The following is a 115,343-nucleotide window of genomic DNA, read 5'->3' as shown; positions in this document are numbered from 1 at the left end:
CGGCCTGGAGGCCCCGAGGTTCGAAGAGTTCTGGCGGCGCGGCAGCCTGGTGGTGCCGCAACAGCCCGACGACGGCGGCCGGCTGCGCCGCTTCCGCGACGATCCCGTCAATCACGCTTTGCCGACGCCGAGCGGCCGCATCGAAATATTCTCCGCCAAGATCGCGGGTCATGGCGATGCGGATTGTGCGGGCCATCCGGTCTGGCTGGAGAAGTCCGACATGCCTAAGCCGGGGGCGCCGTGCTTCCTGGTCGCGAACCAGCCGGTGACGCGTCTGCATAGCCAGCTCGATTTCGGTGGACATTCGCTTCAAAGCAAACATCGCGGGCGCGAGGTCGCGCGCATGAACCCGCAGGACATTGACGCGCGCGGGATCAGGGACGGCGACATCATCCGGCTGTTCAACGAGCGCGGCGCCTGTCTCGCCGCGGTCCACGTCACCGACGGTATCGCGCCGGGCGTGGTCCAGCTCCCGACCGGCGCCTGGTACGACCCGATGGACCCCGAAGACGACGCGCCGCTCTGCGTGCACGGCAATCCGAACGTGCTCACCCGCGACGTCGGTACCTCGTCCTTTGCGCAAGGCTGCACCGGCCAGCTCACGACGGTCGAGGTCGAGAAGTTCACCGGCAATCTGCCGCCGATCCGGGCTTTCGATCCGGTGTAGAAAAAAAAGGGGCCGCCCTGTGGGTGCAGGGACGGCCCGAGTGGCTCGCAGGCCCGGGAGGATGAGGGCGCGAGCGGATGCTTACGCGGCTGCGCTGATCCAGTCCCTCTCCGTCGAAGGACGACGCGGAGGGAGTGCTTGCACCTCTTGCCGTTCGCCCTTGTTGGCGAGGCGCCAGCGTGCCGGAGATTGATCGCTGATGCGCTTGAAGACGGTCGAAAAATGCGCCTGCGTGCTGAAGCCGACCGCAAGCGCAATCTCCGCCAGCGGCCGCTCGGTGGTCGCCAGCAACGTCTTGGCCTGCTCGATCCGGTGATTGAGCAGATATTCGCGGGGCCGGAAACCGGTCGCGACGCGGAACTGCGCCGCAAAGTGCATTCTGGACAGGCCGGCGACGTTGGCGAGTTCGGACAGGCTGATGCCGCGGTGGAAATGATCGGCGACATATTGCTCAACCCGCCGCAGCCGCCATTTCGGCAAGGCATTGACCTTGACGCGTGGCAATTCCAGGCGCGCGAGATGCATCGCGAGGGTTTGGCCAATGCAGCGCGTAAACTCGTGGTCCGCGGCGTCGCCAAGTTCGATCAGCGCCTTGGCAAGCTCGGCTGCGAGCGGGTCGCGCAACAGGACGAGATCATTCAATCCTTCGGTCGCCGAAGATTGCTCCGGAAAGTGATCCGCGGAGATGTGAAAGTGCAGGAAGGCGCATGGCGACTGGAATTGCACCGCGAGGGGCTTCGACGGCGCGGTGAGATACAGTGTGCCTGCGGGCATGGTGCCGTCGAAAATGACCTGACGATCCCGGGTGAGTTTCGCGCGCGTGGCCTTCAGTGCGATGCCGACGAAATAGCGATCGTCAGGCGTCGTCGCCTGGTGCAACGAGGTGCTCCGCGGGTCCTCCCATCGCGAGATCGCGATGTCATCGGCGGCCGCCCCGGTGCGCGGATCGACCTGACGCCATTGACGCTCCCGAATGATCGCTTGTGTTGCCTGGGGGATCTCGCAATCCCCCGAGCCGCCCGGAAATTCAATCCAGGCTTCAGCCGCCTGCAAATTGGTCAACATCGTTCGTCCTCTCCGGGCTTCCTCCGCTGTTTGCGACCAGCAAACGCGCAAAGCCCCACGTTTTCCATGGTGAGAGGATAGGGGTGAGCTGCGCTGCAAGCTCGTTAGTGGTGATTAGGATGTGTTAGTTTTTGTGGGAGCGCATCAGGTGCGACATCCCGTCTCAGGAAACGCCTTTTTTGCAAATTTTATCAGATATTTGCGCCTCCCTGATCCGACTCGGGAGAGCGCAGAACATCCCGTGGAGATCGATGCGGCGGTGTGAGTTCTGTGCAGTGCCCTCGCTGGACCTCGCACGAGTGCCGGGTATAGTCGCGCCGCATTTCCATGGATCAGCTGTCAGGATGAGTCAGAAGTGACCGAGCTCTCGACCGGACACGGCCCCCGCGGCAGCAACGCCGCGACGATCCCAGCTTTCGATGCCGTCGCGTTCGGGCCCTTTTCGCTTCGGTCGCGGCTGCTGGAGAAGGATGGCTTGCCGGTCAGGCTCGGCAGCCGCGCGACGGATATCTTGCGCCTGCTGGTCAGTCGCGCCGGCGAAGTGGTCCCGAAGGACGAAATTCTCGGCTATGCGTGGTCCGGACTTTCCGTCGAGGAGGTCAGCCTGCGCGTCCATGTCGCGGAGCTGCGCAAGGTGCTCGGCGACGGAAAGGATGGGGCACGTTACATCACCACCATTCCGGGGCGGGGCTATTGCTTCGTCGCGCCCGTGCGGCGTGGCGAGCGCGCGGAGTTGCCTGCGCCGGCGTCGCGTGCGCCTGGAAGCGCCGCCCCGCCACCGTCGCTGCCGCGCCGATTGGACCGGATGGTCGGGCGGGATGACGCCGTGGCCGAGTTGGCGGCCCGCTTGCTCCGCGATCGCTTCGTCACGCTGCGAGGGCCGGGCGGCATCGGCAAGACCACCGTTGCGACCGCGCTCGCGCACGAGATGTGCGATAGCTTCGACGGCAACGTCCATTTCCTCGAATTCGGTCCGCTCAAGGACGCGGCCCTGGTCGCGAGCACGGTCGCCGCCGCGTTGGGCCTCGTCGTGCACCACGATGACCCCTCGGCCAGCATCGTCAATTTCCTGCGTGGCCGCCGGCTGCTTCTCGTGCTCGACAGCTGCGAGCACGTCGTCGAGGAGGTCGCGCGCCTTGCAGAAAACATCTACCGGGAGGCGCCCGGCATCGTCATCCTCGCAACCAGCCGCGAGTCGCTGCTGGTGGAAGGCGAGCAGATTTTCGAGCTCGTTTCGCTCCCTGGGCCACCGCAGGACACCCGCCTCAGTGCCGGCGAGGTGCTGGCTTATCCCGCTGTGCGCTTGTTCGTCGATCGCGCCGTCGCGGCCGGGCATCGCGACGGCATCACCGACGACGATGCCGAGGTCCTAGCCCGGATTTGCGGCAAGCTCGATGGCATCGCGCTGGCGATCGAGCTGGCTGCCGCACGTGTCGGTCTCTATGGACTGCGCGAGATGGCTGCGCTGCTCGACAATCGGCTGCAGCTCGAATGGCGCGGGCGGCGAACGGCGCCGCCGCGGCAGCAGACGCTCGGCGCTACGCTCGACTGGAGTTTCGGTCTGATCGGCGAGAACGAGCGGATCGTATTTCAGCGCCTCGCCGTCTTCGCAGGTCACTTCACGTTGAAGGGCGCGATAGCGGTCGCGGCCGGCGCGGAGATGCCGGAGGATCGCGTCGTCGAGGCGCTGGAGCAACTCGTGGTGAAGTCGCTGGTTTCCGTTCAGCCGGACGGCGCATCGCGGCGCTATCGCCTGCTCGACGCAACGCGCGCCTATGCCCTGCAGAAGCTGGCCGACGGCGGACAGCTGGCCCAGGTCGCGCACCGTCACGCTCTCTATGTTCAATGCACGCTCGAAGCGGGCATGAAGGATAAGGAGGGCAGCGATCATGCGTTACGTTTGCAGGAACGCGCGAGCCTGCTCGCCGATGCCCGCGCTGCGCTGCAATGGGTTTATGCCAACGACGAAGGCGCCGGCTTGCGCGTGCCGCTCGCCGGCAGCTGTACAAGGCTGTTCGTCGAACTCAATTTGCTGAACGAGGCGCGCATCTGGTCCGATCGCGCACTCGCAATGCTCGACGAGGCCGACCGGGGTGGCGCATGGGAGCTCGAACTTCGGTCGACGCTCGGTCACGCCTTCATGTTCACCGAGCGCAACAGCGAGCAGGCGGAAGCGGCGCTCAAGCGCGGGCTGGAAATAGCGGAAGCGCTTTCCGATCACGCCAACACATTCAGGCTGTTGTCCCGGCTCAACATGTTCTATCGCCGAACCGGTCGCTATCGGCATCTGGTGCCGACTGCGCTTTACGCCGAGCGGATTGCCCGCGTCATCGGCGATACCGCGGGCATCGCCGGGAGCAAAGCGCTTCTCGGCGTGTCATATCACCTCGCGGGAGACCAGGCCGAGGCGCAAGCCCATCTCGACCAGGGCCTGCGCGACGATGCTGCGCTCCGCGGGACCCAACCCGGGCATTTCGCCTATTCACGCACGCCGCAGATTCCGCTCGCACGCGTGCTGTGGCTGCGCGGTTTTCCCGATCGTGCGCTTGAATGCGTCCGGCCGCTTGTCGGCGCTTCAGCGCCGCATGACGTGGTCATGCATTGTATCGCATTATGCTGGTCCGCTTCGGTGTTCGGCTGGCTCGGCGACTGGTCGTCAGTCGAGGCCATGACCGATCGCCTGGCCGCGCATGCGAGCATGCACGGACTCGTGCCCTACGAAGCCGTCGCGACGGGTTTTCGGGCGCAGAGCATGATCGCTCGAGGCGAGGTCGCCGGCGGCGTCGAGCTGATGCGGAGCGCGCTTCCACGCCTGCACGCCGATCGCTACGAACTCTACGCCTCGGCGTTCGCCGCGGATCTGTCTCGGGGCCTGGTCAGCTTGGGACAATTGACGGAGGGCATTCAGGTTCTTCACGAAACCATTCTGCGGGTCGAGCAGGAAGGCGGCGCCTTCGACATGCCCGAGCTGCTCCGTCTGCGCGGAGAGCTGGAGGCCCATGGCGGCAATCCCGACGCGGCCGAGGCAGATCTTGTCGCCTCGATCTCGCTCGCCGAACAGCAGGGCGCGTTATCCTGGCGGCTGCGGGCCGAGATGTCGCTGGCGCGCCTTCGAATCCGGCAGCGTGTGCAAGATCCGCTCGAACAGCTCGCCCAAACCTATGCCCGGTTCTCGGAAGGATTCGAGACCGCCGACCTCATTGCAGCACGGCGCATGCTGAACGAGCCGGCGGCCTGAACAGTCGAAGCGACCGTGCCCTTCTCGCTGCTGAGCGCGTCCATCAGCGCTCAACCCTTGTGTCCACCCAGCCGCCCCAGGAAGTCGCGGACAAGCGAAGCGATTTCGTCGGTGGCTTCATCCAGCGCGAAGTGGCCGGCCTCGAGGATGTGAACCTCGGCATCCGGCACATCGTCGCGATAGGCCGTGGCGCCTGCGACGGTGAAGGACGGATCGTATTTGCCCCAGACCACAAGGGTCGGTGGCCGCGTCTGGCGCAACCAAGCCTGCCAGTTTGGATAGGAAGCGACGTTGGTGCGGTAATCCAGGAACAGCGTGGTCTGAATCTCGGCCTGGCCGGGACGCGTCAGGAACGCGTATTCGTCGATCCAGGTGTGGGGATCGTAGCGCTCGGGACGCGGGCTCGAGCCGAGATGCCGCTGACGCGTCGCCTCCAGGGACGTGAAATTGGCCTTGAGCGCCTCGATCTCATGTGCCGGATCGGCCCAGTATTTCCTGCGCGCATTCCAGAGAGGGCTCAGCCCCTGCTCGTGCGAAACCGCGTTCTGGATGATGATGGCGCGCACGCGTTCGGGATGCGCCAGCGCCATGCGGAAGCCGACAGGACCTCCATAGTCCTGCATGAACAAGACGTAGTCGGTAAGGCCGAGCTTCGTTGTGAGCTCGCCGATTACGGCGGCGAGGTTGTCGAATGTATAGGTGAAATCGGACGGCGGCGGCGCGCTGCTGCTGCCGAAGCCGGGATAGTCCGGCGCGATCAGATGATATTTGTCGGCGAGCAGCGGCATCAGCGGCTCCCACATCCGCGACGACGATGGAAACCCGTGGAGCAGCAGCACCGTTGGAGCGTCGGTGGGTCCAGCCTCGCGGTAGAAGATCTCGAGGCCGCGGATGTCGACCTTGTGATAGCTGATCGAGCGCCGGCTCGATCGCAGGTCCTGCGCCGAGGCCTGCACGGCCGCGCAGGCCAAAGCGGCCGAGAGGGCAAGTGCGGCTGGAATGTTCATGTCATCGCTCCGATCCGGCATGTGGGGTGAAGATCTACGCCGAGAGGCACCATCGCGGGCGCCTCTCGCACTGTGCGCATCCGAGCTTTACGAAGCGCGTGCCAGCGGCTTGCCCTTTAGGGCGGCCAGCAGGGCCTGCGCGGCCGGACCCGAGGAGTGCGGGTTCTGGCCCGTGAGCAAGAGGCCGTCGGTGACGACGTGAACGCCCCAGTTTGCCGTTTTCGAGAAGACGGCGCCGAGCTTCAGCATTTCGTCTTCGACCAGGAAAGGCACCACTTTGGTGAGGCCGACGTCCTCCTCTTCTCCGTTGGTGAAACCGGTCACCTCCTTGCCCTGGACCAGTGGCTTGCCGTCGGGCGTCTTGACGTGGCGCAGCGCACCAGTCGAGTGGCAGACGACGGCGACTGTCTTGCCGGCGGCAAGGAAGGATTCGATGAGCTTGATCGAGTCCTTGTCCTCGGCGAGGTCCCACATCGGGCCGTGACCGCCTGGATAGAAGACGGTGTCGAAGTCTTTCTGGTTGACGCTGTCGAGGCGAACCGTCTTGTCGAGCTGAGCTTCCGCGGCTGCGTCGGCCTCGAAGCGCAGCGTTAGGTCGGTGCGGAATTCGAGCTCGTTGCTCTTGGGGTCGAGCGGGGGACGGCCGCCCTTTGGCGAGGCGAGGGTGATCTCGGCCCCGGAATCCCTAAAGACAAAATAGGGGGCGGCGAGCTCCTCGAGCCAGAAGCCCGTCTTGCGCCCGGTGTTGCCGAGCTGGTCGTGCGAGGTGATGACCATCAATATTTTCATGACCGTTCTCCTTGAGTGCGTTTCCTGCGATGACGCACTCCATTGCGGTGGAGATGCGCCGATCTCGTCCGAGCACGTCACGTCGTTCGTTGCTCGCGATCCCAATCTGCACTGAAGGCCGGCTGTTGGCTCGTTATGTATTGTTAGGCGTTGAGAGCACGGAGATGTCGCGCGTGCCGCTACTCGAAGACGGCGTCAAAGATCTCGACGTCCATCAGCACGGGCTTGGTGACCACGGTTCCATCGGGCCGCAGCGTCTGCGCGCGTCGGAGCGTCGGTACCACGATCCCGCCGAAGCTGTCATGGGCCCAGGAGTAATGCGCGACCTTCATCCCGAACAGATCGTGATCGGTCCGCCGTTGCAACGCGTTGTCGTCGAAATAGAAGATCTGCTCGGGCGCGAGCGTTATCAGGCCCGGCGGGAACTGCGCCCGCAACCGCCGCCATGACTCGTTGTTCTCCTGCCACGGTGGCAGTTCCTCCACCACGACATCTGGATGAGCGAGCAGGAATGGATTGGTCAGATAATTCCAGATCGCGACGCCGCAGAAGAAGACGAGATGCAGTTCGTCCACCAGCGTGGGCGAACCGGCCTCGGTGAACGCGAGGCTTGGATTGCGCCAGGTCCGCAGGATCTCACCCTCGAGGCTTTCGATCGTGATCGCGTCCGGCTGAAAAGAGCCGGAGTGTTCGCCTCCGGTGATGCCGGTGAAGCGGACCGACTGGGTGCGGGTCGAACCCTCCGCCGTCACGTCCTTGAATTCGCTGGCATGTCCGGTGCTGGAGAACAGCGTTCCGGCGACGGAGAGGTGAAGCGTGAACCGGCTCAAGCTATTCCAGCGGGCCATTCCGCCGCTGGCATCAATTACATCGTCAAGAAGCGCCATGTCCCGCCATATCCACCATGAAGTGCCACCACCATGGCGGGGCGGATGCGGCTTGGCGTGTTAGAATTTGTTAGGAGTTGCGAGCGGATATCCTCGCAGTATCCCATTGAAGATACTCTCAATTCAGCGCCGTAAGGAGCTCCCTGGCGGCGACGAGATCACGAGTCTGGAGGCCCTCCTGGTACCGCGAGACGAGGGGGGCGAGCAGGGCGCGTGCATCTCCGGCCTTTCCGGCCTGGCGCCAGACCCGGCCGAGACTGATTGCCCCCCGCAGCTCCCAGCCGAGCGCGCATTGGCGGCGTGACAGATCGAGCGAGTCCCGGAAACAGCTTTCGGCCTCCGCGGCATTGCCCGACCGGGCGAGGATGTCGCCCTTGACCCTGAGCATCTCGGGCATGTCGAAGGATTCGCCATGAGCGGGGATCTCCGCGATGGCACCATTGATGGTCTGCAAGGCTTCGTCGGCCAGGTTCTGCGCCACGAGTCCCTCCGCGAGCGCGGTCGCAAACACCGTCGTCATGATCCGGTGTCGCGTCGCGTACAGCGTGGCCTGGCTGCGGCGGAGGTGCTCGATGCCGGCGGCGACGTCGCCGCGGCGAAGCAGCAGCTCACCCTTCTGGCCGATGCCGACCGCGTGATAGGGCCCGAGGAAGTGCCGCGCGGAATGATCGATCAGCCGCTCGATCAGGATTTCCGCATTGGCCAAGTCGCCGACCCAGAGGAACACGTAGATGGTCCAGATCAAGGAAATACCGAGAGTGAGCGGTTGCTCGAGCAGCTCGGCTTCGCGAACGGTGTATCTGGACGCCTCGATCGCACGATCGGGCCGGCCGGTGAGCCAAAGACCGCGTGCCAGCGCCACCAGTGCGACGATGCGGTCGTCATAGCCGAGATGCCCGATATTCAGCCACTGCGAGCCGGGATTATGCAACATCGCGCTCTCGCAGAGCTGCACCGCCTTCTCCTGGTTGCTGGTCAAATGATGAGCGACGCCCAGCATCCACTCGACGTTCAACGTGCTGGCGGGATCGTTCAGCTTCCGCGCGACGCTCTCGCCCTGTTCGCCGGTTCCGAGTGCTCCGTGAAAATCTCCGACCCTGGTGAGGTAGATGTGCAATCCGCGCAGCAGCCAGAGCTGCCAGTGCAGATCCTGGAGCTCCTGGGCAAGCTGGAGACTGCGCGTGAATGCCGAGCGGACCGCTTCGGTATTGCCCTGCGTGAACATCGCGGAGACGCCGAGTGCGGCCTGCAAGATCATTTCATTGCGGCCATCCACCGCGCTCGCATCGAGGGACGCCAGCGCCTGCTGGGTCCAGCGGTAGCATTCCGTCAGCAATGTCAGCTCGAGAAAGAATTGCGCCGCTGACGCCGCCAGATCCACGCCGATCGTTCGGTCCCCGCCGTCTGAAAAGCTCCAGGTCAGCGCGGCCCGAACATTGGGCAGGTGGTCGGCATAGGGAAGGAAGCCGCCGGCGCTCTGCATACCCGTGGATTGGAGCGCGATGTCGCGCAGGAAATCGCGAAAATATTCGGCGTGGGCGCGTGCGACGCGGTCAGCTTCGCCGTTCTCGACGAGCTTCTCCGCGACGAAGGCACGCGTCGTATCCAGCAGGCGATAGCGCAGCCGCCGCTCCGCAGGCGAGGTCGCGATCAGCGATTTGGAAAGCAGATTGGAGATCGCCTCGGCGGCTTCTGCCTCGCCGATGCCCTGACAGGACGAGACCGCAAGCGCGGCTTCCAGCGTGAACGGCCCGACGAACGCCGACAATCCGCGCAGCGTTGCGCTTTCGGTCGCCGGCAGCAAATCATAGCTCCAGGCGAGCGCCGCACTCAGGGTGTGGTGCCGCGGGACAGCGGTGCGCCGCCCGCGCCAGAGCAGTGAGAAACGGCTGTCGAGCAGCGAGGCGGTCCCGGCAATGCCGTAGGCGTTCACACGCCCGGCCGCGAGCTCGATCGCGAGCGCGATGCCGTCCAGCCGACGGCAGATATCGGCCACGAGCGGCGCATCCTCTTCGCTGAGCTCGAATTCGCTCAGGCTCTCTGCAATGCGTTCCACGAAGAGCTGAGTTGCGGGATAGGCAAGGATGTCGGCGATGCCGAGTCCGTCGCGCTGCGGCGGGCAATCCAGTGGAAACAGCCGATGGACACGCTCACCCTCGGCGCGGAAGGATTCGCGGCTGGTGGCGAGAATATGCAGCCCGCCTGCTTCCCGGACGATACGCTCCGCCAGAGGGGCGAGATCGTCGAGGATGTGCTCGCAATTGTCGAAGACCAGCAGGATCCGCCGGTTGCGCAGGAACGTCAGCAACCCCGGCATCGGGTCGTCGGAATTGACTGTCAGGCCCAGCGCGGCCGCAATCGTTCCCGCAACGAGCCGGGTCTCCCTGAGTGCGCCGAAATCGACAAAACACACCTGGCCGTCGAAAGCCTGGAGCTCGCCATGGGCCACCGCCAGTGCGACCGACGTCTTGCCGATCCCGCCGGGGCCGACGATCGAGACGAAGCGATGCAGGGCAAGCTCGGCGGAGATTCTCTCGACCGCATCGTCCCGCCCGATCATCTTAGAAAGCGGCGGGGGCAGCGAGCGCGGCGAAGCAACGGGCTGGCTGGTCCGGTTCTCCGAAGGGGCAGCCCGGAGCAGCGCGGCGGTGAAGCAATAACCCCGCCCGGGGACGTTGACGACGTAGCGGGAGCCTTCGCCCGGATCGCCCAAGGCCTTGCGCAGTGTCGTGATGTGAAAGCGCAGGCTGCCTTCGTCCACATTCACGTCGGCCCAGACCCGCCGGATCAACTCACGCTTGTCCACGACCTCGCCGGCGCGCTCGGCGAGAAAAACGAGAATGTCGAGCGCACGGCCGCCGAGGTGAACCGGGGCGCCGTCCTTCTCGAGCAGCCGCGCCTTTGCGAACAGCCGGAATGGCCCGAAAGCAATGGCCGAATCCTGGTCGTTAGTGTCCGGCACGGGCCAATCATTCCAGTGAAAGAGCTGAACTCTGCACTTTGATCTACCAGAAGGGAACCCTGAGTAAACTGGTCGAAAGTGGCGAAATCGCGTGGAGGGTGCCGGCAACTGGCCGCTCGCGCGCGACGATCCGTCGCAAATTGTACTCAAACGCGAGCATCTTGCGAAGCGATCGGGACAACCCCGGCAGCGTGGCTGACCGCCCGCTCACACTTCGGAGTCCGGTCGTCGTACCCTCATCATAACAGAATCTTGCAACGTCTAACGAGCAATGCGCGCGAACTGCATCCAGTATCCGTTCCGAGTTTGACGCTAATTTCAACGGGGAGGCTACGATGTCCGGTATCAATGCTCGGCCGAATGACGACGTCATTCGATCTCAATTTGTGGCCAGTCTTGACGATCAGTCGCGTGACTGGGAGCTGGTGCTGCGGGAATCCCACCATCGGATGAAGAACACGCTGACGATACTGGGTGCGTCAGTCCGCCGCGATTTCACCAGGACAGGCACCAGAGACGTGTCTCTTGCCGCGGACCGGCTCGAGCGGCGCATCGTCGCCTTCGGCAGGCTCTATCAACTGTTATCCGACAATGACGACCATACGGCGATCCCGGTGGCGGCCTTCTTCGAAAACCTGTGTGGAGCGATTTCCGAGGCGGTGCTGGAGCCGGCGGGCATCCGCTGCGAGGCTGCGATCGAAAGCGGCACGCTGCCGGCGTCGCAATGCCACCGGCTTGCGCTGATGCTGACGGAGCTGGTGACGAATGCGGCCAAGCACGCCTTCCCGAACAGGAATGATGCAATGATCCGCATCGAGATGGCCAACCGCGACGGCGCCTGGTTCTGCACGGTAACAGACAACGGGATCGGCGCGACCGGCCCGCTTCAGGGCACCGGCAGCCGGATTCTCGAAGGACTCGCACGCAGCATTCACGCCCGGCTGCAGGGCGAGGCGGGAGAAGACGGCACACGTGTAACGATCGTGATGCCGATCGCAGCTGTTTGAAGCTCGTCTTGAATCCAACCCAGGGAGTTCGACATGGCCACTACAGAAATCGACCGCGACGCCTCGGCCAAGCTTTCCAACAAGTCTACCGATAAATTTGCGAACAAGCCTTCGACATCGCGTGGCGTTGATCAGAGGCTCGAGGTGATCGTGATCCCCGTGTCCGACGTCGATCGCGCCAAGGCCTTCTACGCGCGTCTCGGTTGGCGACTGGACGCCGATTTTGCCTCTGGCGATGACTGGCGCGTAATCCAGTTCACGCCGCCGGGCTCGGCCTGCTCGGTGATCTTCGGCAGGAACGTGACCGCGGCAGCGCCGGGCTCGGCGCGAGGCTTGTACCTGATCGTCTCCGATCTGGAGGCGGCGCGAACGGATCTGATCGACCGCGGCATCGAGGTCAGCGCTCCATTCCACGGTGCCGGCGATGTTCACGCCGGGACCGACGAGCCTTATCTCTCCGGCAGCGTTCGGGTGAGCGGTGCTGACCCGAAGCGCGGCAGCTACGGCTCATATGCCTCGTTCAGCGATCCTGACGGCAATGGCTGGCTGTTCCAGGAGGTCACGTCGCGATTGCCGGGACGGATCGCGGGCGACGATACGACATTCGCTTCGCAGGCTGCGCTGGCCGCAGCACTGCGCCGCGCGGCGGTGGCACATGGCGAGCACGAGAAGCGGACCGGCGGGCACGATGAGAACTGGGCCGATTGGTACGCCGATTACATTGTCCGCGAGCAGGCGGGCCAGCCGCTGCCATCCTGAGCTGGACAGCACGGATTCTTCGACTGATGCAAGCCGACACGGCGCGCGATGACTGAGCTCATCGCGCGCCGTGTTGTTTTGGCGGCGCGCATCGCGGCTCGCAACGGCTAACGCGGTCTAACAACCCATAACGAGCAAATTGCCAGGGCCTGCGCCAATCTCTCTGCATGACGAACCGAGGCGTTGATGTCGAATTCGGTCAGCGTCACCGACCAAAGCCAGGGAGATCGAACATGACCACGCAAGCACGTACCGACATTCTCAATCCAGACCGCCGTCAACTGTTGACCCAGGCCGCGATGACCGCGGTCGCCGCAAGCGTATCGAGCCTGCTGCCGCTGCATTCCGCGAAGGCGGGCGTGAGCGGGGCGGTTCGCCCGTTCCACGTCAGCGTGCCCGAGCAGGATCTGCTCGATCTTCGCCGCCGTCTCGCGGCGACGCGCTGGCCGGATCGTGAGATCGTTGCCGATCAATCGCAAGGCGTGCAGCTGACGACAGTGCAGCAGCTCGTGCGTTACTGGCAGAACGACTACGACTGGCGCAAGATGGAGGCGCGGCTGAATGCCTTGCCGCAATTTGTCACCGAGATCGACGGCGTCGACATCCATTTCATTCACGTTCGCTCGCGTCACGAAAACGCACTGCCGATGATCGTCACGCATGGCTGGCCCGGTTCGATCATCGAACAGATGAAGATCATCGGCCCGCTCACCGACCCCACCGCACACGGCGCGACGGCGACGGACGCCTTCGATCTCGTGATCCCCTCGTTGCCCGGTCACGGTTTTTCGGGCAAGCCGACGGAATTGGGTTGGGATCCCCAGCGCGTCGCGCGCGCCTGGATCGTGCTGATGAAGCGGCTCGGCTATAGCCGCTATGTCGCGCAAGGCGGCGATTGGGGCAATGCCGTGACGGAGCAGATGGCGGTGATCGCGCCGCCGGAGCTGCTCGGCATCCACACCAACATGCCCGCGACCGTTCCTGACGACATCGCCAAGGCGCTTCAGCCCGGCGGATCGCGGCCGTCGAACCTCTCGGCCGACGAGCGCCATGCTTACGATCAGCTCGATGACTTCTACAAGCACGGTCTCGGCTACGCGATCGAGATGTCCAACCGGCCGCAGACGCTCTATGGCCTGGTGGATTCGCCGGCGGGCCTCGCGTCTTGGATGCTCGACCATGATGCGCGCAGCACCGCGATGATCGCTCGGGTGTTCGACGGCAAGACGGAAGGGCTGTCGCGGGACGACGTGATCGACAACATCACCCTCTATTGGCTCACCAACACCGCGGTGTCGTCGGCGCGACTGTACTGGGAGAACAAGCTGGTGTTCTTCGAGCCCAAGCACATCAAGATCCCGGTCGCCGTCAGCGTCTTCCCGGACGAGATCTACGCCGCGCCGCGCAGCTGGACCGAGAAGGCCTATCCGAAGCTGATGCACTACAACCGTCTGGACAAGGGCGGCCATTTCGCAGCCTGGGAGCAGCCTGCGTTGTTCTGTGCGGAAATGCGCACCGCTTTTCGACCGCTGCGTCAGTCGATCTGAGACCTGCGAGGACGCGCATTTCCGCGCGTTCCCTTCTTCCCCCACCAAATAGGAATGCAATCATGAACCGCCCCGAACGCACATTCACGATCGACCAAATCCGCGTGGAACGTCGGCTGCCGTCGTATTGGCGTGTCACCTTCGACATGCCTCCCGTCAATATCTTCGGCCCCAAGCAGCTTCCGCTTCTCGATGACGTCGTCACGGCGATCGAGACCGATCCCGAGGTGAAGGTCGTGGTGTTCGACAGTGCCGTCGAAGGCTTCTTCATCACGCACTACGACTTCCTCGCGCCGCTGGAGGATTCGCTTCGGATCCCGCCCGGGCCGACCGGCCTGCAGGCGCTGCCCGACATGCTGGTGCGTCTCAGCCGCGCGCCGGTCGTCTCGATTGCCTCGATCAGGGGCCGCGCGACCGGCGTCGGCAGCGAACTGGCGCTCGCGAGCGATATGCGCTTTGCCAGCCGCGAAAAGGCGATTCTGTCGCAATGGGAGGTCGGTGCGGGCCTGGTGCCCGGCGGCGGGCCGATGGCGCGGTTGCCGCGCCTGATGGGCCGCGGCCGCGCGCTCGAAGTTCTGCTCGGCGCCGATGACATCCACGGCGATCTCGCCGAGCGTTACGGCTATGTGAACCGGTCGTTGCCGGATGCCGAACTCGACAGCTTCGTCGAGGCGCTGGCCATGCGCATCGCGTCCTTCGACAAGGAGGCGATTGCCGAGACCAAGCGCCTCGTCGACGTCGCAAGCCTGCCGCCGGATATCGAGATCAAGCCGGAATGGGACGCGTTCCTGGCCTCGCTCGGCCGCCCCGCGAGTCAGACCCGCATCAAGGCGCTGATGTCGCGCGGCTTCCACCGCGCTGGTGACGTCGAGAACCGGCTCGGGTTCCACGTCGGACAGATCGGTAGCTAGCTGAACCGCTGCGGCGCTCGGCCGTTTGGGATTGGGGACAGGCGGTCGTGCCAATGTCGCTTTCGTCCGGTACCGAGCGCCGGTGCTGAAAAAATCAACCAGGAGAATTGAGATGATCCGCAAGGCAACAGCAGTCTGGAAGGGCACCGGTCGCGATGGCACCGGTCAACTGTCGAGCGAATCCGGCGTGCTCGCCGCGACGCCTTATTCCTTCAAGACCCGCTTCGAGAACGAGAAGGGGACCAATCCCGAGGAGTTGATCGCGGCGGCCCATGCCGGCTGCTTCACCATGGCGCTGGCCTTCGGCCTGCAGCTCGCCGGCTTCACGCCGGACGAGCTGTCGACGGAAGCCGCGGTCAGCCTCGAGCCCGAAGGCAAAGGCTTCAAGATCAGCAAATCGGCGCTGACCTTGCGTGCCAAGGTGCCGAACCTCGACGACGCCGGTTTCGCCAGGATCGCCGGCGAAGCCGAGAAGAACTGCCCGGTGTCGAAAGTGCTCAACGCCGAGATCACGCTTGACGCCAAGCTGATCTAGGGCGGGCTTAATTTATGTCCATCTGGTTCTGGTTGGGAAAGCTGAGGTCGTCGAAGCTTTGGCCTCCACGAGAGGAACCGGATGGACAAATGCCCGGCTTTCGGCTGGGCCGCCATAAGCATAGGATGCGACGGATGCGGAACGGACAGCCGCATCAATTGGGAGTGGAGATATGACAACGGAACGCGCAATTCTGGCCGGAGGCTGCTTCTGGGGCATGCAGGATCTGATCCGCAAGCAGCCGGGCGTGGTTTCCACCCGCGTCGGCTACACCGGCGGCGCGGTGAAGAATGCCACCTACCGCAATCATGAAGGTCATGCCGAAGCGATCGAGATCACCTTCGATCCCGCCAAGACCAGCTTTCGGACCATGCTGGAGTTCTTCTTCCAGATCCACGATCCGACCACGCTCAACCGCCAGGGCAATGATTTGGGTACGAGCTATCGCTCGGCGATCTTCTATACGAGCGATGAACAGAAGCGGGTCGCAAAGGATACGATTGCAGACGTCGAGGCCTCCGGTCTTTGGCCTGGCAAGGTCGTGACCGAGGTCGCGCCCGCGGGCGAGTTCTGGGAAGCCGAGCCGGAGCATCAGGATTATCTCGAACGTTATCCGGACGGGTACACCTGCCACTTCATCCGCCCCGACTGGAAACTGCCGCGGCGCGGGGCTGCAGCGGCAGGCTAGGCTACTTAGCGCGCGTTCAGGTTCGCAATTGCGCGATCAGGTCGCGTGCGATGCGCATATCGGCGAAGTCTGAGCCCTCGGCAAACGCCCCGGAGACATGATCGAGAACCGCCAGAGCCTCCGCGCTCTGGCCAGCCGCGATCATCAACCGTGCCAGGCTGACCGCGCTTCGCAGCTCCCAGAAACGCGCGCCTTGCTGGCCGGCAATGGCCATGGCCTCGCGAAAACGCGCCTCGGCATCCTCTGAATGCCTGGCGCTCCTGAGCATCAACTCTCCCTTGATGCGGATCAGCTCCGGCAGATACCAGAGCTCCTGCCGGTCGTTGCAGCGGGTCAGGACATCCTCGATCACGTCGAGGCCGCGATCGACCTGGTCGGCCTCTCCGGAACACGCGGCGAGCTCGCCGAGCAGGGGCAGGAAACGCGGCAGGAAGCGCGCATCGCCGGCGCGATTGAGCTCCTCGCGCAGCAGCGGCAGGCCGGTCGTGACGTCCCCGCGCTTGACCATGACTGCGGCGTTGAAGGCGCGTGCCCACAGGCCCCACAGCCGGATCGCGTGGCGTTCGGTGTGTTCGAGCAGCTCGGCGCCGTGACGCTCCGCGGCGTCGAAATCGCCGGACCAGAAGGCGATCGGACAGGCGGCTTGTCCGAGCACGCTGCAGAAGGTCAGCGCGTGGCCATTGGCCCGGCCTTCCTCGATGTTCCTGGCCGTGAGGGCCTGAGCCTGATCGGCCAGGCCCTGAAGCCACAGGATGCGAGCCCGAAAATATTGGGTCGAGATTCTCAGATCGAGCGGGAAGATCTTCGGCTTCTCCGCCAGCACATGCAGCGATGCATTGACCCGGTCGATGCGCAGCCGCGCCTCGTTCTGGTCCCCGAGATAGTGCAGCGCGACGGCCATCAGCCGGTCGCCCAGCATGACATCGGTCTTGTCGGGCGAATTCGCGGCTGCGTTCGCAAAGCGATCGGCGAGGGCACGGGCTTTGCCGAACTGTCCGTTGTTGAACTGGTCGATGCACAAGCCCCAGAGCGCCCGCAGCCTAAAATCCTTGTCCTCGAGCCTGTCAGCAAGCTCCAGGGTGGTCTCGAGGATCGGTCGCGCCTCGCGCGCGCGGCCCTCGCCATACATCAGCGACCATCCGAGCGCCGACAGAAGCTGCATCCGGATGCGGTCGTCGTCGGCGGTATCCCCGAGCGCCGCGAGCGCCGTTCTGCTGCGCTCACGGCATTCCGCGAACAGCGAAAGACGCACCCATAGCGTGACCGCGGCCGCCGTCAGCGCGATACCGAGTGTCGCCTCGCCGTCGGGCCCAAACGCCCAGTCCAACGCCGCACGCACATTGTCCAGCTCCGCGCCATAGATGCTCAGCCATTCCGGCAGCGGCGTCGAAATATCCGCCTCCGCGCGCTCGAACAAATCGCGAAAATGCGCGGCATGACGCCGCGCGAACTGCCTGGCTTCGCCGAGCTCGTTGAGTTTTCCGTATGCATAGGTCCGCGTGGTGTCGAGCAGCCGATAGCGCAGCGTCCGCGAGCCGGACGGCGAAATCAGCGATTTGGTCACCAGGCTGTCGATCGCTTCGAGAGTCTCGGACGCATTGAGGCCGTCACCGGACGCGATCGCCGCAGCCGCCTCCGGCGCGAAAGGCCCGGCAAAGACCGACAGGCGTCGCAGCGTGGCGCTCTCTGCGGCAGGCAGAAGGTCGTAGCTCCAGTCGAGAGCCGCGGCGAGCGTCTGGTGCCGTGGCACGGCGGTGCGCCGGCCGCGCCATTGCAGCGAAAAGCGGCTGTCGAGCAGAGATGCCGTCCCGGCGATGCCGTAAGCATTGACGCGGCCCGCCGCAAGCTCGATCGCCAGCGCGATGCCGTCGAGACGTCGGCAGATGCTCGCGACGAGCGGCGCCTCTTCCGCGCTGAGCTGGAACGGGCCCGAGCTCTGCGCAATGCGCTCCACAAAGAGTTGAGCTGCGGGGTAGGCAAGGACCTCATCGACAGCAAGCCCTTCGCGCTCGGGCGGACAATCCAGCGGGAACAGCCGAAAAATCCGCTCGCCTTCGCTGCGAAACGACTCGCGGCTGGTTGCGAGAACACGAAGCTGCGGCGCCTCGCGAACGATGCGCTCGACGAGCGGCGCCAAATGATCCAGCACATGTTCGCAACTATCGAAGACCAGCAGGGCCGGGCCGGTCTTCAGAAGCGTCAGCAGAGCCGGCGTCGGATCCTCTGCGCTGATGGTCAGTCCGAGCGCCGAAGCAATCGTGGTCGCGATGTGACTGGCATCCCTCAGCGGACCGAAATCGACGAAGAAGACTCGCCCGCCGAAATCCTGGGACCGGCGATGCCCGACGGTGACGGCGACCGAGGTCTTGCCGATGCCGCCCGGGCCGACGACGGTCATGAAGCGATAGAGCGAAAGTCCGTTCGAAATCTTCTCGATGACATCTTCCCGGCCGACCATCCTGGTGAGTTGAGCGGGCAGGGAGCGGGGAGGGGCGGCTTCAGCCGGGAGCGGGGCGGCCGGCGGAGCTGCTTGAGCGAACGAGGCGACAAAACAATAGCCGCGGCCGGGCACGTTGACGACGTAGCGGGCCGACTTGCCGGTGTCGCCGAGCGCCTTGCGCAGCGCCGCGACATGGAAGCGCAGGCTGCCCTCGTCGACATTGACGCCAGCCCAGATGCGCTTGACCAGCTCTCTCTTGTCGACGACTTCTCCGGGGCGTCCGGCAAGGAAGATTAGAATGTCGAGAGCGCGGCCGCCGACGTGAAGCGGCGAGCCCTCCTTCTCCAAGAGTCGGGACTTCGGAAAAAGTCGAAATGGCCCAAAGGAAATGGCCGAGTCTTCGCTACGATCTGGCACGCGCCATCGCCCCCTCGAAGGGAGTCAAAAGGTATTACTTTTTGGTCTACCAGAACGAGGCGTACAGTAAACTGGCCGAAAGCAGTGGGCAGGGTTGGCAGCCCTGCGTGGACGGATGGCTCGCCGAAATAATGCTTGAAAAATAACGTGTTAGGCCGACGTGACGATGCGATGACGCCGGGGTTCATCCGGATGGAGCATTGACTGTGATGCCGGATTGCTGCGATGGCATGGTCCGGGAGCCGGTCCCGCCACCACATTGACTGCCGACTTCCGGAATTTCCAGCATGGCCTCTTTCACGCGGCGACAATTCGTGCACGCGTTGACAAGCGCAGCGGCGCTCGCCGCGCTTCCCCGCAACGGACAAGCCGCCGACTATCCGTCCCGTCCCATTCGCCTGGTGATTCCCTACGGAGCCGGCGGATCGGGTGACCAGATCGCGCGCCCTTGGGTGGACGGGATGCCATCGCTGCTCGGGCCGACCTTCGTCGAATATATCGGCGGCGCGGGCGGCGCCATCGGGACTGCGGCGATCGCGCGCGAAGAGCCCGACGGCTATTCGCTGCTGCTCGGCAACGGCAGCACGCAGGTCATCATTCCCATGACGTCGGCGAATCCCGGATATTCCGTTGGCGATTTCCGCGCCATCTACCGCCTGATCAACAGCGCACTGGTTTTCGCCATCAATCCTTCGGTGCCGGCCGCAAACCTGCGCGAGTTGATCACCTATGCGAAAGCCAATCCGGGAAAGCTGTCCTATGGCACGCCGGGGATCGCCACCGGAAACCATCTGGTCGGCGAAGCCTTCAAGCAGCAGGCCGGGGCGCTGGACATCGTCCACGTGCCCTATCGAGGCATCGCGCAGGCGACCAACGACCTCGTCAGCGGCCAGATATCGCTCGTCATTGCCGTCATGTCCGTTCAATTGCAGCAGCTGGCTCAAGCCGGGAAAGTCAGGCTGCTTGCGGTCACCACCGAAACGCGGCTGAGCGGCGCGCCGGAGATCCCGACCGCCGTCGAATCCGGCATGCCCGGCATCCGATATGAGGGATGGTTCGGTCTGTTCGCACCCAAGGACACCGACGATGCGATCATCGATCGGGTCGCGCAGGCGACGCGGCTCGCCATGGCCGATACGGCGCTTCTGGCGAGCTATCGCGCCCAGGGCATGGAGCCGGACAACGATTCAGGCCCGGACAAATTCCAGCGCATCGTCGAGGCCACATCCGCAAGCCTCGCGCCCCTGATCAAATCGATCGGACTGAGCAATTTGTGAGGCCGCTCAGCCGTCGGCGCGCGTAACGATGCGCGCCGACAGCGTGACGAGGCCCATCAGCACAGCCAGGAGCCAGAACGCCATCGGCAATCCACCAAGACGTGCGACGAAGCCGACACCGGCGGGGCCGACGAGAACGCCGGCGTAGCCGGCGGTCGTGATCGCCGCGACGGCGAGCCCCATGGGCATCACCGTCTGCCTCGCCGCCCGCCGGAACAGCACCGGCACGAGGTTCGATGCACCGAGGCCGATCAGCAAAAAGCCGGCCACGGCGACCGCCACGACGGGAGCGGTGAGCAGAACCACGAAACCTGCGATCGCAATCAGGCTGCCCCAGAACAATGTCGTGCGGTCTCCGATGCGTGCGACGACGGCGTCGCCGCCGAGCCGCCCGATCGTCATCGCGACCGAGAACACGATGTAGCCGATCCCGCCTTGCGCTTCGGAAACGAGACCCGCGCCGATGACGAGCAACGCGCCCCAATCGAGCATCGCGCCTTCGACGAGGAAGGTGATGGCGCAAAGCAGCGCGAGCAGGAGCACGGCGCCATGCGGCAACACGAACAACGGCCCCTCCTGCACCTGCACGGAGCGAAGCAGCCGCGGCCAGGCCGCCAGCGTCGCGATCAGCATCAGGACGGAGCAGATCAGTGTGCAGGCGAGCGCACCGAGTTGCAGCGAGAGCAGTGCGGTCATGAGCGCGGCCCCGGCGAAGCCGCCGATGCTGAACAGCGCGTGGAAGCCGGACATCAGCGGACGTCCCGCGGCGCGCTCCACCTCAACCGCGTGGATGTTCATGGCGACGTCGATGGAGCCAAGCGCGGCGCCAAATGCGAGCAGTGCCAGCGCCAGCGTCATGGGCGAGCTCGCGATTGTCAGCAGAGGCAGGACCAGGGCAAGACCGAGCCCGCCCGCAATGATGATCGGCTTGCTGCCATAGCGCGCGCTCAGCACGCCGGTCAGAACCATCGCGACGACCGAGCCGATGCCGAGGCTGAGCAGGAGCAGTCCGAGGATGCCGTCGTCGACGGCGAGCCGCGCCTTCGCGAACGGCACCAGCGGTGCCCAGCACGCGATGCCGAAGCCCGCGACGAGGAAGGCAAGCCTGGTCGCAAGGCGTGTCGCCGGCTTGTCGGCAGAAGACATGGGAACTCCGGGAGGGGGAATCAGGGGCAGGGGCAATCGACAAGCCGCGCAATTGTCGCGTCTTTATGTCCGCGGCAGACTCGGATTGTCGCAGGCGGCCCGTGGGTGGCCGCAAGCGGACACACAGGCCTTTTGGCTCGTCACCGGCATCTCGGCGGCGCCGGTGGGCTGCGCCGTCAGACGAAACACCCTGACAGCCCGACCTGCGCCGGTGTCAAGCCGTGCGCGCAAAAATATTCCACTTTACCGAAATTCGGAAATGGCGTATGTGTCGCCTATCCCGGCTCATCCTTGAGGGGCGATCTCGTTGTCGTCTTGATTGCGAGCCGGGCTTGCGGTGGACGCGGCAGCGTCGGCATGAGAGGTGCGGGCAGGGCGGGTAGTCCCTGTGAGCCCGTGGCCACGTGCGGACGAGCGGCGCTGTGAAGTTCGTCTCGTCGGTATTTCGATGGCTACGTGCACGATGCCGTCGAACCCTGCGGCGAAATGGCGAATGCGCGTACGGCAAAACCGTGTGGTCCTGTCGTCCAGCGGTTTCTTCAGGCTGTTGAGGACGTCGTAAACACCTGAAACAAAGGCATTATCCGGGTTCTTCCCAAAGAACGGAAGGCGCGGCCGAAACTGCTAGGCCCTATTAGGCCCTAGTCTCACACCCTGCCGTTTGGGCGGGAATTCGACTGCGGACGGCGAGGTTTGCGCTGGCCCGGACCGCGTCCGATAGATCGCCTGTTCGCGGCGCGGGCCTGCTGGATGCGGTGGCCGGGCTTGCTTGTGTCCTGTGGCCCTGCGCTGGCGGGCTTCTGTACGGGCCCCCGGGCCTCCGGTGAGGCGGCCAGGCTCCTGTGCTGGCCGAATGAACGGAGTATTTTTTCTGCTCTGTGGTGCGCTGGCGCGGGGTGGCCCGTGTCGGGGAACCGGGGACTGGTCCCAAAGCGCTGGAGGACCATCGTAGATCGCGGTGGCCCCTTGCGCCAAAAACCCCTATGCGAAACACTGTTCCGCGCAAGCGCCCATGAGAAAATTTTGCGATCCATTGGGGAGTGTTCAACGTGAACCGATCAACCGGACTATGCGCTCTTTTGTTTTGCAGCGGCCTCCTAACTTCGCAGGCAGAAGCTTTCGATTTGAACGGAGCTTGGGCGACGGGCACCGACCAGTGCAAACAAGTCTTTGTCAAGAAGGGCGATAAAATCAGCTTTGCTCAATTTTCCGAAGAGTTCGGCGGCGGCTTTATCGCAGATGGAAATGACGTCAGAAGCAAAACCGTCCGATGCACCATCATGTCGAGGAAAGAGACAGGCAACACTATCGATTTTCGCGCCGCGTGTGCCTCGGAAATCATGGCGACAAGCGTTAATCTGCGGCTGACAATCCTCGATCCCGACAGCGTATCCCGCATTTTCCCGGATCCGGCTTTTGCAGGAATGGAGCTTACCTTTAACCGTTGCTCGATGTAATTGCTCTCTCAACTGGGGATCGGTCCCCATCGCTTACGAGCCTTGGCGCAGTCGCTGTCGTAGGTCGAGGTCAAGTTGATGTAGTGCGATAGCACCGCCTATGCGCTCGCGCGGCTTACCCGGTGTCCTGTGGCCCTGCGCTAGCGGCGCGCTGTTGGGCCTCCGCTGCGGCCTCGACGCTGGCGCGATGGGTGGCGCGCTCGACGCTGGCGTGGCAGCTTCTCATCTTCGCGGACGGCAGGGAGATAATCATGCCTGATAGCTATCGCGCCACCGAACATCTCCGCGATGGGCGTCCGATTGAAATCCGGGCGCTTCGGCCAGATGACGAGGACGACCTACTCGCGGCAATCGGGCGCACGAGCACGGAGGCGCTACGGCGGCGTTTCTTCGTGGCGAAGCGCGGCTTCTCGCAGACGGAAATCGATTTCTTTATGAGGATCGACTTCCGCAATCACGTCGCCCTGATTGCGCTGGCTGACGAGGATGGCCGTCCCACCATCGTCGGCGGTGGGCGCTACATCGTTGTTGAACCCGGCAGTGCCGAGGTGGCTTTCATGGTCATGGACGGCTATCAGGGGCAAGGCATCGGGTCGCATCTGATGCGGCATCTGGCGGGCATTGCGCGCGACGCGGGGTTGACGGAATTGATCGCGGAAGTGCTGCCGGAGAACACCGCCATGCGGAGGGTGTTTAGCAAGTTCGGTTTCCAGCCTGCGCCCAGCCGGGAGCCGCAGGTCATTCACCTTGTGATGCAGCTCATTTGACAACGGCCCGTGGTACGGGCTGACGCCTGCCCGTCGCTCCCGGTCGCCTGTCCGTGGTCGTGATGGTGGCGCGCTCGTCGTGGTGATGCCGCGATGACCTGATGCCGTCCGCTGTCGGTGCTGGTGCCTGCCGTCCGGTCGCCTGTCGTGGTGACGATGGCGCGGTGATGGTGCGAGCTGGTGGCCGATGCGGCCTGTCTGCCGCCGTGCTGCTAAACCTGCCGGATTTGAATTGCCGTCAGGTTTAGCTGCCGCTGCCGGTCGCGAGCGCTGGCGATGGTGACGCGGTGGCGCGATGCCTTCCCCGTCCTGTCGGAGGCGCGATCTTCTCAGAACGGGACTTGCGCAGTATCATTTGGAGTGAAATTATTAACGTTCATCCAGTGCGGGCAGAGGGCGAAGGAGAGCCAATGCGCTATTACCCCGGCAAGGCCCTCGAAGAGAGCCACCGCAGCACACTCGACGAGCATCCGTACGCAAAACGAGCCGTGCAGGAGCAGATAAAACGTTCACGCGCTCAGATCGCCGCATCTGAAGAACTTCTGCGCCGCGCAGCGGTCGGTACCTCCGGACCTGCTGCGATACCTACGGCGGCAGATTGCCAAGAATTCGCTGCTGCGTTCAGAGGGAGGGCCGCTGAACCCGGCACATCCGAGCGGACAGTGAGCGTCTTGAGGAATATATCTCGCACTTTCAGCGGTCTCGCGAGCCAGCTTGCAATACTGGAGGCTGCGGATAAGGCAGACCGCAGCGCCTCAATTTAAAGCACGCTATTGCATGTTTTGATCAAACCGTTTCCCGTCGCCTCCTACTAAGGGGAATGGACGATCCTGACGACCGCCCTCCGGGCAAAGACGCGCCGGAGCGGAAACAATCACGGATACAGCAGGCGCGACAGCTAGTCGCCGAACACATTGACGACCTGCGCGCCCTCCTCGAAAAGCTCCGGCGCAAGATGAACTAACGTCGTTTTTGACGCTGGATACGATAGGAGCTTGGCCGCTGTCTGCTGGCCCGGCTCTGGCGGCGCGCCGTACGGCCTTCCTTGCGGCCCGCCCTGAGGCGGACCGTTGTCGTGTAGAGCCGGGCGACCGACTACTTCGCGGTGCTGGTAGTGGTGGTGCCATCGCGCGCGTCCCGTCGTTCGTTTCGCCCCGTGCGCCGCTCCTGACGCCGCTCTGTGCGTCCCGTGCGTCGTTCCTGACGGCGTTCCGCTCGGCCACTTCGTCTATCCTGTCGCCGCTCGGTGCCGGATTTCGGCGTATCTGCTGGTGGCGTCGTTGGTGTGGTGGGCGTTTCGGTGGCTTGGGCTTCCGCCTCCGACGCGGTCAGAACCGCCGACGAGGCGACCACTCCAAATGCAGCCGCGCATCCAAGGAAAGCGAGTGCACTGCGACGACAGACTTGCTTGTCTTCCGAACCTTCATCCATTTTCGTGTCCCGGCTTCGCGCCCCGAGAGCATCTCACCCAACGCAGGTAGACAGGCTGTTGATGTAAATCAACCGGGCCACGGGCTTGGCAAACACCTCATGAGCCAGCCGGTGAGAGACGACATCATCATGCACAGCGATCTGAAGACACCAAAGTCGGCTGCCGTAGCAGGGATTATGTTCTCCCTGCTCATGTTCACGATCTTTGGGCTGCTTCGACGTTCCATTCCGACTGACCCTTTGGAGCCCGGTGCATGGTTAGCCGCCGATACGAACTCAATTGAACTTGCGTTGAACTTAGTTCCTTTCGCCGGGATCGCCTTCTTGTGGTTCGTTGGGGTGCTGCGTGATCGTCTTGGTCATCAGGAGGATCGATTCTTTGCCACGGTGTTTATCGGAAGCGCCATGCTGTTTCTGGTTATGCTGTTTACCGCAGCTGCTGTGATAGGCGCAGTCATGCTTTTGGCTTCCAAGACCGAACCGAATGAATTGATAAGTTCCGGCATATTTCGATATGCCCGCTCAGCCGCATTCATCGTCAACAATGTGTATGCTACCAAGATGGCTGCGGTCTTCATGGTCTCAACGTCAACTATTGTAATCTATACAAGCATCGCCCCGCGTTGGATTGCTTATATCGGCTACCTGTTTGCGTTATTGCTACTTATCGGGAGTTACTACATTGCGTGGAGCTTCGTGATATTGCCCGCATGGGTCTTTCTGATCAGTGCGCATATCTTGGTCGACAATTTACGGAAGCATGGAGATGACATCGGCGCGCGATGACGAGATGCCGTCCGCTGTCGATGATCGTGCTGCCGTCCCTTCGCCTGCCGGGGTGACGATGAGGCGGTGATGGTACTAGCCGTTGCCCCGTCCCGCGGCTGGCCGCTGCTGCCGGGCGCGAGCGCTGACGAGGTGACGCGCTGGCGGTGCGCGCCCGTGCCCCCCTAACCGCGCGTCGCAGTGCGCGGGTTCGATTGATCCACGTCAAGCTCACGCGTGGAGTGAGCCGCAATCTCGCGGGCAGGGCTCAATGAATTCATGGAAGGGTTCCATCATGCTCCGCTATATTCTCGCTCCTCTTGCCGCTTTCGTTTTGCTCATCGTCTGCTTGATCCCCGATGATGCCGAGGCTCGGCGCGGCGGAGGTGCCTATCGGGGTGGCGGCGGTTATCGCGGCGGTGCGGTCGCAGTTCGAGGACCGCGGGGCGGCGGCGCTGTCGCAGTGCGCGGCGCAGGCTACCGTGGCTACGGCTATCGTGGCGGCTATCGCGGCTACGGCTATCGGGGCTACGGTGTGGGAGCGGCAGCGGTCGGCGCGGCTGCCATTGGCACTGCTGCGTACCGCCGCAGTTGCTACGATGCTTACGGAAACTATATTTGCGCCTATTAATCCGTGGCGACGCGGATAGCGCGGCTTGGCCCTGTGTGCGCGCAAGCGCTGGCGGTGACTGTCCCCCGATGGCGACCCTGCGCCATCGGACTGCAGGTACTGTGGGGAGCACGGCAACTTGCGGGGACCGCGCGACCCCGACCCTTCAGGAAATCTGCTGCGAGAACATCAGTGGTTGCAGTTACAGGGAAGGCGACGCGCGTGCTTTACCGCTGCGGCCCGATGCCGAGCGAGTACCGGAGGGCAACGAGATCCCCAAAAACACACGCCTGGTGTCGTCAAGCCGTTAAGGTGACTTCCGTCTACCTTTTGCGATGAAGGCGGAACGTATGATCTTCAAAAACTTGCGGTTCAGGGCACGTGCCCGCGTCAACATAGCCATAATGACCTTTGCAATGGTCGTTGCTGCGGTATGGGCTGTCGCATACTTCCTGCAAACTGCCCCGCGACGTCACATCGTTCTGGCTTCGGGATTGGAAGATGGCCTGCTCCACCGGTACGCGAAGCGATATGTCGAAATCCTCGCTCGATCCGGGGTCACGGTAGAGGAACGAATTACCAACGGTCCCGGGGACAATCTACGGCTACTGCAAGATCCACAGTCGGGTGTTGACATCGGCTTCACGCAGGGCGGTATCGCAACTCTTCCGGAAGCCAAAAACGTAATCATGCTCGCGAGCCTCTACTACGTACCAATGTGGATTTTCCACCGCAGTACGGACGTGCTTACCCATGTTAACGAGCTGCGCAACCACCGGGTTGCCGTTGGTGTGAGCGGTAGCGGCGCTCGTTCATTGGGGGAACACGTATTCGCGCTTAACGGTCTCACGATCAACAATATGTCGATGCAGCCGCTGAGCAACAATGCCGCACTGCTCGCACTGCAGTCGGGCGAGGTCGACGCCGCTATCTTTGTCGATGGAGCGGAAAACCACGCCGTCTGGACAGCGCTTCACGATCCAACTCTGAAGCTGCTAAGCTACAGCAAGGCTGAAGCCTACCATCGACGGCTCAGTTTCATCAGCAAACTGACATTGCCACCCGGCGTGGTCGACTTGGCGAACAACATTCCGGAGCGAGAGGTCGATCTTATTGGCACCAAAGCGATGCTTGCAGCCCGTGACGGTCTCCACCCCGCGCTGATCCACCTGCTGGTAGACGCCGCAGGTGAAATTCACGGCAAACAAGGGCTTTTCGAGCAGGCCGGAGAGTTTCCGGGAACGACCCAGGTCGATCTGCGCGTCTCGACCGATGCCGACCAGCACAAGCGCTTCGGGCGGAGCTTCCTCTATCAATATCTTCCTTTCTGGGTCGCGACATTGGCCGAGCGCGCGATCATTATACTGCTCCCTCTGGCTGCCGTTCTGCTTCCGCTCTTCCATTATTTTCCACAGTTGCGCCGTTGGCATGTTCGGTCACGGGTCTATCGATGGTATGGCGAGCTAGCTCTGCTTGAGCAAGATGTTGCCGCGCGAACGGGCACTTTGCCGACGGAGAAGTGGCTGGCTGACTTAGAACGCATTGAGCGAGCGGTGGCCCGAATACACACACCGGCTGGGTTCGCGAGTGAGGCTTATACGTTACGCGAGCACATTGGCCTAGTGCGTCGCGCCATCATCGCCCGGAACCATTTGCCACCGATCATGTCTGGTTAGGAAATGGGAACAAAGAAAAAGAAGATGGCTGAGAACGCCAGTATCCGATTCGTCACCAAGTCTTCTCGACTACGATCCGCTAAGACCGTCAGCGCGTCGGCACTGGCGCTACACCATGAATTGCAGCCGGACCTACACCGGCAAGCGCGAAGCCGAAGGCGTGATCCAGCAGCAAGCTGGCCGCTTGCAGCTCGATCTGAGCCGCGTGGCATACCTGCGTCACCTTCGTCGCGAGCGACGGCAGTCGCGGCGCACTGAGGCTGACGCGGATCACGTCAAGGTCAAGACCGAGGTGCTTCAGTTGCGCCTCATGCAGGGCCGGCGTGAACTGGTGAGCCGTGAAGCGCCCGAAACCATGATCGACGACATGGCTGGCCTTGTGTTGACGAAGCTCAGCGGTTGGCCTGCGCGTATTGCGGGTTCAGACCTTAGCCTGCGACGGAGAGCCGAAAGCCATACTGCGCGAGTTGCGCACCGACATTGCCGAGCCCTGTACCAAACTGGCAGACGAACAGGATGAGCCGCCGCTCGACTAACGAACGGGGAGCCCGTGCCCCCTGTTGCAAATTTAGCACGAATGCCTGGAAATCAGCGATGCCGTACCATTTTGCAGTTGCGTGAGATGGACCCGAATTCATCCCGGTAATAGCCTCAGCGACATAGGTGGTTGCGTTCCTGTTGCGGCAGCGGGGTTCGCGTGAGTATTCAGATCACAGTTTTGAAAGTGTTGGCGGGCCACCCTCAGGGCCATGCATCGCTTGCAGACCTGAAGCAGTATCTCGCGGTCCTGACTTGTAGCGGGCCCGACTGGTCTCAAAGAATGAAGCGGCTCGCTGCGCGTGCGCCGGAATTGGACATTTTTACCAGCGGCTACGTGCTACGAGAGCCCAGCGGATGGCAGATCACGGCGGAAGGCCGTGAATTTCTCATCTCGATTGAAGCGCCATTGGCCGAACCGGCGCTCACGCCAGTCGCGCTGCCGGAGCCGGTTGTTTGCGAAACGACCGAGCTTCCGACCAATGTCGTTCGACTGGTAGATCACAAAGCTCAACGACGGAGGCCCGCTGCGGCCTGAAGCTTAGCGCAAGCAAGTCGCCGCGCTCGGCACCCTCCCAGTCAAGTGCGGCGACCGACAAGGCCGGTCCACGAATTCGAACGCTACAATCGGCTGCCGCAAATGCTCCGAACTTCGCGGCTATCCCTCCAATTGCAGCCATCTGGTCGCACGGCGACCTAACAAGATTTCAATCGACGATCCACCATCAACGTGGTGGCCGGGTGAGCCACCCCGCACCCCTTGGACGACGAAAGGCCGTTCTGGGTTTAGTTCATGTGCCATGTTTGGCGGCAGTCGTATAACGAGCTTGATCTGCGTCAAGCGACCGTACGGCGAAGCGGCTGTCCTATCCGCCGAATGGACAAGCGGCTCGCCCCCTCCCTTGTGCGGGCACCCCGTCCAGCGCAATCTCAGCTAGGGTCTGCGTCATTATGTCATTCTTCACGGACCGTGACCTCGAATGCCTCGCCAGGTTGAAAGCAAACTGGCGTCAGTTCTATTGTAGTGAACTCAAGCGCCTGCAGAACGAAGACGCTGACAAACGTTGGAGCGACAAGACGCAAGGGCCCCATCACGTCTCTGGTGTGCTCGCGGTGACTCCGTGGTCGAGCCGATCCATCCCAAGGCGACCCCGGTTCTCTTGCTGATGGAGCAGGAAAAGGAGCGTGTGGATGCGGGCACCTCGCAGACCATGCTGCGGAAAGCCAAGGCGCATCGTATAGGTCAACGGACAAATTTCACCGCGTCGTCGGGGGCTACCGAACAGCGTCGGCGCGCCGGCCCTTGCCCCGTGCCCGACGCGGATCGAATTCATCGACCGAGTTCTGCCAAGCAGCGATCTCGTCTTCGAACCAGACGCGCCTGTTCGGGCTGATATAGGTGCAGGTCGGGAACCGAGCTGCCTTGATCATGCGATAGAGCGTGGTGCGGCTCACCGGGATGATGTCCAACACCTGCGGCTCGGTGAGCATGCGGCGAGTATTTGACTTGGGCGTGACATCAGCGCTCGTCTCATTGGCCGTTTTCTTCGCCCTGATCATTGCTGCCTCATGTATGAAACCGTGAGTGCCATCAAGCTCGAAAGAACTACTCAGACTGAGGCTCGAGCCCCTCGTTGAACTTGCCAAGCTCCTTCAAGGCCAGTTCCGCACCAAGCTTCGCAGCTTTGACGAGCAGGGCCTCCAAGGACAGAGGCTCCCTGTCTCCAGTGGTGAGCTGAGCAGACGTGACGTAGATCTTGTTGGTTTTCTTGTCCAAGGTGAGAAACAACTCCAGGCTTTCCGGGCCCTGCAGCGGTTGCGTCAAGCGCCAGTGCTGAAGGCGGAGAGCAGCCTCTTCCGAAATCGTCCTTTGATGCTTCGCCGCAACTTTGGCGAGCTCCTGATACTCGCTTTCAGCAATTCGGAATTGCAGTACCGGCCTCCGCCGTGTTTTGCGGGCGGTTCGGGTTGCCTGGGGCTTCTTTTTTGCGGTCATGAGCCTGCTCCTGTCCGGTGTATGGATATCAATACAAGTTCGTCTTGACAAGTTATGCGTGGTAGTGAAAACAAATCCAGCGCTATGTACGCTTCTGAGCTTCGTTTTGCGTTCTGGCTCGGCCGGTATGAGAGTACGCCATGAACCCGCTTCTCCGGCATATTGCCGAGGCTTGCGGCGGCGCGATGCGGAGCTCCACTGGAGTTCTCTGTCGTTGTCCCGCGCATTCGGATGAAAATCCGAGCTTGTCGCTTGGGTACAGCGCTGACGGTGTGCTGCTTGTGCATTGCTTCGCCGGTTGCGATCAGTTGGCAGTCATCGACGCACTGAAGCGCCTCGGTCTCTGGCCGGGGATGCAGGCTAAAGCGGCGAAGCCTGCAGTGGCCATCGCTAAGGTCGCTGTGGGTACCGGCACCTCCCGGTCTGCAGAATGGGCAGCGACGATCTGGAAGAATTCGTTCGCTGCAAAGGGCTCGTTGGTTGAGACCTACCTGCGGCGGCGGGGGGTCACGGTCACGATACCGCCCGCCATCCGCTTTCACCTTGGGCTGCAACACCCCGAGGGGGCCCGCTGGCCCACCATGGTTGCGTTGGTGACCGGCGCGCGCGGGAACACGCCGATGGCAATCCATCGCACGTTCCTTTCGCGCGACGGCACCTCGAAGGCAGCCGTTGCCACTGCCAAAATGATGTTAGGCCCCTGCAAGGGCGGGATTGTTCGCCTGGGTGGGCAGGGCGGCGTTCTCCTCATCGGCGAGGGAATCGAAACGTGTCTCTCGGCGATGCAGGCGACCGGACACCGGACTTGGGCGGCGCTCTCGACCTCGGGTCTGCTCAATCTCGATCTGCCGGATAATGAGCTGGACATCGTCGTCCTCGCCGACGCCGATCAGGCGGGTGAGGCGGCGGCGGGGCATGCCGGGCGCCGCTGGGCGCGAGAGGGACGCCGGGTCAAGATCGCGCGTCCACCGCAAGGAGTGGATTTCAACGACGTGCTGAATGCTGCCGCCGGTTGGACCCAAGCCCAGAATTTGCCGCGCGTGCAGGAAGCCACCCCTCGCAGATCGAGCTACGAGAGTGCGTTGTCATGGCGGTGAGTACTGAAGAATGCGAGCACGCCTTTCCGCGGTTTCTCTGTCTGCTTTGCAAGGAAATTGATCCCGGCGTGGGCGGCGCTGTGGCGACCGTGCCAACCATCGGCGAGCAAAATATCCTGATGGCGATTGCGGCCGCAGAGGAGGTGCGCGGGCCCCCGGATGAATTGGTCGCTGCCCACACGGGTTTCACGCCGCACGCCGTCATGGCGGCCGAAGCGGAAAACCGGGCGGAGCTCGAGGCGGAGCCTGGGGCCCGCAAGGGCGCGCTTCGCAAAGGGACGATGATGGACCAGAGCAGTGCTATTGTTGCTGCAAAGCGTACGCAGGCCAATGTTCTGGTCGAACTGGCGCAAGCCGCCCGACTGTTCCACGCTCCAGACGGAACAGGTTTTGTCGATCTGACCATCAACGATCACCGGGAGACGTGGCCGATCCGCTCAAAGGGTTTCCGCCACTGGCTCACGCGCCTCTACTATGAAGAGGAGGCGGGCGCCCCGAGCTCGGAGGCGTTGCAGTCCGCATTGAATTTGCTCGAAGCAAAGGCGCGCTATGATGCGCCGGAGAGGCGGGTCCATACCCGCGTTGGCGCTTTTGGCAACAAGCTCTATCTCGATCTCGGCGACGAAGCATGGCGTGCCGTGGAAATCGACTCGACCGGCTGGCGCGTTATCGACAATCCGCCCGCGAGGTTTCGTCGTCCGGCCGGCATGCTGCCGTTGCCGGTACCGGTGGCCGGCGGATCGATTGAAGCTTTGCGACCCTTTCTCAATGTGAGATCGGAGACCGACTTCGTCCTTGTGGTCGCCTGGGCGCTGGCCTGCTTGCGCAATAACGGTCCTTACCCGGTGCTTGCGTTGGCGGGCGAGCAGGGCTCGGCCAAGTCCACCTTCACGGCGATCCTGCGATCCCTCCTTGACCCCAACACTGCGCCATTGCGCGCACTGCCGCGTGAGGATCGCGACCTCTTTATCGCCGCCAGCAACAGCCACGTGCTCGCCTTTGATAACGTCTCGGGCTTGCCCGCCTGGATTTCCGATACCCTCTGTCGCCTGGCCAGTGGCGGCGGCTTTGCCGTCCGCCAACTCTACACCGACAATGACGAAGTCCTGTTTGATGCCAGCCGCCCGGTCATCCTCAACGGCATCGAGGAGATCATTGATCGCCCCGACTTGGCGGACCGCGCCGTCTTGTTGACGCTGCAGCCGATCCCGGAAGAGCGCCGCCGCCCGGAACAGGAACTGCGTGCTGCATTCGAAGCTGAGCGCCCCAGGATCCTCGGGTCGCTGCTCGATGCTGTGGTGATGGGCCTCCGGCGTTTGCCCGAAACCCATCTGCAGAAGCTGCCCCGTATGGCTGACTTTGCACTGTGGGCAACGGCATGTGAGGTCGCGTTTTGGGCTCGCGGCACCTTTCTGTCCGCCTATAGCGGCAACCTCGACGAGGTTGTGGAAGGCGTGCTTGAGAAGAACCCCGCTGCCGTGGCGCTCCGGGCCATGATGGAAACACAGACGGTATGGGCGGGGACCGCCACGGAACTGCTGGACGCGCTCACAAGTCTGGTGGGGGAGCGCGCGGCCAAGACGAAAGACTGGCCCAAGGTCCCCAATACGCTCTCGGGTAAGCTCCGCCGGGCCGCGACTTTCCTGCGCAAGGTCGGCATCGATATCGACTTCGGCAGGGACACGAAGCGCCTCCGGACCCGTACCATCACGGTCACGAGGATGCAGGCTGCTGGGGCAGAGAAGCAGGGGCCCGGAGCGTCCGCTGCGTCCGCACCGTCCGACAGCACGGCAATCACCGGCACGGACAACGCTTTTTCTGCCGCGTCAGCATGGACGCAGGACGCCCACGCGGACGATGTCACCAGCCGCGACGATCAGATCGTCCGCAAGATCAGCTTGGATAACAATGCTGCGGACGGTGCGGACGGTGCGGACGCTGTGCACCCCCTTGAATCTGAGTCCAAGGAAGTTCCGGTCGATCACTGGACTGGACGGATATGAGCGCCGTCGAAGCCCTGAATGCGGCCCGCGCCGCAGGCATCGAGCTCTCCCTCGATGGCGAGGATCTTGTGCTGAGCGCAGCCGCAGCGCCGTCAGAAGTAGTGATCGAGGCCCTTTCCCGGCACAAGGCCGAAATTGTGTCGCTGCTCCGGCAAGACCAGTGGTCGCCGGACGACTGGCTGGCATTTTTCGACGAGCGGGCAGGCATCGCGGAGTTTGACGGCGGGCTGCAACGAGCAGCTGCCGAGGCGCGCGCCTCTGAGTGCTGCGTCGCCGAATGGCTGGATCGCAACCCGGTTAGTTCACCGCCTGGACGCTGTCTCCACTGCGGTGCCAGTGAAGGCCCCCTCGACGAGCTGGTGCCGTTCGGAATCGAGCCGCTTGGCCATGCCTGGCTGCATTCGCGGTGCTGGGCGGCATGGCATGAGAGCCGCAGGGCTACGGCCATCGCCGCCCTATCGTTCCTCCTGGAGGAGTAAATGGACGATCCGCTTAGCTCGGGGTTGGCGCGACCCTGAAACAGAGTTGGCACCGTTTAAGCGGAGAGGCGCTGATGAGGAGACGATGACGGCGGAGGAGTTCTGGCGTACCCCAAAACGGCCGGACAGAAGATCGAGGTCGAGACCTGCGAAGTCATGTGGGAATCTAAAGGCGAGAAACTAATTCGATGAGATGACGGACGCACACGGAGAAAGTCATGCGCGCGAAAGCGAAACGTGATCCGGCAGTTAAGAGCGCCGAAGATTCTGGTGCTAGTGTCCCGCACTGGCATTTCGTGCTCGCTTGCTGTGCGGAGGCGGTTCCGGCCCTGTCTGCCGAGCCTCCCTCCACCTTCGAGGGTAACCTCTTCAACTTTCCTCCCGCCCAAATGATTGTATTGGCGGAAGCCTTGGAGGCCATTATTCGGTCCGGCAGATGCGCGACGATCTTTTGGGAAGAGGGCAACCCGTCCGAGGATGCTGACGAGGCGGTGCAGATGATCGGAAAGTTTGCCAGCTTCCTTCGGCAACACGCGCGCATTTCACTCTGCTGAGGCCACGCCGGAGGAGATCGCCAATGTACGCAAGCATCACGAAAGATCATATCCTGAATTTGTTGGAAGTGTTCGTCGCGGCGATCGAACTGGATCAGATCCGGGTCGACGCCTTGCCGGAGGGGGCCTTTCACTACGACTACTCGGACAACATGTGGCGGCTCTGGCGCCGCTGCCATCTTGAGTACCTCCGCTTGCTGCTTTCGACCGTGGATACGGTCCAGCCGGCCGTCTTGGAAAAGCTGGGGTGGATTGCCACTCACTACGAGCCCAAGATCGTCCGCGAAAGGTTGCGCGACTTACTTGGATCTGCAGCGTCAGGGGATGCTCCTCGCGAGGATGTCGCCACTGCTGCTCTCTTTTTCGAGCGGTTGATCCAGGATATTTCGGGCCATCCCGAAGGAAAATCGGTTGGGCAGGAGGGCAGGACTTCAATGATGCAGTGGCTGCCGATCACCGATCCGCTGCAAATCGCTGACGATCCCGAATGCGACTATCGGTTGGGAGTGCACGCTTTTTCTTAGTGCATTGCCATCAGTCTAACTCCAGTCGCGTGCGTAACCACCCGTAACCAGGCTTTCGGTTCTCCTCCCCGGTGGTGTTCGCCGAATCCATTGGTAATCGGCGGATTGCCCCCTGTGCCGGCTATAGAAAGCCAGGCAGCAGAGTCTTGAGCCAGTGCGTAACCAGCGTAACCAGGCTTGGACCGGGATGATTTGCAGGCGAGGAGAGAGGCTGCAGCAACAATCTATAGTTCTGGAGTCAATTGCGGAATAAAGTCAGATTTCTATGTCCTGCAATAATGCGAGGCAATGATGGGACGACCGCTCGGAAGCTTGAACCGCGAAAAGCCCTTCAACGACGCACTTCGGATCGCGCTGCGCAACCGGCCGCTGGCACTGCGCAGGGTTGCAGATCAGCTGCTCGACAAGGCGGAAGAGGGTAATCTCGCCTATATCCGTGAACTCGTCGACCGCCTGGATGGCAAGGCCGTGCAGGTCGTTGATCGGCAGGACGTTCCGATCCACGAGCTCACCGATGCCGAACTCTATCGCATCGCTGCGGGCGGGGGAGTGGGTCCGGACACGATGCTGCTGATCCCGCCCGCAAAGGTCAGGTCAGACGATCCGGGTTGAGAGACACCTTATCTGTAAACCGCAGGCGGCTGAGCATTCTGATGACTTGGGTTGCCTGCCATTTGCCGCCTCGCGCCGTCGTCAAGCCTCGCTCATTCAGGATCACCGAAATGCGCTTGGCAGGAATATTGCGCAGTGGCTCGAATACGGGCCGAAAATGCTCCGCACGCACGTCCGCTTCAGCCTTGCGGGCTTCTCCGATTGCAGCATTACCGAGCACCTGTCCACGAGCCTTGGCGGCTGCAAGTGCTTCCCTGGTGCGCTGTGCGATGCGCTCGCGCTCCTTCTCAGCCACCGCCGCATGAACATGCAACATGAACGAGTCCACGTCGGGCCCGAGCTCAGTGACGATGAAGGGGATTCGCTGCACCATAAGGCCGCTGATGAAGTGAACGTCACGGCTCAATCGATCCAGCTTGGCAATGATGATCGGAGCCGCGCCAGACTTGCCGCCTCGACCGAGCTTACGGGCGAGCTTCATGGCGGCTGCGAGCTCAGGCCTGCGCTCCAGCGCATCGGCACCTTTACCGGTCTCGACCTCGCGGTACTCAGCCTCGATGCTGTAGCCGTGCTGTGCGCAGAACAACCTGATTGCAGCGTGCTGCGCCTCCAGGCCGAGACCGCTGCGGCCCTGCTTAGGTTTGGACACGCGAATGTAGGAAACTGCCGGTCGCATAGAAGATTTATCCTCCAAAGAATTACGCGTGATCGCACGTTCATCTGTAAACGTCATGGAATCTATCTGATCGATGCGCAATTCGGAATCCACTTTCTTCGGAAAATATCGTCGTGCGCTGACTCGCGGTCTTACGGCTGTCGCCGAGCGCGATGACGCGTTTGCAAGCGCATGAGGCTGCAAGATCAGACCAGCCCGAGATTTCTGACCGAAGGGGTGGGGGAGGGAAAAAATTCGCGGAAAGCATGCTTGTGTGAATAGAGCCTCCGCCGAAATCGAGGCTCGAATTTGAACAAATCGTGCGGCGCAGGGGCCATCCGTTGATCGTCGTCTCGGGCTCTTCTCTCCGAGCCGCTGGTCCGCCTCGCAAACCATTTTGCCCCATTTCCGGCACCTTTGCCGATCAACAAGTTAGAAGCTGCCTATGGGCTTGGTCTTTGACCTCCTGCTCCGTAGGACCTCCGATTGGACTTAGCGGTGAGGCGACGCTGTCGCAGCGCCTCTTTCATACCCGAGGGATCCAGCATGAAACGCATGGTAGTGACCGGCATCGTCCTTCTCTCGCTCTCTTCCGTGGCTGAGGCGCATCGTCTCTCCGGGAGCGCGACTTACTATGGCGGCAGTGACCGCCTGTGCGGCCGCCGAACAGCCTCCGGGGGCGTACTCAACTGCGCTGCAATGACAGCCGCTCACAGGACGCTGCCTTTCGGCACCGTCCTGATGGTTCAGAGCGGTGGTCGGTCGGTCCAAGTCACGGTGACCGACCGCGGTCCATTCACCGGCGCGTTCCTTGATCTATCGCCTGCGGCCGCGAGTGCGCTCGGCTGCCGCTGCACCCATCGCAGCGTGACCGCGACCATTGTGCAAATGGGATCCGGTGGGACTTTGGTCGCGAGTCGTGGTCGCCAACGTCCCGTCGCTGCGGTGGCCATACCGGGGTTCTTCCAACCGATGCAGGACGGCATGGGTCCGATGGGAACGTTCGGATCGTCGATGGCGATGGCTCCTGCGCCCCGGCATCACCGTCGCCACTAATACCGGAGCGCCGTTGGCATCCGGAGAGTTGCTGATCGATTACTCGACGAGCAGGCGGGGCAGAGCCATAGTCAACAATCGCATATCGAGGAGTCCCGTGATGCGGTTGTCAAGTTTGGCTATTGTCGCGCTGACGATGACCCCGCTGGCGCATGGACCGGCCAGAGGGACAATGCCTGTTTGTCAGCGAGGAGCGGACGACCGCACATGATCGCCAAACCGACGCGATTGGACCCGAAGCGGACTTGAAGCCCTCCCTGTCCTTGGCGAAACCGTTGGACGTCATCGGTCCGGCTTGCAGATCACTTTGAATGATTCCGGTTTGCTTCCTGACCATCAGAGGCAGAGCGGAGTGTCGCTGATGGCACGGACGTAATACGTCGCAGTTTGCACAGCTCCAGCTCGAGGCGCGAAAGAGTGCTTACGAAGGTCATGAAAGCGAGGAGGACAGCGGTAGCAACCCACGAACAAAAAAACCCGCCGAAGCGGGGTTGTTGATGCAATGTAGCTGGTGAATGCTAGCCTTTAGACATGCACTCTTTGACATACGCGCGCTTCTTCGACATATGAAGCCCCTGCGCAGAAGCCTCCTTCTTGCAAGCCTTCTGCCTCGTAAGCCACTCGGGGTTCTGTGTCGCACTCCCCGCAAGTGCAGGCGTAGCGAGGGCTGCTGCCAGGACGGCGGCTGTGATAACGCCAATGTATTTCATAAAATCTCCAGAAGTGTGATGCATCAAGGACATGTTAGGTTCGCTGGTCACGAAGGCAATGTAGAGGGCGCTCAAAATACGATCAAAGCGGTTCGCTTTTTGAGTAAGGAGGAGGCACTGTGACGAAAAACCATGCAACGGCTCGCTGCCTTCCGTCTTGATTGCGGCAAACCGCGCTCGCCCCGATCCAATCATCCTTTTGAACACTACTTTTTAAAGTAGGCGATCATCTCTTCGACCATCACGTAGCCGGTCACGTAAATGCCTACGCCAAGTCCGATCAGGACGAATGCAACCCACACCCATAAGGGTGTTGCCTCCCGCTGCTGTTTCATGCTCCCCCCAAACCCGGCTTGCCATTCAATGCAGCTGCGCGGTCGAAACAAGGGACACCCCGCCGGCCTCAACCCATCGTCTGCCCATTGCGGCGCGGAGTCGAGTGCGATCAACAGTGAAGGGACGTGCGGCGGGGCTCCAGAACTGTGACAAGCGTGAGCCTCCATCGCCGCTTTGAGCCTAACCGGGCTCGCATTCGCGCTGCTCTCAACTGAAGCGGGACTGGGAGAGGATAGCTCGCAGCACCGCATCGGGATTTGGCCCCTAGCTGACCTGCCGCGCGCGGCCGATGGAGGACCGCTTTGGCCCTAAGCCGTCATCGTGGCCGTGTTTCAGGTATGGCCCGGTCCGCTAACGCTCGCGCGCCAGCAAAGTCCAAACAGGCGACGCACCGTCCCAGCCGCGAAGGCGCCCCGACAGCCGCACCTTCAGCCCGGCTTCCGTGATCCGCTCGACAACAAGATGCAGCGCGATCACGTCGCCCTCTGACAGTTCCACACAGCCACGCTTCCGCGACCACACCGCGCCCGGGAAGCGAAACAAGTTCGCCTTCAGCCATCGGCCGCCGCGCTCCGACAGGGGTTGTAAGTCGACCTGAGCACCGGCCCTAGGCCGCAGCATGACATCTACCCGTCGCAGCCAATTCGGAATCCACCCCATGCGAATGACTAGCCGTTTACTTTCCACGTTTGTCCAGGCTTCGTCCGTCTGAATTAATGTGCGCCCGCAGGCGAGGGCATCGCTCTTTCAACTAGACTGGAAGTTTACAGCGCCGCGCCAAACCAGCGCCTAGCCCTCAGCTGAAGGTAGCTGAAAGACGTATCTCGTCGGCTGACAGGGCTAAACCGGACGTCGATTAGGTTGGCGCCAACTGCCGCTGTGACCCGTAGCGGACGTTCGCGACTGGCGATGAGCGCGGCTGCTTCGGCCGATGTCAGCTGCAATGTCGCTGAATGACGCTGAATGACGCTGAATGACGCTGAATGACGCTACCGCTCGCCCCCATATGCTTTTTTATTCGTCCTGAAGGCCAAAATGGCGAACTTTAGTGGCTTTCCAAAGGTCGACCGCAATCACGCAATGTGTGGCAGCTATTATCCCAAACGATGCGTTACAGGTCGGCCATTCGTCCACGCGCAGGCCGCAGCGTCAGATAGCAGGTACTTTAGTACGCTGCGGAGCTCCGTTCAGATGAATAAGAACAGCCTCTCGTATGTCACGGTTGGCATATAAAGAAATCTTAACAACTTAAGCGCGTAATACGTTGGATTTGGCGTGACGATATTAGAATAAATTTGGGCCAGCCAATGAGGGCAAATTCTGCGGCCGATCTCATTACTGAGTTGGATGCCGCCATCGCGAAGAGCTCATCCGAACGTTGTGCGCGCATGCTCTGGCGCACCACTGAGCTGCTCGCTGACGGTAATCACCAATTACAAGAACCGCAGGTCGGCTTGCTTGACGACGTTCTAGTTCGCTTGGCCCGGCGGATCGCGCCCGGGACGCTCGCCGAGCTCAGCACGACGCTCGCCGAGCTGGGTACCGTTCCGATGAAGACCCTGCGATGTCTCGCCTCAAGCGGCGATCCGGCGATCGCAGTCCCAATCCTTATGAAATCTCCCGCCCTATCGCCGGCTGATCTCGTGGCGATCGCGACGTCCGGCAGCGAGGATCACCTTCTCGCCATTGCTGGCCGGCGCAGGATCGAAAGCCCAGTGACTGAGGCAATATTGCAGCGCGGCAGCAGCAAGACTTGTCTGGCCCTCATCGGCAATTCGGGCGCTGAATTCTCAGGCGCGGCCTATGCCCACTTGATCGGTCGAGCTGTGGAGGACGACGAGATCACGAAGGCGCTGACACTGAGGCCGGACACCCCGGACATGGTGGTTCGCGAGCTGCTGTCGGCATCGCCGAGGCCGGCAATTAAGGCTTCCAGCGCAAGCGCGCCTTCGCAAGTATTAGCGACGGCAAAGCAACCTTGCGACGCTGAGTACGCCGCCGCGAGGCCGGAGATCATATCGCTTAACCGGAGCGGAAAGCTGAGCGATTCGACTGTCAATCGGTTCGCGATTCGGCGTGAGACAGCCAACCTGTTCACGGCGTTGTCGGTGCTGTCGGGAGCACCGATTGAGGCCATCGAGCAGGTGATGGGAGAGTCCGGTTACGAAGGCGCGGTTATGGCGTGCCGGGCATCGCGCTTGAATTGGCAGACCACGCTGGCGGTCCTCAACATTCGCGGCGCGGGGCTTTCACCAGGCGAACGCGTGCGAGCGCAGGAGCTGTTTGAAACGCTTCATCTCTCGACTAGCCAATGGTCCGTTCGTTGGGGAGAAATCTCCGCGCGCGCCCACCGCCGCACTGCAAGATCGGCAGGAAAATAATGAAATTCGACGGTCGCAAGGCGTCTCGGGTGCGCATGGACAACAGACAGCCCGTGAACCTGATGGGCTCCGACGGCACATGGCGGCGAAGCTGCGTCTTGCTAGATATCTCGAACACCGGCGCCAAGATCGAAGTCGAAGGGTCGCTCGATGTTCTCTCGGCCAAGGAGTTCTTCATGCTGCTGTCGTCGACGGGACTGGCCTATCGACGCTGCGAGCTGGTCTGGATCGACGGAACCACGGCTGGCGTCCACTTTATCCAGGCAAATGGCAAGAAGGCCCAAACGACGGTGAGCGACAGAGGCGCGCACAAACCAGCTTGAGCCGAGCAGTCTCATCCAAGTGAGCCAATGACCTTGTACCACCGACGAGGCATTCACACCGGCACCCGACGAACGAAGGCACCAGTCATGCTCGTGCACGTATTGGCCGACACTTCCGAGAAGCTCTTCGGGCTCTGCTCGCTTTTTGGAGAACAGTTTACCGTTGCCGGCGAGCGGCTCGATGTAGAAGCAAAGCTTCCGCACGATGCTGCTGCGGTCGTCGTCCGTGCCGACCTGCGAGCGCTCGAAAACATTGCCGCGCTGAAAAAGAGAGCTGCGCGGTTGGCCAAAGCAAAGAAGCGGATCTTCCTCGTCGAGCAAATCTCCCACGTTTGCATCTCGCAAGCTTATGCGCTCGGCGCAACAGCGGTGTTGCGTGGCAAGATCGATGCGGCCAAGCTCCTGGCCGCCTTGGCCGATCCCGTCGGCCACGGAACTGGGTCGAGGAGCGGCATCTCACAGCCTGACAATGCGGTTGACGCCGCAGCAACCGCCATTGCATCGATGTTCACCTCGATCACCCTCGGGGAGCGGGTCGACATCGCCGGTCCCCAAGAGGCGGGCCGCAAGATCACCAACCGGATTTCCGAGCATGGGTTAGCCGAATGGCTGGCCACGGTGCGGCGCCATCACGAGGGAACGTTCCAGCACTGCCTGCTCGTCACCGGCGTCGCCGTCGATTTCGGCCTGAGTCTGGGGTTCCGCAAAAGTGACCTTGAACGACTCTCCACTGCTGCCATGTTCCACGACATAGGAAAGGCGAGGGTGCCCTTGGCTATTTTGGATAAGCCAGGGCGCCTCGACGAGGACGAGCGAGCGTTGGTCGCAACCCACCCGGCGGCGGGTTACGATGTGCTGAAAGGGCACTTGGACATCTCACCCGAAGTCCTCGATGCGGTCCGGCACCATCACGAATATCTCGATGGCAGCGGCTATCCTGACGGCCTCTGCGCCGAGAACATCACCGACATTGTGCGCGTTCTAACAATTTCGGATATCTTTGCGGCGTTGATCGAGCACCGGCCGTACAAGCCGACAATGCCGCGCGCGGCAGCATACGAGGTTCTCTGCGGCATGAAGGGAAAGCTGGACAGGGCGCTAGTCGCCTCCTTTACGAATGTCGCGCTTACCAGATGAATTCTGGCGGACCCTATGAAGGCGGTACAACTTTTCACCGACGGTGTGATTGGAGGCGGTCTCCTTCCATGCGCTTCCGCTTCTGGTCCTAAGCCGAAGATCGGTTCAGCCGCCGTGATGTCCGCTGTCGCTGGTTACCCGGACGCCGAGCTGTACTTGGCTCGCCAGTCGCTTGTGACCCACCTCGGACATCAACAGATCCGCGCGAATTCTTTCGCCGGACCGCCGTTTCTGCATAGTCGATAGTTTCAACTGCACTTAAAGTCGCGGCGGATGCGGCGCGCCGTTCCCTATGCACGCCTCGTTCATGGCCGGTCGCCTCTTCCACAACATGCCCAGTATGATCTGAATACATTTGTATCGCTTTCCCAAGGGAAGGACATCCCATGCACCCAGCAATCATGGCAATTGCGGTGAGTACTCAGATGTTGACACCCATTTCCGATGCTATCCCCAAACTCAACGTCGAAGCTACCTGCAAAGCGGCCGTAGAAACCGATAAGGAAATGGGTTTGGCGTTACCTCAAAGTTTTGACAAGTGTATGAGCGATGAGGATTCAGCGCGACAACAATTGGGCCCCATTTGGTCGTCGTATACGCCGGCTGTCAGAAGCGAGTGTGAGGGAGAGGCGACGATCGGAGACGCGAGTTATGTCGATCTCTTGACCTGTCTTCAAATGACTGATGGATCAGGGACGACCTCGGCAAGTGCTTTGACGGGTGCGAGCCGAAAGAAAAAGACACCAAAATAACCCGTCCGGACTGGAAGCCATTTTTTACAGAGGTCACCACGCGTCCGAGTGTCGGCGCCGCAGTTTAGGAGAGAGCTGCGCGAACCGCCGCACGCGTTTCCAGTGGGTTGGCGGAGCCATCGCACATGTCGCTTGGCACTTCTCGGAATTTCAAGGTGGTCGCAGTATTTCCGTTTTTGGGGAGGGCTGACATTCGGCCGCTAAACTCCCTAAGTCCGACTGTGGCCAATTCGGACGTCGAACTTGTCTCCGATTTAACTGCGCGGTTAGGAAATACCGCACCGATGCGTTTGCGCCGGCGCGGTATAAGTTTAGCTCGTTTTTTGCACCGCCGGCGGCTTCCACGAGCCGTTCAGGATCGAAGGCGACTCATCCTTCGGCCAGTACATCTGCAGCATCGGAATGAACTCGCCCTTCGGAGCCGGAAGCCAGTTCGCCTCCTTGTCCTTACCCGGCGATTCATTCTGGAAGTAAAGCGTCAGCGAACCATCGGCATTGAACTTTGGATTGTCGCGCAGGCTGGCGGTGAATTTGTTCAGCGGGTTGGGAACGAACCACCAGCCCTGGTCGATCATGTACATGGTGATCGACCAGAAGCCGTTGACCGGCGGCCTCGCATCCTTGGCCGGGCGTGGATCCATTCTTTGCTTATGATGCGAACTATCTGATCGACAACAAGGCCGGGATCATCCTCGATGCGGTAGGCACGCGCGCGAACCGTGCGGTTGAGATTGCTGTCACCCAGATCATGGTGGACCGTGTTGAGCGTCGCTTCGATCTGCGCCCCAAGAGATTGGCAGGCGACACGGCTTACGGCGCGGTCAGATTGCTCAAATGGCTAGTGGATCGCAAGATCACGCCGCACGTTTCGGTGTGGGACAAGTCGGCACGCCCCGATGGCACCTTTAGCCGAGCGGACTTCGTCTTCGACAAAAAGCGCAATGTCTATGTTTGCCCGGGTGGCGCGGAACTGACCAGCACCGGCAATATCGATCAAGGTCACATCGTTTACTACAGGGCCAGCAAGAGCGATTGCTCTGGCTGAGCCTTGAAGCCCAAATGCACGACGGCGGTCGTGCGCAAAATTACGCGTGACGTCAACGAAGATGTGCGCGATCATGTCCGTGCGCTGGCCAATACGGAAGCCTTCGAGCAATCGCACCGCGAGCGCAAAAAGGTCGAGATGCGGTTTGCTCATATGAAACGCATTCTCAGGCTCGACCGGCTTCGGCTGCGGGGCCTGAATGGCGTCAGGGACGAAGTGCTGCTCACAGCCACCGCGCAGAACCTGAGGCGGCTGGCCAAGCTAATCTGCCGTCCCCCGCCACAACTGGCAGTCGCGTGCTGAAATCCACCAGCAAAACGGAAACCGCCGACACCCCGTACCAAAAAAACCGCCGAAACTCCAAAGCCAAGCTCGCCCCCAAGTCAGAAACGAGTTTTGCAACACAATCAGAGGCAAACCGGACGCCGCCCCTAAGTTCACCGCCGCCGCTGGGCCAGTGCAGACGTTTTCGGACCGATCCGGTGATGACATACGTAGTGCGCGATGCGCTTCGCTCAACGGGCAGCGCAAAGGCCCGGTTTGATGGGGTTCTCTCCGAGCCTCTGGCTCCGCTTCGTCGCGCGCCGGTTCGGGATCGAAAACCGTCACAGACGAGACGCCGGCAACGAATACAACCAAAGCCTGAGTCGGATGGTGAAATTGAGGCGCAGGCAGCCCCGCGTATGCACGGCGATCCGCGTTGGTCTGCGGATCACCTCAGAACGCCAAGATAAGCAGTGCCACCAGCACGAGGTTGAATGTGCCTAACGCTAGCACGGCGACGTCAAAAACGCGGGTCAGGCCGATCATAGTGTCCCCCGGATACACGCCAACCGGGTGCAATAGTAGAATTGCCACGAGAGGAAGTCTATGCGGCTTGTGCCTCAGCACCCGATAATGGAAGGTTCCCCACGCACACTGCAACTAATCGATAGGGAAGGTCACCTCAGGAGCCGAGACCACTTATCCCAACACCGCTGAAGAAGCCAGGTCAGTTAAGAACTCTTGATCCATCTCAAGTCTTGGAAGCAAGTGCGACGTCAGCTTGGTCCGTTCATCGCTCTTCGAGGAGGTGAGAATGATCAGGTTGATTGCAATTGGCGCGTTCGCTCTGTCTCTCGCGGTGTCGGCGCAAGCCACGCCCGTTGCTCCCGTGCTCGCGCACCCGGACAGCATGATCACGGAAATCGCTGCTGCCTGCGGAGCGGGCAGAACTCGGGTGAACGGCGTTTGCGTGGCACGAACAACCGTCCGGCAAACCCGTCGAGCCGTCCGAAGGTGTGCGACCGGAATGACGTGCTAGCGTTTTGGTCGATGAGCCAGCAGTGTGGCTCGCCCCTAGGATGGCGAAGAGGCGAAAAATCTTGCCTTGATTGGTTGCCCCGTGAGCCATGATCAAAGCCCAGCCGCGGTCGAAAAGATCCGTTTAGGCGGTGCCCTCGACGACGTGATCATCGTTCCACTTGCTTTGATAGCGATCGCCGCGAACAAGATCCTGCGTTTCACTATCGCGGTTTTAATGCGATTGCTCGACTATACTTTTCCTCTGGTCATGGAGATTGTCTGGCTTCCGCTTTTCGCGGCCAAGGTTCTGGGCAACCTAATCGTCGGTGTCACCACCGGTGCGCTGTGCATCCTTCCTCTATCCGAGACGAGGCGTCGAAAGTGGATCGTGTCAATGCGCCGTCGCTGGTCGTGGCTACGGCGCAGAATTAGCTATCGGGCGTTCGAGCGAACCCTGCAAGTTGCCTTTGCAAAAGGTATGGCGTGGGTGTTTCGAAAATGTCGTCATCTCACCCCGAACTCTGCATTGCTTGTAATCGTGGCTGCGGTAGTGTGGCTTCCGATCTCTTTCGGGGTCGCGACAGTGATGCATGCGGTATTGTTTGCCAAATTAGCGTCTTGGCCAGCCTGGATGCAGCTTTTGCATCCGTTGGCTACGGTGATCGCTAAGAGCAAGCTTCTGGTATTGCCGGTTTATCCGGCAGCGTGGCCGCAGGCGAAGAAAAGTTCGTTCGCTCGGCTCATGGGCAGGGCCTACGAAAACATCCAGCGTCAGTACGTCATTAAAAAGCTAGGCTACCGTTATAGACAGGCTGATACGGTCGGCCTCGCAGTGCTTCACGCGTTGATGCGCTCAGCCTGTTTTGCGTCGCTCGCTGGATGGCTTCGCAATGCGCACGTCGCTGAACATCTTGGCGTGGAAAGACCCACGCAGAAATTGCGTTCGTTCTTCTCCCGGTGGTCGATCAAGTTTTCAGCCGAATATTACGAAGCACAGGAGCGGCAAGCTTCGAATGTTCCGCGATAGATCGCTGCGAAGACACTGCCGGGCTGGCTACGGAGATAAACCTGTTGCAAGATGCACATAGCCGCCCCGTTCAGTTCCCTGCCACTCCTCCATTTGTCCTTTTCTCACGCAGTTCCAACCCGATGGCGAACGCGCGATGTTCCGTCTTCATCTGATCATCGCGTGCGAGAGTTTGCGCATCAGACGGGGATACGGAGGCCGCCCTCTGGAGACGTTTTCTGACAGCAGCGCTACAAAACCGAGTGGCGGCCACCGCAACATTCTGCAGGCTGATGGGTGAACTGCCCTTTGGCTCCAATAGTCGGGCGACTTCTTGGTAGAGGCATTCTTCTCTATCGGTGACTTCGGCCGCATCTACAATCGCGGTGGCCTGGATCGGGTCAAGCTGCGCGTCGGTTCTGCATGATGCGCAAAGGATTGCCACCACAATGAAGAGCAATGCTCGCGTCATTTTCATCTCAGAAACCGGAAAGCTCGATAATTACCAGCCTGTCCCGATTCAAAAAAGGGCGATCGCCGAGCGGAAGGTTGATCTAAGTCAACTCCGATGTGTGCCTGGAGAAGAGTCGGCACGTTTCAAGGTGCTCGGGGGTCAAGGGCGGCGGTGGTGGCACCAGCAATATTACCACTATCAAGTGGCTTGTAACCGCTTTCTGAACGCGTTGCTGGTCCGTTATCCAGTGCGAATTGCTCAGCCCGAAGATGCGGCTTGATCTGAATCAATTCTGCCGACGGCAGAGAGCAGCATTCCTGTTGGCCCAAGGCATCTAGGGAACGCTTTTCGCCGCGGCTGCGACTGACCACAAGAGACATGGGCCGGGACAGGCGTAGGAGGAATGCCAGTCGAACTCGGTTTGCTGCAGGGGGACGTGATGCTCGAAACAGTGCTGGGCAGTGCAAGGTTCTTCCGGCGAACTGGTCCGCATCCACTCGCGCTCGTCGCTAGCACGGCGCGGGGTGTGGCAGACGAACGTGAACTATTGCTGGAAGGTTTGGCCCCTTTGCAAGCGGCCGGACCGACTCAAGTGAGCTTTCTAGACAATCGCCGTTACGCTTCCGCCCTGGATCAAACCTCCGCCGGCGCGGTGCTCGTTCACCCTGATATGGTTTCACGAGTACCAGCGGCAACTGTGGCGATCCAAACGAGCGAACCGTATGCGGCTTGGGCCCGCGTTGCTGCGCTGTTCTACCCTGTACCACCGCCACGTCCTGGTGTTCACCCTTCGGCAATAATAGCGGATGGTGCTCAAATTGATCCTTCAACTGAAGTTGGACCGCTGTGTGTGATCGAAAGCGGAGCGGAGATAGGGCCGGGCTGTCGGATCGGTCCTTGCGCGGTGATCGGAAGCGGCGTCACCATCGGTAGAGACTGCCGGATTGGCGAACATGTGAGCCTGAGTTACGCGGTGTTGGGAGCGCGCGTTTACGTATATCCTGGCGCGCGGATTGGGCAGGAAGGGTTCGGATTTGCCTCCACCAGCGACGGGTTTCTCTCGATCCCCCAGCTTGGGCGAGTTATTCTTGAAGATGACGTTGAAGTTGGTGCCAATTCGACGATTGATCGCGGATCATCGCGAGACACCGTAATTGGAGCTGGCTCCCGCCTCGATAACCTCGTGCAAATCGGTCACAATGTTAGTCTCGGCCGCTGTTGCGTCGTAGTTGCGCAGGTGGGGATCTCGGGTTCAACTGTACTTGAAGATTTCGTCCGCGTTGGGGGGCAGGCTGCTATGGCAGGGCATCTTCGAATAGGCCGAGGTTCGGAAATCGGAGCGCAGGCGGGCGTCATTTCGGATCTAGCACCCGGTGCTAGGGTTCTCGGAAGCCCTGCCCAGTCGATAAAAACCTTCTTTCGACAGATTGCCACGCTTAAGAAGATCGCCGCCCAGAGGAACTGAAAAGGCGGCCACACTGCCTTGATCTACCTCAAGGTGGTGAGCGGCGATGCGCGTTGTGGACGAGTCGCAGGAGGAGCCTAGGCTTACGGGGCTTTGGTAATTCCTTAGGGTAAAACGCGACCCGTCACTGCCGGATGAACACCGTTGCAAAGGGTGGTCGCGGCGCGACGTAGAAACGCGCTGCGCATCTCACACAGGACAAGTGCTCGGCGATATCAACGCGCAGTCCGGATCGCAATTGGTCCGATCCGCAATCCGGACACTTCCCGACGTTTAGAGATCTAAGAATGTCTGTCTCGCTCATGGCCCACGACGGTCAGACGCCGAACGAACGCTTGATGTGCTTCGCCATAACCATAGCCGCCTCAGTATACTTTCCATTTGATACTTGCTGATCACACAGCAACAAAAAAAGCAGCGCGACAACGGCGATCATAAAGCCTTTGAGCATAACGAGTCTCTCCATGAAGAGACTGCCAACCGAGCAGATCTTGATAATGGTAAGTTCAAACGAGTGTCGCCGCCGCGACGATCGCAATGGTCTCAACGTTGGCAAGGACCTATTAAAGTTCCGTAAAACAGAACCAAAGGGGCGAGCGCCCTCGATCTTCGGACAATCAGTAACCTCGAAGAGCATACCTTAGCGAAGCATGTCAGCCTCTAGGTTGGCAGCGTGCGCCCGCCAAGCTCATGAAAGCTCAGTAGTCCATCGGCCAAAAAAGAGGGCTGGGATTGAGGTTAGGCGATGGGTCGTGCGCTTGTCGGCTCAATGATGAATCGGCGGTTAACGGGCCGTTCTAAGGGGAGCAGCAGCGGGGAAGCGGTGCACTCCAGCCAGCGCCCATCAATTGGGAGCATGCCTTTGACAGGTCGGTCAATACAGTTGACGTAATCGGCGACACCTGTGAACGCGCGTCGGCCTCAGTTGTAACAAGAGGTTCGGCTATTGATTCGCTAGGTATTCCAGCGTTCCTCGGCTCGCCCAACGATCCTTAGAACTCACAACTTGGATCAGCCGATGATGGGGGTGCAAGGGCGCTTGGTCTCATCCGGGCGCCCTTGTGCTGAGGTCTTAAGCCCCGCGCCGGACGTACAACACACCTGCCCGAAAGCGGCGGACGAACTGATCAGATACATCCGGTGGCAGATTTGGCTGAGATCATCAAACGATCCGTTCACCATGGTCCCGAGCTCGTGTGCCGACGCATGCTCTGCCCAGCGGCGACCCAACTCCAAACCTCGTTGCCGATCTGCGGTTGCCTCCATCGTTCCGGGCTATTTCCGCGTCTGTGGCCCCGGCGAAGCGGATGCTGCGCCGGGGCCTGTACGTTCTCGCCAATCCTGGAAGCTTGGGGGCTGAAAGAATCGGCAAGGCGCACGCCAGACAAGCAGATCCGCCGTCTTTGGCTACTGCACTTTGTGCCAATGGGCGAATGCTGCGGCCGGAGTCGCTGTCCGGCTGCCGCCATAACGGCTGACAGGCCCGTGCTGCGATCCATCATTCCATGATCAGCCGAACGTCGTGCATCGGACAGCCCCGCGCAATGCTAGTAACATCGGCATGCTGAGTTGTTTCTCATTGGTTCTGAGGATACGGAGCTTGCCCGCTTACGTTGCCTCTCACGGACCGGCCTCTGATCAGTTACAGCCTTTGAAAAATTGCAGCATCCAGATAGCACCGTGCGAACATGTCCTCCAACTTCGGGCCCCGAAGGAAGATCATGCGAGGTGACAACCCCCCCTGCGTTGATATCCAATTCCGAACTGGAGCTGGGTACATCAAATACATCGTCCGTGTGGCTTCTGGATTTGTAATATGGCGTCCACCAGGCCCGAGGTCCCAAGCCGCGTGGAAAGCAAGGTTTGCCTTTTCGGTAACGCAGATCCTGTTTGATGGGACCTTCGAAAGCACGATCGTGCAGGCGGAGGCGCAGAGCCCATCAATGACCACCGTTTGGCCCGTGTCCTTCAACTGATCATATCGATCAACGTAACGTCCGATCAAGCCACCGCGATCATTGGCGATTCTCACCACGGCGTGGCTCTCGCCTGCGCATACGAGCAAAATTGCCGAAGCGAGCAACAGCGCAAGTATTTTCATTTTGTAACTCTCCGTAGATATGGCAGCGGCTTTGGAGCTGGCGGTGAGACCCATGGCTCCGCGTCCGTGAGGTGAGCGAGATGCAACGCGTTGCCGGGCAATTGCTGTGTGCGGCCTTTCCGCTTCAGCTATCAGGAGCAATCAGAACGAGATTGCCGACTGGTAGGAACAGAAGTTGATCTAAGTCAACAAATGGCGAACCGGGAAGTCATTGCAGGTTCGTCCGGACCTTCCTTAAATCTCCGGATACACACGCGTGCGCAAGAAAGTGGTTGAACGTTTCGATGCGCAGTTGGGGCCCCGCGCGCATACTGCATGTCCTTCTGACGGTCTAGAGCGCGACGGTGAGTGTCCCTGCAAAGAAGATCATATGGTAACCAGCTTCGGGCGCGGCTCGCCAACATGTTCAAGCCGGCCAGGAAAGAACATCTAAGGTTAAGACGAACAGCATTGGGCGGCTCTTCAGCTGCAGCATCCGTTTCCGCGCGACCGCGCTCTTGGAGCAAGCGGCCAATGCTACATTCCAAAGACGGCCCTGTAGCTCGTGAGTTGGTGTTGACCGCTCGCGGGAAATTGTCCCTCACTGAACGCCAGATTTGTTCGCGAAGAATGAAGCGATACCATCAGCGCAGCTTTGGGGGCTGCTTGCGCAGCGTTTCCAGATAATCCGGTAAAGCGTTCATAGCGGCTCGCCAACGGGCTCATCGGGGAAGCGCCTGCGCGACGAAGCTCTCAAATACTGGTGCGGCGTCCTCAATCCTGTGGCAGCAGCAGCTATCGAGTGAAAGGTTTGCACTGAGGTCGAATAGCTCCAGCCAAAACAGTGGTACGCCACCAAGATCGACCTTGGGACCGCGCATCATGCGGATTTCGCAGCTTGCGACCATCGTCACTGAAACGGATGCTGCTGGATCATCGTCGGGAATGGACGAGAGCCGGACGTAGGCCTGCGCGATCTTCAGTTGCGTAAGCGCAGTTCCGGACGTGCTGCCATCGATCAAAATTGGTGTCCTATGATACTTTTTGGACGTGTTGACCAAACGCGCGGGTGGCCTGCATGGACGAGGTGGGGGCCGGACATAGCAGCTATCAGGAGGAACGCGTTTGCTAGAAGCCGCCAACTTTTTGGTCTTTGCTGCCAAAAACTGGTGTGGCGCAAAGCCTCAGCAACGATCCCGCCCGTCACACGCAAAGCGCGCCATCAAGGGGGAGAGGTAATCCGGTGGCCGTTGGGGAGCAGTCAGCAGGTGTGGATTTTACTGAACCCTCTCGCGGCTGCAGACCCGACGGCGGCAGCTCCTACGGCAGGCCGCCACACCCGATGAGCCTCAGCCATGGCAGTAGCCCGCGAGCAAGTGCATCGTGCCGGATTAGGCTCAACGCTGTCCGACCCCACACCGGGTAGCCCGTTTGATTTAAATCAAGATCGGCAGAGAGTCATTCAGTTCCATGGGCGCAGCCGACGCGTCTTCGTATGGAAATGTGGTGGTCGTCTCGTGATTGCTCGCTACAACTGTGATCTTCGACCGACGGACAGGAATGAGCATGCGGTCGGCGGAATGCCTAAGTGCGATACCTAGCGCGACCGGCGGGATTGCTCGGCTGGCCTGCGCGCGCGTCGCTGAGTCTGGCAAAGACCCAGCTGCGCTGCTCTCCGAGGCAGGACTGACGCTGAACGACTTCCGCGACCCCGCAGTCCGGCTCGAGGTAGCGACTCAGATCAAGTTTCTGGAATTAGCTGCCCAAGAATTGCAGGACGACATCCTAGGCTTCCGGCTCGCCCGGAGCTTTGATCTGCGTGAGATCGGCCTTGTCTACTACGTTATGGCTTCCGCGGAGAATGTCGCCGGCGCGTTTCGTGCCGCGGAACGGTACAGCCGGATCATGAATGATGGAGTCCGACTGCGTTTCGACAGGGAGGGGCATACTGCGACCCTTGCCCTCGAATATGTCGGTGTCGATCGAAGGGGCGAGCGGCAACAGATCGAATTCTGGATCGTGACGCTGGTACGGATCTGCAGGCAGGTGACCGCCGGTCGTCTGGTGCCGTCGCGGGTGCAGGTGAGGCATCTGCGAGCCGGGGTGCCCCCCGAATTTAGAACGTTCTTTGGCAGGGACGTCGAGTTCGGCGCCGACGGCGATGTGATCTCTTTTCCGGTGCCGGTGGTACTGCTTCCGCTGGTCGGCTCCGACGGCTATCTGCACGATTTGTTGCGACGCTATGCGGATGAAGCGCTGATACGCAAAGCGCCGCACGGCGCGACCGTCCGTTCCAGAGTCGAGAAGACGCTTACCACACTGCTGCCTCACGGTAGAGGCGTCGCGAAGGAAGTCGCGCGGCAGATGGGACTGAGTACCCGCACCTTGTCGCGCAAGCTTGGCGAAGAGAAGACGTCCTTCGCTGAAATCCTTGACCAGTTGCGGGCGGCGCTCGCCAAGCGCTATCTCGATGAGGAGCAGCTACCCGTGTCTGAAGTTGCCTGGCTGCTTGGTTATCGCGAACTGAGTTCCCTAACACACGCGTTCAAGCGATGGACCGGAATGACACCACGACAGTTCCGGTCAAGCTCTCATCGCGAGCTGAGTGGCAGCGAAAAGCCCTAATTGCCTCGATTAGTTCGACGAGCGGAGTACTTGCCCGGGTGCGGAGCGGAGAAAGTGTGACGTCATGGCGCTCGGGTTTGCAGGCCGCCTCAAGGGCTATTCATAGTTTATTCAAGGACGATGCCCTTTGGTGCAATTGCGAGTCCCTCTACCCTGCTGCAGCTTGCTCCGAAGTAGTTCACTTCCAAGAGGGGGAGATCATGTCTTGTCATGCCTCGATCCGACGGCACTTCACGGATCCGTCAATCACGACCGAAGATAACCGCGAGACGTCGCTGGCGCAAGAATCGCGGCGAGGTTCTATTTTGATGCTCGCAGGATTCCGAACCGAAGTTGAGACCCAATTGGTGATCGATCGACTCTTGAGTGAGTACTTTACGCCCGAATCGCGGCAGGCGTAATCGCCACTTCGCGGTGTCTTGCGCCAGTGCACGCCATCCTTCCTTCGCGAGGACATATCTTTGCTTGAGCCGGGATGGTTGGCAGGGACATTGCTTCGCCGGCGTTGATCTAGATCAACTAGGCAGTCGCCACGACGCCCGAATACAGTTGTGGTCACGGGATGTGTGATCACGCTGTTGCTTGGTCTGGTACCCAATCGTTGCTCAGGAGGTCATCACAATGAGGTGCAGATTGCTTCTGCTTGCGCTGGTCTTAGTCTCCTCAGCTTTTGCCAGTGAGGCGCGCGCCACGACGGCCGATATTCGCAGCATCACGTGTGGCGAATATCTTGCCATGTCGGCTGCACCGTCGAGCAAGTTTTCGGCTTGGATGACCGGCTGGTTTAGTTATGAAAGTCGGAGGACGTTTGTAGATTTTGACCTGCATCGGGCAAATGTCACAAGCGTAAGAGCGTGGTGCCAATCCAACCCAACTGCCAGTGTGATGGTAGGGCTGGAAAAATCGATAGGCGTAAATGCGGTGCCTACTGCTACGCTGGATTTTAACAAGATCACTTGCGGAACTTGGTTGGCATACGGTTCAGCGGACCAAGATTTTGTAAGATACTTCATGAGTGGCTATTACAACGCAGCGGCAAGCAACAGTGTATTGGATTACGACCGCCTGCAGCGGAATTCCAGTGCGGTCGTCGCGTATTGTAAGAAAAACAAATCCCGCACTCTACCGACGGCCATTCAGAACAGAGCCACCTAGGTCGAACCAGTTTGCAACCGCTTGCGAGCAACGGATCGCGCCCTGCATTAGCGTAGCTCCTGCGTAACAGCGCAATTCATTTGAGTTTCGCTCACTGTGGCATGTTGGACTGGACTCGGTTCACCGTCATTTGGGTTTTTGGCAGTTCGTTCTGCTCTGATGAGCACGCATGTGCGTTAGGCTTACCGATAAACGTTTTTAGCAGGAAGCCAACCGCCCACGTCCCGTTCTGATCATTGCACATGTCGCAGTACTGATTTTTTGAGGTCTGCCAAAAGGCGGTAGTCATTCGCCATCTGCAACAGTTTCTCCTTCATCGGCGATCCCGGCGGCAGCGCGGCCGCGTCCTCACGCATCGCGTTCTCAACTTCATCGCACTGAGCCGCGGTCAGCGGTTTTTCACACATCGGTCCCCTCTGCGCCAATCTCTCTGATTTGAACCAATTCAGGACGGGGCGCTCCGAATGCTTCTTTTGTGCGCGCGCTGAGAAGCTGTCACAGGCTTGTCACACGGCCTATGCGACTTCGGCGCATCTCACAGAAATTTATTTGCCGTTTTCGCATAGCGTAGCCGCTATCGCTCGGTTAGGATTATTGTCATTGCACCCGGAGCGTGTACGCATTGATTTAGCGGGCCCAAAGTGTCGCGGAGCAAAGTACTCGGTTTCGTCGATCCCTTTCCGTACGCGGCAAACGTCCGCTCGGCTGACATTGAGATATTTCCCACGGTTAAAGGCAAATTCAGTGCTCAGCTGACGCAAGTAACGTTCGCCCAACTGTGGATGCAGCGCTTCGAGGAAACTCTCCCGCGCATTCACAGAGGAACGATTAAGCCTGATCGCAAGGTATTCACCTTCCTCACCGAAGATCAACCAGAGGTCTACAACCGCGGCAGGCTGTTTTCGTTCGGTGAAGTGTGCGCCAATGACAGCGACATGCAGCATGTCGTGACGACTGGAAATTATCGTCTTGGTGGCATTTCGCTCAAGGTTGAGGAGCTTGCCGCGGCGTGTGAATCGGTCATGGGCGTCGAGTTCCGCCCAGAGCAATGCAATGGCTTCCTTCGGCCTGATCCAGAGCTGCTGAAGCGCTTTTTGGAATTGCATGCATTGGTGGGAGCCTTCGCCGCGACCACCCCTGAGCTTCTAGAAATTCCTGAACTCGTCCGTTCGGTTGAGCATACAGTGACGCACGCCTTCCTTGCGTGTATCGTTGATTGCAGCTCGTCGAAGATAAAGGAGAGCGGGCTGCGTCAGAAGGTTGTCATGGACCGGTTCGAAGCCTTCATCGAGGCACACCCAAACAGCCCATTGTATCTCGATCAAGTTTGCATGGCCGTCGGGGTCGCCGAGCGAACGTTAAGGAGCGCCTGCGAGGACCATCTAGGGATGGGACCGATCCGTTACCTGACCCTGCGGAGAATGCATCTCACTCACCGTGCATTGCTGGCGGCGCTACCAGGTTCCGCGACTGTTACGCAGATCGCGACCGCGTACGGTTTTTTCGAGCTGGGTCGCTTCGCAGTTGCGTATCGCGAACTATTTGGTGAGCCTCCGCTCGCCACCCTGCGTCGCCCGATGCACGAGCGAAGTGCGAACGCAAATCGTCGCTCAGCGATCTTATCGTCTCGCAATGAAAGCCGAGGGCTGATTTGGACGCACTGAATGGGTGCCCTTGCATCATCGGGTTAGGGTCATTCGCGCGAAAGTTTGGGGCATCCTGGGCGGCATAGCGGATGAAACATACTTGGTACGTCACCTATGAAGTGCCCGCTGATGGCACACTGCTAACACGCCGGCATCCGCGCCTGACAAAGATGTTTGTAACCGAAGCAGAAGCGCGAGATTTTGCGCGGGCCAAATACAATGCCGGACTGATCGTCACCGCCGGGACCATACTCCCGCATCTCCCGAGAGCATTGATTCCTTCCGAGGAAATTCCATGCTGGCTTACGCCGACCAGATGTTGACCTAGCGATTCGATCCGATCTGCTAGCATGGTTCATCTCGCCGAGGACCTTCGCCAGTTCGTCAGGTGAACATCGGTCCTTGAACTCAGCCCACGCCGCCGCGAGCCGCTCCTTCGCTTTCGAGCGTGTCAGCATCGCCGAACGGCGGATGAGGCTTTGATGTTCCACAAAGATACGCCGCCGGGCTTGAAATGCAGCATCCCGGCGGCGCCCTGTATCAAACTGGGGGACCAGCAATCCCAGTCACCAATGAATCTGCAATGCTTGTGCCACATAGACATGACATAACCGCAAATACGAAACGACCTCAGCTCCGGGGGCTAGGGAGAAGCTGAGGCCGTTTGTACTTGCTTTGAGGTTGGAGGAAATCCGCACGCGAAGAGCCCCTAACTGGGGCTTATATGCGCTCATTCCACCGCTCGCAGACCTTGCGCCGTCGGCTCATAGCGCTGGCCGTGCTGTTCCAGCCAGCCGCCTTCGACCATTTTTTTCGCGCTACAGGCATCGAACATACCGGCTGAGTGCCGCCTGGGTGTAGAGACTGTCTCTCCTACCGCCCGGCGTTGTTGAGCCGACTTGCGTTCAACCGGGCGCGATAATCTAAGTTAACGACCGCTCTCGACGTTGATCGCATGATGCGACGTCAATTGATTCGGGGCTCAAAAATGACACAGCCAAAAACAGAAGACGCTGACGCTGATCATCGTCGGCTTATCGATGAGGCCCGTGCCGCGCGAGAGCAGGCGCGCGCGCTTTCAGAGGAAGCCGCAAACGCCGTATACGAGCTACGACGATCCATACTGGAAAGCGCCGGAACGCGAGTTGAGACAAGCGCCCAGCGCGAGGACGGGCCCGTGGAAATGGCGGAGGTTCGGCAGGTAGTGCGGGAATATATCGACCATCAACGTTCGCTTATGCGCGGCTCTCCACGGCTTCGCCCACTGAACGATCCACGCGGGCGGTGAACTTAGGATGGCCTACTTTGATCTTGCCGCGGTTTGTGTAAGCTGGAGCGCACTTAACATAGACTAAGGCCTTCCATGTCCGCGCTCGCCAGGATTGTAATCCGGCTTAGGTCGATCCTTAGGGTCCGCGGGTGGGCGTCATGGACGGCGATAGGGCCAAGTTCCGTCGCGAATATGAAGAGTGCCGCAAGGAGGCACGCGCAACCAAAGAACCGATCGCCAAGGCGCAGTGGCTCTTGTTTGCAGGCGAGTGGCTGAAGCAGGCGCATGCACGACTTATGATCCATGCTCGACCGACGTGAAAGAAACAAGCTCTTAGCTCCGAGCTACCTCAGGTTCGCGGTTAACTCGAAGCGATTGGTTTTCGACGACTTGCCGGGCCGAACCTGCTGGCCATGATCCTGTTCGAGAAGTTCGGCCAGCATCAGCCCTAGACTTCGCGGAGCTGGCGAAGCCGAGAGGGTCGTCTATCGAGACGCCGCACTCAAAGCTCAGACGGAAGACTTGGTCGTAGCGTATCTTGTCGATCTAGATCAAGCGTACTGCGCAATGCGTCACGACCCGCCGATCACGCTCAGCGTCAGAGGTCCCGCTTGCCTTGTTAGGCCGACCTCTGTGTCCTGGCGACGATTCGTTAATCGTTCTGTTGTCGAGCCTCCGGATCACGCCACGCGGGCTGTCGATATATTCCTGGACGACTTGGCGGGCCTCGATCATTCGCGGCGAGAGATCGTCGGGCTGGATATCAGCTTCCTAACATCGATTGAGGTGCCGGCCTAAAGGGATCGAAGTGGTTTATGCGGCTCGCTGTTATAATCATTCTCACCATGTGCTTGCTGTTCGCGCTAAGACGACTTAACCGGTTCGACAAATGCTTGCCGCAGCAAAGTTATACTCCGTGTTTGACTCGAAGAATTTGGATCGTGCCCGCGCCGGCAGTCACGCGTGTGTCGCCGAATGGACAGGCGGAGAAGCAAGCTCGCGGAGTATGGTGACTAGCTCCGCGTGAACGGGCGATGTTCGATCACTGAACGCCTCGATTGGATTGGTTTCAGTGAGCCGGTTGATGCGCGTCAACAGGCGAATGCGCTGACGGCGGGTAAGTTTGACCTCGGACGAGCGCCAGCGGAAGAACAGACGAAACAGTTCGCCGTCGCCGAAGAGCTGGTTAAGCTCGTGTGTCGTGACGTAAGCAAGGAATAGGACCATCAGCCATAACTGTATTGATAGGAAACGGGCCAACGGGAACTGATCCGCGAAATGGTCACCGAAGTCGGCGACCGCGCCTCCTGCAGCGACGAAGTAGACGAGTTCCTCGGCCAGCCGCACGATCAGCACGCAAAACCAATAGATCGCGCTCTTGAATAAGATGGGCTGGATCAATGGAGCACCGTCGAATCGGCGCATAAAGGGCAGATTGTCAGTTACCAAGACGGCCTTTCCGATTAGCAGCGCTGCTACTAACGCTATGAAGAAGCCGCTGAACTCGATGCCGTGCTCCTGCAGTATCAGGTGTTTGGTCCATAGGATTAGGTTGAAGCCGACGAGGAAAAAAATCGTCGGAGGAAGTGCATGCCTAACCTGTGCAAGCCACCAATTGATGGCCCGCCGTACAAGCTTAGTCAGCGAGGAGGCCGTAATGGCAGGCTGGCTCATGCGTAGCTCTCCAAGGTTGCGCCGAACTGGCCGTGGCGATCACCAAGGTGTTGACAGGCTAACGGCAACTCCTCCGAGCAGTCTTTTGGCTCGGGCGCAGGTCATTGACCTAAATCAAAGATAGAAGATCGCGAATGGGTGCGACGGAAGTCAATGCGGCGATCCGAGCAACGTGGAAAACCGTCTTCCCGCGAATCTCCAATTTCGTCAGGTGCTTTGAGTTTGGCTGGACAGCAACGGCGGCGCCTTCCGCTCGTACGCAACGCCGGCATAACACGGTCCAAATCAGTAATGGCTGGCAATCGGCTGGCCGGCGCGTAGACCCTCCGCAGCATTCTTGGGACGCTGCTGCGCGTTGGGGATCTTGGGTAGGGCGACATCGACCTTCCTATAAGGAATGCTGTCGAGCAGATGCCGGATCAAGTTTAGACGTGCGCGCCGCTTGTCGTCGGCGGGGACGATGTGCCAAGGCGCCCATGGTGTGTGGGTGGACTCGATCATGCGCTGGTAGGCCGCCGTGTAGTCCCACCAGCGCCGCACCGATTCAGTGTCCATCGGGCTCAGCTTCCAGTGCTTCATCGGGTCGTTGATCCTGGCCTCGAACCGCCGCCGCTGCTCCTCCTGGCTGACATCGAGGAAATACTTGAGCAGGGTGATTCCGTTGTTGACGACCATCTCCTGCTCGACCATGGGCACCATCTTCATGAAGCGCTCGTACTGCTCGTCAGTGCAAAAACCCATTACTCGCTCGACCCCGGCCCGATTGTACCACGAGCGGTCGAAGAGGATGATCTCGCCCGCCGCTGGAAATTGCGCAATGTAGCGTTGGATGTAGACTTGGGTCTTCTCGCGGTCGGAGGGGGCGGGCAGGGCTACATGGCGGAAAACCCGCGGACTTGTACGAGCGGTGATCCGGCTGATCACGCCGCCTTTACCCGCCGTGTCCCGGCCCTCGAAAACAACAATGACACGAGCCCCCTGGTCTTTGACCCAGGTCTGGAGCTGGGTTAGCTCGACTTGAAGCTTCGCCAGCTCCTCCTCAAAATGCTTGCGGGGGATCTTGCCGTTCTTGCCGAGTAACGCGTCTGGCGCCTGGACTACCGCGCGATTCTTCTGCTTGCTTTTCGACGCCATCGCCAATCCTCCCTGCCAAAAGGTATTCATCCCTTACTCAAGTCGATCTGCCGTGATGCCATTGATCTATCTCAACGCTTCTCACAGCAATTGGCCTCCATCCCGGAGGAGGTGACCGCCTGCAAGGCGAGTAGCCTTGGACGGTAAGGGCAGCGACCGGTGATATGGACACCCCAATAGTCGCAAGGTCGCCAGCTTGCACTTGACGGATTGCTATTATGTCGTCTTGCATTATTGACCGTGGAGGTTGGAGAGCGCCATGTGCCGCGAAACTGCCTACCACGACGCAGGCGTCCGCCGGACGGACGCCGACACACAGCGAGCCGGCAGTGCTGTGGAGTCTGTCGAGCCTCGGGCACTCGCTCGTCACGGACTCCCACGCACACTTATAATTTGGCTTGCTGAAGTTCTCACCCCCGGTAGCACCGATCGGACAGGCTTTCCCCGAAAGCCATCGAAAGCATTCAGCGACCCTGCGTCGACGAGGCTGGGCCAATTCTTCGGGTCGGCGGCCGATCAGCATCCTGGCCTTTCCGGCTTCAGCCTCTTGAGCGGCGGGCGCGAGGCTTTCATCGTTCGTCTGGCGTTGGCCGACTTGGCCGAGCGTAGCCTCGACATGCAGTACTACATGTGGGATGGCGATACGACCGGTCGGATCGTCGTCGACCACGTGATGAAGGCTGCCGATCGCGGCGTCAGGGTGCGCCTCCTCGTCGACGATCCCTTCTACAAGGACAGCGATTCCGTCAAAGCGTGCCTCGACGCTCACCCCAATGTTGAGATCCGTCTGTTCAACCCGCTCACTAACCGGCGCTGGTCAATTCTCGATTTCATTTTTGATTTCGGCCGGGTCAATCGACGCATGCATAACAAGTTGATGGTTGCTGACAACGCGGCCGCAATTGTCGGTGGCCGCAACATCGGTGACATCTATTATGGGGTGAACACCATTGCTAATTATCGCGATCTGGACGTGTTGGCAGTTGGGCCTGTCGTCCCAGATCTCTCGAGGGTTTTCGACCAGTACTGGAACAGCTGCTCAACCGTGCCGATCTCAGCCATCGTCGATAGCGAGCATGGCGCAGACGATCTCGATGTCGTCATGTTTCGATTGCGTGAGGCGATTGCGGCGGCCGACTATCCTTATCCAATCGACCATGACCTCGACCAGTTGGCGACCCAGAGCGGCGAGCTTCGCGACAATCTCGTATGGGCTAACGGCTATATTGTCGCCGACGATCCGGAAAGCATCGCCCCCGGCAGGGAGAGTGATAATGTCATTGCTTTCATCCGGGAACGGATCGCACATCTGAAAAAGGAACTTTTGGTCGAATCGCCGTACTTCGTCCTGCCGGCCGGAGCGCAGGCGACCGTTAAGGGGCTGCAGCAGCGGAATGTTCGTGTGCGCGTACTGACGAACTCGCTCGCTTCGAACGACATGCTTCCGGCCCACTCAGGCTATGCCAAGACCCGACGGCGGCTGCTCGGGCATGGTATGGAGCTATACGAACTGCGCCCGGACACTGACGCTTTTCGGTCTGGTTGGTCGCTCGTTTCCGGGCGGTCACGAGCGGCATTGCATGCCAAGGCCATGGCCTTCGACGGTGAAGCCGTGTTCATCGGTAGCTTCAATCTCGATCCGCGCTCTGCCGTGATCAACACCGAAGCGGGCCTCTACATCGAGAGTGCAGAGCTGACTAAAAGGCTGACTGACTACATGGGGACCGGTGTGGCTCCCGAAAATTGCTACCGCGTCCTCCTCGATCCGAAAGGGGAATTGGTGTGGGAGACGGAGAGGGACGGTCAAAAGGTGAGCTATCGGGACGAGCCCGACGCTGGCTTTCGAAGACGTTTGGCTGCCAACCTATGTAAGCTCCTACCTATCGACTCGCAACTTTGACGCTGGTTCGTTCGCGACCGACGGCGAGCAACAGCCATGACTTCCGAACGAGGCGCAGAGGCCGCTTGCAATTGTGGCCAGCACACTATCCGCGGCAACCCTAGCGGGTTGGCATTCCACGCCCCCCGTCGAATCGCAGTCCCCGGGCTGGAAGTCTGCGAAATGACTGCCGTTCTGCCGCCTGTGATGCGTCGCCGCGCGTTCAAACAGGCCCATAGCTTGCATTCGCTCGCATGCGAACTGGGCGGGCACGCTGAACCGTTGCAGCGCTGTTGCCCGGCCCCATCACGCTATGCTCTGCTTTGACGTGGAATTGAGCGCGCATCTCGGCACCAACGCTAGTCGTTAAAGGTTGAAAGGCTTGCTAATGTGTCGATCAATGGTTGCTGACTTATCGTAATGAAGCCGACATTTGGGCGGTCCAGATCGAGTATTACGAATATTACGCTACAGACTAGAGCAGCCGTAATGAGAACAGGAGTTCGAGTCCGGAGCGGGTCAAGCCCGCTTGCATAGCCCGCAAAGCCGCACGCAACAGCAGCCATGCCGGAAAGCATTAGTAAGACAATGTGCGGAATGAAGTTTTGCAACGCCGCAAGACGCTTTCCTTGGTCGTCGATCATCTCGTTAAGCGCTTGGATAAATAACCCTGTTGGCACCATACTATTATCTTTGGCAGAAAGAGCTATTACCTGCTGCCATAGCGCTTCTTGGATCGTGTTCGAACGATCAACAAGTGTCGGAAGTTCCGCAAAAGGCTTGCCGGCCGGAACGATCCGTATCTGGGCATATTCCCGAAGGAGCTTCAGTGATTCGGCCCGATGAGGTGCTGGCAGGAGGCGTGCGCGCAGAGCCGTCGTGCCAATCGCGTTCGCTTCAACGAGAACCGCTTCGCGCCGAGCTTCGAAACGCGTGAGCGCCATCAGAAAAGTGAACCCAATAATCAAAGCTAGCAATCCCAAAAGCGATTGCTCCAGCGCAGAGATGTTGGCGCTCGCGCCGTGACCCTCGGTCCGTATTCCCAGTCGCCATCCAAATTCGCTCGCTAGAAAGACAATGGCGGCGCCAATTGAGAAAATGACGAGAAAGTAGAAGTTGTACAGTTGCCCCACGACCTCACCTTGAAAATTCCCCCGGTCGCTTGTGATGCTCAGAACACCTGATCATACTTTTGATCGAGATCATGGTCTTGGTATTAGTCATCCGCTGACCGGAGCGCGAGCGGGCCTCCACTGCTACCCACAGGGCTTCTGAACATTCATATATTGTATTGTCTCGCAGCCGGCCGTCGCCGGATCGCACACAAATGTAGACACATGATCGCCATTGCCTTGATATACTTGAGTTTTTTTTGGCCTAAACCTTCCCTGCGCAGGGGGATGGCCTGGCCCGAGACCTGTGATGGGCTCAGAGTTGGTCGGATTGGCGCAGTCAGGCGACGAGCCGTGGCCCTCCATGCTCCAGGCCCTCGGCGACAGGCTCGCCGACGATCCGCCGCAGCTCGGTGGCGATTCCGTCCAGCACCGCCCGCTTTTCCTTCATCCGTTGGGAGTGGTTGTAGACCTTGCCCGTGACGGTCGGCACGATGGTCTCGCCCTTCTTTGTCACGGCGTGGTCAAGGCATTTGGCGATGGCAGCATCGTCAAAGCCAAGATCGCCGGCCAATGTTGCCGCTGTCCGGCGCAGGTCGTGCGGCGTGAACCGCTTGAGTCCGAGCAACTCGCAGAGACCGGTGGTCTTGGTCTTGTTCTTGTTCGTTTCGTGTTTCATGCCGCGCAGCGCGTCGGCCATCGCTTTGCGGTGGATCGGCTGGCCCTTGTATATCGGGCTCTCGAATACGAACTGCTGATCATCCGAGGTCAGCGCCTCCTTGATGATCTCAAGAGCCAGATCCGACAACGGCTGCTGGATCACCCGCCGCTTCTTGACCCGCTTGAGAGGTACGTCAAAACGCGGATATTTGCCTTTGATGTCAAACAGCTCGTCGCGATGCGCACCGAGCACTTCGCGTGATCTCAGCATGGTCACCAGCTCGAACTTGAGCGCGAGGCGGGTGCGGCGGTCATAGGGCAGATCATTGCGGTCGAGGCCATGCCAGAAAGTCCTGATCTCGTCCTCGGAGAGAACCCGAGTGCGCGGATGCTCGGGATCGAGCTTGGGCAGGTTGATGCAAGGGCTGGCCGTCACATAGTCGCGGCCTGCCTCCGCCGCCCAGTTGAACAGGCCCGACGCTGCCTTGCGCATGTGGCGCGCGTTGCTGACCGAGGGCCTGCCAAACTTCCCCGCGACGATGTCGTTCGATAGCGTCGCGATGTCATGCTTTGTGACATCGCCCGCGAGTGTTTTACCAAGCCGGGCACCGAGGAAGCGGCGCAGGTGGGTCGCCGTGTTTTCCCAAGCCTCCAGCCGGGGCCGCATCTCGCCGTCCGGCTTACGGACCAGCGTCTTCATCCACTCGATTCGCTCCTCGATGATTTCGGTGACCGTCTTGCCACGCCGCGCTTTCGTCGCCTTCTGGTCGCGGAAGGTCTCGGCGATAGCTTCGGTACCCAGTCCCTTGAGGCCGTAGACTTTGCTACGGGCGTCCTCGACCGTAAATGTCTCGGGATTGTAGATGCCGAGCCAGCCGGTGCGCAGCTTTCCGGTCTGCCGGTCGGTGAACTTGAACGAGAAGGTTGCCACGCCCGCCGTGGTGATGCTGACATAGAGACCAGGGCACTTCCGGTCGTAGAGCTTGGTCCGCCTGGCGACCCGCTTCTCGCACAGACGGTCGGTCAGGATGACGCTGCTATTGCGGCCGCGCTTGCCGACGGGGGAGGGGGCGATGCTACTATCCATGTGGTTTCGGCTCCTAAGGCTTGGGACCAAAGGGCTCGGCTTTGAGGCTTTCAGTTTGTCGTGCGGACGCTGAAAGGCTTAGGGCCGGGCCCTTAATTTGGTGAAGCCCGCTGAAACAGCCTGTATCAGGGTAGTCGAAAAGCTCCTGTTTTAAAGTCTTTTGTTTAGTTTCGGCGTGTTTCACCGAATGCCAAAATATAGACGTGTGGTCCTGGCCGTCGTTGCTACGGTCAAGCTGTCGCGGAGGTGTGTGCGAGCCCAACCGGGCAGACAGCATCATCCAATTCGCGAGGCGAGGGAGGCCAGAAGGAAAGTTCGGCTCCCGGGAGAGCACGGCATAAGCCGTCCAACCATCGCGCAGGGAAGGCCGAGTGATTGGCTACACCTGTATGCTGCTGTGCGGTTTTCCTGCGTGTGCTTTTCGCGCAGCGGACCGCGGGTGCCAGCCGGCACCCGGCCTTCCCTGCGCCCTCTTGGACAAGAGGGTGGAATGACCAGGCAAAGCTCGGGCGAAACGCGCCGCGAGGACGCGAAGCTGTGTCTGCAATTCAAAATGCGAGCTCGAAGAGTGGCGCTACCGCCTCATACTCCGTCATTGCGAGCACAGCGAAGCAATCCAGCCCGCGGCCGCGGAGGGATACTGGATTGCTTCGCTACGCTCGCAATGACGATGGGGAGAGAGTGGGGGCGGCACGCCGTTCTAGCCGCCGAGTATCCGCCGGCAAGCGTCGACGAACACCTGCGCGCCCGTGACGATGTCGACGTCGGCGGTGTTCTCGGTCCAGTGATGGCTGATGCCGCCGATCGACGGTACGAACAGCATACCCGCGGGCATGACCGTCGCCAGCATCTGCGCGTCGTGGCCGGCGCCGCTGGGCATGCGGATGGACCGTCCGCCGGCCGAGGCCTTGCTCGCGGCTTCGATCGCGTCCTGGATGCCCGCGTTCATCATGGCCGGCGCGCCGGTGCGAATCTTTTCCAGGGTGACGGTGCAGGGGCCTTTCGCGCTGGCCTCGTACACCATGCTCCGCAGCAACTCCTCCAGCCGCGCGATAACCGATGGATCGTCGTCGCGGATCTGGAACAGCATTTCGGCTCGCCCCGGAATGATGCTGGGCGCGCCAGGATCGAGCGTGATGCGGCCGGTGGTCCAGACCGTGCGCGGGCCGCTTGTATCAGGGAAACGCTCGTCGATCGCGACGCAGAATTTTGCCAGCGCCAGCCCGGCATCCTTCCGTGCAGCCATGCGGGTGGTGCCGGCGTGATTCTGCTCACCGACGAAATTAATCTGGTATTGCCAGATGCCCACGATGGAGGTGACGACGCCGATCGCAAGGCGACCGCTTTCGAGCGTGTCGCCCTGCTCGATATGCGCTTCCAGATATCCGACATGCCGGCCCGGCTCGGCGGTAATGCGCGGTCGTCCTGCCAGCCCCATGTCGGCGAGTGCCTCCCGCATGCTGCGGCCGCTGGTGCGGTCGCGTGCGACATCAATGTCGGCCTCGGTCACTTGCCCGACATAGGAGCGCGAACCGAGGAAGTGCCCAAAATGTCCTTCCTCGTCGCACCAGGCGGCAAGTTCAACCGCGCCGTCGAGCGAGGGATCGGCATTGAGCACGCGGGCCGCTTCGAGCGCGTAGACGACGCCGAGCGGGCCGTCGAGCCAGCCGGCGTAGTTCTGGCTTTCGAGATGCGATCCCGCCAGCAGCTTGGGTCCCGGCTTTGCGCTGGTGCCGAAGCCATTGCCGATGCCGTCGATCGCGGCGGTGAGGCCCGCGTCGGGCAGCTTCCGCACCAGCCAATCCAGCGAAAGCCTGTGCGGCTCGGAGAAGGTCGGCTTGTGCACGCCGGTCTTATAGGCGCCGATGGCACGGAGCGCATTGAGATCGGCGAGAACGCGCATCCCGTTTGCGCGTGAAAAAGTGTCAGGCATGCTCGGCAACCTTCAACGCCTCGGTGCGGATCTCCTCGACCAGCCGTTCCTTCAACTGGACAAATTCGGGCGTGGTCTTGATCTTGTAGGAGCGCGGATGCGGCAGGTCCACGTTGATCTCGGCCTTGATGCGGCCGGGGCGCGCGCTCATGACGATGACGCGGCTGCCGAGGAAGATCGCTTCCTCGATGTCGTGGGTCACGAAGAGCACGGTCTTCTGGTCGCGCTCCCAGATCCCGAGCAGCATTTCCTGCATCAGGGCGCGAGTCTGGTTGTCGAGCGCGCCGAATGGCTCGTCGAGCAGCAGGATCTTGGGGTCATTGGCGAGCGCGCGCGCGATCGCGGTGCGCTGCTGCATGCCGCCGGAGAGCTGCTTTGGCCAATGGTTCTCGAAGCCGGACAGACCGACCTGGCGGATGAAGGCGTCGGCGATCTTGTTTCGCTCCGACTCGGACACCCCACGCTCGCGCAGGCCGAAGGCGATGTTCTCGCGCACCGTCAGCCAGGGAAACAGCGTGTAGGACTGGAACACCATGCCGCGGTCGGCGCCCGGACCGGTGACCTCGCGTCCGTCGAGCACCACGCGTCCGCCGGTCGGGCGATCCAGGCCGGCGACGATGCGAAGCAGCGTGGACTTGCCGCAGCCGGAAGGGCCGAGGATGGTGACGAAGTCGTTGTTGCCGATCACAAGATCGGTCGGCTCCAGCGCCCTCGTTGGGGCGTTGCCGTGGCGCGCGGGAAAGGTCCGCGAGACCTGTTCGATCTTGAGGATCGTCATGCGAGCCTCCAGGGAAACAGCCACGCGTTGAACGCCTTGAACAGGAAGTCCGAGACGAGGCCGATCAGCCCGATCACGATGATGCCGAAGATGATCTGGCCGGTGTTGAGCAGCGCCTGGCTGTCGGTGATCATGTGGCCGATGCCGGAGGAGGAGCCGATCAGTTCGGCGACGATGACATAGGTCCAGGCCCAGCCCAGCACCAGCCGCAGGATCTCGGCGATCTCCGGCGCGGAAGAGGGCAACAGCACGCGGCGGATGATGCCGCGGTCGCTGGCCCCCAGCGTATAGGCGGCCTCGACCAGGTCGCGCCGCGTGGTACCGACGGTGACGGCGATCATCAGGATGATCTGAAACACCGAACCGATGAAGATGACGAGCAGCTTCTGCAGCTCGCCGATGCCGGCCCACAGAATCAGGAGAGGAATGAAAGCGGAGGCCGGCAAATAGCGCGCAAAGGAGACGAACGGCTCGAGGAACGCCTCGACCGGCTTGTACGCGCCCATCAGCACGCCGAACGGCACCGCGATGATGGCGGCCAGCACGAAGCCGCCGACGACGCGCCAGATTGTCATGCCGATGTCGAACAGGAAGCCCTGTTTGACGATCAGATCGACGCCTTCCTGCACCATGGTCAGCGGGTTGGCGAGGAACACCTTCGACACGTGGCCGCCGAAGGTCGCCCAGGACCAGAGGGCAACGAACACCACGAAGAACGCAAGGCCGTAAGCCACGCGCTGCCTTGACGTCACGGGATCGAGGGGACGCATCAAACTGTCTATCCGGGCGGTGAACAAGTTTGCCGGCCCCGCCGCGAGACGGGGCCGGCGGCTCCTAGGAGACTTACTTGATATAGCTCGCGTCGAAGAGATCCTCGACCTTCGGCGCGGCCTTGATGATGCCGATCTCGAGCAGGAGGTCGGCGGCCTCCTTGTTGAAGGTCAGGAAATCGCCGGCGAAGAATTTCTGGTTCGCAGCCTTGTCCTGCCAGCGCAGATACTTTGCCGAGTTGCCGAAGGCCTCGCCGGTCTGCTTCACGTCGGCGCCCATGATCTCGTAGGCCTTGGCCTGGTCCTTGGAGATCATTTCGAGGGCCTCGAAATAGCTGTCGGCGAGCGCCTTGGCGGCCTTCGGGTTCTCGGTGAGGAATTTCGGCGTGCAGCCGAACGTGTCCATGACCATCGGATAGTCGAGCGTGGTCGCGATGATCTTGCCCTTGTCGGGTGCGGCACGAACCGTCGACAGGTACGGCTCATAGGTCATGGCGGCATCGTTCTGGCCGGAGACGAAGGCCTGCGCGGCCGCAGCCGGCTCGAGGTTCACGACGGTGACGTCCTTAACCGACAAGCCGTTCTTCTTGAGCATCCAGGCCAGCGCGAAATAGGGCGAGGTGCCGGGCGCGGACGCCGCAACCGTCTTGCCCTTCAGATCCTTGATCGCGGCGAGCTCGTTGCGCACGGCCATGCCGTCAGCGCCGTAGCTCTTGTCGAGCTGGAAGATCTGCTTGGTCGCGACGCCGTTGGCGTTCCAGGAGATCCAGGTCTCCACGGTCGTTGCCGCGCACTGGACGTCGCCGGAGGCGATCGCGAGATGGCGATCCTTCTGCGGGATCTTCTTGATGGTGACGTCGAGGCCGTTCTTCTTGAAAATGCCGGCTTCCTTCGCCAGCGTCAGCGGCGCGAACCCCGTCCATCCGGAAATGCCGACGCCGACCTTGACGTCGTCGGCGAGCACGGAAGTGGAAGCTGTGAGAGCAATGATTGTCGCAAATACTTTCGAACTACGCATGATTGTCGTCCTCTTGCCGATCGATGGATTGACGTCCTGTTGATCTTGGTCGGTCCTCATGGACCGTTGCGCGAAGCGTTGCACGATTTGTGCCGACATCGTCCTCTCAGCCTCCCTTGAATCGGGCGACAAGGCGGTGAGAGTCACCGGGATAGAGCAGCCGCACCGCGGTGATCGTGCGCGCGCTGCGCCAAGTATAGCGGTCGATCACGAGGCAGGGTGCGCCGACGGCGATGTCGAGCGCTTCTGCCGTGCGATCGTCCGCAATGATAGCGCTGATCGTATGCTCGGCCTCGGTCCATGGAACATGGTGAAGCAACCACGAGCCGGGCGGCTCACGCGAAAAATCCGCGGTCGCCGCATCCGGCACCGACGCGAGATCGATCAGCCTGTCCTCGACGGCGAAAGGCACGTTGTCGGCGCTGTGGCGGCAGGTGATCGCGACCACCTTGCCGGCCTTCTTGACGCCGAGGCGGTCGCGGTCGGCAGCCGTTGCGGCGCGGAGCTTGCGGCCGATCAGCTCGTAGCCGTAAGCACGCCCGAGCGCGGTGATCTCGGCGCGCATGTCGGCGATCTTGAGCACGGCAGACTGGTGTTGCGGTCGGCGGACGAAGGAGCCGGCACGTCGCCGCCGCTCGATCAGGTCGGCTTGCGCGAGCTCCGACAGCGCCTTGTTCACGGTCATGCGCGAACAGCCGTAACGCGCGACCAGTTCGTGCTCGAACGGGATGCGATGCCCGGGCGGCCACTCGCCGGTCAGGATGCGGTTCTCGATATCGGCGCGGATCCGTTTGTAAAGCGTGGGCTGGTCGGTCGTATCAGTGGCGAGGCTCATGCAACGAGCCTCCGCACCGATGCGTTGAAGTGTTCGCGCGCGGCCTGGCGCAGTCTGTGCCGGCCGCCTTCGACGACCTTGTCGCCGCCGGCCCAGACGCAATCGACCGCACCGCTGCCCGCAGCAAAGATCCAGCCGTCGAGGACGGCGTCGCGCACGCGCCCCGCCAGCGAGGGATGGGTGATGTCGAGCGAGACGATGTCGGCGCGCGCACCTGGCGTGAGACCGACTGACATCTGTGCCAGTGCCCGCGCACCGCCTGCAAATGCATGATCGAACAGGGCGCGTCCCGTCGAGCGGCCTGCGCCGGCAGAGAGCACGTTGCGCTTGCGGTGCTTGAGCCGTTGGCCATATTCGAGCTGGCGCAGCTCGTCGGCGACGCCGACCAGCACATTGGAATCCGTGCCGACGCCAAAGGCGCCGCCGGCACCGACGAATTCGCGAGCCGGGAAAATGCCGTCGCCAAGGCTCGCCTCGGTGATGGGGCAAAGGCCGGCGACCGCGCCGGTCTTGACGACGGCGGCCAGTTCCTCATTCGTCGTATGGGTGGCGTGAATGAGGCACCAGCGTTGGTCGACGGGCGCGTGTTCCAGCAACCATTGCACCGGACGTCGCCCGGACCACGCCAGGCAATCCTCGACTTCCTTCATCTGCTCGGCGGCATGAATGTGCACCGGTCCGCCATCCGCGAGCGGAATGATCGCGGCAAGCTCGGCCGGCGTCACAGCGCGCAAGCTGTGCGGCGCGATGCCGATATTCGCGCCCGGCAATTGCTCAATCGCCTTGCGCGAGGCAGCCATCAGCGCGGAAAATTGATCAACCGTACAGATGAAGCGGCGCTGGCCGGCATGCGGTGCTGCGCCCCCAAATGAGCCATGCGCATAGAAACTCGGCAGCAACGTCAGCGCAATACCCGAGGCTTCGGCGGCCTGCGCGATGCGTGCGGCCATTTCGCCGATGTCGGCGTAGAGCGAGCCGCCGCGATCATGATGTAGATAATGGAATTCGCCGACGCGGGTAAAACCCTGCTCCAGCATCTCGACATAAAGCAGTGTCGCGACCGCTGCGACGTCGTCAGGCGTCATCGACAGCGCGAAGCGGTACATCGTCTCGCGCCAGGTCCAGAAGGTGTCGGTGCTATCGCCGCGCAGTTCTGCGAGACCCGCCATGCCGCGCTGGAAGGCGTGGCTGTGCAGGCTCGCAAGTCCCGGAAGCGCAAGGCCGTGGCGTTCGTCGCCGGAGGTCGGCGCCACGCCCGGCGTCACCTCGGCGATCGCGCCGCCGGTGATCACCACCTGCACGTCATTGGCCCAGCCCGAGGGCAGGAGCGCGGAGGCGAAATGCAGTCGTGTCATGTTTCTATGCCGGCTGGACAGAACCGCGACACGATTATATGTCTAGACATATAAGTCAAGCATCCCACGCGAAGGGACAGTTGCATGGCAGAGCGCTTCGACCGGATCTGGCATAACGCCCGGCTCGCCACGATGCGGGCCGATCGTCCCGATCTCGGCGAGATCGAGCACGGTGTGATCGCCGCGCGCGGCGGCCGTATCGTCTATGCGGGTGCGCAGACCGATTTTCCGGCGAGTGCCGATGCAGCCGACCGGATCGATTGCGAAGGGCGTTGGATCACGCCCGGTCTCGTCGATTGTCACACCCATCTGGCCTATGGCGGCAACCGCGCCCATGAATTCGAGTTGCGCCTGAAGGGCGCGAGCTACGAGGAGATCGCGCGCGCCGGCGGCGGCATCGTCTCGACGGTGGCCGCGACGCGCAAGGCAAGCGGGGCCGAACTCACAGCAAGCGCGCTGCCGCGGCTCGATGCGCTGATTGGCGAGGGCGCCACCACGGTCGAGATCAAGTCCGGCTACGGCTTGGATACCGAGACCGAGATGCGGCAGCTGGCCGCCGCGCGAAGCCTGGGCCGTCAGCGGCCGGTCGCGATCCGCACGTCGTTTCTTGGCGCGCATGCGTTGCCGCCAGAGGCCGATGGCGACAAGGATCGCTACATCGATCTCGTCTGCAGGGAGATGTTGCCGGCGGTCGCGAAGGCGGGACTCGCCGATGCCGTCGATGCCTTCATGGAGGGGATCGCATTTTCCGGAGAACAGACCGCACGGGTGTTCGAGACCGCGAACCGGCTTGGACTGCCGGTCAAGCTGCATGCCGACCAGCTCTCGAACCTGGGCGGTGCTGCGCTCGCCGCGAAATTCTCGGCGCTATCGGCCGATCACCTCGAGCACACCGACGAAGCCGGTGCAGCGGCGATGGCGAAGGCCGGAACGGTGGCCGTGCTGCTGCCCGGCGCCTTCTACTTCATCCGCGAGACGCAAAAACCGCCGGTCGAGGCGTTCCGCAAGCACGGCCTTGCCATGGCGCTCGCGACCGACTGCAATCCGGGCAGCTCGCCGCTGACTTCGCTCCTGCTCGCCATGAACATGGGCGCGACGCTGTTCCGGATGAATGTGGCCGAATGCCTTGCCGGTGTCACCCGCGAAGGCGCGCGAGCGCTCGGCGTGCTCCATGATACCGGCACGCTTGAGCCCGGCAAATGGTGTGATCTCGCGATCTGGGACATCGATCGCCCCGCCGAGCTGGTCTACCGCATCGGCTTCAATCCGCTGCACCGCCGGGTTTGGAGGGGACAATGACGAAGCCGGGCGCGGCGATCGTTGTCAAACCGGGAACGGTCAGCCTCGATGGTCTCGCGCGCGTGCTCGAAGGCGCATCTGTCGTTCTCGATCCCGCGTTCTGGCCGCGCGTCGACGCGGCCGCGGAGATCGTTGCAAGGGCTGCGCGAGCCGATGCTCCCGTGTACGGGATCAACACCGGCTTCGGCAAACTTGCCTCGAAGCGCATTCCGCCCGACCACACCGCGCTGCTCCAGCGCAATCTCATCGTCTCGCATTGCTGCGGCGTCGGCGCGGCGACCCCCGAGCCGATCGTCCGCCTGATGATGGCGCTGAAAATCGTCTCGCTCGGGCGCGGCGCCTCTGGCGTGCGCCGCGAGGTGATCGAGCAGTTGCAGGCCATGCTGGCGCGGCGCGTCTCACCGCTGGTGCCGCAGCAAGGTTCGGTCGGCGCTTCCGGCGATCTCGCGCCGCTCGCGCATATGACCGCCGTGATGATCGGCGAAGGGCAGGCGATCGTCGACGGCCAGACGGTGTCGGGCAGCGAGGCGCTCGCGGCCGCCGGCATCGTGCCGCTGACATTGGGGCCCAAGGAAGGGCTCGCGCTGATCAACGGCACGCAATTCTCCACCGCTTACGCCGTTTCCGGCGTGCTGCGCGCATTTCGCCTGGCTCGCGCCGCGCTCGTCACCGGCGCGCTGTCGGTCGATGCGGCGATGGCCTCGACTGCGCCGTTCCGCCCCGAGATCCAGGCGCTACGCGGTCATCCCGGCCAGATCGCGGCCGCGGCAACCTTGATGGCGCTGCTCGACGGCAGCGACATCCGTCTGTCGCATCTCGAAGGCGACGAGCGCGTGCAGGATCCCTATTGCCTGCGCTGCCAGCCGCAGGTCGCGGGCGCTGCACTCGACCTCATCGTGCAGGCGGCGCGGACGCTGGTCGTCGAGGCCAATGCCGTCACCGACAATCCGCTCGTGCTGGTCGAGACCGGCGAGATCGTCTCCGGCGGAAATTTCCATGCCGAACCGGTGGCCTTCGCCGCGGATACCATCGCGCTGGCGCTGTCGGAGATCGGTGCGATCAGCGAGCGGCGCATCGCGACGCTGGTCGATCCCGCGCTCAATTTCGGCCTGCCGCCGTTCCTCACCCCCGATCCCGGTATCAATTCCGGCTTCATGATCGCCGAGGTGACGGCGGCCGCGCTCTATGCCGAGAACAAGCAGCGCGCTTCTGCCTGCTCGATCGACTCGACGCCGACCAGTGCCAACCAGGAAGACCATGTCTCCATGGCCGCGCATGCCGCGCGGCGGCTGTCGGACATGGCCGATAATCTCGCCACCATCCTGGGCATCGAGCTGCTGGTCGCCGCCCAGGGCATCACGCTGCGCGCGCCGCATGCAACCAGCGCGCCGCTCGCTGCCGTCATCGCCGCACTGCGCGAGCAGGTGCCGGCGCTCGGCGACGACCGCTACATGGCCGGCGATCTTGCCAAGGCTGCAGCGCTGGTCGAGGCCGACGCGCTGCCGGCTGCGGCGCTCGCCGTACTTTCAACTGACCCGTTTCCGACGCTTGCCTGACGAGGTGTTCCGCATGAACCGCCGACTGGACAATGACCGCACCATCCGCGCGCCCCGCGGCAGCGAAATCAGCGCCAAGAGCTGGTTGACGGAAGCTCCCTTGCGCATGCTCATGAACAATCTCGATCCCGACGTTGCAGAACGTCCGAGCGAGCTCGTCGTCTATGGCGGCATCGGCCGCGCCGCGCGTGACTGGGAGAGCTTTGACCGGATTATTGCGGCCTTGCGCAAGCTCGAAGCCGACGAGACGCTGCTGGTCCAGTCCGGCAAGCCGGTCGGCGTGTTCCGCACCCATGCCGATGCGCCGCGCGTCCTGATCGCGAACTCCAACATCGTGCCGCACTGGGCGACGCTCGATCACTTCAACGAGCTCGATCGCAAGGGCCTGATGATGTACGGCCAGATGACGGCCGGCTCCTGGATCTATATCGGCAGCCAGGGCATCGTGCAGGGCACCTACGAAACCTTCGTTGAAGTTGGCCGGCGCCACTATGGCGGCAGCCTCGCCGGCAAATGGATTCTGACCGCCGGTCTCGGCGGCATGGGCGGCGCGCAGCCGCTGGCTGCGACCATGGCGGGGGCCTCGATGCTGGCGGTCGAATGCCAGCCGAGCCGCATCGAGATGCGGCTGCGCACCGGTTATCTCGATCGCCAGGCCGCGACGCTCGACGAGGCGCTTGCGATCATGGCGGAGGCGGCGAAGACGAAGAAGGCGGTCTCGGTCGGCCTGCTCGGCAATGCCGCAGAGATTTTTCCCGAGCTGGTCCGCCGTGGTGTCAGGCCCGACATCGTCACCGACCAGACCAGCGCGCACGATCCAATCAACGGCTATTTGCCGAAGGGCTGGACACTCGCGGAGTGGGAAGCCAAGCGCGCCGCCGATCCAAAATCCGTGGAGCGCGCCTCGAAAACTTCTATGGTTGAGCACGTCCAGGCCATGCTGGATTTCCATGGGCAAGGCATCCCGACACTCGACTACGGCAACAACATCCGCCAGATGGCGCAGGACATGGGCCTGAAGAATGCCTTCGATTTTCCCGGCTTCGTCCCCGCCTATATCCGTCCCTTGTTCTGCCGTGGCGTCGGGCCGTTCCGCTGGGCTGCGCTGTCCGGCGATCCCGAGGACATCTTCAAGACCGACGCCAAGGTCAAGGAGCTGATGCCTGATGACAAGCACCTGCACAACTGGCTCGAGATGGCCAAGGACCGCATCAAGTTCCAGGGCCTGCCGGCACGGATCTGCTGGGTCGGGCTCGGCGATCGCGATCGCCTGGGCCTTGCCTTCAACGAGATGGTGGCGCGCGGCGAATTGAAGGCACCTATCGTGATCGGTCGCGATCATCTCGACAGCGGCTCGGTGGCGAGCCCCAACCGCGAAACCGAGGCGATGAAGGACGGATCGGACGCCGTGTCCGACTGGCCCTTGCTCAACGCGCTGCTCAATTGCGCCAGCGGCGCGACCTGGGTGTCGCTGCATCATGGCGGCGGGGTCGGCATCGGCTATTCCCAGCATGCCGGCATGGTTATCGTGGCCGACGGTACGCCGGAAGCAGCGAAGCGGATCGCGCGCGTGCTCTGGAACGATCCCGGCAGCGGAGTCATGCGCCACGCCGACGCGGGCTACGACACAGCGATCGACTGCGCCCGCGACAAGGGTCTCGATCTGCCGAGCCTGGCGAAGTAGCCAGGCTCAGTCGCGCGCCAGGAGCCTCGGCATGGTCGTCTTCGCGCCGTCCATGAAGGTCTGAACTGCATCGCGGACGATCGCGTCGAGATCGGCCGGGATCGGCGTCGCGTAGATGAATTTGCGGATCGCAAGATAGAAAATGCGGCCGTGGAGGCCCCAGAACAGCTCGGTCTCGCGCTCGCCGAGCGGATGTGTCTTTGCTTCGGGCAGTTTCAGGTCGTGGCGCAGCTCGCCGGCCGCCGGCTCGATGATCTCGCGCCTGATGATGTCGAGATAGCGGCCGGTGATGCCGAACGACTTCATGCCGGAGAAGACGAAGATCCGCACCCAATTGTACTCGAACACGCGTTCGACATAGTCGAGATAGAAGCGCGTCAGCCGGGCCTCCAGCGATAGCGAGCGGTCGCGGATCATCGGACCCCAATCGGGCGACCAGCGGCTGAGATAAACCTCCTGGTAGACACGCTCGATCAGCGCTTCCTTGCTCGGGAAGTGGCGATAGATCGCGGAGTGCGTGATGCCCAGGCGCTTGGCGAGCTCGCGCGTCTGCCCCTCGAAGCCGCGCTCGGCGAAGAAGCGGATTGCCTCGTCCAGGATTGCGCGCTCGCGGTCGGCCGCACGCATGTTGCGGCGCTTTGGCGCGGACTTGCTGCCTGTCTCGGCCCGCTTCCGGGCCGGTCGCTTCGTCTTCTGCGCTTTTCGGGCCATTTCGTCGCTGAATCGCACGTCCAGTTGTCTTCATAGCCCAACGCGCGTTTGTAACCAAATGGTCATTTCCTGTTGACCGGCTTCCGACGGCGTGTAAGGATTTTGAGACCAGATGGTTACAAATCTGGCGTCCCGGCTGATGAGCCGAGGGAATCGAGGAAACGGCGGTGAAGGCGAGGGCTTTCAGCTATTTTCGCGCTGCGACGATCGACCAGGCGTTGGACGCTCACGCGCGCGCCGGCGACGATGCGCGTTTCATTGCCGGCGGCCAGAGCCTCGTGCCGGCGTTGTCGCTGCGGCTGCAGGCGCCACGGCTGCTGATCGATATCACCCACATTGCCGAGCTGCGCGGCGTCAGGCGTGAAGGCGCATTCTTGCGCATCGGCGCGCTGACGCGCCATTGCGAGATGCTGACCGAGCCGCTGATCGCCGAATTCGCGCCCCTGTTGCATGCGGCTGCGCCCTTCGTCGCCCATCCCGCGATCCGCAACCGCGGCACGTTCGGCGGCAGTGTCGCGCACGCCGATCCGGCTTCCGAATTTCCGGCGATGACGCTGGCGCTCGGTGCCGAGATCGAGATTGTCGGCCCTTACGGCAGCCGGCGCGTCAAGGCCGACGACTTCTTCGTCGACCTGTTCGAGACGGCTTTGCAGCCCGGTGAGCTGATCACCGCGGTCTTCGTCCCGCTGTTCAAGGCCGATCAGCGCTTTGCATTTGACGAATTGGCCCGGCGACGCGGGGACTATGCGTTGGTCGGTTGCGGCATGCTCGCGACCTGCACCGGCGACCGCATCGACGACATACGGATCTCGTTCTTTTCCGTCGGCAACACGCCGACGCGGGTGAAAGGAACGGAGGCTACGCTCATCGGCTTGAGCCTTGGCGCTGAACGCATCGCCGCAGCGCAGGCCGCGCTCGAAGGTGATCTCGCACCACCTGATGGCGACGAGGTGCCGCCGGCGATGCGGCTCCATCTCGCCCGCGTACTGCTCGGACGCATGCTCGGACGTCTCGGAGCGGGTGCATGAGCGGCTTCGACGAATCCCTTCTGGATGATGCGGACGAGACCGTGCGCGTTCGCTTCACCGTCAACGGCCGCAAGGTCGCCTGCGAGGTCGCGCCGCGCGAGACGCTGGTCGATTGCCTGCGCAACGTGCTCGAGCTGACAGGCACGCATGCCGGCTGCGAGATGGGCGCCTGCGGCGCGTGTCTTGTGCAGCTCGACGGCCGGGCCGTGCACGCCTGCCTGATGTTCACGGTGCAGGCTGACGGCGCCAGGATCGATACGATCGAAGGGCTCACCGAGACCGGCGTAATCGCCGACCTCCAGGCCGAATTCCACCGCCGCAACGCTCTGCAATGCGGCTTTTGCACCCCGGGCATGCTGGTCAACGCCCACGAACTCCTCTCGCAGGTGACGCGGCCCAGCCGTGAGGACATTCGCGATGCGCTGTCGGGCAATTACTGCCGCTGCACCGGCTATGAAGCGATCGTCGATGCGATCGACGCCGTGGCAAAAGCGCGAATCGAAAGCGGAGGCCCGACATGAGCGCGCCGCTGACCTCGCTCGATCGCCCGAATTCCTATATCGGCCGCTCCGTGCCGCGCCCGAACGCCAAGCGGCTGCTCGCCGGGCGCGGGCGCTATGTCAGCGATCTCAGGCTGCCGCGGATGCTGTATGCCGCGTTCCTGCGCAGCCCGCATGCGCATGCGAAGATCATCTCCATCGATGCCGGGCGGGCGAGCGCGCTCGAAGGCGTGCATCTCGTTGCGACCGGTGCCGATCTCGCAAAGATCTGCACGCCCTGGACCGGCACGCTCGACCATTTCAAGGGCATGACCTCGGCACCGCAATTGCCGCTGCCGCTCGACCGCGTGGTCTGGGCCGGGCAGGCGGTGGTTGCAGTCGTTGCCGAGAGCCGCGCGATCGCCGAGGATGCGCTGGAGCTGATCGAGATCGACTACAAGGACCTTCCCATCGTCGCCGATATCGACAGCGCGCGTGAGGCCGGCGGGCCGCTGATCAATCCGGGCAGTGCCAACAACGTCTGCTTCCGTAGCCAGCTCGACAACGGCAGCGTCGACGACGCCTTTGCACATGCGGCCCATGTGGTGGAAGAGGAATTCTGTTTCGGACGCCATACGGCCGTGACCCTGGAGCCCCGCGCCATCGTCGCCGACTACGATCCCGCAGCAGGTGCGCTCACCGTGCACCACGCGACACAGACGCCGTATCAATTCCAGGACCTCTATTCGCGCCACTACGGCATCCCGGAGGCCCGCGTTCGCGTGATCGCGACCGATATCGGCGGCTCCTTCGGGATGAAGCTGCATGTCTATCACGAGGACATGGCCGTGGTCGGCCTTTCGATCCTGCTCGGCCGTCCCGTCAAATACGTTGCCGACCGCATCGAATCCTTTGTCTCCGACATCCACGCCCGCGACCACCGCGTCCGCGCCCGGATGGCGCTTGATGGCAAGGGCGAGATCCTGGCGATGGACGTGCTCGACCTTACCGCGATCGGGGCGTTTTCGAGCTATCCGCGTACAAGCGTGGTGGAGGGCAACCAGGTCATGCGCCTGATTGGCGCGCCCTATCGCTTCAAGAATTACCGCGCGACGCTCGAGGTGATCTTCCAGAACAAGGTGCAGACGAGCCAGTATCGCGCGGTCGGCCATCCCATCGCCTGCGCCGTCACGGAGCGGCTGGTCGACATGGCCGCGGTGAAGGTCGGTCTCGACCCCTTCGCGATCCGAGCGCAGAATTTGATCGCCGACGATGCCTATCCGCAGACCTCCCCGACCGGCTACCGCTTCGAGGCGCTGTCGCATCAGGCCTGCCTGAAGCGGCTGCACGAGATGATGGATTATGATGCGCTGCGCTCCGAGCAGGCAGAGTTGCGCAAGGGCGGCGTCTATCGCGGGATCGGCATCGCGGCCTTTGTCGAGATCACCAATCCAAGTCCCGCGTTCTATGGCGTTGGCGGAGCCCGTATCTCCTCACAGGACGGTGCGATCATCAGCCTGACGCCATCAGGCGAAGTGCGCTGCCTTATCTCGGTCACCGAGCAGGGGCAGGGCACCGAGGCGATCATCAGTCAGATCGTCGCGGATCAGCTCGGCGTCGCGCAAGAGCACGTCAAGGTCATCACCGGCGATACCGAGGTGACGCCGCATGGCGGTGCTACCTGGGCCTGCCGTGGCGCCGGCATCGGCGGCGAGACTGCGCTCCAGGCTACGCGCGCGCTCAGGCGCAACATCCTGGAAATCGCCGCGCTCATCCTCCAGGAGCAGCCATCGGCACTCGACATCATCGATGGCGAGGTCGTCGACGCCGGCACGCGAAATCAGCGGATGCCGGTCTCCGAGATCGCGCGCATTGCGTATTTCCGTTCCGATACGCTGCCGCCGGGCACGCAGGCTCAGCTCACCGTGAGCCAGCACTTCGCGCCACAGGGCTATCCTTTCGCCTTCACCAACGGCATCCAGGGCTGCTCGCTGGAGGTCGACGTCGAGACCGGCTTCATCAAGATGTTGAAGCATTTCATCGTCGAGGATTGTGGCCGGATCATCAATCCGATGCTGGTGGACGAGCAGCTCCGCGGCGGCATCGTGCAAGGACTGGGCGCGGCGCTGTTCGAGGAATGCCGCTACAGCGAGACCGGCCAGCTCGTGAACGGCTCGCTCGCCGACTACCTCGTCCCGATGCCGATGGAGATGCCTGACATCGTCATCGCCCATATCGAGACACCGACCGCCGACACGGAGCTTGGCGCCAAGGGATGCGGCGAGGCGGGGACGGCCGCGGCGTCGGCCTGTGTGCTGAACGCCGTCAACGATGCGCTCACGCCGTTCGGTGCGACCATCAATTCCTTCCCGATCACGCCTGCAAAAGTCCTGAAAGCCCTGAAGCGAATCTAAAAAAGATAGTTGGAGGAAATCATGCCCAAGTCCGGTAGGACCCTGAAAATATCCCGCCGCACCGCGCTCGCCGGTCTCTCCGCAAGCGCGGCACTGCTCGCCATGCCGCGGCTCGGCCGCGCCGCGGACGAAACGATCCGCATCGGCTTTCCAACCCCGCTGACCGGCCCGTTCGCCGCGGAAGCGCGCGACCAGGTGAAGTGCGCCGAGCTTGCGGTCAAGCTCGCCAACGACAAGGGCGGCATCGGCGGCCGTAAGGTCGAGCTGCTGGTGCGCGACGACAAGCTCAATGCCGGTGAGGCCGCGACCCGTACGCTGGAGCTGATCGAGAAGGACAAGGTTCATGCCGTCGTCGGCGCGCTCTCCAGCGCTGTACAACTCGCGGTCAACGAAGTCACCCGCGCCCGCGGCGTGATCTATGTTTCGATCAGCCAGTCCGACACCATCAACGAGGCCAAGGATTTCAGTAAATTCACCTTCCATGAAGCGCTGAACCCGCACATGACGACCGCCGCCGTGGCACGGCAGACCCTGAAGAAGGGCATGAAGGTTGCCCATCTGGTCGCCGATTATGCCTACGGCCACGAGATGCTGCGCGGCTTCAAGCGCGCGCAGGCAGCGATCGGCGCGGACAATGTCGGCGAGATCCTGCATCCGTTTGGCGCTGCCGACTATTCCACCTTCATGCCGCGCCTGATGTCGATGCGGCCGGACGTGCTCTGCATCTCCAATTTCGGCCGCGACCAGGCCAATGCGATCAAGCAAGCGGTGGACTTCGGCGTCAAGCAGCAGATGAAGATCGTCGTGCCGGTGATCCTGCACAACCAGCGGCTCGCGGTCGGCCCCGACGTGTTCGAGGGCGTGGTCGGCGGCGCCAACTATTATTGGGGCCTGGAGACGCAGAGCAAGTCCGCTACCGCTTTCAACAGCGCCTTCAAGGCAGCCAATGGCGGCGCGATACCGACCGATTACGGCGCCTACGGTTATTCCGGCGTCGGATCGCTTTTGCAGGCCATGCAAACCGCGGGTGGCACCGATACCGACAAGGTGGTCGATGCCCTGGAGAAGCTGCAATACGACCTGACCAAGGGTCCGCAGCATTACCGCAAATGCGACCACCAGTCGGTGCAGCCGGTCCTGGTGCTGGAGTCCAAGAAGAAGTCCGCCATGGCCAACGACAACGATCTGTTCGCCATTCTCGCCAACGACACGGGTTCCGATGACATGCTGCGCAGTTGCAGCGAGCTGGGCCACGCGACCTGAAGCCTGGGCAATGGACCTGTCGCTGATCATCATGCAGCTTCTTTCCGGGATCGCCCTTGGGGCGGTCTTGGTGATCACTGCGCTTGGACTGACGATCGTGTTCGGCATGCTCGGGGTGGTCAATTTCGCCCATGGCGCGCTGTTCATGATCGGGGCCTATGCGGGGCTGTACCTGGCTTCGCTCACCGGAAGCTTCTGGTGGGGATTGCTGCTGGCGCCCATCCTGATCGGCGGCTTCGGCATGCTGATCGAGTTCGTCCTGATCCGCAGGCTCTATGGACGCTCGATCGACGATCCGCTGCTGCTCACCTTCGGCCTCAGCTACATCCTGGTCGAGGGCGTGCGGATCGTGTTCGGCAGCGACGGCATCCCGTTTCCAACCCCGCCGCAGCTGATCGGGGTGCTCGATCTCGGTATCGGATTCTTCCCGCGCTACCGCCTGTTCGTCATTGCGCTGGTGGCGATGGTGCTCCTGGTGCTCTGGCTGACGCTGGAGAAGACCCGAATCGGCTTGATCGTGCGCGCGGGGGCCCGCGATCCCACCATCATGCAGGTGCTCGGTGTCGACATCGGCCGGGTCTGGCTCGCGATTTTCGGGCTCGGCGTTGGGCTGGCCGCGCTCGGGGGCGTGCTCGCGGGTCCCATGCGCAGCGTCAATCCGGAGATGGGATCGCTGGTGCTGGCGGAAGCCTTCGTGGTGACCGTGATCGGCGGCCTCGGGTCGATCGTCGGGGCGGTGGTCGCAGGCCTCATGGTCGGCATCTCCATCAGCCTGGTCGCGCTGTTCGCGCCGGAGATGGCAACCATCGTTATGTTCGCGCTGATGGCTGTGGTGCTGCTGATCCGCCCGCAAGGTCTGTTCGGCGTCAGAGGGAGGACGGCGTGACGTCACCATCGGGCGGCGAAGCGGTCGCCAAGAGCACCTCCAGCGGGCTCGGCCGGCTTCTCGACCAACGCGTGTTGCTCTCCATCGCGGTGCTGGCCGTGTTGCCCTGGCTGCTGCCGTCCCAGGCGCTGGCCGTCAATGTCCTGATCTACGGCGTCGTCGTGATGGGCTACAATCTGCTGTTCGGCTACACCGGGCTATTGTCGTTCGGCCAGGCCGCCTTCTTTGGCGCGGGCGCCTACTTCACGGGTATCGCGATCGGCCGTTACGGCGTGCCCTGGTTCGCAGCGGTGCCGATCGCTGTTCTCCTCAGTACCGGCCTCGCCGCCGCGATCGGCATCGTCTCCACGCGCACCCGCGGCATCTACTTCTCCATGGTAACACTCGCGCTGGCCCAGCTCGTCTATTACGTGGCGCTCCAGGCCTCGTCGTTCACCGGTGGCGAGAACGGGCTGCGCGGCTTTACTGTCGATCGCATCAGCCTGTTCGGCTTCCCCGTCAATTTCCTCGACCCGGTCAACAAATATTATGTGCTGATGGCCTTTGCCGCATTGGCGATGTGGTTCCAGTCGCGCATCCTGAACTCGCCCTTCGGGGCCGTGATCGAGGCAATCCGCGAGAACGAGCAGCGGGCGCGGGCCTGCGGCTATGACGTCGAGCGCAGCAAGCTGATCGTGTTCATGCTGTCGGGCGCGATCTCCTCGCTCGGTGGCTGCATGCTGGCGCTACATCTGTCGATCGTGCCGCTCGACATCCTGCACTACCAGACATCGGGCATGATCGTGATGATGGTGCTGCTCGGCGGCGCGCGCAGCTTCTTCGGGCCGTTCGTCGGCGCGGCGGCGTTCCTGATCCTGGAGGACGTCATCTCGGTCTGGACCCCACACTGGCAGCTCTTCGTCGGTGCGATCTTCGTCCTGTTCGTGCTGTTCCTCCCCAAGGGCATCTGGGGCACGCTGCTCGACACATTGGGTGTCGGAAAGGCGCGGCCATGAGCGGCGAATTGCTTCGTGCCGAGGGGATCGGCAAGCACTTCGGCGGCTTCGTCGCGCTCGAAGGCATCACCGTGTCTTTTGCGGCCGGACAGCTCACCTCGATCATCGGGCCGAACGGCGCCGGCAAGAGCACGTTCTTCAACATCCTCTCCGGCGCGCTGACACCGACGTCAGGCAAGCTGCATTTCAGAGGACGCGAGCTGAACGGTCTGCCGCAGCATCGGTTCGTGCATCAGGGCATCTCGCGCTCGTACCAGATCACAAACATCTTCCCGGACCTGTCCGTGCACGAGAACGTTCGCGTGGCGGCGCAGGCATTGACCGTGAGCTACGACATCTGGCGCAACCGCGCTCGACTAACAGAACTCCATGCTCGCGCCGATGTTGCACTTGACGCAGTCGGGCTGCTGGGCAGGCGCGCCGAATTGGCGAAGTTCCTGTCGCATGGCCAGCAGCGCGCGCTGGAGATCGCGATCGCGTTGGTCTCGGAGCCTGAGTTGCTTCTGCTCGACGAGCCGACCGCCGGCATGGGGCCGGAAGAGACAAAGGACATGGTCGCGCTGCTCGAACGGCTCGCCGAGAAGCGCACCGTGCTCCTCGTCGAGCACAAGATGAAGATGGTGCTGGGCCTATCCAAGCGCGTCGTGGTGCTGCATCATGGCCGCCTGCTTGCGGACGGCGCGCCCGATGAGATCAGGAGCAATCCGGAGGTCCGCCGGGTCTATCTCGGACAGAGTGAAGGCTATGGCTGAGACAGCGCTGCTCGAAATCAGGGATCTCCACGCCTGGTATGGCGCGAGCCACGTCCTTCACGGCATTTCCTTGCATGTGCAGCCCGGCGAGGTCGTTGCCCTTGTGGGTCGCAACGGAGCCGGGAAGACCACCACGCTGCGGTCGATGATGGGCCTGATGCCCAAGGCGACGGGTCGCGTGCGCTTTGCGGGCCGGGAGCTTCTACAGCTGCGCGCCCATCAGCGCTTCCATCTCGGCCTGGCTTACGTTCCCGAGGAGCGCCGCATCGTCCCCGGTCTCTCCGTGCGCGAGAACCTTCGTCTCGGCCTCGTCGCGGCAGGAAGCGACATCGATGAGCGCGTCGCGATCGACGAGATCGCCGAGACTTTTCCGCGCCTGAAGGAGCGTCTCGACCAGGAGGGTGTCACGCTGTCGGGCGGCGAGCAGCAGATGCTGGCGATTGCACGCGCCTTGATCGCGAAGCCGAAGATGCTTCTGCTCGACGAGCCATCGGAAGGCATCATGCCTGTCCTGGTCGAGGAGATGGGCGTGCTGTTCCGTCGCCTGCGCGACGAGGGCAAGACGCTGCTCCTGGTCGAGCAGAACGTCGAATGGGCGCTGCGGCTCGCCGACCGTGCCGTGATCATCGATCAGGGTGAAGTCGTGCATCAAAGCAGCGCCGCGGCGCTGCTGGCGGACAAGGATATCCAGGAGCGCTACTGCGCGGTCTGACTTTAGGCCACGACCCTGGCTCCGGCGCCGCCGAGGCGCTGGCGTTCCTTTGCGAGATACTCGTCGATCGCGTCGCCTTGCATGGGCTTTGCGAAGTAGTAGCCCTGGATGAAGTCGCATCCCAGCCGGCGCAGGGTATCGAGCTGAGCGCGGGTCTCTACGCCCTCGGCCACGCAGGCGATCTCCATGTCGTCACAGAGGCCCGTGAGAGACTTGATGATCTTGTGGCTCACTGCATTGTCGTTGACGTCGGCGATGAAGCTGCGATCGATCTTGATTTTGTCGAGCGGCAGCCAATGCACGTGGCTCAGCGAGGAATAGCCGGTGCCGAAATCGTCCAGCGAAATGCCACACCCCATCGCCTTCAATGCCGCGATCGACTGCTGCGCGCGTACGAAATCGAAGGTAACGGCGGTCTCGGTGATCTCGAAATCGATCCGGTGCGGCGGCAGGCCGCTCTTCTCGACGATGGTGATCAGCGGCAGGATGCCCTCGGGCGAGCAGACGTCGTGGGCGGACAGGTTGAACGACAGACGGATGTGGTCGGGCCAGGTCTTGGCCGTCGCGAGCGCGCGTACCAGCAGCGCCTGCGTCAGCGGCCTGATCAGGCCGATGCGCTCGGCGGCCGGAATGAAGTCGGCCGGCGAAACCAGGCCGAGGCGGGAGCTGCGCCAGCGCGCCAGGACCTCGAAGCCGGCGGTGTGCTCGCTCATGGCGTCCACGATCGGCTGGAACACCAGGTCCATCTCGGTGCTGAAATCGGCGGTGCGCAGCAAATTCTCGATGACGCCGCGGCTGCGGATCTCGGCCTCGAGCTCGCTCGAGAAGATTACGGTGCGGCCGCGCAGATGGCGCTTGGCATGATAGAGGGAATAGTCGGCGCATTCATAGAGCGCTTCCGCCGTCGTTGCCGATTGCGGGAATAGCGCGAAGCCGATCGAGCAGGACAGCCCGGTATGGGCGGTGTCGAGCTGGTAGGGCAGCTTGACCCGGTCACCGATGCGTTCGCCGAGCCGCATCAGATCCGCATCGTCAGGGTCGCCGCACACGACGAGGCCGAACTCGTCGCCGCCGAGCCTGGCGAATTCCACCCGCTGGGGGCCGAAGCCCTCGCAGACCTCGCGGATGCGCCGGCCCGCTTCGATCAGAACGCGGTCGCCGACCGAATGGCCATAATTGTCGTTGATCGGCTTGAAGCCATCGAGGTCGATGATCCCGACCGCGACGCGAACGTTCCTGCGCTCGGCATCGGTGAACGCGCTCGACAGCTCGGCGAAGAAGCGCCGGCGGTTCGGCAGCTCGGTGAGGGAATCGAGATTGGCGAGGCGGAAGTTCTCGTCCGAGAGGGCTTGGGTGGCCGCCTGCTGCGCCAGCAGCGATTTGCGGCTCGCGACAAGGTCGGCGAAGTCGCGATAGTAGATGAACAGCACCGTGACCATCGCACCGGTGACCAGCAGATTATTGACGGCCATCGCCTCCAGCGTCGGTTCGCCCGTCGCGAAGTAGAACAGCACGTAGGGCACGTCGACGACCAGCGTCACGATCAGTGCCGCCGAGCGCAGATGCATCAGCGAGAAGATGCAGCCGATCACGGTCACCGCCATGTAGAAGGCAACCTGGCTCTTGGCGAAAGCATCGCCGTAGGGATACAGGGCAAACGACCAGAGAGTAAAACCCGCCGCGATCGGCGCTGCAATCCAATTGGTGAGGCGCAGGTTGCGCAGGATGTCGGCATCGTTGCGGACGACACCGCGCTGGCGCAGCCACCAGAATGTGCGAAAGCCTGTCACCGCGATCAACACGGCCGGCACGATCATACTGAGCGAGGCCGGCGCCAGCGGCACATAGGTATAAGCCACCGCGATCGTGTTGGTGATCAGGATGAAATAGAGCAGCGGGATCTGTTTTGAGAAGGCGTCGAATTGCGCGCGCATCAGCTCCGGATTGTCGGCCGGCACGCGAAACAGCTCTACAACGGCAGCTAGATGAGACTTCAAATTGGTGACAGGCATTGCAATATCAGCCCTGAATTCCCTCAAAACGCGGGCGATCTTGCACGGCGGGGGTAAAGGGGGCGTTAGATTGGCGTCCTCGCGAGAGGTTCGACGCGCCGCGGATCTTCTCGATCCGCGCACCGGTGAGACCGCGTTAACGATATCCGGCGGCGGAAGCGCGGTGATTGGCTGAAAGAGACTGCATAAGTAGCGGCTACGCTCTGCTAACCATATGCGCGCGAAACGTATTGTCGCACCGACAACAGTGCGAGCCGGCATGGCCGCTTCACCTCTCCCCCGGAGAAGGAGAGGTGAAGATAGCGCGAGACGATCGCTGTTTTCTCGAGCGCCACGTGTCCCGTAATTTCGCGACAGTGCGCGGAATAACCCTCCCTGTCCGATTTGAGCATGGCGGCCATAGCTGCAATGCGGCCGGCTGGGGTTTGACCGCGCGCAGGCGGCTCGTCATACTTTGCGCCAAGGCGAGCCAGAAAGACTCGTCAACACCGGGAGCTCAAATGACCAATTCATTCTCCGTTGTTGCGGGGACGCTGATTTCCCTCGTCTCTTCCACATCGATTGCCTTCTCGCAGCCGGCCTGCGTCACCCAGAACATGGTGGTGCCGCCTGGGGCCAACACCGTCGACAAGGCGGGCCCGTTCTTCATCGATACGGCGGGTCTCGATTTCAAGACGACACCTCCGACGCGCGATCCCTCCAATCCCAACTATCCGCGTGCCACTGAGCTTCCTGACGGAACGCTGCCGCCACCTGGTGCCGAGGGCAATTTCATCATCGGTCCCACCCACAATCCTGCGCCGGAGACGATCGCGAAGGAGGGCGTGCCGCGTGGGACGACAAAATCCTTCACGCTGTCGTCGAAGGAGAGCACCATCTACAATCCGGGTCTGATCCGCGACGATCTTGCCGGCTGCACCAATTCCTCGATTATGACGACCGTTACAGCGCCGGATGACAAGTCGCACATGATCGTGACCACCAGCCATCCCGGCGTCTGGTCGCGCACCATCGACGTCTATGTGCCGGCGCAATATGTGCGCGGCAGCGAGGCGCCGTTCATCGTGGTCGGCGACGGCGGCTCGAACGCCTACAAGGATCTCGCCGTCACGCTCGACAATCTGATCGCGCAGCGCCGCGTGCCGCCGATGATCGCGATCCAGATCGGCAATGGCGGGCAGGACGCGCAGGGCAGTCAGCGCGGCCGCGAATATGACGCGGTGTCAGGCGCCTACGCGCAGTTCGTCGAGCGTGAAGTGCTGCCGCTGGTCGAAAAGAACGCCGAGGTCAGGCTGACCAGAAATCCCGATGGGCGTGCGACCATGGGGCTGAGTTCGAGCGGCGTGGCAGCCTTCACCATGGCGTGGTTCTATCCCGATCTCTATCGCCGCGTGCTGGCGTTCTCGCCGACCATGGTCAACCAGCAATGGCCGCATGACCCGTCGCTACGCGGCGGCGCCTGGGAATATCACAGCGCATGGACGGGGCCGGCCACACCCAACCTCATCTCCAAGGCGGGCGTGCTCACGCCGGCCGAGCCGCCCGGCGTGCCGCTGATCGTCGCTGCGCCGACCAAGCCGATCCGTTTCTGGTTCTTCGGCGGCGACCAGGACCTGTTCTATCCGAACCCCACCATTCCCGACGGTATGCACGACTGGACCCTCTCCAACGCGCTAATGGCCAAGGTGCTGGCGGAGAAGGGCTACCATTATCAATTCCTGTTCGTGCGCAACGCCAAGCACGTCGACCGCCCCACGATCGCGCAGACGCTGCCGTCGGCGCTGGAGTGGGTCTGGAAGGGCTATCCTATCCCCTGAGTGAACGGCCTAGCGCCCGATCGTCACGCCGGCGGTCAAGCGCATGGCGTCCTTGAGGCTCGTCGCGTGCTTGTCGTCGAGGATATCTCGCGTCAGCACGGTAGCCTGGCCGGGCGTGTTGAGGATCGTCTCTCCGCGCGAAGAGGAGAGGCGGTCGGCTTTGTAGGGTGAGGCCTGATCGGTAGCGGGCGCGTGGCGTTTACTGGATGCGGCAAAGGCTCCTTGCGAGACGCAGAGGGCGGCAATCACGACCAGCCGCAATGATTTTGCGGGCATGCGATCTCCCAAATTCAGGGCGTCAGCCTAGCATATGGGCTGGTCGTCGCAGGGAATAAAGGGTCAGGCGAGAGCGGCCTGGCGTTCCCGCATTGGTTCGCGGACCCGATCGGGTTTCCCGGGCTCGGCCAGCCGCGCAAAACTACGCTGGCTTGCATGCGCGGGTGCTTCGACAATCACGCCCTCGCAGACGATCTGTCCGCCGAGCATCCGGAATTCCAGCTTGTCGTAGCGCGGCATCGTCTCGCCGAGCCCGGGCGGCAACAGCCCGACGCTTCCCTGGATGTTCAGCGTGGCATCACCGGCGCCGTGGAGGCGGGGATTCCACATCCTGATCCCGGTCTCCGCCCAGCGCTGCCGGATCAGCGCGGCGCGGTCGGCGGGTTCTGCGATCTTTGCACGAACCTTCGGCGCGCTGGCGATCTCCAGAGTGGGAGCCTCGAGGGCCAGCTCCGGCGCAACATCCGTGACGACGCTGGGCGTGTCGGCGAGGACGTCCGCGCCGCTGGGGGACGGATCGCTGGCGATGCTGTCTTCAGGGACATGCTCCGGCGAGATGCCGCGATCGGCGAACGCGACATACGTGTCGTCGAGAGTTGAGCACGGGTCCATGTCGACGGCAGAGGAATGCTCCTCGTTGACAGCGAGAGCGGGGGCATCGACGGGGACGACCTCCAACTCGACCTCGGCAGACGAGGCCTTCTCCGCGACAACGGGCTCAAGGTCGGCCGCGAGTTCGGGAGATGGATCGCTGTTGATGATAAGTACGGGGACGTCGACCGGCTCGCGCTCGACGTCGATGGTCGCGACCGACGCTTCCTCCTCGACAACGAGCTCGACGTCCGCCCCCGTCTCTCGGGATGGTTCGTCGCTGCCGCTGATATCGGCTGGCGCTTCCGACGGGCTCTCCGCGATGACAGGGCTGGCGCTGTCGTCTTCGGCGGCTGAAGCCGCCACCGCCGCGTCGGAGTTCAAGGTATCCGCGCCAATGGTAGTGTCGAGAGCCGGGGCGGCTTGTGCAATTTCGGCAACAATGGCGGGTGAGGCGTCTGCGGCATCAGGCGCGACGTCGATGCTGCCGCCGTGCGGCGCGGGCCGAAGCCGGGTGAACGCCCATTTCACCGCGGGGATGCGGCGCAGCAACGATATCAGTCTCGAAAGCACAGGGAGTTGTCCAACAGGTACTCGGCTTGAGGCCATCGCTGATTCGCCAGCAATGTAAAAATCCCCGGCTGTCACACTGATGTCAATGTAGGTGGGACCAATTGCAGAACATCCATGCCTTCAGAGCGCGCGGCTGCGATTTGGCCGGCGTGACTGTAACCAAGGTGCAGCAATACGATTCGTTCGACACCGACACCTTCGCACATGACATCGACAAGCTTTGACGGCACGAAGACTTCTGGAGAGGAGACGATCGCCCCTCTCCAGGATTTTCGATCGATACCGGCCTACTTTCCGGAGCCGGAGCCGGAGCCGGAGCCTGCGCCGCCGCCGGCCTGGCTACCCATGTTGTTCGTGTTGCTGCCACCGGCCGCGGGAGTCTGCTTGCCCTTGCTGTCGGCGGCCTCGTTCTGCATGTTCGACGACGTGCCGGTCGTCATGCCCTTGGTCGCGGGGCCCCGCGACGAGGGGCCAACGTCGCCCTGGCCGGATGCGCCGGGGGCGGGTTGTGTCTGCGCGACGGCGCCGCCGGTCGCCAGCGCCATGATGCACGCGGATGCCAAAATGAGCTTCTTCATCTGGTTTCCTCCTGGGTTGATCTGACGACAACTTACGCGCGGAGCGGACGTTCCTCACCGGGCAGTGCCGCGAGGATCTTGACCAGGCGCGCTGCGGCGCTGGTCGGGTTCCCTGTACGGCTCTATCGACGGTAGAGTTTGGAACATCCGGCATCTGGTGTAAGGACGAGGCATGAAAAGGCTACTGACTCTCGGAGCGGTTCTGCTCTGGTCCACGATCGCATTCGCGCAGGAGCGCGCCATCACCGTGGCCTCGACGACGTCAACGGAACAGTCGGGGCTGTTCGGTTACTTGCTGCCGCTGTTCTCGAAGGCCGCGGGCATCGACGTGAAGGTCGTGGCCGTCGGCACGGGCCAGGCGCTCGACATCGGACGGCGCGGCGATGCAGACGTCGTGTTCGTCCATGACAGACCTGCCGAAGACAAGTTCATGTCCGAAGGAGAGGGCGTGAAGCGCTTCGACGTCATGTACAACGACTTCGTCATTGTCGGGCCGAAGAGCGATCCCGCGAAGATCGCCGGCGGCAAGGACGTGGCCGAGGCGCTGCGCAAGATAGCGTCCGCGAAGGCGCCGTTCATCTCGCGCGGCGACAAGTCCGGCACGCACGCGGCCGAGCTGCGGCTGTGGAAGGAGGCCGGCATCGACCTCGGTGCCGCCAAGGACGGCTGGTATCGCGAGATCGGCCAGGGCATGGGCCCGGCGCTGAACATGGCGTCGTCGTCGAATGCCTATCTGCTGTCGGACCGCGGCACCTGGTTGTCATTCAAGAACCGCGGCGAGCTCGCCGTCCTGACCGAAGGCGACAAACGGCTGTTCAACCAGTACGGGGTCATGCTGGTGAATCCAGCCAAGCATTCGAACGTGAAGGCGCGGGACGGGCAGGCCTTCATCGACTGGCTGATCTCTTCTGGGGGGCAGGAGGCCATCGCCGGCTACAAGGTCGGCGGCGAGCAGCTATTTTTCCCCAACGCGTCCCACTAGCAGGAAGGCAACGGTCGACACTGCGACGCTGAGTGCGAGCAGGATCAGCCCGAGCCCGAGCGCCAGCGGCAGGTCGCCCTTGCTCGTCTCCAGCGCGATCGCCGTCGTCATCGTGCGCGTGAAACCGCGGATGTTGCCACCGACGATGAGGATGGCGCCAACCTCGGCAATCGCGCGCCCGAAGGCTGCGAGAAAGGCCGTCAGCAGCGAGGTCCGGCCCAGTGCGAACAGCAAGCCGATGCTGCGCAGCGTTGACAGCCCGTCGATCCGTGCCAGGTCGCCATACTCCGCCCACAGCAGGCTCGCCGGCCGGTGCACCAGTGCCACCACGATCGGTGTTGCGAGTAGCGACTGCGCAATCACCATGGCCGTCGGCGTGAACAACAGGCCGGCGGGCCCCAACGGGCCGGAGCGCGACAGCAGAAGATAAAGCGCGAGCCCGACCACGACCGGCGGAAGGCCGAGCAAGGCATTGGTCAGGACGATGATGACCTGCCGCCCGCGGAACCGGGTGATCGCAAGCAGGGCCCCGAACGGCGCCCCGATCAGAAGCGCGACGATGCTGGCCGTCAGGCTGACGCGCACCGACAGTCCGACGATGCCCAGAAGCTCTGCGTCGGCCTCGCCGATCAGCGTAAATGCGGCGCCGACGGATCGCGCGAAGTCGTTCATCCGTGCCTGAGCTTCGGCGCCCGCCACGATGTCTCGGGTGCGTCGATTCCGGGACTGCGGAGGTGTTTCACGTACATTTCCCCGAGGACATCGTCGTGCAAGTCGGCGGCGGAGCGGTTTGGTAACCCGAATTTGACCGGAAATCAAAGCCTCGCGCGGCATGGCACGAGGTGGCGTTCGGCCCCATCGTTTGACGCTGGCCGATGCCGGGACCCTCAGGGCTCAGATCAAGCCGCGCAGCACTTCAACAAGCCGGGCACACTCGGCCTCCGTTCCGACCGTGATGCGCAGGAAGTCCTCGATGCGCGGCTTTCCGAAATGCCGCACCAGAACGCCGCGCTGGCGAAGCGCCGCCGCGAGATCTGCTCCGCTCCGGCTTCGATGGCGCGCGAAGACGAAGTTGGCGAGCGACGGCAACACCTCGAAGCCGAGTTGTCTGAGGTCGCGGGCCAAGGTTTCGCGGCTTGCGATGATACGGGCACGGGTGTCTTTGAACCAGCCGTCGTCCTCGATCGCGGCGACGCCGCCGGCGATCGCGAGGCAATCGACGGGATAGGAGTTGAAGCTGTCCTTCACCCGTTCCAGCGCTTCGATCAGCGGTCGTTGGCCGATGGCAAAACCGACCCGGAGGCCAGCGAGCGAGCGCGACTTCGAGAAGGTCTGGATGACCAGTAGATTGTCGTGCCGTGCAACCAGTGGCACGGCGCTCTCGGCGCCGAAATCGACATAGGCCTCGTCCACCACCACCAGCCTGCCCGGCTGTTCGGCCAGCAGTGATGCGATTGCGTCGCGCTGAAGGGCGATGCCGGTAGGCGCGTTCGGATTGCAGAGGAGGATGGCGCTCGATGGCCTCCTGTAGTTGGAGATATCGATCCTCATCGCACGATCGAGCGGTACCTCGTCATGCGCTATGCCATAGAGGCCGCAATAGACGGGGTAGAAGCTGTAGGTGACGTCGGGGAATAGAAGCGGCATGTCGTGCTTCAGAAGAGCCTGGAAGGTGTGGGCCAGAACCTCGTCGGAGCCGTTGCCGACGAACACTTGCTCCGGCGCCACATCGCAATGGGCCGCGATCGCCTCGCGCAGGCGCGTTGCGCGCGGATCGGGATAAAGGCGCAGCCGCTCCGCGGCCGATGCGATCGCCGCCAGCACGCGCGGCGAGGGCGGGTGGGGGTTGTCATTGGTATTGAGCTTGACGCTGCCGTCCTGCTTCGGCTGCTCCCCGGGGAACGTAGGGCGAAAGCGTGTGGACGACCGGACTCCAGAAACGGCTCATGATCTCCAATCCGAATTTCATCGGGCACAGTAGGGTATGCGGGAGCTCGGCGGAAGTGCACCTGCGTTCAGCATTCCGGGCAAATCCGCACGAGGCTTACTGCCGGAGACGTTCCCGCAAGCGCGACCCCTATGCTAGGGTCGTCGCACCACCGCCCAGAATGAAAACAAGAACGAAGGCTGGCGCGCCCCAAGGCGCTGAACGGCCGAAAAGAGAGGAACACATGCCGGGTGCAGCCCTTCCCACCGCTCCTTCGATTCCGACCGCGCCCGTGACGTCAGCCGTTCTCGACCGCTTGCGGACCATCGTCGGCGACAAAGGCCTGATCCTGGATGAGCAAGACAAACAGCCCTTCGTGACCGACTGGCGCGGCGAACTGGCGGGGCAGGCCGCGGCGGTCGTGCGTCCGGCCAGCACCGCGGAAGTCTCCGCTGTCGCCAAGCTCTGCTACGACAACGGCATTGCCATCGTTCCGCAAGGTGGCAACACCGGCCTGATGGGCGGTGCCACGCCGTGGCCCATGCACCGCGGCATCGTGCTGTCGCTCGGTCGCATGAACCAGGTGCTGAATGTCGATCCCGTCGGCTATGCCATGACCGTGGAGGCAGGCTGCATTCTCGAGACGCTTCAGGACACAGCTGCGCGCCACGATCGCCTCTTTCCGCTCAGCCTGGGTGCTCAGGGCTCGTGCATGATCGGAGGCAATCTGTCCACCAATGCCGGCGGCGTGCAGGTGCTGCGTTATGGCAATGCGCGAAATCTGGTGTTGGGTGTCGAAGTCGTGCTGTCTAACGGCGATATCTGGGACGGCCTGCGCGCACTCAAGAAGGACAACACCGGCTATGACCTCAAGCATCTGTTCATGGGGGCCGAAGGGACGCTCGGCATCATCACCAAGGCGGTGCTGAAACTCTGGCCGGCGCCGAAAGACGTGTGCACGGCATGGCTTGCGATTCGCGATCCCAAGGCAGCCATCGACCTGCTGTCGGAGGCGCATGCCGCTTCCGATGACAATGTCGGCTCCTGTGAGCTCATCAGCCGTGCGTGCACCGACATGGTGCTGCGCCACATTCCCGGCACCCAGGATCCTCTCAAGGCTCAGACCGAATGGTATCTCCTTCTCGAATGGTCGTCGGCCAGGCCACGGCAGGACGGCGGCACAGGCATGTCGGACAGGATGGAGCAGTTCCTGGCCGACCAACTCGAGGCGGGCCGGGTGCTGGATGCGGTGATCGCGCAAACCGAAGCGCAGTCGCGCAACATGTGGCGGATTCGCGAGGCTGTCGCCGAGGCATCGCGCACCGAAGGTCCGGGCTTGAGCTACGACGTGTCGGTCGCGGTCTCCAGGATTCCCGAGTTTATCGACAGCGGTCTCGAGGCCGTGCTCGCAATCTTGCCCGCGATCCGCCCCTATCCGCTCGGCCACATCGGAGACGGCAACGTACACTTCTCCTTCATGGGCCCGAAGGGCATGGACCGCGATACGCTCTCCCAGTATTCCGCGGCGATCACACGGGCCGTCAACGACCTCATCACCTCGATGGGCGGCTCGATCTCGGCGGAACATGGCATCGGCATCGAGAAGCTCGACGAGCTCCAGCACTATCGCTCCCGGACCGAGCTCGACATCATGCGCACGATCAAGCGGGCGCTCGATCCCAAGAACATCATGAATCCGGGCAAGGTGCTTCGTCTCGGTTAAGCCGTTACCGCCGCGAGCCCGGCTCCCGGGGCAAGGGATGCCGCAGATAGGCCGGGCCAAACGGGCCGGGGCGCGAAATCATGCCGTTTCGCGACCGGAAGGCGGCTTTATTCCCGCCTTGGATGCTTTAAGGAAGGACAGGATCGGGTCGCACCCGGCCGGGGGCGGTGCTAGACCCTGATCCAGGAACAATGGGACGGGGCCGGTATGGCACGTCCCGCAAGGATGAAGGATTTGAGGCAATGATCCAAACCGTTGGCATCATCGGGGCAGGGACAATGGGCAACGGCATCGCGCAGATTTGTGCCGCGGCCGGGCTTTCGGTCGTGATGGTCGATATTTCCGATGCGGCGGTGAACCGCGGGATTTCGACGGTCGGCGGCAGCCTCGAGCGTCTGGTCAAAAAGGAGAAGATGTCGGCGGGCGATCGCGACGCCACGCTCAAGCGCATCACCGGCACCACCGACCGCGCCAAGCTCGTCGACTGTGACCTCGTCATCGAGGCCGCGACCGAGAACGAGGAACTCAAGGTCAAGATCCTGAAGGATCTCTGTGCGACGCTGTCGCCGCGCACGCTGCTCGCCACGAACACCTCGTCGATCTCGATCACGAAGCTCGCCGCGGCGACCGACCGCCCCGACCGCTTCATCGGCATGCACTTCTTCAATCCGGTTCCGGTGATGGCGCTGCTGGAGCTGATCCGCGGCCTGCAGACCTCCGACGACACCCACGCCAAGTCGCTCGATTTCGCCAAGCGCGTCGGCAAGGTGGCGATCACGGCCAAGAACAGCCCCGGCTTCGCCGTCAACCGCATCCTGTGCCCGATGATCAACGAGGCGATCTTCGCGCTTCAGGAAGGGATTGCGACGGCGGAAGAGATCGATGCCGGCATGAAGCTCGGCTGCAACCATCCGATCGGGCCGCTGGCGCTCGCCGATCTCGTCGGGCTCGACACCATGTTGTCGGTGATGGAGGTCTTTTACAAAGGCTTCAACGACCCCAAATACCGTCCAGCCCCCTTGCTCAGGGAAATGGTCGACGCCGGCCATCTCGGCCGCAAGACGGGGCAGGGCTTTTACACCTACAGCGCCTGACAATGGCGCGGGCGGCGGGCCTTGAGTGCTCGCCGCCAGACCGCGCGATTTGCGCTGCGACAAAGACGCCGCGCGCAATCGGCCCGACAATGTCGAACGGGCGGCCTGCGGGAACAACGGAACGGATAACAAGGGACATTTCGGATCGACTGAAGGCCGAGCGCGAGGCTGCGACCGCGCGGCGGAATTTGCTGACCCAGGATGCAATCGAGCGCACGGGGATCACCGAAGAGATGATCGGGGAACTCGTCGCCCGCTTCTACGGACGCGTGCGCGAGGATGAGCTGTTGGGGCCGGTGTTCGCGGTCGTGCAGAATTGGGACGAGCATCTGGCCAAGCTCCGGGATTTCTGGTCGTCGGTCGTGCTGATGAGCGGCCGCTATCATGGCTCGCCGATGCGGGCGCATGTGCCACTGAGCCTCGTCGGGGATCATTTCGACCGCTGGCTCGATCTGTTCGAACAGACCGCGCGCGAGGTCTGCCCGCCGCAGGCTGCCGCTCTGTTCATCGACAGGGCGCGCCGCATCGCCGACAGCTTCGAGATGGCGTCGGCGACCTTGGCCGGTCGCATCGCTTCGCCGCGCCACGTGCTCCGCTCCTAGAATATAGAATGCCTACCTGAGAAATGCGCAAGCCGCACTGATCTCGCTACGATCGCGCCGAGCGTCGGCGCATTGCACCAATACCGGCAGCATTGACCTGATCTGCAAAATCATCATGCCGGTCGCGCAGCGTGACGTTGCAATTCAAAATATGCGCGCAAATGCGCGTGTTCGCGTTCAATCAGTGCGAGCAAAGCTGTATTGATGCACTGCGGGAAAAAATCTCTGCCTTTTTTTTGGCAGAGTTCCAGCGCCTGCTTGCAACATGTCGCGTGCATCGTTCAACACATCCTCTTCACCCTCCGACAATACTGCGGAATCCGAAGCTGACGCTTGCAGGGAGCAAACTCGGCGGACGCTCCTGATGAGTGCGCTGGCCACCACGGCGTGCCTCGCCTGTTCCACGCAGGTCCACGCGGGCGAGGATGCGCCCGGCTCCGACGAGCGGCCTCAGAAAGGCGATCTGCTCGTATTCTCCGAAGGCGATCAGGAAGGAAAGCCCGTCACCGCGGCCGATCTGCCGGCGGGCGGACCGCCGGTGCATGCCTGGCCGAAAGATCCGAAGACATCGGTCGTGCGCAGCGCCTCGCGCCTCAACGAGATCCTGATCATCCGCCTCGACCCCGCCGAGCTCGACGAGCAGACGAAAGCGCGCGCGGTCGACGGCATCATCGCCTATTCGGCAATCTGCTCGCATGCCGGCTGTCCGGTCACGGCCTGGGTGAAGAGCGATGTCGGCGACAAGGAAGTGCTCAAATGCATGTGCCACAACTCCGAATACGATCCTCGCGCGGGCGCGCAGGTCGTATTCGGGCCGGCGCCGCGACGGCTCGCTGCGCTGCCGCTGACGCTGGCTGACGGCTCGCTCAGCGTCGCCGGAAACTTCATCGGAAAGGTAGGTGGCGCGCAGCCGGGATGATGGGCGTGCGGGTTGTGCCCGCGTCACGAGAGACCGCATCCGCCGATGGGCGGACGACGGGACGAACGACAAGAATTCAAACAAGAATTCAAACGGATGAAAAAGGGGAACGCCATGACCAGGAAGCAGTGGTTACTGTCCGGCTTCGTCGCCTTCACGTGTCTTGCCTCGACTCTTGCCTCGACCGCCGCCGTATCAGGCCCGATCGAGAATTATTCTCCGGTCACCGCGCAGCGATTGGAAAATCCGGAGCCCGCCAACTGGATGCTTTACCGGCGGACCTATGACGGGCAGGGCTACAGCCCGCTCGACCAGATCAACGCCTCCAACGTGAAGAACCTGACGCCGGTCTGGACCTTCGCCACCGGCGTCGTCGAGGGCCACGAGGCGCCGCCGATCGTCAACAACGGCGTGATGTTCGTTGCGACCCCGATGGGGCAGGTGATCGCGCTGAACGCCAAGACCGGCGACGAATATTGGCGCTACAAGCGGCAGCTCCCCGACGATCTGTTCCAGTTGCATCCGACCAGCCGCGGCGTCGGCCTGTGGGAGGACAAGCTCTATCTCGCCACCACCGACGACCATGTCGTCGCGCTCGACGCCAAGACCGGCAAGGTGGTGTGGGACACCAAGGTGCAGGACTACAAGAAGGGCCAGTACATGACCCTGATGCCGCTGATCATCGACGGCAAGGTCATCGTTGGCGGCTCCGGCGGCGAGTTCGGCGTGCGCGGCTATGTCGCCGCCTATGATGCCAAGGACGGCAAGGAGCTGTGGCGGACCTATACCATTCCGGGCGAAGGCGAGCCCGGCCACGATACCTGGCAGGGCGACGACTGGAAGAACGGCGGCGGCTCGGCCTGGATGACCGGCAATTACGACAAGGAGACCAAGACGATTTATTGGGGGGTCGGCAACGCAGCGCCGTGGCCCGGCGAGATGCATCCCGGCGATAATCTCTATACCTCCTCGGTGCTCGCGCTCGATCCGAACACCGGCAAGATCAAGACCTATCACCAGTATCACCAGAACGATTCCTGGGACTGGGACGAGGTCGAAGCGCCGATGTTGATCGACCTGCAACGCGACGGTCGCAACATCAAGAGCCTGGTCCATCCGGGACGCGATGCGATCTTCTGGATACTCGAGCGCACGCCGACCAAGATCAACTACGTTGCCGGCTGGTCGTTCGTCTCCACCGACGTCTGGAAGGGCATCGACGCCGAGAGTGGCAGGCCGATCGTCGATCCCGCGCACAAGCCGATGGTCGGCAAGCGCGTGGAATTCTGTCCGTCGCTGTGGGGCGGCAAGGATTGGCCGTCGGCGGCCTACAGCCAGAAGACCGGCCTCGTCTACGTGCCCGCCAACGAGAATTTCTGCGGCGGGTTCACCGGCGAGAAGGTTCCGCTCAAGCCCGGCGAGCTCTGGCTCGGGACCAAGCCGGAGGACATAGGCCTGAAGACGAAGCCGGGTGCCGATCATTTCGGCGAGCTCCAGGCCTGGGATCCCGTCACGGGCAAGAAGATGTGGCAACACAACTTCCCCAAGTCGCAGCTGTTCGGCTCAGTGACGGCGACCGCGGGCGATCTCGTCTTTGTGGGCGGCACCAACGACCGCAACTTCCGCGCCTTCAACGCCAAGAGTGGCGAGCTGCTGTGGGAGCAGAAGACCAACTCCGGCATCATGGGTATGCCGGTGTCCTATGAGATCGACGGTACGCAATACATCGCGATTCAATCGGGATGGGGCGTGGATGCGCAGCGCATCCAGGATGCACTCGTGACCAACAATATCGGGATCGAAGCTAACGTGCCGCAGGGCGGCGTGATCTGGGTGTTCGCGCTGAAGAAGTAGGCTCCGCTGGCGGATCGAAAGAAGCGGAGTGTCAGGGGGCAAATGCGGCGGACGGCAACGTCCGCCGCATTTTGCGTCGGCGTCTTCCCTTCTCCCCTTGTGGGAGAAGGTGGCGCGAAGCGCCGGATGAGGGGTTCTATCCGCGCATCGCAATGTGCGAGACTCGCGCAGGCATACCCCTCACCCAAGCACGATCGTGGCAACCGGCGTCGCTGCCCTCTCCCGCAAGGGGAGAGGGCACATCGATGCGCTTCGGCGAAGAAGTAGAGCCGATAATCACGGCGTCAAAACGCCGATGCGCAGATCGCTATTTCCCCTCGCGCTCGACCTTGTCCTTTTCCTTCTGGTTCATCTCACGAACCTTGGGATCGGGGTTGTGCTGCCCGGTGGTCTGGGTGGTCGAAGGGGGCGGGGCATTGGCGTTGGGCAGGGAGTTCTGGTCCGGCGTGCTGGGGCGCGTCGCCGTGGTCGGCGGCGTGGTGTTGCTCTGGGCGTATGCGCCAGTGGCCGTCAAAAGAAAGGCGCCCGACAGCAACGAGACTGCGAGCGCCCTTGAGATGTTGGTCATCGATCTGCTCCTGTCAGATCGATGCAAACGGCGCGAGGCCGCCTTGTGTTCCCGCCTTTATGCTTCCAATTGCTTGCCAAGCGGCAGGCTGCGGATGCGTTTTCCGGTCGCGGCGAAGATGGCGTTCATCAGCGCCGGCGCGAATGGCGGGACACCGGGCTCGCCCACGCCGCTCGGCGGCGTGTCGGGTCCGGGCGGCACGATGTAGACGTTGGTTACCACAGGAGATTCGTCCATCCTGAGGACCTGGAAGTCGTCGAAGTTCTTCTGCTGCACCTTGCCGTCCTTGAAGGTGATCTCGCCGTATTTGGCGAGGCTCAGGCCCATGATTGCAGCACCCTCGATTTGCGAGGCGATGCGCTCGGGGTTGACATAAGTGCCGCAGTCGATGGCGGTGTCCACCCGCGGCACCGTCAGCTTGCCCTTGTCGTCGACGGCCACCTCGACGATGGTCGCGATATAGCTGACGAAGCTGCGGTGCACGGCGATGCCGAGGCCATGGCCCTTCGGCACCTGACGGCCCCATTCGCCCTTCTCGGCGACCAGCTCGACCACCTTGCGCAGGCGCGCGGTGTCGATCGGATAGCTGTCCAAGGGCTCGCCGTAGTTCCACATGTCCTTCACAGCAGGCTTGACGATGCGCGGGCTGCCGATCAGCGCGAGCAGCGTCTCCTTCTGGTCGCGGCCGGTCGCATGGGCGATCTCGCCCACCATCGACTGCACCGCGAAGGCGCGCGGGATGTTCGAGACCGAGCGGAACCAGCCGATGCGGGTGAACGCCGCGGCCTCCGGGTTCTCGCAGGAGATGTTGGCGATCTCGAACGGCATGTCGACCAAGCCCATGCCGAGTTCGAAGGGGGCCTCGTTCTTGGCACCCGCGGCGAACGTCGAAGCGATGGTCGGGGCGACGCTGCGGTGGCGCCAGGCGATCACCTTGCCACTCTTGTCGAGCCCCGCCTCGATCCGTTCCACGGAGACCGTGTGCAGGAAATCGTGGCGGACGTCGTCCTCGCGCGTCCACTGCACCTTGACAGGTACGCCGAGCTCCTTCGACAGCAGCGCGGCCTCCAGCGCAAAGTCGCATTTCGACTTGCGGCCGAAGCCGCCGCCGAGCAGCGTGACGTTGACGGTGACATTGCCCTCGGGAATGCCGAGCGTCTTCGCGACGTCCTCGCGCGTACCGCCCGGGCTCTGCACCGGCGCCCATATCTCCGCCTTGTCACCCTTGACGTCGGCGACCGCCACCGGCGGCTCCATGCTGACATGGGCGAGATGCGGCAGATAATATTCGCCGACGACGACCTTGTCGGCGCCCTTCAGAGCAGCCTCGGCGTCGCCTTCCTGGCGCACAACAAGGCCCGGCTTGCGTGAGGCCTCCTCGAGCTCCTTGCGGTAGGCGATGGAGTCGTATTTGCCGTTGGCGCCGTCGTCCCAGGTCAGCTTCAGTGCGTCGCGGCCCTTGATCGCCGCGCCGGTGTTGCGCGCGATCACGGCAACGCCGCCGAGCGGTTGGAATTTCGACGGCCACGGCCAGCCGCGCACCTGCATCACCCTCTCGACGCCGGGGACCTTCAACGCCGCGTCCGGATCGAACTTGACCAGCTTGCCGCCTGTTACCGGCGGGCGCGCGATCACAGCATACTTCATGCCAGGCAGCCGCACGTCGGCACCGTAACGCGCCTTGCCGGTGGTGATGTCGTGGAGATCGACGATGCCGATCTGGCCCTTGCCGAGATAGCGGAAGTCCTTGGGGTCCTTCAGCTTGAGCCCTTCGATGCTCGGCACCGATTCCTTGGCGGCGTCCGCTGCGAGTTCGCCGAAACCGAGCTTGCGGCTCGTCGCGCTGTGGACGACTTCGTGATTGACGGCCTTGACCTCGGTGGCCGGCACACCCCAGCGTTTCGCGGCGGCTTGCTCGAGCATGGTGCGGGCGGAGGCACCGATCTGGCGCATCGGCATCAAATAATGCCGCGTGCTGCGCGAGCCGTCGGTGTCCTGGTTGCCGAACTTGACCTCGTCGCCATGGGCCTGTTCCACCTTGACCCTGGACCAATCGGCTTCCATCTCCTCGGCCACGATCAGCGGCAGGCTGGTGCGCACGCCCGTGCCCATCTCGGCGCGGTGGGCGAGGATGGTGACGGTGCCATCGGGAGCGACCGCGACGAACACGCGCGGATCGACCACGACGCCGTGCGGCATCTTGCCGGCGCCGGTCTCGTAGGCGAACGCCCGGCGCGACATCACGGGCGCCGCGAGCACGAAGCCGCCGGTGATGCCGAGCCCCTTCAGGATGCTGCGGCGCGAAACCTTCTCGACCTTGATGTTCTTCTCGAAACCACGAAGCTTCTTCGGATTGTCGATGAAATTCATGTCACACTCCCGTCGATGCGAGATGGACCGCATTCTCGATGCGCTGGTAGCAGCCGCAGCGGCAGATGTTGCCGGACATCGCTTCGCGGATCTGGTCGTGCGACGGCTTTGGATTGTCCATCAGCAGCGCAGCCGCCTGCATGATCTGGCCTGCCTGGCAGAAGCCGCATTGGGGAACGTTGACCTGGCGCCAGGCCTTCTGCACCGGGTGATCGCCGTTCGGATGCAGTCCTTCGATCGTCGTGACCTCGCGGCCGGCGACGTCGTTGATCGACGTGATGCAGGCGCGCACGGCTTCCTTGTCGACGATGACGGTGCAGGCGCCGCACAGGGCCTGGCCACAGCCGAACTTGGTGCCGGTCAGCCCGGCCTCGTCACGCAGGAACCAGAGTAGCGGGAGATCCGGGTCGCCGTCCCAGCTCTGTTCCTGGCCATTGATCTTCACCTTGATCATGATCGTCCCTCGCTCTTCATAAGCTTGCTGATTTCAGATTTTCCAGATGCCGGTCGGTGCAGTGCCCGCTGCCCGGCGTCGCATTCCGGCGGTCATCCCGCGCGGGCAGATCCCGGCAGGAATCAGGAATGCCAATGTCATGCCCGGATGTGTTCGATACCTCCCGTCGTGTTCTTGATTATTGAATTCGCGCGGCATCGTCACGTCGCGATCGTAGCGGGATCGCTTCAGTCTGGCGTTCACAGCCAAGTGTTCTTGAGTCAGCTGTTCTCGATGGGAAAAGATTGCAACGAAGGTTTGTCAAAAGCAGGGCGCCGCATCACTCCGCGCGCCTCTCGATGCGGGCACAATGAAAAAAGCTTCGTCCGCCAGAAGACCTGTGCGGACGAAGCAGGATGCCTCAGTCGAGGGAGGGAGAAACGCAGGCGCCGCGGACTTCAAGCAGGAAGCCGGCGGCCCTGCGCAGTCATTCAGAGACCAGGACTGAGGGAGCTGACGGCCCTCACAGAAGCACAGTCGAGAAGCGGCGGCATCGCCGCGATGGTCCCGGGGCCGGCTCCGTCCGCTCGCTGGCTGTGGTGGAACCAGCGAGCGGGCGGGGCGCGGCAAACGTCAGGCGGGCCTTGCTCAGGCAGCTTTGGCCTTCGCCACGTGGGTCGCGATCGCGTCCATCAGCGCCGGCGACAGGCAGTCATAGGGCTCAAGTCCAAGCTCCTTGAATCGAGCCCGTATTCCGCCCATCTGCTCCGGCTTCACGCCCGATTCGATCACCGACGAGACGAAGGCGGCGAATTGCGGCGCCTGCGAACCCTGTTCCTGGAACAGTTCGGGGTGGATGAAGTCGAGGCCGTAGAACGGGTGACCCTTGTTCTCGATGCGGCCGTACATGTGCGTGCCGCAGGCCTTGCAGGCGTAGCGCTGGATCACCGCCGATGGATCGACGATCTGGAGCTTGTCGCCGTTCTCGAGCACGGTGACGTTCTGACGCGGTACCACAGCGACGACGGAGAAATTCGCGCCTTGCGGCTTCCAGCACTTGGTACAGCCACAGGCGTGGTTGTGCGCGACGTCGCCCTTGACGGCGACCTTGACCTGATGGTCGCTGCATTTGCAGGCGAGCGTGCCGCCGACGAAGCTGCCGCTGCCCTGTTTGAGGCCGTTATCGATCGAGGGATGGAGTGCAACAGTCATGGGTCGATCCTCCTTGGGGGTGACGCTTTTCGAGCTAGAACACGACGACTGAACGGATCGATTTGCCCTCATGCATCAGGTCGAAGCCCTTGTTGATGTCTTCGAGCTTGAGCGTGTGGGTAATCATCGGGTCGATCTGGATCTTTCCGTTCATGTACCAGTCGACAATCTTCGGCACGTCGGTGCGGCCCCGCGCGCCGCCGAAGGCGGTGCCGCGCCAGTTTCGCCCGGTGACGAGCTGGAACGGGCGGGTAGCGATCTCCTTGCCGGATTCGGCAACGCCGATGATGATCGAGGTGCCCCAGCCGCGATGGCAGGCTTCGAGCGCCTGGCGCATCACTGTGGTGTTGCCGGTGCAGTCGAAGGTGTAGTCGGCGCCTCCGTCCGTCAGGGTCACGAGATGCGGGACGATGTCGCCGGTGATCTTCTTGGGATTGACGAAATCGGTCATGCCGAACCGGCGTCCCCATTCCTCCTTGGAATCGTTGATGTCGACGCCGATGATCTTGTCCGCGCCAGCCATCTTGGCGCCCTGAATCACGTTCAGGCCGATGCCGCCGAGGCCGAACACGACCACGTTGGAGCCCGGCTCGACCTTGGCGGTGTTGACGACGGCGCCGACGCCAGTGGTGACGCCGCAGCCGATGTAGCAGCTCTTGTCGAACGGCGCGTCCTCGCGGATCTTGGCGACCGCGATCTCCGGCAGCACAGTGAAGTTCGAAAAGGTCGAGCAGCCCATGTAGTGGTAGATCGGCTTGCCCTTGTAGGAGAAGCGGCTGGTGCCGTCGGGCATCACGCCCTTGCCTTGCGTCGCGCGGATCGCGGTGCAGAGATTGGTCTTCTGGCTCAGGCAGCTTTTGCATTGCCGGCATTCCGGCGTGTAGAGCGGGATGACATGGTCGCCCGGCTTCACCGAGGTCACGCCAGGACCGATCTCGCGGATGATGCCCGCGCCCTCATGGCCCAGGATCGACGGGAAGATTCCCTCGCTGTCGAAGCCGTCGAGCGTGTAGGCGTCGGTATGGCAGATGCCCGTCGCCTTGATCTCGACCAGGACTTCGCCAACCTTCGGTCCTTCCAGATCGACTTCGACGATCTCGAGCGGCTTCTTGGCTTCGAAAGCGACGGCGGCACGTGTCTTCATCGTAAACTCCTCAAATCCAGCAGGGCGCCAAGAACCAGGTCCTGGTCGGGCTCCGCACGTTCACTTCTTGCCCATGCACGAATCTTCGTTCTTGGTATAGGCGTCGTTCTTGTCCTCGTGCTTGCCGGGTCTTGTGCGGCCCCAGGCCTCGTTGGACCGGGCGCGCAGATAGACGTAGAGATCGTCCATGTAGCAGGCGACGTTCGGGTTATCGCCGAAGGCCGGCATCACGTTGTCTGCGGCAGTCGAGATGTTCTTGCGGCCGGAGGCGACGACGCCGAGAAAATCGGCATAGCTCATCGTCTTCAGCGAATCCTTCAGCGCCGGGGCGTAGGTCGAGCCCATTCCATCCGGGCCGTGACACACATGGCAGTCCGAGTGATAGCGGCGGTATCCGGAATAGGTGTACCAGTCGACGGATCCGTCAGTGACCTTGTAGGTTGGGTTGCCTTCCTTGTCGGACCATTCGCCGGTTTCGTTCTGCTTGACGGCAGTCGGGTCACCTGAGCCGTCCGCGACGGCAATTCCCCCGGACGCGACCAAGAACATCGCAGCAATGGCAGAGCAGATTTTACGCAAGAGATTTTCCTCGGAAGGCATTCGGTGAGACGAGCCGGCGCGTGGAGTTGATCCACGCGCCGGAGCGATGCTGAGAGGTCTAGTTGGGCAGCGAGAACACGGTCAGCGTACCGCCGAGTGCCGTGTAGTTGCTGAGCGCCGCGTAGCCACCGACTGCGCCGAGACCGGCGGTCGGATCGGTCAGGCCTGCCGCCAGACCGATGCCGGCCCAGCCGCCCACGCCGGAGAGCACTGCGACATACTGCTTGCCGCCGTTCTCATAGGTAGTGACGTTGCCGATGATGCCGGAGGGAGTCTTGAACTTGTAGAGCTCCTTGCCGGTCTTGGCGTCGACTGCCTTCAGGTAGCCTTCGAGCGTTCCGTAGAACACCACGTTGCCCGCGGTTGCGAGCGCACCCGACCAGACCGAGAACTGCTCCTTGTTCGACCAGACGATCTTGCCGGTCTTGCCGTCCCAGGCGATGAAGTTACCCATGTGGGTTTCACCCTGCGGCGGATACATCGAGAGCGTCGCACCCACATAGGGCTGGCCCGCGGTGTAGCTCACCTTGAACGGTTCGTAGTCCATGCAGACGTGGTTGGTCGGAACGTAGAACAGCTGCGTGTCCGGCGAGTAGGCTGCCGGCTGCTCGTCCTTGGTGCCGAGCGCGGCCGGGCAGATGCCCTTCACGTTGTGGTCCTCGCCCGCCTTGTCGGTCGAAGCTGCGTCGAGCACCTTCGGGCGGCCGTAGGTCGGCGAGTTCTTGTCCATGTCGACGCCGGAGGTCCAGTTCACCTTCGGATCGTACTTTTCGGCGACCAGGAGTTCACCGGTGGCACGATCGAGCGTGTAGCCGAGGCCGTTACGATCGAAGTGCGTCAGCAGCTTGCGCGGCTGGCCGTTGATCGCCTGGTCCGAGAGGATCATCTCGTTGACGCCGTCATAGTCCCACTCGTCGTGGGGCGTCATCTGATAAACCCACTTGGCCTGGCCGGTGTCGGGGTTGCGAGCCCAGATCGTCATCGACCATTTGTTGTCGCCGGGACGCTGCTTCGGATTCCAGGTCGAGGGATTGCCCGATCCGTAGTAGACGAGGTTCAGCTCGGGGTCGTAGGAGATCCAGCCCCAGGTGGCCCCGCCGCCGATCTTCCACTGATCGCCTTGCCAGGTCTTCAGGCTCGAGTCCTTGCCGACCGGCTTGCCGAGTGCGGTGGTCTTCTCTGCGTCGACCAGGATCTGATCATCCGGCCCTTCAGAGTAGCCGCGCCAAGCCAGCTTGCCGGTCTTGATGTCGTAGGCGGTCATATGGGCCTGAACACCGAACTCGCCGCCGGAGATGCCGATCAGCACCTTGTCCTTGACGACGAGCGGCGCCGAGGTGCCGGTCTCGCCCTTGCCGGGATCGCCATTCTTGACGGTCCATGCAACCTGACCGGTCTTGGCATCGAGCGCGACCAGGGTGGTGTCGGCCTGATGCAGGAAGATCTTGCCGTCGCCGTAAGATACGCCGCGGTTGACCGTGTCGCAGCACATCACGGGGATGACGTTCGGATCCTGCTTCGGCTCGTACTTCCAGACAATCTTGTTCTCGTTCGAAAGGTCAATAGCGTAGACCTTGTTCGGAAATGGCGTGTGGACGTACATCATGTTGCCGATGATCAGCGGGCCGCCTTCATGGCCGCGCAGCACGCCGGTCGAGAAGGTCCAGGCGACCTGGAGCTTGCCGACGTTTTGAGCATTGATCTGGTTGAGCTTGGAATAGCGGGTATTTGCATAGTCGCCCGCCGGCATCACCCAGTCTTTCGGGTTCTGCGCCATCTTGTTCAGCTCGTCATTGGCTGACGCGCTGCCTACGGCGAGAGCCGCCGCGGACCCAAGAAAGGTCGCCAGTAGTACCTTGCGCATAGTCATTCCTCCGTTGTCTCGTTTATTTTTCCGAAGCATTGCTCAATCACCGGGCTTCTCGTCCGGTGTCTGCTCGTGCAGGGCGGTCACGTTTGGGACCAGAAACGATGCTGTGGTGCTTTCTCCTCCTGATGAGAGCTACGGGTCCACGTGCAGGAGCGGCCCGTTTTTGTTGTTCCTGATGCATCCGTAGCGACTTCGCCACCGGGAAACTTGCCCAAGAGAGAAGCTGGTTTGCTTGACAGCGCACGGCCGCGAAGATTTTGATTTTGCAGTAGCGAATTCAGCGGCTTCCGCAGCGGTTTGGGACCGCCTTCCACGCTTAGGTTCCCCTTGACGGCGCAGCAACTAAGGCGGAGGATTAACTTTCAAGGGTGGCAATGGAACGATGGCGCTCGTTCCACAAGATCGCTCAAAATCGAGGTAAACGTCACGCAATCACGGTTCAGGGCTCCGGCAGCGCGGCTCGCGATTCGCGTCAAAATCTCCGGATCAAACCAGTGGCTGGATTAATGTCCGACACAATTCACACGCTCTCGACGACGGGAATGACGCCGAAGCGGCAGATCCAGAGCTGGATCGACGGGCTGACGAGCCTGTGTGGGCATTTCGACGTCGATCCGCTGGAAGCGTCTTCGCTCGAAGGCCGCATCGACTACACCAGCGTCTCGCGCCTGAAGCTCTGCCAGATCGAGGTCAGCCAGCATCGCATCGCGCACACGCTGGCGCGCGCCAAGGCCAATGAACACCCGTATATCAAGATCCATTTCCAGACTTACGGCGTGTCCTATTTCGAGCAGGAAGGCCGCCACATCGAGCTGAACCCCGGCGACATCATCGCCTATGACGTCTCCTGTCCGCATTCGATCATCAGCCCGGCTTTCACGCGCCACGACGTGGTGATCGTGCCGAAGGCGCTGCTGCGCGACCGCGGATTCCCGTCGCAGCGGATGCCCGCCTGCAAATTGACCTCACGCACGGGGACGGGGCGGATCGCCCACGATTTCGTGCATGCGACCTTCGACGAGGCGGCCAAGCTGTCGGCGAACAGTGCAGTCGGGGTCGCCGATTCGCTGATCGACCTCTTGCTGCTGCCGCTGCGCGAGGCGGACACGATGCTCGATCGCGTCGGGCCCGAAGCGACCTATGTGCGCGCGCAGTTCTTCATCCGTGAGCATTTGCGCGATCCGGATCTGTGCATCGACCAGATATCCAACGAGCTCGGTTGCTCCAAGCGCTATCTGCACATGCTGTTCTCGGAGCGCGGCACAACGGTGAGCGACTACATCTGGCAGGCGCGTCTTCAGAATTGCCGCCAGGAACTCGAGGCCCACGCCGGCAAGACCATCACTGACGTCGCGTTCTCCTGGGGCTTCTCCAGCTCATCGCATTTTAGCCGGGTGTTCCGGAAATATTTCGGCGTGGTGCCGTCCTCGATCCACAAGGCGCAGCAGGGCGCCGTTGCGGCGGACGAGCATTAGGCGAACGCCAGGTTCGGCGCCGACGACGACGGTTGGCCGTCACGCGCCCGCGCTGTCTCTCACGCCGATATGGCGATGTAGGGAATGCTGGTCAGGAGAGCGACGAGCAACACCGCGTTGCCCAGCATTCCACTCCAATGCAGTCGGCGTAGCCGGCGCGGGGCCTCGGCATCGCCGGCGTCCCTGGCGCTGAGCTGTTCGTCCATCCGTTGCATGAACCAGCGGCGTCCGTAGATCGCCAAGGCCGCAAGGAGGCCAACGCCCATCGCGGCGACCAGACGACCGTCGAGCAGGAAAGCGACCGCTCCAATGAGTCCGGCAACGCGCATCACCAGAAAATGGGCATTGAACATTCCGCGCAAAAGCTGGGCGACGGGCTGGATATCCAGCTTCACCAGCAGGAAGGCCGGAGATGCCAGCGTGAAATAGCCCATCGGAAAGAGCAGGATGATCATGACGGCTACGGCAACGCCATCCGGTGTCATGGGATCTGCCTTTCTTCTCCGCGCCGGTGAAACCTTCCCGCCAGCGTCGCACAATCATAGCGGGAAAATGCGCTTCCGGCACTAGGCTTTGGTCGGATGCCGCGCCGCGAAGGCCGTCTTGCCTCGCGGTTCAGGAGGGTTCGAGGCCGAGCGACCGCGCGCTCTCGATCCAGATCGGCAGCTCGCGCTGATACAGGGCGTTGGTGTCCTTGAAGCCGATCGCGGGCTCGAGCACGAACGTGTTGAGAACCTCCTTCACCTTCGGATCGCTGTTGGCAGCGACGCAAAGCTCCGCCAGGCGGTCGACGACCGGCTGCGGTGTCGCTTTCGGCACGGCCCAACCGGAGAAGCCGCTGACGGTGAAGAATTTCGACGTCGCGCCCTGCTCGGGCAGGGTCTTGATATCAGGGATCGCGTCGACCTTCTTCGAATGCACCGCGAACACGGTGCCACGGTCACTCTGCAAAACCGATTGCGCTGCCGTGTAGCTGCCCATGGCGACATCGAGCGTACCTTCCAGCATGCCCGTCCACATCGGGGCTTCGCCGCGATAGTGAATCGGCTCGATGGCAAGGCCGTATTGCTTGTTGAGCTCGTGGACCGTCATATGCGGGGCCGAGCCCGCGCTATAGGTGCCGAAGTTGACCTTGCCGCTCTTGCGCGCAAAGGCGACGAAATCCTCCAGCGTCTTGACGCCGGTTTTCGGGTTCGCCACCAGCAACAAGCCGGCGCCCGGAATGACGCTGACGAGCGTCAAATCCTTGTCCATGTCGTAGCCCGGAGCCTTCATCACCACCCGGTTCATGATGTAGGTGGTCGAGATCGAGCACAGGATGGTGTGGCCGTCGGGCTCCGCGCGGGCAACCTCCGCCGTCCCGATCGCGCCGGCGGCACCGGGCTTGTTCTCGACGACGACGGTCTTTCCGACCTGCTTGGCAATGAATTCGCCATAGGCGCGTGCGAGCAGGTCGGTCTGTCCGCCGGCGGGATAGCTGCAAATCATGCGGATCTGCCGCGATGGCCACGCAGCCTGCGCCGAGGCGCCGCGCGAGACGAAAGGCATCGCGAGTGTGGTGGTGCCGGCGGCGATGAAGTGGCGGCGATCGAGCCTTGTGGACATGATTCTCTCCCCGGATTGTCGCCGACGGTACTGCATCGGGTCGCCTCTGCCATGGGTGGCAGGCGAGACAGATTGGCGCATTCGAAGGGCCGCGCTTAGTGCGCCAAGTGTCCATTAGCGCTGAATGATCTTCATCCAGACGTCACCGAGGACCGCAGGCTCCCGCGGCGGCAGATAGGTCAGCCCCGCCTGTGTGCCGAATTCGGCGATCTTGCCCTCGGCAGCAAGCCCGGTCAGCGCCTTGTTGACGGCGTCGATCAGCCCGTGATCGCTGGCCAGCCCGACATAGCCGCGGTTGGCCCCGATCGGATAGTAATAGCCGGAGGCCGTGATCGCCGTATCGGGGTGCGCGGCGCGATGGGCGTCGAGGCGGCCGAGGTCGATCAGCGTTGCGTCATAGTCGCCACGGGCAAGTGCGCCGAGGAGATCATCGCGGCCGGGGACGAGATGGGTGATGTCATCGATCAGGCGCCCCTTGTCGAAGGTCATGAGGATCGCATCGCCGAGCGAGCCGCTCTCGATGACGAGGCGCAGACCGGCGAGGTCGCCGATATCGCCGATCTTGCGACCCCGCGCCTTCGGTCCGAGCACGACCGTCATCGGCGAGTAGACATAGGGCTGGCTCGGCGCGAGCACGCCGAGCGCGACGCGGCGGCGCCGGTCGTCGCGCGTGGCGCCGGCAAAATCTGGCAGGCGCGCCGTTTTCATGCCGGGCTTGACGAGGGAGTCGGTCGTCAGCGCATAGCCGCCGACGAGCGAGCAGCGCCCGTCGGACAGCAGCGCATTGGCCTCGAGCTGCGGGCTCGAATCCTCATCCAGCTTGCTCTCGAACCACTGGATCGTCAGCGGCCGTCCGAGCCGGTCGGCTAGCGCCTGCGCCAGCAGCACGTCGAAACCCGAGCCCGGCTTGCCCTTGTGATGCACCGAGAGCGGTGGCCGGTCCTCGTCGAGACAAATCTTGAGCGGGTCGTCGGCCGCGCGTGCAGCCGTGACCGCCACCGCGAGTATCGCGGCAATGCCCCACGCGGCCAGCCAGCGCGTCATGGTTTTCTCCGGCTCGAGACGAAGGCCCAGAGATTCCCGATCTCCTCGTCGCTGAGAATGTCGGCCCAGGGCGGCATCTTGTTGTTCTTGCCGTTCTTCACGGTGGTGACGAAGCGCGTCTTGTCGTCGGGGAAGGCGCGCAGGTCCGGCGTGATGGTGCCGGGATTCATCATGTTGGGGCCGTGGCAGTGCGAGCATTTCTCGGCATAGGTCGACTTGCCGTGGTCGATCTGCGCCTGCACGGGATTGCCGGTTGAGTCATCCGCGGCACGAACGGTCGCCGCAAGCGCGACCGTCAGCACCGCGACGGTGGCGAGGATCGCCACCGTCTTGTGGGATAGCATTCTCAGCATCGTGCCGTGGTTATTGCTTGACCGCAAAAACCCAAAGCGAGCCGCCGGGCGGCACTTTGGCCAGCCGTTCGTCGCCGGAGAACAGCGAGTAGACGCCGCCATAGCCGCTCGTCACCGCGACATACTGCACGCCGTCCTGCTGCCAGGTCACCGGTTGTCCCTCGATGCCCGAGCCGGTCTGGAACTGCCAGAGCTTCTTGCCGGTGTCGGCATCGAAGGCCTCGAACTCGCCGGTCAGCGCGCCCGAGAACACGACGCCGCCCGCGGTCGACAGCACGCCGGAGAAGCGCGGGATGTCGCTTGGTGCTTCCCACTTCGCCTTGCCGGTCATGGGATCGATCGCCTTCAGATGACCGCGCGGGCCGTCACCCCATTCCCAGAGATCGGTGAGGTCCATGCCGAGATACCATTCACCCTGCTTGAAGGTGGCGGGTTCGGTCTTGTACCTGCCGCCGAAGGCGAGCGTGTTGGCGTAGGCGAGGCCGGTCTGCGGATTGAACGACATCGGCTCCCAGTTCTTGCCGCCGAGGATCGACGGATAGACTGTCACCTTCTTGCCCTCACGCGCGTCCTTCGACACGTCGGTCTCGATGGGACGTCCGGTTTTCATGTCGATTCCGGTCGCCCAGTTGACCTTCACGTAAGGATTGGCCGCGAGCAGCTTTCCGTTGGTGCGGTCGAGCACGTAGAAGAAGCCGTTGCGGTTGGCGTCCATGAGCACCTTGGTCGGCTTGCCCTCGACGTTCATGTCGGCGAGGACCATCTCGGCTACGCTGTCATAGTCGAACGGATTGTTGGGCGAAAATTGGTAATGCCACTTGATCTTGCCGGTCTTGGGATCCATAGCCAGCACGGAGCAGGTGTAGAGGTTGTCGCCCGGGCGAACCGCCGAGTTGAACGGTCCGGGATTGCCGATGCCCCAATAGACCGTGTTCAGCTCGGGATCATAGGAGCCCGTAATCCAGGTCGAGCCACCGCCGAGCTTCCAGGTATCGCCCTTCCAGGTGTCGCCGCCGGGCTCGTCGGGGGAGGGGATCGAATGGGTGCGCCACAGATGCTTGCCCGTTGCCGGATCCCAGCCGTCGATGAAGCCGCGGGTGCCGAACTCGGCGCCGGAGATGCCGGTGATCACGACGCCGTCGGCGACCAGCGGCGCCACCGTCATCGAATATCCCTCCTTGATATCGGCCGCCTTCTGCCGCCACAGCTCCTTGCCGTCCTTGGCGTCGAGCGCGATCACGTTGGCATCGAGCGTGGTGCGGAACACCTTGCCCTCATAGAGCGCGGCGCCGCGGTTGATGATGCCGCAGCAGACGATGCGCGGCGTTTCGGCAGGATACTCGACCTTGGATTTCCAGATCTGCTTGCCGGTCTTGGCGTCGACCGCCATGGTCGCGTTGTGCGACGTCACGTAGATCACGCCCTGGTACACCAGCGGCTGCGATTCCTCGCTGCGATCGTCGTTGAAAGAGTAGTTCCAAACCGGGACAAGGTTCTTGACGCTGTCCTTGTTGATCTGGTTCAGCGTCGAGAAACGCTGGAGATTGTAGCCCATCCCGTAGTTGAGAACGTTCGATGTATCGGTCGCACCCTTGACCAGCTGCTCGCTGGTTTGTGCATTTGCACAAGACGATGCAAGCATGACGAGGCCCGCGGCCATCGCAAAGCGTTTCATCCGTTCCTCCCAATATGCGCGCCTATTGACGCTGCGACAGCAACACTCCGCCCGAATGCAAAACGCGTCAATACGAAAGTCGCAATCGCGACGCCGATATGGTGGGCGACCGGATGTCGTCACCTGACGGAGACCTGACAAGCCATGCTCACTTGTGCGCAGGCGCTGAAGAAATTTCGCGGCATGATGCAGAGCGCGTGCGCGACGGCAGCGGTCGGGCCGACGGGTTCCGCAAGTTGTGCCGAGCGCAGGCTGCAATTCGGGGCTTGAACCGAGGCTCGCTTGTGGACTTATGTCGTTTCGATCCGGTTCGAATCGGAGCTCTTGGTGAGGGAGATTTTCATGATATCGCGTCGCTCTGTTGCACTTGCGCTCACAATTGCGCTGCTGTCCGGTCCGGCATGGTCGGCCTCCGGCAACGCGGTGAAGACGTTCGATACCGACAATGACGGCACGCTCGATCTTGCCGAGGTGAAGAAAGCGGCGGCCGCGTCGTTCGCGAAGCTCGATCCCGATCACGATGGCACGCTCGACGCCCGCGAGCTACGCGGACGGTTAACGGCGAAAGAACTCGCCGCCGCCGATCCCGATCGCGACGGGACTCTCACGCTCGACGAATATCTCTCGGTGGTGGAGCAGCGCTTCAACGCGGCGAATCCCGACAAGGATGGAACGCTGGATGGGAAGGAGCTGAACTCGCGCGCCGGCCGTGCGCTGCTGCGCTTATTGCGGTGAGAACAGCGCCGCTTGACTGGGAGCGAAGGCGAGTTGCCCGAGAGAGAAATTTGCAAGCACGATGCGA

At 62.2% G+C, this 115,343-nt stretch carries 102 protein-coding genes and 2 pseudogenes (1 of these 104 running past the window's edge); 57 read left to right on the top strand and 47 right to left on the bottom strand.

The genetic code is table 11. The features are described 5' to 3' along the window. A protein-coding gene (locus ABIB66_RS33855) for a molybdopterin guanine dinucleotide-containing S/N-oxide reductase (protein ID WP_354210554.1) crosses the window boundary here: on the top strand, positions 1-667 show its final stretch. The gene continues 1,655 nt to the left of window position 1, outside the view; only the last 667 of its 2,322 coding nucleotides appear in the window; the start codon falls outside the window, past its left edge; its stop codon occupies positions 665-667. 81 nt (positions 668-748) lie between these two features. On the opposite strand, the gene ABIB66_RS33850 is transcribed toward ABIB66_RS33855, so the two are convergent. Beyond that, on the bottom strand, positions 749-1,732 hold the full coding sequence (locus tag ABIB66_RS33850; protein ID WP_354210556.1) for a helix-turn-helix domain-containing protein: 984 nt from the start codon (positions 1,730-1,732) through the stop codon (positions 749-751). 355 nt (positions 1,733-2,087) lie between these two features. Here ABIB66_RS33850 and ABIB66_RS33845 point away from each other — a divergent pair, with 355 nt between their 5' ends. Further along, positions 2,088-4,970: an ATP-binding protein gene (locus tag ABIB66_RS33845; RefSeq protein ID WP_354210558.1), complete on the top strand. Its 2,883-nt coding sequence runs from the start codon at positions 2,088-2,090 to the stop codon at positions 4,968-4,970. Between the two features lie 50 nt (positions 4,971-5,020). Here ABIB66_RS33845 and ABIB66_RS33840 read toward each other — a convergent pair whose 3' ends face one another. From ABIB66_RS33840 to ABIB66_RS33825, 4 genes are all read right to left on the bottom strand, one after another. Then, positions 5,021-5,977, bottom strand: a complete 957-nt coding sequence (locus ABIB66_RS33840; RefSeq protein ID WP_354210560.1) for an alpha/beta fold hydrolase — start codon at positions 5,975-5,977, stop codon at positions 5,021-5,023. Positions 5,978-6,064: 87 nt separating this feature from the next. After that, positions 6,065-6,766 carry a type 1 glutamine amidotransferase domain-containing protein gene (locus tag ABIB66_RS33835; RefSeq protein WP_354210562.1) on the bottom strand — a complete coding sequence of 234 codons (702 nt, stop codon included), beginning with the start codon at positions 6,764-6,766 and terminating at the stop codon, positions 6,065-6,067. Between the two features lie 179 nt (positions 6,767-6,945). Beyond that, positions 6,946-7,653 (bottom strand): hypothetical protein, encoded by a 708-nt coding sequence (locus ABIB66_RS33830; protein ID WP_354210564.1) that lies wholly within the window; start codon positions 7,651-7,653, stop codon positions 6,946-6,948. A gap of 118 nt (positions 7,654-7,771) precedes the next feature. Next, a complete protein-coding gene (locus tag ABIB66_RS33825; protein ID WP_354257637.1) occupies positions 7,772-10,615 on the bottom strand; it encodes an ATP-binding protein in 2,844 nt (947 codons plus the stop codon). 335 nt (positions 10,616-10,950) lie between these two features. Here ABIB66_RS33825 and ABIB66_RS33820 point away from each other — a divergent pair, with 335 nt between their 5' ends. From ABIB66_RS33820 to msrA, 6 genes are all read left to right on the top strand, one after another. Beyond that, positions 10,951-11,622, top strand: coding sequence for a sensor histidine kinase (locus ABIB66_RS33820; protein ID WP_354210566.1), 672 nt, complete (start codon positions 10,951-10,953; stop codon positions 11,620-11,622). A gap of 33 nt (positions 11,623-11,655) precedes the next feature. Next, the gene (locus ABIB66_RS33815; protein WP_354210567.1) at positions 11,656-12,381 is read left to right on the top strand and encodes a VOC family protein; all 726 of its coding nucleotides are present in this window, start codon (positions 11,656-11,658) and stop codon (positions 12,379-12,381) included. A gap of 233 nt (positions 12,382-12,614) precedes the next feature. Further along, a complete protein-coding gene (locus ABIB66_RS33810; protein ID WP_354210568.1) occupies positions 12,615-13,928 on the top strand; it encodes an epoxide hydrolase family protein in 1,314 nt (437 codons plus the stop codon). A gap of 62 nt (positions 13,929-13,990) precedes the next feature. Beyond that, positions 13,991-14,839, top strand: a complete 849-nt coding sequence (locus ABIB66_RS33805; protein WP_354210569.1) for an enoyl-CoA hydratase/isomerase family protein — start codon at positions 13,991-13,993, stop codon at positions 14,837-14,839. Positions 14,840-14,951: 112 nt separating this feature from the next. Then, complete coding sequence (locus ABIB66_RS33800) at positions 14,952-15,374, top strand: OsmC family protein (protein ID WP_275173283.1); 423 nt, start codon at positions 14,952-14,954, stop codon at positions 15,372-15,374. 172 nt (positions 15,375-15,546) lie between these two features. Next, positions 15,547-16,062 carry a peptide-methionine (S)-S-oxide reductase MsrA gene (gene msrA, locus ABIB66_RS33795; protein WP_354210570.1) on the top strand — a complete coding sequence of 172 codons (516 nt, stop codon included), beginning with the start codon at positions 15,547-15,549 and terminating at the stop codon, positions 16,060-16,062. 16 nt (positions 16,063-16,078) lie between these two features. On the opposite strand, the gene ABIB66_RS33790 is transcribed toward msrA, so the two are convergent. Continuing rightward, positions 16,079-18,919: an ATP-binding protein gene (locus ABIB66_RS33790; RefSeq protein ID WP_354210571.1), complete on the bottom strand. Its 2,841-nt coding sequence runs from the start codon at positions 18,917-18,919 to the stop codon at positions 16,079-16,081. 287 nt (positions 18,920-19,206) lie between these two features. Between ABIB66_RS33790 and ABIB66_RS33785 the strand changes: the two genes are divergently transcribed. Then, the gene (locus tag ABIB66_RS33785) at positions 19,207-20,196 is read left to right on the top strand and encodes a Bug family tripartite tricarboxylate transporter substrate binding protein (RefSeq protein WP_354210572.1); all 990 of its coding nucleotides are present in this window, start codon (positions 19,207-19,209) and stop codon (positions 20,194-20,196) included. A 6-nt stretch (positions 20,197-20,202) separates the two neighbouring features. Here ABIB66_RS33785 and ABIB66_RS33780 read toward each other — a convergent pair whose 3' ends face one another. Beyond that, positions 20,203-21,342 (bottom strand): MFS transporter, encoded by a 1,140-nt coding sequence (locus ABIB66_RS33780; protein ID WP_354210573.1) that lies wholly within the window; start codon positions 21,340-21,342, stop codon positions 20,203-20,205. A gap of 1,049 nt (positions 21,343-22,391) precedes the next feature. Between ABIB66_RS33780 and ABIB66_RS33775 the strand changes: the two genes are divergently transcribed. From ABIB66_RS33775 to ABIB66_RS33745, 7 genes are all read left to right on the top strand, one after another. Beyond that, a complete protein-coding gene (locus ABIB66_RS33775; protein ID WP_354096707.1) occupies positions 22,392-22,799 on the top strand; it encodes a hypothetical protein in 408 nt (135 codons plus the stop codon). 251 nt (positions 22,800-23,050) lie between these two features. Beyond that, on the top strand, positions 23,051-23,566 hold the full coding sequence (locus ABIB66_RS33770) for a GNAT family N-acetyltransferase (protein WP_354257633.1): 516 nt from the start codon (positions 23,051-23,053) through the stop codon (positions 23,564-23,566). 1,530 nt (positions 23,567-25,096) lie between these two features. Next, the gene (locus tag ABIB66_RS33765) at positions 25,097-25,783 is read left to right on the top strand and encodes a hypothetical protein (protein ID WP_354257630.1); all 687 of its coding nucleotides are present in this window, start codon (positions 25,097-25,099) and stop codon (positions 25,781-25,783) included. Between the two features lie 274 nt (positions 25,784-26,057). Beyond that, on the top strand, positions 26,058-26,393 hold the full coding sequence (locus ABIB66_RS33760; protein WP_354257627.1) for a hypothetical protein: 336 nt from the start codon (positions 26,058-26,060) through the stop codon (positions 26,391-26,393). A 329-nt stretch (positions 26,394-26,722) separates the two neighbouring features. Next, a complete protein-coding gene (locus tag ABIB66_RS33755) occupies positions 26,723-28,048 on the top strand; it encodes a TAXI family TRAP transporter solute-binding subunit (protein ID WP_354257624.1) in 1,326 nt (441 codons plus the stop codon). Positions 28,049-28,163: 115 nt separating this feature from the next. Continuing rightward, positions 28,164-28,568, top strand: coding sequence for a hypothetical protein (locus tag ABIB66_RS33750; protein ID WP_354257621.1), 405 nt, complete (start codon positions 28,164-28,166; stop codon positions 28,566-28,568). Positions 28,569-28,745: 177 nt separating this feature from the next. After that, positions 28,746-29,123 (top strand): hypothetical protein, encoded by a 378-nt coding sequence (locus ABIB66_RS33745; protein ID WP_354257618.1) that lies wholly within the window; start codon positions 28,746-28,748, stop codon positions 29,121-29,123. Between the two features lie 737 nt (positions 29,124-29,860). Here ABIB66_RS33745 and ABIB66_RS33740 read toward each other — a convergent pair. Then, complete coding sequence (locus ABIB66_RS33740) at positions 29,861-30,145, bottom strand: helix-turn-helix transcriptional regulator (RefSeq protein WP_354257615.1); 285 nt, start codon at positions 30,143-30,145, stop codon at positions 29,861-29,863. Positions 30,146-30,191: 46 nt separating this feature from the next. Beyond that, on the bottom strand, positions 30,192-30,581 hold the full coding sequence (locus ABIB66_RS33735) for a hypothetical protein (protein ID WP_354257612.1): 390 nt from the start codon (positions 30,579-30,581) through the stop codon (positions 30,192-30,194). A gap of 140 nt (positions 30,582-30,721) precedes the next feature. Here ABIB66_RS33735 and ABIB66_RS33730 point away from each other — a divergent pair, with 140 nt between their 5' ends. The 6 genes from ABIB66_RS33730 to ABIB66_RS33705 all read left to right on the top strand — a co-directional run bounded on the left by ABIB66_RS33730 (position 30,722) and on the right by ABIB66_RS33705 (position 35,850). Further along, positions 30,722-31,678, top strand: coding sequence for a DUF7146 domain-containing protein (locus ABIB66_RS33730; RefSeq protein WP_354257609.1), 957 nt, complete (start codon positions 30,722-30,724; stop codon positions 31,676-31,678). Continuing rightward, positions 31,669-33,681: an AICE element replication initiation protein gene (locus ABIB66_RS33725; protein ID WP_354257606.1), complete on the top strand. Its 2,013-nt coding sequence runs from the start codon at positions 31,669-31,671 to the stop codon at positions 33,679-33,681. The genes ABIB66_RS33730 and ABIB66_RS33725 overlap by 10 nt, the downstream gene beginning before the upstream one ends. Beyond that, entirely contained in the window at positions 33,678-34,160 is a 483-nt protein-coding gene (locus tag ABIB66_RS33720; protein ID WP_354257603.1) for a hypothetical protein, read from the top strand. The genes ABIB66_RS33725 and ABIB66_RS33720 overlap by 4 nt, the downstream gene beginning before the upstream one ends. Before the next feature lie 218 nt (positions 34,161-34,378). After that, a complete protein-coding gene (locus ABIB66_RS33715) occupies positions 34,379-34,714 on the top strand; it encodes a hypothetical protein (protein WP_354257600.1) in 336 nt (111 codons plus the stop codon). 23 nt (positions 34,715-34,737) lie between these two features. Next, complete coding sequence (locus tag ABIB66_RS33710) at positions 34,738-35,238, top strand: hypothetical protein (protein WP_354257597.1); 501 nt, start codon at positions 34,738-34,740, stop codon at positions 35,236-35,238. Between the two features lie 291 nt (positions 35,239-35,529). Beyond that, positions 35,530-35,850: a hypothetical protein gene (locus ABIB66_RS33705; protein WP_354257593.1), complete on the top strand. Its 321-nt coding sequence runs from the start codon at positions 35,530-35,532 to the stop codon at positions 35,848-35,850. On the opposite strand, the gene ABIB66_RS33700 is transcribed toward ABIB66_RS33705, so the two are convergent. Further along, on the bottom strand, positions 35,828-36,607 hold the full coding sequence (locus ABIB66_RS33700; RefSeq protein WP_354257590.1) for a recombinase family protein: 780 nt from the start codon (positions 36,605-36,607) through the stop codon (positions 35,828-35,830). The two genes, ABIB66_RS33705 and ABIB66_RS33700, sit on opposite strands and share 23 nt — an antisense overlap. 444 nt (positions 36,608-37,051) lie before the next feature. Here ABIB66_RS33700 and ABIB66_RS33695 point away from each other — a divergent pair, with 444 nt between their 5' ends. Next, positions 37,052-37,561 (top strand): septal ring lytic transglycosylase RlpA family protein, encoded by a 510-nt coding sequence (locus tag ABIB66_RS33695; RefSeq protein ID WP_354257586.1) that lies wholly within the window; start codon positions 37,052-37,054, stop codon positions 37,559-37,561. A 916-nt stretch (positions 37,562-38,477) separates the two neighbouring features. Here ABIB66_RS33695 and ABIB66_RS33690 read toward each other — a convergent pair. Beyond that, a complete protein-coding gene (locus ABIB66_RS33690; RefSeq protein WP_354257583.1) occupies positions 38,478-38,606 on the bottom strand; it encodes a hypothetical protein in 129 nt (42 codons plus the stop codon). A gap of 352 nt (positions 38,607-38,958) precedes the next feature. After that, entirely contained in the window at positions 38,959-39,105 is a 147-nt protein-coding gene (locus tag ABIB66_RS33685; RefSeq protein WP_354257580.1) for a hypothetical protein, read from the bottom strand. Positions 39,106-39,914: 809 nt separating this feature from the next. Here ABIB66_RS33685 and ABIB66_RS33680 point away from each other — a divergent pair. From ABIB66_RS33680 to ABIB66_RS33665, 4 genes are all read left to right on the top strand, one after another. Further along, on the top strand, positions 39,915-40,988 hold the full coding sequence (locus ABIB66_RS33680; protein ID WP_354257577.1) for a DUF2336 domain-containing protein: 1,074 nt from the start codon (positions 39,915-39,917) through the stop codon (positions 40,986-40,988). Then, positions 40,988-41,311: a PilZ domain-containing protein gene (locus tag ABIB66_RS33675; RefSeq protein WP_354257574.1), complete on the top strand. Its 324-nt coding sequence runs from the start codon at positions 40,988-40,990 to the stop codon at positions 41,309-41,311. Before ABIB66_RS33680 ends, ABIB66_RS33675 begins: the two co-directional genes overlap by 1 nt. A gap of 87 nt (positions 41,312-41,398) precedes the next feature. Beyond that, positions 41,399-42,448 (top strand): HD-GYP domain-containing protein, encoded by a 1,050-nt coding sequence (locus tag ABIB66_RS33670; protein WP_354257571.1) that lies wholly within the window; start codon positions 41,399-41,401, stop codon positions 42,446-42,448. A 386-nt stretch (positions 42,449-42,834) separates the two neighbouring features. Beyond that, positions 42,835-43,200 carry a hypothetical protein gene (locus ABIB66_RS33665; protein ID WP_354257568.1) on the top strand — a complete coding sequence of 122 codons (366 nt, stop codon included), beginning with the start codon at positions 42,835-42,837 and terminating at the stop codon, positions 43,198-43,200. Positions 43,201-43,511: 311 nt separating this feature from the next. On the opposite strand, the gene ABIB66_RS33660 is transcribed toward ABIB66_RS33665, so the two are convergent. Next, positions 43,512-43,841 carry a DUF1214 domain-containing protein gene (locus ABIB66_RS33660; RefSeq protein WP_502918344.1) on the bottom strand — a complete coding sequence of 110 codons (330 nt, stop codon included), beginning with the start codon at positions 43,839-43,841 and terminating at the stop codon, positions 43,512-43,514. On the opposite strand from ABIB66_RS33660, the pseudogene ABIB66_RS43705 reads away from it, so the two are divergent. The 4 genes and pseudogenes from ABIB66_RS43705 to lpxD form a co-directional block, all read left to right on the top strand. Continuing rightward, a pseudogene (locus ABIB66_RS43705) lies at positions 43,826-44,548 on the top strand (transposase); the annotation flags it as partial. The gene ABIB66_RS33660 and the pseudogene ABIB66_RS43705 sit on opposite strands and share 16 nt — an antisense overlap. 1,081 nt (positions 44,549-45,629) lie before the next feature. Continuing rightward, on the top strand, positions 45,630-46,556 hold the full coding sequence (locus tag ABIB66_RS33645; RefSeq protein WP_354257559.1) for a hypothetical protein: 927 nt from the start codon (positions 45,630-45,632) through the stop codon (positions 46,554-46,556). Between the two features lie 428 nt (positions 46,557-46,984). Further along, entirely contained in the window at positions 46,985-47,269 is a 285-nt protein-coding gene (locus tag ABIB66_RS33640) for a hypothetical protein (RefSeq protein WP_354257556.1), read from the top strand. A 123-nt stretch (positions 47,270-47,392) separates the two neighbouring features. Further along, positions 47,393-48,454 (top strand): UDP-3-O-(3-hydroxymyristoyl)glucosamine N-acyltransferase, encoded by a 1,062-nt coding sequence (gene lpxD / locus ABIB66_RS33635; protein ID WP_354257553.1) that lies wholly within the window; start codon positions 47,393-47,395, stop codon positions 48,452-48,454. 316 nt (positions 48,455-48,770) lie between these two features. Here lpxD and ABIB66_RS33630 read toward each other — a convergent pair whose 3' ends face one another. From ABIB66_RS33630 to ABIB66_RS33620, 3 genes are all read right to left on the bottom strand, one after another. After that, positions 48,771-48,905 carry a hypothetical protein gene (locus ABIB66_RS33630; RefSeq protein ID WP_354172134.1) on the bottom strand — a complete coding sequence of 45 codons (135 nt, stop codon included), beginning with the start codon at positions 48,903-48,905 and terminating at the stop codon, positions 48,771-48,773. A 1,191-nt stretch (positions 48,906-50,096) separates the two neighbouring features. Further along, on the bottom strand, positions 50,097-50,555 hold the full coding sequence (locus ABIB66_RS33625) for a hypothetical protein (protein ID WP_354257549.1): 459 nt from the start codon (positions 50,553-50,555) through the stop codon (positions 50,097-50,099). A gap of 701 nt (positions 50,556-51,256) precedes the next feature. Continuing rightward, the gene (locus ABIB66_RS33620; protein ID WP_354257546.1) at positions 51,257-51,556 is read right to left on the bottom strand and encodes a hypothetical protein; all 300 of its coding nucleotides are present in this window, start codon (positions 51,554-51,556) and stop codon (positions 51,257-51,259) included. 544 nt (positions 51,557-52,100) lie between these two features. Between ABIB66_RS33620 and ABIB66_RS33615 the strand changes: the two genes are divergently transcribed. Both ABIB66_RS33615 and ABIB66_RS33610 read left to right on the top strand, forming a co-directional pair. After that, positions 52,101-53,159 carry an AraC family transcriptional regulator gene (locus ABIB66_RS33615; RefSeq protein WP_354257543.1) on the top strand — a complete coding sequence of 353 codons (1,059 nt, stop codon included), beginning with the start codon at positions 52,101-52,103 and terminating at the stop codon, positions 53,157-53,159. Between the two features lie 633 nt (positions 53,160-53,792). Next, positions 53,793-54,314 carry an HdeA/HdeB family chaperone gene (locus ABIB66_RS33610; RefSeq protein WP_354257540.1) on the top strand — a complete coding sequence of 174 codons (522 nt, stop codon included), beginning with the start codon at positions 53,793-53,795 and terminating at the stop codon, positions 54,312-54,314. A gap of 233 nt (positions 54,315-54,547) precedes the next feature. On the opposite strand, the gene ABIB66_RS33605 is transcribed toward ABIB66_RS33610, so the two are convergent. Next, positions 54,548-54,721, bottom strand: a complete 174-nt coding sequence (locus ABIB66_RS33605) for a hypothetical protein (RefSeq protein ID WP_354257537.1) — start codon at positions 54,719-54,721, stop codon at positions 54,548-54,550. A 234-nt stretch (positions 54,722-54,955) separates the two neighbouring features. Between ABIB66_RS33605 and ABIB66_RS33600 the strand changes: the two genes are divergently transcribed. Then, positions 54,956-55,978, top strand: coding sequence for an AraC family transcriptional regulator (locus ABIB66_RS33600; protein WP_354257534.1), 1,023 nt, complete (start codon positions 54,956-54,958; stop codon positions 55,976-55,978). Positions 55,979-57,388: 1,410 nt separating this feature from the next. Further along, the gene (locus tag ABIB66_RS33595) at positions 57,389-57,550 is read left to right on the top strand and encodes a hypothetical protein (RefSeq protein WP_354257531.1); all 162 of its coding nucleotides are present in this window, start codon (positions 57,389-57,391) and stop codon (positions 57,548-57,550) included. 637 nt (positions 57,551-58,187) lie between these two features. Here the strand turns inward: ABIB66_RS33595 and ABIB66_RS33590 are convergent. Further along, positions 58,188-58,904, bottom strand: a complete 717-nt coding sequence (locus tag ABIB66_RS33590) for a hypothetical protein (protein ID WP_354257528.1) — start codon at positions 58,902-58,904, stop codon at positions 58,188-58,190. Positions 58,905-59,189: 285 nt separating this feature from the next. Further along, positions 59,190-60,068, bottom strand: coding sequence for a polyphosphate kinase 2 (ppk2, locus tag ABIB66_RS33585; RefSeq protein ID WP_354257525.1), 879 nt, complete (start codon positions 60,066-60,068; stop codon positions 59,190-59,192). Positions 60,069-60,585: 517 nt separating this feature from the next. On the opposite strand from ppk2, the gene ABIB66_RS33580 reads away from it, so the two are divergent. Next, on the top strand, positions 60,586-61,938 hold the full coding sequence (locus ABIB66_RS33580; protein ID WP_354257522.1) for a phospholipase D family protein: 1,353 nt from the start codon (positions 60,586-60,588) through the stop codon (positions 61,936-61,938). Positions 61,939-62,276: 338 nt separating this feature from the next. Here the strand turns inward: ABIB66_RS33580 and ABIB66_RS33575 are convergent, their stop codons facing one another. From ABIB66_RS33575 to ABIB66_RS33540, 8 genes are all read right to left on the bottom strand, one after another. Beyond that, a complete protein-coding gene (locus tag ABIB66_RS33575) occupies positions 62,277-63,050 on the bottom strand; it encodes a bestrophin-like domain (RefSeq protein ID WP_354059957.1) in 774 nt (257 codons plus the stop codon). A 319-nt stretch (positions 63,051-63,369) separates the two neighbouring features. Next, positions 63,370-64,776: a tyrosine-type recombinase/integrase gene (locus ABIB66_RS33570; protein ID WP_354257518.1), complete on the bottom strand. Its 1,407-nt coding sequence runs from the start codon at positions 64,774-64,776 to the stop codon at positions 63,370-63,372. Positions 64,777-65,476: 700 nt separating this feature from the next. Further along, positions 65,477-66,709 (bottom strand): Zn-dependent hydrolase, encoded by a 1,233-nt coding sequence (locus tag ABIB66_RS33565; RefSeq protein ID WP_354210574.1) that lies wholly within the window; start codon positions 66,707-66,709, stop codon positions 65,477-65,479. Beyond that, positions 66,702-67,487, bottom strand: coding sequence for an ABC transporter ATP-binding protein (locus ABIB66_RS33560; protein ID WP_275173273.1), 786 nt, complete (start codon positions 67,485-67,487; stop codon positions 66,702-66,704). The genes ABIB66_RS33565 and ABIB66_RS33560 overlap by 8 nt, the downstream gene beginning before the upstream one ends. Continuing rightward, positions 67,484-68,257, bottom strand: a complete 774-nt coding sequence (locus tag ABIB66_RS33555) for an ABC transporter permease (RefSeq protein ID WP_027519414.1) — start codon at positions 68,255-68,257, stop codon at positions 67,484-67,486. Before ABIB66_RS33555 ends, ABIB66_RS33560 begins: the two co-directional genes overlap by 4 nt. 73 nt (positions 68,258-68,330) lie before the next feature. Further along, positions 68,331-69,275, bottom strand: coding sequence for an ABC transporter substrate-binding protein (locus tag ABIB66_RS33550; RefSeq protein ID WP_354065489.1), 945 nt, complete (start codon positions 69,273-69,275; stop codon positions 68,331-68,333). Positions 69,276-69,381: 106 nt separating this feature from the next. Next, positions 69,382-70,110, bottom strand: coding sequence for a histidine utilization transcriptional repressor HutC (hutC, locus tag ABIB66_RS33545; protein WP_354210575.1), 729 nt, complete (start codon positions 70,108-70,110; stop codon positions 69,382-69,384). After that, the gene (locus ABIB66_RS33540; RefSeq protein ID WP_354210576.1) at positions 70,107-71,465 is read right to left on the bottom strand and encodes a formimidoylglutamate deiminase; all 1,359 of its coding nucleotides are present in this window, start codon (positions 71,463-71,465) and stop codon (positions 70,107-70,109) included. Before ABIB66_RS33540 ends, hutC begins: the two co-directional genes overlap by 4 nt. Positions 71,466-71,549: 84 nt before the next feature. Between ABIB66_RS33540 and hutI the strand changes: the two genes are divergently transcribed. The 3 genes from hutI to hutU are packed head-to-tail and all read left to right on the top strand — an operon-like array spanning position 71,550 to position 76,004. Beyond that, a complete protein-coding gene (gene hutI / locus ABIB66_RS33535; RefSeq protein ID WP_354210577.1) occupies positions 71,550-72,764 on the top strand; it encodes an imidazolonepropionase in 1,215 nt (404 codons plus the stop codon). Beyond that, positions 72,761-74,320 (top strand): histidine ammonia-lyase, encoded by a 1,560-nt coding sequence (gene hutH, locus ABIB66_RS33530; RefSeq protein ID WP_354210578.1) that lies wholly within the window; start codon positions 72,761-72,763, stop codon positions 74,318-74,320. Before hutI ends, hutH begins: the two co-directional genes overlap by 4 nt. Before the next feature lie 13 nt (positions 74,321-74,333). Then, positions 74,334-76,004 carry a urocanate hydratase gene (gene hutU / locus ABIB66_RS33525; RefSeq protein ID WP_354210579.1) on the top strand — a complete coding sequence of 557 codons (1,671 nt, stop codon included), beginning with the start codon at positions 74,334-74,336 and terminating at the stop codon, positions 76,002-76,004. A 6-nt stretch (positions 76,005-76,010) separates the two neighbouring features. Here the strand turns inward: hutU and ABIB66_RS33520 are convergent, their stop codons facing one another. After that, the gene (locus tag ABIB66_RS33520; protein ID WP_027519406.1) at positions 76,011-76,631 is read right to left on the bottom strand and encodes a TetR/AcrR family transcriptional regulator; all 621 of its coding nucleotides are present in this window, start codon (positions 76,629-76,631) and stop codon (positions 76,011-76,013) included. Between the two features lie 251 nt (positions 76,632-76,882). Between ABIB66_RS33520 and ABIB66_RS33515 the strand changes: the two genes are divergently transcribed. From ABIB66_RS33515 to ABIB66_RS33480, 8 genes are read left to right on the top strand one after another with little or no spacing between them, the layout of a single operon-like run. After that, positions 76,883-77,743, top strand: coding sequence for an FAD binding domain-containing protein (locus tag ABIB66_RS33515; RefSeq protein ID WP_354210580.1), 861 nt, complete (start codon positions 76,883-76,885; stop codon positions 77,741-77,743). Continuing rightward, on the top strand, positions 77,740-78,264 hold the full coding sequence (locus ABIB66_RS33510; RefSeq protein ID WP_354210581.1) for a (2Fe-2S)-binding protein: 525 nt from the start codon (positions 77,740-77,742) through the stop codon (positions 78,262-78,264). Before ABIB66_RS33515 ends, ABIB66_RS33510 begins: the two co-directional genes overlap by 4 nt. Then, positions 78,261-80,636, top strand: coding sequence for a xanthine dehydrogenase family protein molybdopterin-binding subunit (locus ABIB66_RS33505; RefSeq protein WP_354257513.1), 2,376 nt, complete (start codon positions 78,261-78,263; stop codon positions 80,634-80,636). The genes ABIB66_RS33510 and ABIB66_RS33505 overlap by 4 nt, the downstream gene beginning before the upstream one ends. Before the next feature lie 21 nt (positions 80,637-80,657). Next, positions 80,658-81,899, top strand: coding sequence for an ABC transporter substrate-binding protein (locus ABIB66_RS33500; RefSeq protein ID WP_354210583.1), 1,242 nt, complete (start codon positions 80,658-80,660; stop codon positions 81,897-81,899). Between the two features lie 10 nt (positions 81,900-81,909). Next, a complete protein-coding gene (locus tag ABIB66_RS33495; RefSeq protein ID WP_354210584.1) occupies positions 81,910-82,785 on the top strand; it encodes a branched-chain amino acid ABC transporter permease in 876 nt (291 codons plus the stop codon). Next, complete coding sequence (locus tag ABIB66_RS33490; RefSeq protein WP_354210585.1) at positions 82,782-83,780, top strand: branched-chain amino acid ABC transporter permease; 999 nt, start codon at positions 82,782-82,784, stop codon at positions 83,778-83,780. The genes ABIB66_RS33495 and ABIB66_RS33490 overlap by 4 nt, the downstream gene beginning before the upstream one ends. Next, positions 83,777-84,532 carry an ABC transporter ATP-binding protein gene (locus ABIB66_RS33485; RefSeq protein WP_354210586.1) on the top strand — a complete coding sequence of 252 codons (756 nt, stop codon included), beginning with the start codon at positions 83,777-83,779 and terminating at the stop codon, positions 84,530-84,532. The genes ABIB66_RS33490 and ABIB66_RS33485 overlap by 4 nt, the downstream gene beginning before the upstream one ends. Next, a complete protein-coding gene (locus ABIB66_RS33480) occupies positions 84,525-85,244 on the top strand; it encodes an ABC transporter ATP-binding protein (RefSeq protein ID WP_247290635.1) in 720 nt (239 codons plus the stop codon). The genes ABIB66_RS33485 and ABIB66_RS33480 overlap by 8 nt, the downstream gene beginning before the upstream one ends. 2 nt (positions 85,245-85,246) lie before the next feature. On the opposite strand, the gene ABIB66_RS33475 is transcribed toward ABIB66_RS33480, so the two are convergent. Further along, the gene (locus ABIB66_RS33475; protein ID WP_354210587.1) at positions 85,247-87,256 is read right to left on the bottom strand and encodes a putative bifunctional diguanylate cyclase/phosphodiesterase; all 2,010 of its coding nucleotides are present in this window, start codon (positions 87,254-87,256) and stop codon (positions 85,247-85,249) included. 500 nt (positions 87,257-87,756) lie between these two features. Here ABIB66_RS33475 and ABIB66_RS33470 point away from each other — a divergent pair, with 500 nt between their 5' ends. Next, positions 87,757-89,073: an alpha/beta hydrolase gene (locus ABIB66_RS33470; RefSeq protein ID WP_354210588.1), complete on the top strand. Its 1,317-nt coding sequence runs from the start codon at positions 87,757-87,759 to the stop codon at positions 89,071-89,073. A 9-nt stretch (positions 89,074-89,082) separates the two neighbouring features. On the opposite strand, the gene ABIB66_RS33465 is transcribed toward ABIB66_RS33470, so the two are convergent. Then, a complete protein-coding gene (locus ABIB66_RS33465) occupies positions 89,083-89,349 on the bottom strand; it encodes a Plug domain-containing protein (RefSeq protein WP_354210589.1) in 267 nt (88 codons plus the stop codon). A 63-nt stretch (positions 89,350-89,412) separates the two neighbouring features. Next, a complete protein-coding gene (locus ABIB66_RS33460; RefSeq protein WP_354210590.1) occupies positions 89,413-90,513 on the bottom strand; it encodes a hypothetical protein in 1,101 nt (366 codons plus the stop codon). Positions 90,514-90,614: 101 nt separating this feature from the next. Between ABIB66_RS33460 and ABIB66_RS33455 the strand changes: the two genes are divergently transcribed. Continuing rightward, the gene (locus ABIB66_RS33455; protein WP_354210591.1) at positions 90,615-90,737 is read left to right on the top strand and encodes a hypothetical protein; all 123 of its coding nucleotides are present in this window, start codon (positions 90,615-90,617) and stop codon (positions 90,735-90,737) included. 63 nt (positions 90,738-90,800) lie between these two features. Here ABIB66_RS33455 and ABIB66_RS33450 read toward each other — a convergent pair whose 3' ends face one another. Then, positions 90,801-91,091 (bottom strand): hypothetical protein, encoded by a 291-nt coding sequence (locus ABIB66_RS33450; RefSeq protein ID WP_354257508.1) that lies wholly within the window; start codon positions 91,089-91,091, stop codon positions 90,801-90,803. 172 nt (positions 91,092-91,263) lie between these two features. On the opposite strand from ABIB66_RS33450, the gene ABIB66_RS33445 reads away from it, so the two are divergent. Continuing rightward, positions 91,264-92,073, top strand: a complete 810-nt coding sequence (locus ABIB66_RS33445) for an ABC transporter substrate-binding protein (protein WP_275173240.1) — start codon at positions 91,264-91,266, stop codon at positions 92,071-92,073. Here ABIB66_RS33445 and ABIB66_RS33440 read toward each other — a convergent pair. Both ABIB66_RS33440 and hisC read right to left on the bottom strand, forming a co-directional pair. Beyond that, positions 92,047-92,745 (bottom strand): ABC transporter permease, encoded by a 699-nt coding sequence (locus tag ABIB66_RS33440; RefSeq protein WP_354210641.1) that lies wholly within the window; start codon positions 92,743-92,745, stop codon positions 92,047-92,049. The two genes, ABIB66_RS33445 and ABIB66_RS33440, sit on opposite strands and share 27 nt — an antisense overlap. 222 nt (positions 92,746-92,967) lie before the next feature. Then, positions 92,968-94,021 (bottom strand): annotated as a pseudogene (hisC, locus tag ABIB66_RS33435) (histidinol-phosphate transaminase). A 223-nt stretch (positions 94,022-94,244) separates the two neighbouring features. Between hisC and ABIB66_RS33430 the strand changes: the two are divergent. From ABIB66_RS33430 to ABIB66_RS33410, 5 genes are all read left to right on the top strand, one after another. Further along, positions 94,245-95,723, top strand: a complete 1,479-nt coding sequence (locus ABIB66_RS33430; RefSeq protein ID WP_354065530.1) for an FAD-binding oxidoreductase — start codon at positions 94,245-94,247, stop codon at positions 95,721-95,723. Between the two features lie 242 nt (positions 95,724-95,965). Further along, positions 95,966-96,817 carry a 3-hydroxybutyryl-CoA dehydrogenase gene (locus tag ABIB66_RS33425; protein ID WP_275173234.1) on the top strand — a complete coding sequence of 284 codons (852 nt, stop codon included), beginning with the start codon at positions 95,966-95,968 and terminating at the stop codon, positions 96,815-96,817. Between the two features lie 137 nt (positions 96,818-96,954). Beyond that, complete coding sequence (locus ABIB66_RS33420; RefSeq protein WP_354257641.1) at positions 96,955-97,419, top strand: group III truncated hemoglobin; 465 nt, start codon at positions 96,955-96,957, stop codon at positions 97,417-97,419. A 265-nt stretch (positions 97,420-97,684) separates the two neighbouring features. Further along, positions 97,685-98,338 (top strand): QcrA and Rieske domain-containing protein, encoded by a 654-nt coding sequence (locus tag ABIB66_RS33415; RefSeq protein ID WP_354210595.1) that lies wholly within the window; start codon positions 97,685-97,687, stop codon positions 98,336-98,338. Between the two features lie 114 nt (positions 98,339-98,452). Further along, on the top strand, positions 98,453-100,192 hold the full coding sequence (locus ABIB66_RS33410; protein ID WP_354210596.1) for a methanol/ethanol family PQQ-dependent dehydrogenase: 1,740 nt from the start codon (positions 98,453-98,455) through the stop codon (positions 100,190-100,192). A 307-nt stretch (positions 100,193-100,499) separates the two neighbouring features. Here ABIB66_RS33410 and ABIB66_RS33405 read toward each other — a convergent pair whose 3' ends face one another. The 8 genes from ABIB66_RS33405 to xoxF5 form a co-directional block, all read right to left on the bottom strand. Next, positions 100,500-100,760 (bottom strand): hypothetical protein, encoded by a 261-nt coding sequence (locus tag ABIB66_RS33405; RefSeq protein ID WP_275173227.1) that lies wholly within the window; start codon positions 100,758-100,760, stop codon positions 100,500-100,502. 57 nt (positions 100,761-100,817) lie between these two features. Continuing rightward, positions 100,818-103,130: a xanthine dehydrogenase family protein molybdopterin-binding subunit gene (locus ABIB66_RS33400; protein ID WP_354257505.1), complete on the bottom strand. Its 2,313-nt coding sequence runs from the start codon at positions 103,128-103,130 to the stop codon at positions 100,818-100,820. A gap of 1 nt (position 103,131) precedes the next feature. Beyond that, positions 103,132-103,584 (bottom strand): (2Fe-2S)-binding protein, encoded by a 453-nt coding sequence (locus ABIB66_RS33395; RefSeq protein WP_007612984.1) that lies wholly within the window; start codon positions 103,582-103,584, stop codon positions 103,132-103,134. Positions 103,585-103,617: 33 nt separating this feature from the next. After that, positions 103,618-103,827 carry a hypothetical protein gene (locus tag ABIB66_RS33390; RefSeq protein ID WP_354210598.1) on the bottom strand — a complete coding sequence of 70 codons (210 nt, stop codon included), beginning with the start codon at positions 103,825-103,827 and terminating at the stop codon, positions 103,618-103,620. Positions 103,828-104,211: 384 nt separating this feature from the next. Beyond that, the gene (gene gfa, locus ABIB66_RS33385; protein ID WP_354210599.1) at positions 104,212-104,775 is read right to left on the bottom strand and encodes an S-(hydroxymethyl)glutathione synthase; all 564 of its coding nucleotides are present in this window, start codon (positions 104,773-104,775) and stop codon (positions 104,212-104,214) included. A gap of 34 nt (positions 104,776-104,809) precedes the next feature. Beyond that, a complete protein-coding gene (locus ABIB66_RS33380) occupies positions 104,810-105,919 on the bottom strand; it encodes an S-(hydroxymethyl)glutathione dehydrogenase/class III alcohol dehydrogenase (RefSeq protein WP_027566533.1) in 1,110 nt (369 codons plus the stop codon). A 60-nt stretch (positions 105,920-105,979) separates the two neighbouring features. Continuing rightward, on the bottom strand, positions 105,980-106,468 hold the full coding sequence (locus tag ABIB66_RS33375; protein WP_354210642.1) for a c-type cytochrome, methanol metabolism-related: 489 nt from the start codon (positions 106,466-106,468) through the stop codon (positions 105,980-105,982). 109 nt (positions 106,469-106,577) lie between these two features. Next, complete coding sequence (gene xoxF5 / locus ABIB66_RS33370) at positions 106,578-108,383, bottom strand: lanthanide-dependent methanol dehydrogenase XoxF5 (RefSeq protein ID WP_275173221.1); 1,806 nt, start codon at positions 108,381-108,383, stop codon at positions 106,578-106,580. 512 nt (positions 108,384-108,895) lie between these two features. Here xoxF5 and ABIB66_RS33365 point away from each other — a divergent pair. After that, positions 108,896-109,864, top strand: coding sequence for a helix-turn-helix domain-containing protein (locus ABIB66_RS33365; RefSeq protein ID WP_106946412.1), 969 nt, complete (start codon positions 108,896-108,898; stop codon positions 109,862-109,864). Between the two features lie 59 nt (positions 109,865-109,923). Here ABIB66_RS33365 and ABIB66_RS33360 read toward each other — a convergent pair whose 3' ends face one another. From ABIB66_RS33360 to ABIB66_RS33340, 5 genes are all read right to left on the bottom strand, one after another. Then, positions 109,924-110,349 (bottom strand): hypothetical protein, encoded by a 426-nt coding sequence (locus tag ABIB66_RS33360; RefSeq protein ID WP_106946454.1) that lies wholly within the window; start codon positions 110,347-110,349, stop codon positions 109,924-109,926. 130 nt (positions 110,350-110,479) lie between these two features. Continuing rightward, complete coding sequence (locus tag ABIB66_RS33355; protein WP_354210600.1) at positions 110,480-111,469, bottom strand: Bug family tripartite tricarboxylate transporter substrate binding protein; 990 nt, start codon at positions 111,467-111,469, stop codon at positions 110,480-110,482. A 114-nt stretch (positions 111,470-111,583) separates the two neighbouring features. After that, the gene (locus ABIB66_RS33350) at positions 111,584-112,513 is read right to left on the bottom strand and encodes a substrate-binding periplasmic protein (protein ID WP_354210601.1); all 930 of its coding nucleotides are present in this window, start codon (positions 112,511-112,513) and stop codon (positions 111,584-111,586) included. After that, a complete protein-coding gene (locus ABIB66_RS33345; protein ID WP_354210602.1) occupies positions 112,510-112,866 on the bottom strand; it encodes a c-type cytochrome in 357 nt (118 codons plus the stop codon). Before ABIB66_RS33345 ends, ABIB66_RS33350 begins: the two co-directional genes overlap by 4 nt. Positions 112,867-112,876: 10 nt before the next feature. Beyond that, positions 112,877-114,541: a methanol/ethanol family PQQ-dependent dehydrogenase gene (locus ABIB66_RS33340; RefSeq protein ID WP_275173213.1), complete on the bottom strand. Its 1,665-nt coding sequence runs from the start codon at positions 114,539-114,541 to the stop codon at positions 112,877-112,879. Between the two features lie 342 nt (positions 114,542-114,883). On the opposite strand from ABIB66_RS33340, the gene lanM reads away from it, so the two are divergent. Next, entirely contained in the window at positions 114,884-115,276 is a 393-nt protein-coding gene (gene lanM / locus ABIB66_RS33335) for a lanmodulin LanM (RefSeq protein WP_275173211.1), read from the top strand. Positions 115,277-115,343 lie beyond the last annotated feature (67 nt).

This window comes from Bradyrhizobium sp. F1.13.3 (assembly GCF_040548265.1).
GTDB lineage: Bacteria > Pseudomonadota > Alphaproteobacteria > Rhizobiales > Xanthobacteraceae > Bradyrhizobium.
Note: the sequence above shows the minus strand (reverse complement) of the source record. Positions and strands in the feature narration are given on the sequence as shown.

Coding starts and splice junctions, on each gene's coding strand:
- ABIB66_RS33850 (WP_354210556.1), bottom strand. CDS start 1,732: ATGTTGACCAATTTGCAGGCGGCTGAAGCCTGGATTGAATTTCCGGGC.
- ABIB66_RS33840 (WP_354210560.1), bottom strand. CDS start 5,977: ATGAACATTCCAGCCGCACTTGCCCTCTCGGCCGCTTTGGCCTGCGCG.
- ABIB66_RS33835 (WP_354210562.1), bottom strand. CDS start 6,766: ATGAAAATATTGATGGTCATCACCTCGCACGACCAGCTCGGCAACACC.
- ABIB66_RS33830 (WP_354210564.1), bottom strand. CDS start 7,653: ATGGCGCTTCTTGACGATGTAATTGATGCCAGCGGCGGAATGGCCCGC.
- ABIB66_RS33820 (WP_354210566.1), top strand. CDS start 10,951: ATGTCCGGTATCAATGCTCGGCCGAATGACGACGTCATTCGATCTCAA.
- ABIB66_RS33815 (WP_354210567.1), top strand. CDS start 11,656: ATGGCCACTACAGAAATCGACCGCGACGCCTCGGCCAAGCTTTCCAAC.
- ABIB66_RS33810 (WP_354210568.1), top strand. CDS start 12,615: ATGACCACGCAAGCACGTACCGACATTCTCAATCCAGACCGCCGTCAA.
- ABIB66_RS33805 (WP_354210569.1), top strand. CDS start 13,991: ATGAACCGCCCCGAACGCACATTCACGATCGACCAAATCCGCGTGGAA.
- ABIB66_RS33800 (WP_275173283.1), top strand. CDS start 14,952: ATGATCCGCAAGGCAACAGCAGTCTGGAAGGGCACCGGTCGCGATGGC.
- msrA (WP_354210570.1), top strand. CDS start 15,547: ATGACAACGGAACGCGCAATTCTGGCCGGAGGCTGCTTCTGGGGCATG.
- ABIB66_RS33785 (WP_354210572.1), top strand. CDS start 19,207: ATGGCCTCTTTCACGCGGCGACAATTCGTGCACGCGTTGACAAGCGCA.
- ABIB66_RS33780 (WP_354210573.1), bottom strand. CDS start 21,342: ATGTCTTCTGCCGACAAGCCGGCGACACGCCTTGCGACCAGGCTTGCC.
- ABIB66_RS33770 (WP_354257633.1), top strand. CDS start 23,051: ATGCCTGATAGCTATCGCGCCACCGAACATCTCCGCGATGGGCGTCCG.
- ABIB66_RS33765 (WP_354257630.1), top strand. CDS start 25,097: ATGAGCCAGCCGGTGAGAGACGACATCATCATGCACAGCGATCTGAAG.
- ABIB66_RS33760 (WP_354257627.1), top strand. CDS start 26,058: ATGCTCCGCTATATTCTCGCTCCTCTTGCCGCTTTCGTTTTGCTCATC.
- ABIB66_RS33755 (WP_354257624.1), top strand. CDS start 26,723: ATGATCTTCAAAAACTTGCGGTTCAGGGCACGTGCCCGCGTCAACATA.
- ABIB66_RS33750 (WP_354257621.1), top strand. CDS start 28,164: ATGAATTGCAGCCGGACCTACACCGGCAAGCGCGAAGCCGAAGGCGTG.
- ABIB66_RS33740 (WP_354257615.1), bottom strand. CDS start 30,145: ATGATCAGGGCGAAGAAAACGGCCAATGAGACGAGCGCTGATGTCACG.
- ABIB66_RS33735 (WP_354257612.1), bottom strand. CDS start 30,581: ATGACCGCAAAAAAGAAGCCCCAGGCAACCCGAACCGCCCGCAAAACA.
- ABIB66_RS33730 (WP_354257609.1), top strand. CDS start 30,722: ATGAACCCGCTTCTCCGGCATATTGCCGAGGCTTGCGGCGGCGCGATG.
- ABIB66_RS33725 (WP_354257606.1), top strand. CDS start 31,669: ATGGCGGTGAGTACTGAAGAATGCGAGCACGCCTTTCCGCGGTTTCTC.
- ABIB66_RS33720 (WP_354257603.1), top strand. CDS start 33,678: ATGAGCGCCGTCGAAGCCCTGAATGCGGCCCGCGCCGCAGGCATCGAG.
- ABIB66_RS33715 (WP_354257600.1), top strand. CDS start 34,379: ATGCGCGCGAAAGCGAAACGTGATCCGGCAGTTAAGAGCGCCGAAGAT.
- ABIB66_RS33710 (WP_354257597.1), top strand. CDS start 34,738: ATGTACGCAAGCATCACGAAAGATCATATCCTGAATTTGTTGGAAGTG.
- ABIB66_RS33705 (WP_354257593.1), top strand. CDS start 35,530: ATGGGACGACCGCTCGGAAGCTTGAACCGCGAAAAGCCCTTCAACGAC.
- ABIB66_RS33695 (WP_354257586.1), top strand. CDS start 37,052: ATGAAACGCATGGTAGTGACCGGCATCGTCCTTCTCTCGCTCTCTTCC.
- ABIB66_RS33690 (WP_354257583.1), bottom strand. CDS start 38,606: ATGAAACAGCAGCGGGAGGCAACACCCTTATGGGTGTGGGTTGCATTC.
- ABIB66_RS33680 (WP_354257577.1), top strand. CDS start 39,915: ATGAGGGCAAATTCTGCGGCCGATCTCATTACTGAGTTGGATGCCGCC.
- ABIB66_RS33675 (WP_354257574.1), top strand. CDS start 40,988: ATGAAATTCGACGGTCGCAAGGCGTCTCGGGTGCGCATGGACAACAGA.
- ABIB66_RS33670 (WP_354257571.1), top strand. CDS start 41,399: ATGCTCGTGCACGTATTGGCCGACACTTCCGAGAAGCTCTTCGGGCTC.
- ABIB66_RS33665 (WP_354257568.1), top strand. CDS start 42,835: ATGCACCCAGCAATCATGGCAATTGCGGTGAGTACTCAGATGTTGACA.
- ABIB66_RS33660 (WP_502918344.1), bottom strand. CDS start 43,841: ATGGATCCACGCCCGGCCAAGGATGCGAGGCCGCCGGTCAACGGCTTC.
- ABIB66_RS33640 (WP_354257556.1), top strand. CDS start 46,985: ATGAAGAGCAATGCTCGCGTCATTTTCATCTCAGAAACCGGAAAGCTC.
- lpxD (WP_354257553.1), top strand. CDS start 47,393: ATGCCAGTCGAACTCGGTTTGCTGCAGGGGGACGTGATGCTCGAAACA.
- ABIB66_RS33630 (WP_354172134.1), bottom strand. CDS start 48,905: ATGCTCAAAGGCTTTATGATCGCCGTTGTCGCGCTGCTTTTTTTGTTG.
- ABIB66_RS33625 (WP_354257549.1), bottom strand. CDS start 50,555: ATGAAAATACTTGCGCTGTTGCTCGCTTCGGCAATTTTGCTCGTATGC.
- ABIB66_RS33615 (WP_354257543.1), top strand. CDS start 52,101: ATGCGGTCGGCGGAATGCCTAAGTGCGATACCTAGCGCGACCGGCGGG.
- ABIB66_RS33605 (WP_354257537.1), bottom strand. CDS start 54,721: ATGTGTGAAAAACCGCTGACCGCGGCTCAGTGCGATGAAGTTGAGAAC.
- ABIB66_RS33595 (WP_354257531.1), top strand. CDS start 57,389: ATGGACGGCGATAGGGCCAAGTTCCGTCGCGAATATGAAGAGTGCCGC.
- ABIB66_RS33590 (WP_354257528.1), bottom strand. CDS start 58,904: ATGAGCCAGCCTGCCATTACGGCCTCCTCGCTGACTAAGCTTGTACGG.
- ppk2 (WP_354257525.1), bottom strand. CDS start 60,068: ATGAATACCTTTTGGCAGGGAGGATTGGCGATGGCGTCGAAAAGCAAG.
- ABIB66_RS33570 (WP_354257518.1), bottom strand. CDS start 64,776: ATGGATAGTAGCATCGCCCCCTCCCCCGTCGGCAAGCGCGGCCGCAAT.
- ABIB66_RS33565 (WP_354210574.1), bottom strand. CDS start 66,709: ATGCCTGACACTTTTTCACGCGCAAACGGGATGCGCGTTCTCGCCGAT.
- ABIB66_RS33560 (WP_275173273.1), bottom strand. CDS start 67,487: ATGACGATCCTCAAGATCGAACAGGTCTCGCGGACCTTTCCCGCGCGC.
- ABIB66_RS33555 (WP_027519414.1), bottom strand. CDS start 68,257: ATGCGTCCCCTCGATCCCGTGACGTCAAGGCAGCGCGTGGCTTACGGC.
- ABIB66_RS33550 (WP_354065489.1), bottom strand. CDS start 69,275: ATGCGTAGTTCGAAAGTATTTGCGACAATCATTGCTCTCACAGCTTCC.
- hutC (WP_354210575.1), bottom strand. CDS start 70,110: ATGAGCCTCGCCACTGATACGACCGACCAGCCCACGCTTTACAAACGG.
- ABIB66_RS33540 (WP_354210576.1), bottom strand. CDS start 71,465: ATGACACGACTGCATTTCGCCTCCGCGCTCCTGCCCTCGGGCTGGGCC.
- hutI (WP_354210577.1), top strand. CDS start 71,550: ATGGCAGAGCGCTTCGACCGGATCTGGCATAACGCCCGGCTCGCCACG.
- hutH (WP_354210578.1), top strand. CDS start 72,761: ATGACGAAGCCGGGCGCGGCGATCGTTGTCAAACCGGGAACGGTCAGC.
- hutU (WP_354210579.1), top strand. CDS start 74,334: ATGAACCGCCGACTGGACAATGACCGCACCATCCGCGCGCCCCGCGGC.
- ABIB66_RS33520 (WP_027519406.1), bottom strand. CDS start 76,631: ATGCGTGCGGCCGACCGCGAGCGCGCAATCCTGGACGAGGCAATCCGC.
- ABIB66_RS33510 (WP_354210581.1), top strand. CDS start 77,740: ATGAGCGGCTTCGACGAATCCCTTCTGGATGATGCGGACGAGACCGTG.
- ABIB66_RS33505 (WP_354257513.1), top strand. CDS start 78,261: ATGAGCGCGCCGCTGACCTCGCTCGATCGCCCGAATTCCTATATCGGC.
- ABIB66_RS33500 (WP_354210583.1), top strand. CDS start 80,658: ATGCCCAAGTCCGGTAGGACCCTGAAAATATCCCGCCGCACCGCGCTC.
- ABIB66_RS33495 (WP_354210584.1), top strand. CDS start 81,910: ATGGACCTGTCGCTGATCATCATGCAGCTTCTTTCCGGGATCGCCCTT.
- ABIB66_RS33485 (WP_354210586.1), top strand. CDS start 83,777: ATGAGCGGCGAATTGCTTCGTGCCGAGGGGATCGGCAAGCACTTCGGC.
- ABIB66_RS33480 (WP_247290635.1), top strand. CDS start 84,525: ATGGCTGAGACAGCGCTGCTCGAAATCAGGGATCTCCACGCCTGGTAT.
- ABIB66_RS33475 (WP_354210587.1), bottom strand. CDS start 87,256: ATGCCTGTCACCAATTTGAAGTCTCATCTAGCTGCCGTTGTAGAGCTG.
- ABIB66_RS33470 (WP_354210588.1), top strand. CDS start 87,757: ATGACCAATTCATTCTCCGTTGTTGCGGGGACGCTGATTTCCCTCGTC.
- ABIB66_RS33465 (WP_354210589.1), bottom strand. CDS start 89,349: ATGCCCGCAAAATCATTGCGGCTGGTCGTGATTGCCGCCCTCTGCGTC.
- ABIB66_RS33450 (WP_354257508.1), bottom strand. CDS start 91,091: ATGAAGAAGCTCATTTTGGCATCCGCGTGCATCATGGCGCTGGCGACC.
- ABIB66_RS33445 (WP_275173240.1), top strand. CDS start 91,264: ATGAAAAGGCTACTGACTCTCGGAGCGGTTCTGCTCTGGTCCACGATC.
- ABIB66_RS33440 (WP_354210641.1), bottom strand. CDS start 92,745: ATGAACGACTTCGCGCGATCCGTCGGCGCCGCATTTACGCTGATCGGC.
- ABIB66_RS33430 (WP_354065530.1), top strand. CDS start 94,245: ATGCCGGGTGCAGCCCTTCCCACCGCTCCTTCGATTCCGACCGCGCCC.
- ABIB66_RS33425 (WP_275173234.1), top strand. CDS start 95,966: ATGATCCAAACCGTTGGCATCATCGGGGCAGGGACAATGGGCAACGGC.
- ABIB66_RS33415 (WP_354210595.1), top strand. CDS start 97,685: ATGTCGCGTGCATCGTTCAACACATCCTCTTCACCCTCCGACAATACT.
- ABIB66_RS33410 (WP_354210596.1), top strand. CDS start 98,453: ATGACCAGGAAGCAGTGGTTACTGTCCGGCTTCGTCGCCTTCACGTGT.
- ABIB66_RS33405 (WP_275173227.1), bottom strand. CDS start 100,760: ATGACCAACATCTCAAGGGCGCTCGCAGTCTCGTTGCTGTCGGGCGCC.
- ABIB66_RS33400 (WP_354257505.1), bottom strand. CDS start 103,130: ATGAATTTCATCGACAATCCGAAGAAGCTTCGTGGTTTCGAGAAGAAC.
- ABIB66_RS33395 (WP_007612984.1), bottom strand. CDS start 103,584: ATGATCAAGGTGAAGATCAATGGCCAGGAACAGAGCTGGGACGGCGAC.
- gfa (WP_354210599.1), bottom strand. CDS start 104,775: ATGACTGTTGCACTCCATCCCTCGATCGATAACGGCCTCAAACAGGGC.
- ABIB66_RS33380 (WP_027566533.1), bottom strand. CDS start 105,919: ATGAAGACACGTGCCGCCGTCGCTTTCGAAGCCAAGAAGCCGCTCGAG.
- ABIB66_RS33375 (WP_354210642.1), bottom strand. CDS start 106,468: ATGTTCTTGGTCGCGTCCGGGGGAATTGCCGTCGCGGACGGCTCAGGT.
- xoxF5 (WP_275173221.1), bottom strand. CDS start 108,383: ATGCGCAAGGTACTACTGGCGACCTTTCTTGGGTCCGCGGCGGCTCTC.
- ABIB66_RS33365 (WP_106946412.1), top strand. CDS start 108,896: ATGTCCGACACAATTCACACGCTCTCGACGACGGGAATGACGCCGAAG.
- ABIB66_RS33360 (WP_106946454.1), bottom strand. CDS start 110,349: ATGACACCGGATGGCGTTGCCGTAGCCGTCATGATCATCCTGCTCTTT.
- ABIB66_RS33355 (WP_354210600.1), bottom strand. CDS start 111,469: ATGTCCACAAGGCTCGATCGCCGCCACTTCATCGCCGCCGGCACCACC.
- ABIB66_RS33350 (WP_354210601.1), bottom strand. CDS start 112,513: ATGACGCGCTGGCTGGCCGCGTGGGGCATTGCCGCGATACTCGCGGTG.
- ABIB66_RS33345 (WP_354210602.1), bottom strand. CDS start 112,866: ATGCTGAGAATGCTATCCCACAAGACGGTGGCGATCCTCGCCACCGTC.
- ABIB66_RS33340 (WP_275173213.1), bottom strand. CDS start 114,541: ATGAAACGCTTTGCGATGGCCGCGGGCCTCGTCATGCTTGCATCGTCT.
- lanM (WP_275173211.1), top strand. CDS start 114,884: ATGATATCGCGTCGCTCTGTTGCACTTGCGCTCACAATTGCGCTGCTG.